General features: G+C 64.6%; 102 protein-coding genes and 3 pseudogenes (2 of these 105 cut by a window edge). 47 read left to right on the forward strand and 58 right to left on the reverse strand.

Annotated features, from left to right (window positions below; all coding sequences use genetic code 11):
- Nucleotides 1–397: pseudogene (locus DUPY_RS13210) on the reverse strand (LysR family transcriptional regulator); it reaches 511 nt to the left of the window's first position.
- Between the two features lie 85 nt (nt 398–482).
- Here DUPY_RS13210 and DUPY_RS13215 point away from each other — a divergent pair.
- On the forward strand, nt 483–1262 hold the full coding sequence (locus tag DUPY_RS13215) for an NAD(P)H-dependent oxidoreductase (protein ID WP_070248740.1): 780 nt from the start codon (nt 483–485) through the stop codon (nt 1260–1262).
- Here DUPY_RS13215 and DUPY_RS13220 read toward each other — a convergent pair whose 3' ends face one another.
- The 5 genes from DUPY_RS13220 to DUPY_RS13240 are packed head-to-tail and all read right to left on the reverse strand — an operon-like array spanning nt 1263 to nt 5033.
- Nucleotides 1263–1574, reverse strand: coding sequence for a hypothetical protein (locus DUPY_RS13220; protein ID WP_070248741.1), 312 nt, complete (start codon nt 1572–1574; stop codon nt 1263–1265).
- Between the two features lie 2 nt (nt 1575–1576).
- Nucleotides 1577–3010, reverse strand: coding sequence for a cytochrome P450 (locus tag DUPY_RS13225; protein ID WP_070248742.1), 1434 nt, complete (start codon nt 3008–3010; stop codon nt 1577–1579).
- A gap of 23 nt (nt 3011–3033) precedes the next feature.
- Nucleotides 3034–3999, reverse strand: a complete 966-nt coding sequence (locus DUPY_RS13230; protein ID WP_229255354.1) for a diguanylate cyclase domain-containing protein — start codon at nt 3997–3999, stop codon at nt 3034–3036.
- Between the two features lie 10 nt (nt 4000–4009).
- Entirely contained in the window at nt 4010–4648 is a 639-nt protein-coding gene (locus tag DUPY_RS13235; protein WP_070248744.1) for a chemotaxis protein CheC, read from the reverse strand.
- Nucleotide 4649: 1 nt separating this feature from the next.
- Nucleotides 4650–5033, reverse strand: a complete 384-nt coding sequence (locus DUPY_RS13240; protein ID WP_070248745.1) for a response regulator — start codon at nt 5031–5033, stop codon at nt 4650–4652.
- Nucleotides 5034–5150: 117 nt separating this feature from the next.
- Here DUPY_RS13240 and rpiA point away from each other — a divergent pair, with 117 nt between their 5' ends.
- The gene (gene rpiA / locus DUPY_RS13245) at nt 5151–5828 is read left to right on the forward strand and encodes a ribose-5-phosphate isomerase RpiA (protein WP_070248746.1); all 678 of its coding nucleotides are present in this window, start codon (nt 5151–5153) and stop codon (nt 5826–5828) included.
- Between the two features lie 97 nt (nt 5829–5925).
- Here the strand turns inward: rpiA and DUPY_RS13250 are convergent, their stop codons facing one another.
- The gene (locus DUPY_RS13250) at nt 5926–6198 is read right to left on the reverse strand and encodes an oxidative damage protection protein (RefSeq protein WP_019922774.1); all 273 of its coding nucleotides are present in this window, start codon (nt 6196–6198) and stop codon (nt 5926–5928) included.
- A 64-nt stretch (nt 6199–6262) separates the two neighbouring features.
- Nucleotides 6263–7573, reverse strand: a complete 1311-nt coding sequence (gene argA, locus DUPY_RS13255; protein ID WP_019922773.1) for an amino-acid N-acetyltransferase — start codon at nt 7571–7573, stop codon at nt 6263–6265.
- A 54-nt stretch (nt 7574–7627) separates the two neighbouring features.
- On the opposite strand from argA, the gene hrpA reads away from it, so the two are divergent.
- Together hrpA and DUPY_RS13265 are read left to right on the forward strand one after the other, a co-directional pair.
- Complete coding sequence (hrpA, locus tag DUPY_RS13260; RefSeq protein ID WP_070248747.1) at nt 7628–11779, forward strand: ATP-dependent RNA helicase HrpA; 4152 nt, start codon at nt 7628–7630, stop codon at nt 11777–11779.
- Nucleotides 11780–11900: 121 nt separating this feature from the next.
- Nucleotides 11901–13049 (forward strand): extracellular catalytic domain type 1 short-chain-length polyhydroxyalkanoate depolymerase, encoded by a 1149-nt coding sequence (locus tag DUPY_RS13265; protein ID WP_229255355.1) that lies wholly within the window; start codon nt 11901–11903, stop codon nt 13047–13049.
- A gap of 10 nt (nt 13050–13059) precedes the next feature.
- Here DUPY_RS13265 and DUPY_RS13270 read toward each other — a convergent pair whose 3' ends face one another.
- From DUPY_RS13270 to DUPY_RS28900, 13 genes and pseudogenes are all read right to left on the reverse strand, one after another.
- Nucleotides 13060–13431, reverse strand: a complete 372-nt coding sequence (locus DUPY_RS13270) for a VOC family protein (RefSeq protein ID WP_070248748.1) — start codon at nt 13429–13431, stop codon at nt 13060–13062.
- 1 nt (nt 13432) lies between these two features.
- Nucleotides 13433–14221 carry a class D beta-lactamase gene (blaOXA, locus tag DUPY_RS13275; protein ID WP_070248750.1) on the reverse strand — a complete coding sequence of 263 codons (789 nt, stop codon included), beginning with the start codon at nt 14219–14221 and terminating at the stop codon, nt 13433–13435.
- Nucleotides 14222–14269: 48 nt separating this feature from the next.
- Complete coding sequence (locus tag DUPY_RS13280; protein ID WP_070248752.1) at nt 14270–14953, reverse strand: hypothetical protein; 684 nt, start codon at nt 14951–14953, stop codon at nt 14270–14272.
- A 3-nt stretch (nt 14954–14956) separates the two neighbouring features.
- Complete coding sequence (locus DUPY_RS13285) at nt 14957–16231, reverse strand: putative Na+/H+ antiporter (protein WP_070248754.1); 1275 nt, start codon at nt 16229–16231, stop codon at nt 14957–14959.
- Nucleotides 16232–16240: 9 nt separating this feature from the next.
- Nucleotides 16241–16738: a gamma subclass chorismate mutase AroQ gene (gene aroQ, locus DUPY_RS29250; protein ID WP_229255364.1), complete on the reverse strand. Its 498-nt coding sequence runs from the start codon at nt 16736–16738 to the stop codon at nt 16241–16243.
- Nucleotides 16712–17491: pseudogene (locus DUPY_RS29255) on the reverse strand (transporter substrate-binding domain-containing protein); the annotation flags it as partial. The gene aroQ and the pseudogene DUPY_RS29255, both read right to left, overlap by 27 nt.
- An 87-nt stretch (nt 17492–17578) precedes the next feature.
- On the reverse strand, nt 17579–18772 hold the full coding sequence (locus DUPY_RS13295) for an L-dopachrome tautomerase-related protein (RefSeq protein WP_141749534.1): 1194 nt from the start codon (nt 18770–18772) through the stop codon (nt 17579–17581).
- A 167-nt stretch (nt 18773–18939) separates the two neighbouring features.
- Nucleotides 18940–19347 carry a hypothetical protein gene (locus tag DUPY_RS27910; RefSeq protein WP_141749535.1) on the reverse strand — a complete coding sequence of 136 codons (408 nt, stop codon included), beginning with the start codon at nt 19345–19347 and terminating at the stop codon, nt 18940–18942.
- A gap of 13 nt (nt 19348–19360) precedes the next feature.
- Nucleotides 19361–22519 carry an error-prone DNA polymerase gene (locus DUPY_RS13300; RefSeq protein ID WP_070248758.1) on the reverse strand — a complete coding sequence of 1053 codons (3159 nt, stop codon included), beginning with the start codon at nt 22517–22519 and terminating at the stop codon, nt 19361–19363.
- Between the two features lie 2 nt (nt 22520–22521).
- Nucleotides 22522–23991: a Y-family DNA polymerase gene (locus DUPY_RS13305; protein ID WP_071651631.1), complete on the reverse strand. Its 1470-nt coding sequence runs from the start codon at nt 23989–23991 to the stop codon at nt 22522–22524.
- Complete coding sequence (gene imuA / locus DUPY_RS13310) at nt 23924–24679, reverse strand: translesion DNA synthesis-associated protein ImuA (protein ID WP_084640706.1); 756 nt, start codon at nt 24677–24679, stop codon at nt 23924–23926. Before imuA ends, DUPY_RS13305 begins: the two co-directional genes overlap by 68 nt.
- Nucleotides 24680–24785: 106 nt before the next feature.
- Nucleotides 24786–25259 carry an RES family NAD+ phosphorylase gene (locus tag DUPY_RS13315; RefSeq protein WP_070248762.1) on the reverse strand — a complete coding sequence of 158 codons (474 nt, stop codon included), beginning with the start codon at nt 25257–25259 and terminating at the stop codon, nt 24786–24788.
- Complete coding sequence (locus DUPY_RS28900) at nt 25256–25774, reverse strand: Xre family toxin-antitoxin system antitoxin (RefSeq protein ID WP_229255356.1); 519 nt, start codon at nt 25772–25774, stop codon at nt 25256–25258. Before DUPY_RS28900 ends, DUPY_RS13315 begins: the two co-directional genes overlap by 4 nt.
- 140 nt (nt 25775–25914) lie before the next feature.
- Here DUPY_RS28900 and DUPY_RS13325 point away from each other — a divergent pair, with 140 nt between their 5' ends.
- Nucleotides 25915–26673 (forward strand): alpha/beta hydrolase family protein, encoded by a 759-nt coding sequence (locus DUPY_RS13325; protein ID WP_070248764.1) that lies wholly within the window; start codon nt 25915–25917, stop codon nt 26671–26673.
- Here the strand turns inward: DUPY_RS13325 and DUPY_RS13330 are convergent, their stop codons facing one another.
- Together DUPY_RS13330 and DUPY_RS13335 are read right to left on the reverse strand one after the other, a co-directional pair.
- Entirely contained in the window at nt 26674–27021 is a 348-nt protein-coding gene (locus DUPY_RS13330; RefSeq protein WP_070248766.1) for a hypothetical protein, read from the reverse strand.
- A 29-nt stretch (nt 27022–27050) separates the two neighbouring features.
- On the reverse strand, nt 27051–28931 hold the full coding sequence (locus DUPY_RS13335; RefSeq protein ID WP_070248768.1) for a M61 family metallopeptidase: 1881 nt from the start codon (nt 28929–28931) through the stop codon (nt 27051–27053).
- Between the two features lie 212 nt (nt 28932–29143).
- On the opposite strand from DUPY_RS13335, the gene DUPY_RS13340 reads away from it, so the two are divergent.
- The 5 genes from DUPY_RS13340 to coaD all read left to right on the forward strand — a co-directional run bounded on the left by DUPY_RS13340 (nt 29144) and on the right by coaD (nt 34614).
- Nucleotides 29144–29611: an Hsp20 family protein gene (locus DUPY_RS13340; RefSeq protein WP_070248770.1), complete on the forward strand. Its 468-nt coding sequence runs from the start codon at nt 29144–29146 to the stop codon at nt 29609–29611.
- 186 nt (nt 29612–29797) lie between these two features.
- The gene (locus DUPY_RS13345) at nt 29798–31330 is read left to right on the forward strand and encodes a DegQ family serine endoprotease (protein WP_070248772.1); all 1533 of its coding nucleotides are present in this window, start codon (nt 29798–29800) and stop codon (nt 31328–31330) included.
- A gap of 44 nt (nt 31331–31374) precedes the next feature.
- The gene (locus DUPY_RS13350; protein ID WP_070248774.1) at nt 31375–32034 is read left to right on the forward strand and encodes a response regulator; all 660 of its coding nucleotides are present in this window, start codon (nt 31375–31377) and stop codon (nt 32032–32034) included.
- A gap of 2 nt (nt 32035–32036) precedes the next feature.
- A complete protein-coding gene (locus tag DUPY_RS13355; protein ID WP_070248776.1) occupies nt 32037–33437 on the forward strand; it encodes an ATP-binding protein in 1401 nt (466 codons plus the stop codon).
- A 28-nt stretch (nt 33438–33465) separates the two neighbouring features.
- Entirely contained in the window at nt 33466–34614 is a 1149-nt protein-coding gene (gene coaD / locus DUPY_RS13360; protein WP_070248778.1) for a pantetheine-phosphate adenylyltransferase, read from the forward strand.
- 94 nt (nt 34615–34708) lie between these two features.
- On the opposite strand, the gene DUPY_RS13365 is transcribed toward coaD, so the two are convergent.
- The 6 genes from DUPY_RS13365 to DUPY_RS13390 all read right to left on the reverse strand — a co-directional run bounded on the left by DUPY_RS13365 (nt 34709) and on the right by DUPY_RS13390 (nt 43164).
- On the reverse strand, nt 34709–35380 hold the full coding sequence (locus DUPY_RS13365) for a tetratricopeptide repeat protein (protein WP_229255357.1): 672 nt from the start codon (nt 35378–35380) through the stop codon (nt 34709–34711).
- Between the two features lie 123 nt (nt 35381–35503).
- Entirely contained in the window at nt 35504–37600 is a 2097-nt protein-coding gene (locus DUPY_RS13370; RefSeq protein WP_070248782.1) for a bifunctional 2',3'-cyclic-nucleotide 2'-phosphodiesterase/3'-nucleotidase, read from the reverse strand.
- Between the two features lie 73 nt (nt 37601–37673).
- On the reverse strand, nt 37674–39467 hold the full coding sequence (locus tag DUPY_RS13375) for a DUF3443 family protein (protein WP_070248783.1): 1794 nt from the start codon (nt 39465–39467) through the stop codon (nt 37674–37676).
- Nucleotides 39468–39478: 11 nt separating this feature from the next.
- Complete coding sequence (locus DUPY_RS13380; RefSeq protein ID WP_070248785.1) at nt 39479–39946, reverse strand: DUF2844 domain-containing protein; 468 nt, start codon at nt 39944–39946, stop codon at nt 39479–39481.
- 163 nt (nt 39947–40109) lie between these two features.
- The gene (locus DUPY_RS13385; RefSeq protein ID WP_070248787.1) at nt 40110–42512 is read right to left on the reverse strand and encodes a TonB-dependent receptor plug domain-containing protein; all 2403 of its coding nucleotides are present in this window, start codon (nt 42510–42512) and stop codon (nt 40110–40112) included.
- A 226-nt stretch (nt 42513–42738) separates the two neighbouring features.
- Nucleotides 42739–43164: a PRC-barrel domain-containing protein gene (locus DUPY_RS13390; protein WP_070248789.1), complete on the reverse strand. Its 426-nt coding sequence runs from the start codon at nt 43162–43164 to the stop codon at nt 42739–42741.
- A 179-nt stretch (nt 43165–43343) separates the two neighbouring features.
- On the opposite strand from DUPY_RS13390, the gene pyrG reads away from it, so the two are divergent.
- From pyrG to DUPY_RS13440, 10 genes are all read left to right on the forward strand, one after another.
- Nucleotides 43344–45026: a CTP synthase gene (pyrG, locus tag DUPY_RS13395; protein WP_070248791.1), complete on the forward strand. Its 1683-nt coding sequence runs from the start codon at nt 43344–43346 to the stop codon at nt 45024–45026.
- The gene (kdsA, locus tag DUPY_RS13400) at nt 45023–45877 is read left to right on the forward strand and encodes a 3-deoxy-8-phosphooctulonate synthase (RefSeq protein ID WP_070248793.1); all 855 of its coding nucleotides are present in this window, start codon (nt 45023–45025) and stop codon (nt 45875–45877) included. The genes pyrG and kdsA overlap by 4 nt, the downstream gene beginning before the upstream one ends.
- A 131-nt stretch (nt 45878–46008) precedes the next feature.
- Nucleotides 46009–47292, forward strand: a complete 1284-nt coding sequence (gene eno / locus DUPY_RS13405) for a phosphopyruvate hydratase (protein WP_070248795.1) — start codon at nt 46009–46011, stop codon at nt 47290–47292.
- Between the two features lie 59 nt (nt 47293–47351).
- Nucleotides 47352–47696: a cell division protein FtsB gene (gene ftsB, locus DUPY_RS13410; protein WP_070248797.1), complete on the forward strand. Its 345-nt coding sequence runs from the start codon at nt 47352–47354 to the stop codon at nt 47694–47696.
- 2 nt (nt 47697–47698) lie between these two features.
- Nucleotides 47699–48583: a transporter substrate-binding domain-containing protein gene (locus DUPY_RS13415; protein ID WP_070248798.1), complete on the forward strand. Its 885-nt coding sequence runs from the start codon at nt 47699–47701 to the stop codon at nt 48581–48583.
- Between the two features lie 81 nt (nt 48584–48664).
- Nucleotides 48665–49585 (forward strand): L,D-transpeptidase family protein, encoded by a 921-nt coding sequence (locus DUPY_RS13420; protein WP_070248800.1) that lies wholly within the window; start codon nt 48665–48667, stop codon nt 49583–49585.
- Between the two features lie 39 nt (nt 49586–49624).
- The gene (locus tag DUPY_RS13425; protein ID WP_070248802.1) at nt 49625–50242 is read left to right on the forward strand and encodes a DUF1349 domain-containing protein; all 618 of its coding nucleotides are present in this window, start codon (nt 49625–49627) and stop codon (nt 50240–50242) included.
- Between the two features lie 17 nt (nt 50243–50259).
- Entirely contained in the window at nt 50260–50790 is a 531-nt protein-coding gene (locus tag DUPY_RS13430) for a gamma carbonic anhydrase family protein (RefSeq protein ID WP_070248804.1), read from the forward strand.
- A 165-nt stretch (nt 50791–50955) separates the two neighbouring features.
- Complete coding sequence (locus tag DUPY_RS13435) at nt 50956–53322, forward strand: TonB-dependent receptor domain-containing protein (RefSeq protein ID WP_229255358.1); 2367 nt, start codon at nt 50956–50958, stop codon at nt 53320–53322.
- Nucleotides 53323–53342: 20 nt separating this feature from the next.
- The gene (locus DUPY_RS13440) at nt 53343–54521 is read left to right on the forward strand and encodes a hemin-degrading factor (protein ID WP_070248808.1); all 1179 of its coding nucleotides are present in this window, start codon (nt 53343–53345) and stop codon (nt 54519–54521) included.
- Nucleotides 54522–54635: 114 nt separating this feature from the next.
- Here DUPY_RS13440 and DUPY_RS13445 read toward each other — a convergent pair whose 3' ends face one another.
- Nucleotides 54636–55688, reverse strand: a complete 1053-nt coding sequence (locus DUPY_RS13445; protein ID WP_371851791.1) for a glycerophosphodiester phosphodiesterase — start codon at nt 55686–55688, stop codon at nt 54636–54638.
- Between the two features lie 303 nt (nt 55689–55991).
- Entirely contained in the window at nt 55992–58418 is a 2427-nt protein-coding gene (locus DUPY_RS13450; protein ID WP_070248810.1) for a TonB-dependent receptor, read from the reverse strand.
- 163 nt (nt 58419–58581) lie between these two features.
- Here DUPY_RS13450 and DUPY_RS13455 point away from each other — a divergent pair, with 163 nt between their 5' ends.
- Nucleotides 58582–58905 carry a hypothetical protein gene (locus tag DUPY_RS13455; protein WP_070248812.1) on the forward strand — a complete coding sequence of 108 codons (324 nt, stop codon included), beginning with the start codon at nt 58582–58584 and terminating at the stop codon, nt 58903–58905.
- Nucleotides 58902–59888 carry a bile acid:sodium symporter family protein gene (locus DUPY_RS13460; protein ID WP_070248814.1) on the forward strand — a complete coding sequence of 329 codons (987 nt, stop codon included), beginning with the start codon at nt 58902–58904 and terminating at the stop codon, nt 59886–59888. The genes DUPY_RS13455 and DUPY_RS13460 overlap by 4 nt, the downstream gene beginning before the upstream one ends.
- Before the next feature lie 3 nt (nt 59889–59891).
- On the opposite strand, the gene hslO is transcribed toward DUPY_RS13460, so the two are convergent.
- The gene (hslO, locus tag DUPY_RS13465; protein ID WP_070248816.1) at nt 59892–60845 is read right to left on the reverse strand and encodes an Hsp33 family molecular chaperone HslO; all 954 of its coding nucleotides are present in this window, start codon (nt 60843–60845) and stop codon (nt 59892–59894) included.
- A gap of 178 nt (nt 60846–61023) precedes the next feature.
- Between hslO and DUPY_RS13470 the strand changes: the two genes are divergently transcribed.
- The 8 genes from DUPY_RS13470 to bamC all read left to right on the forward strand — a co-directional run bounded on the left by DUPY_RS13470 (nt 61024) and on the right by bamC (nt 67979).
- Nucleotides 61024–61908: an alpha/beta fold hydrolase gene (locus DUPY_RS13470; protein WP_070248941.1), complete on the forward strand. Its 885-nt coding sequence runs from the start codon at nt 61024–61026 to the stop codon at nt 61906–61908.
- Between the two features lie 46 nt (nt 61909–61954).
- Nucleotides 61955–62788 carry a 3',5'-nucleoside bisphosphate phosphatase gene (locus DUPY_RS13475; RefSeq protein WP_070248818.1) on the forward strand — a complete coding sequence of 278 codons (834 nt, stop codon included), beginning with the start codon at nt 61955–61957 and terminating at the stop codon, nt 62786–62788.
- Between the two features lie 87 nt (nt 62789–62875).
- Nucleotides 62876–63754, forward strand: coding sequence for a protease HtpX (gene htpX / locus DUPY_RS13480; protein WP_070248821.1), 879 nt, complete (start codon nt 62876–62878; stop codon nt 63752–63754).
- 14 nt (nt 63755–63768) lie between these two features.
- On the forward strand, nt 63769–64392 hold the full coding sequence (locus DUPY_RS13485; protein WP_070248822.1) for an L-threonylcarbamoyladenylate synthase: 624 nt from the start codon (nt 63769–63771) through the stop codon (nt 64390–64392).
- Between the two features lie 90 nt (nt 64393–64482).
- The gene (locus DUPY_RS13490; protein WP_070248824.1) at nt 64483–65157 is read left to right on the forward strand and encodes a site-2 protease family protein; all 675 of its coding nucleotides are present in this window, start codon (nt 64483–64485) and stop codon (nt 65155–65157) included.
- 33 nt (nt 65158–65190) lie between these two features.
- Entirely contained in the window at nt 65191–65739 is a 549-nt protein-coding gene (locus tag DUPY_RS13495; protein WP_070248826.1) for a class I SAM-dependent methyltransferase, read from the forward strand.
- A gap of 106 nt (nt 65740–65845) precedes the next feature.
- Nucleotides 65846–66721, forward strand: coding sequence for a 4-hydroxy-tetrahydrodipicolinate synthase (dapA, locus tag DUPY_RS13500; protein WP_070248828.1), 876 nt, complete (start codon nt 65846–65848; stop codon nt 66719–66721).
- A gap of 67 nt (nt 66722–66788) precedes the next feature.
- Entirely contained in the window at nt 66789–67979 is a 1191-nt protein-coding gene (gene bamC, locus DUPY_RS13505) for an NlpB/DapX family lipoprotein (RefSeq protein WP_070248830.1), read from the forward strand.
- Nucleotides 67980–68109: 130 nt separating this feature from the next.
- Here the strand turns inward: bamC and DUPY_RS27225 are convergent, their stop codons facing one another.
- The 9 genes from DUPY_RS27225 to DUPY_RS13545 form a co-directional block, all read right to left on the reverse strand.
- The gene (locus DUPY_RS27225; RefSeq protein ID WP_071651632.1) at nt 68110–68364 is read right to left on the reverse strand and encodes a hypothetical protein; all 255 of its coding nucleotides are present in this window, start codon (nt 68362–68364) and stop codon (nt 68110–68112) included.
- Between the two features lie 379 nt (nt 68365–68743).
- A complete protein-coding gene (locus DUPY_RS13510; protein WP_070248831.1) occupies nt 68744–69730 on the reverse strand; it encodes a proline dehydrogenase family protein in 987 nt (328 codons plus the stop codon).
- Nucleotides 69730–70851, reverse strand: coding sequence for a cupin domain-containing protein (locus DUPY_RS13515; protein WP_070248834.1), 1122 nt, complete (start codon nt 70849–70851; stop codon nt 69730–69732). The genes DUPY_RS13510 and DUPY_RS13515 overlap by 1 nt, the downstream gene beginning before the upstream one ends.
- Nucleotides 70852–70904: 53 nt before the next feature.
- Nucleotides 70905–71672 (reverse strand): ABC transporter permease, encoded by a 768-nt coding sequence (locus DUPY_RS13520; protein ID WP_070248835.1) that lies wholly within the window; start codon nt 71670–71672, stop codon nt 70905–70907.
- A gap of 15 nt (nt 71673–71687) precedes the next feature.
- Nucleotides 71688–72926 (reverse strand): ABC transporter substrate-binding protein, encoded by a 1239-nt coding sequence (locus tag DUPY_RS13525; RefSeq protein WP_070248836.1) that lies wholly within the window; start codon nt 72924–72926, stop codon nt 71688–71690.
- A gap of 30 nt (nt 72927–72956) precedes the next feature.
- Nucleotides 72957–73748: an ABC transporter ATP-binding protein gene (locus DUPY_RS13530; protein WP_070248838.1), complete on the reverse strand. Its 792-nt coding sequence runs from the start codon at nt 73746–73748 to the stop codon at nt 72957–72959.
- Complete coding sequence (locus DUPY_RS13535) at nt 73745–74812, reverse strand: acyl-CoA dehydrogenase family protein (RefSeq protein ID WP_070248840.1); 1068 nt, start codon at nt 74810–74812, stop codon at nt 73745–73747. Before DUPY_RS13535 ends, DUPY_RS13530 begins: the two co-directional genes overlap by 4 nt.
- A gap of 2 nt (nt 74813–74814) precedes the next feature.
- On the reverse strand, nt 74815–75369 hold the full coding sequence (locus DUPY_RS13540; RefSeq protein WP_070248842.1) for a carboxymuconolactone decarboxylase family protein: 555 nt from the start codon (nt 75367–75369) through the stop codon (nt 74815–74817).
- Between the two features lie 75 nt (nt 75370–75444).
- Nucleotides 75445–76368 (reverse strand): AraC family transcriptional regulator, encoded by a 924-nt coding sequence (locus tag DUPY_RS13545; RefSeq protein WP_229255360.1) that lies wholly within the window; start codon nt 76366–76368, stop codon nt 75445–75447.
- A 171-nt stretch (nt 76369–76539) separates the two neighbouring features.
- Here DUPY_RS13545 and DUPY_RS13550 point away from each other — a divergent pair, with 171 nt between their 5' ends.
- A complete protein-coding gene (locus DUPY_RS13550) occupies nt 76540–77082 on the forward strand; it encodes an FKBP-type peptidyl-prolyl cis-trans isomerase (protein ID WP_070248844.1) in 543 nt (180 codons plus the stop codon).
- Nucleotides 77083–77089: 7 nt separating this feature from the next.
- On the opposite strand, the gene DUPY_RS13555 is transcribed toward DUPY_RS13550, so the two are convergent.
- Nucleotides 77090–78118, reverse strand: a complete 1029-nt coding sequence (locus tag DUPY_RS13555) for a hypothetical protein (RefSeq protein WP_070248846.1) — start codon at nt 78116–78118, stop codon at nt 77090–77092.
- On the reverse strand, nt 78115–80793 hold the full coding sequence (gene mutS / locus DUPY_RS13560) for a DNA mismatch repair protein MutS (RefSeq protein ID WP_070248849.1): 2679 nt from the start codon (nt 80791–80793) through the stop codon (nt 78115–78117). Before mutS ends, DUPY_RS13555 begins: the two co-directional genes overlap by 4 nt.
- 730 nt (nt 80794–81523) lie before the next feature.
- Between mutS and DUPY_RS13565 the strand changes: the two genes are divergently transcribed.
- Nucleotides 81524–81946 (forward strand): hypothetical protein, encoded by a 423-nt coding sequence (locus DUPY_RS13565; RefSeq protein ID WP_070248851.1) that lies wholly within the window; start codon nt 81524–81526, stop codon nt 81944–81946.
- A gap of 66 nt (nt 81947–82012) precedes the next feature.
- Here DUPY_RS13565 and DUPY_RS13570 read toward each other — a convergent pair whose 3' ends face one another.
- From DUPY_RS13570 to DUPY_RS13595, 6 genes are all read right to left on the reverse strand, one after another.
- On the reverse strand, nt 82013–84001 hold the full coding sequence (locus tag DUPY_RS13570; protein WP_084640711.1) for an LTA synthase family protein: 1989 nt from the start codon (nt 83999–84001) through the stop codon (nt 82013–82015).
- A complete protein-coding gene (locus DUPY_RS13575; RefSeq protein WP_070248853.1) occupies nt 84001–84834 on the reverse strand; it encodes a hypothetical protein in 834 nt (277 codons plus the stop codon). Before DUPY_RS13575 ends, DUPY_RS13570 begins: the two co-directional genes overlap by 1 nt.
- Before the next feature lie 57 nt (nt 84835–84891).
- Entirely contained in the window at nt 84892–85575 is a 684-nt protein-coding gene (locus tag DUPY_RS13580; RefSeq protein WP_070248855.1) for a hypothetical protein, read from the reverse strand.
- Nucleotides 85572–86741 carry a sialidase family protein gene (locus DUPY_RS13585; RefSeq protein ID WP_070248857.1) on the reverse strand — a complete coding sequence of 390 codons (1170 nt, stop codon included), beginning with the start codon at nt 86739–86741 and terminating at the stop codon, nt 85572–85574. The genes DUPY_RS13580 and DUPY_RS13585 overlap by 4 nt, the downstream gene beginning before the upstream one ends.
- Before the next feature lie 245 nt (nt 86742–86986).
- Entirely contained in the window at nt 86987–87472 is a 486-nt protein-coding gene (locus DUPY_RS13590) for a Dps family protein (protein ID WP_070248859.1), read from the reverse strand.
- Between the two features lie 102 nt (nt 87473–87574).
- Nucleotides 87575–89563: a glycoside hydrolase family 97 protein gene (locus DUPY_RS13595; RefSeq protein WP_070248861.1), complete on the reverse strand. Its 1989-nt coding sequence runs from the start codon at nt 89561–89563 to the stop codon at nt 87575–87577.
- A gap of 304 nt (nt 89564–89867) precedes the next feature.
- Here DUPY_RS13595 and DUPY_RS13600 point away from each other — a divergent pair.
- Both DUPY_RS13600 and DUPY_RS13605 read left to right on the forward strand, forming a co-directional pair.
- A pseudogene (locus DUPY_RS13600) lies at nt 89868–90197 on the forward strand (KGG domain-containing protein); the annotation flags it as partial.
- A 285-nt stretch (nt 90198–90482) separates the two neighbouring features.
- Nucleotides 90483–90836 carry a hypothetical protein gene (locus tag DUPY_RS13605; protein WP_070248865.1) on the forward strand — a complete coding sequence of 118 codons (354 nt, stop codon included), beginning with the start codon at nt 90483–90485 and terminating at the stop codon, nt 90834–90836.
- 42 nt (nt 90837–90878) lie between these two features.
- On the opposite strand, the gene DUPY_RS13610 is transcribed toward DUPY_RS13605, so the two are convergent.
- Nucleotides 90879–91391, reverse strand: a complete 513-nt coding sequence (locus tag DUPY_RS13610; protein ID WP_070248867.1) for a ferritin-like domain-containing protein — start codon at nt 91389–91391, stop codon at nt 90879–90881.
- An 11-nt stretch (nt 91392–91402) separates the two neighbouring features.
- Nucleotides 91403–92308 carry a manganese catalase family protein gene (locus DUPY_RS13615; protein WP_070248869.1) on the reverse strand — a complete coding sequence of 302 codons (906 nt, stop codon included), beginning with the start codon at nt 92306–92308 and terminating at the stop codon, nt 91403–91405.
- A 263-nt stretch (nt 92309–92571) separates the two neighbouring features.
- On the opposite strand from DUPY_RS13615, the gene DUPY_RS13620 reads away from it, so the two are divergent.
- Complete coding sequence (locus DUPY_RS13620) at nt 92572–93444, forward strand: oxidoreductase (RefSeq protein WP_070248871.1); 873 nt, start codon at nt 92572–92574, stop codon at nt 93442–93444.
- Nucleotides 93445–93483: 39 nt separating this feature from the next.
- Here DUPY_RS13620 and DUPY_RS13625 read toward each other — a convergent pair whose 3' ends face one another.
- Together DUPY_RS13625 and DUPY_RS13630 are read right to left on the reverse strand one after the other, a co-directional pair.
- Entirely contained in the window at nt 93484–93681 is a 198-nt protein-coding gene (locus DUPY_RS13625; protein ID WP_070248873.1) for a hypothetical protein, read from the reverse strand.
- Nucleotides 93678–93863: a hypothetical protein gene (locus tag DUPY_RS13630; protein ID WP_070248875.1), complete on the reverse strand. Its 186-nt coding sequence runs from the start codon at nt 93861–93863 to the stop codon at nt 93678–93680. Before DUPY_RS13630 ends, DUPY_RS13625 begins: the two co-directional genes overlap by 4 nt.
- Nucleotides 93864–94069: 206 nt before the next feature.
- Between DUPY_RS13630 and DUPY_RS13635 the strand changes: the two genes are divergently transcribed.
- Nucleotides 94070–94942 (forward strand): alpha/beta fold hydrolase, encoded by an 873-nt coding sequence (locus DUPY_RS13635; protein WP_070248877.1) that lies wholly within the window; start codon nt 94070–94072, stop codon nt 94940–94942.
- Nucleotides 94943–95185, forward strand: coding sequence for an AEC family transporter (locus DUPY_RS13640; RefSeq protein WP_070248879.1), 243 nt, complete (start codon nt 94943–94945; stop codon nt 95183–95185).
- Nucleotides 95186–95258: 73 nt separating this feature from the next.
- Here DUPY_RS13640 and DUPY_RS13645 read toward each other — a convergent pair whose 3' ends face one another.
- From DUPY_RS13645 to DUPY_RS13655, 3 genes are read right to left on the reverse strand one after another with little or no spacing between them, the layout of a single operon-like run.
- Nucleotides 95259–96521 carry a c-type cytochrome gene (locus tag DUPY_RS13645; RefSeq protein ID WP_070248881.1) on the reverse strand — a complete coding sequence of 421 codons (1263 nt, stop codon included), beginning with the start codon at nt 96519–96521 and terminating at the stop codon, nt 95259–95261.
- Nucleotides 96518–98290, reverse strand: a complete 1773-nt coding sequence (locus DUPY_RS13650; protein ID WP_070248883.1) for a GMC family oxidoreductase — start codon at nt 98288–98290, stop codon at nt 96518–96520. The genes DUPY_RS13645 and DUPY_RS13650 overlap by 4 nt, the downstream gene beginning before the upstream one ends.
- Nucleotides 98291–98304: 14 nt before the next feature.
- A complete protein-coding gene (locus tag DUPY_RS13655; RefSeq protein WP_070248885.1) occupies nt 98305–99018 on the reverse strand; it encodes a gluconate 2-dehydrogenase subunit 3 family protein in 714 nt (237 codons plus the stop codon).
- 234 nt (nt 99019–99252) lie between these two features.
- Here DUPY_RS13655 and DUPY_RS13660 point away from each other — a divergent pair, with 234 nt between their 5' ends.
- The 5 genes from DUPY_RS13660 to DUPY_RS13680 all read left to right on the forward strand — a co-directional run bounded on the left by DUPY_RS13660 (nt 99253) and on the right by DUPY_RS13680 (nt 107088).
- Nucleotides 99253–101772: a TonB-dependent receptor plug domain-containing protein gene (locus DUPY_RS13660; RefSeq protein WP_070248886.1), complete on the forward strand. Its 2520-nt coding sequence runs from the start codon at nt 99253–99255 to the stop codon at nt 101770–101772.
- Between the two features lie 149 nt (nt 101773–101921).
- Nucleotides 101922–104897, forward strand: a complete 2976-nt coding sequence (locus tag DUPY_RS13665) for a M12 family metallo-peptidase (protein WP_071651633.1) — start codon at nt 101922–101924, stop codon at nt 104895–104897.
- 46 nt (nt 104898–104943) lie between these two features.
- Nucleotides 104944–105543, forward strand: a complete 600-nt coding sequence (locus DUPY_RS13670; protein WP_070248887.1) for a cohesin domain-containing protein — start codon at nt 104944–104946, stop codon at nt 105541–105543.
- An 89-nt stretch (nt 105544–105632) separates the two neighbouring features.
- Nucleotides 105633–106136 (forward strand): VOC family protein, encoded by a 504-nt coding sequence (locus DUPY_RS13675; protein ID WP_070248889.1) that lies wholly within the window; start codon nt 105633–105635, stop codon nt 106134–106136.
- Between the two features lie 154 nt (nt 106137–106290).
- A complete protein-coding gene (locus tag DUPY_RS13680) occupies nt 106291–107088 on the forward strand; it encodes a YciI family protein (protein ID WP_070248891.1) in 798 nt (265 codons plus the stop codon).
- 87 nt (nt 107089–107175) lie between these two features.
- On the opposite strand, the gene msrC is transcribed toward DUPY_RS13680, so the two are convergent.
- Nucleotides 107176–107682, reverse strand: coding sequence for a free L-methionine (R)-S-oxide reductase MsrC (gene msrC, locus DUPY_RS13685; RefSeq protein ID WP_070248894.1), 507 nt, complete (start codon nt 107680–107682; stop codon nt 107176–107178).
- 162 nt (nt 107683–107844) lie between these two features.
- Here msrC and DUPY_RS27915 point away from each other — a divergent pair, with 162 nt between their 5' ends.
- The 5 genes from DUPY_RS27915 (at nt 107845) to pdeM (ending at nt 114545) form a co-directional block, all read left to right on the forward strand.
- Nucleotides 107845–108204 carry a hypothetical protein gene (locus DUPY_RS27915; RefSeq protein WP_141749536.1) on the forward strand — a complete coding sequence of 120 codons (360 nt, stop codon included), beginning with the start codon at nt 107845–107847 and terminating at the stop codon, nt 108202–108204.
- A gap of 174 nt (nt 108205–108378) precedes the next feature.
- Nucleotides 108379–109503: a ligase-associated DNA damage response exonuclease gene (locus DUPY_RS13690; protein WP_070248896.1), complete on the forward strand. Its 1125-nt coding sequence runs from the start codon at nt 108379–108381 to the stop codon at nt 109501–109503.
- Nucleotides 109496–111136 carry an ATP-dependent DNA ligase gene (locus DUPY_RS13695; RefSeq protein ID WP_070248898.1) on the forward strand — a complete coding sequence of 547 codons (1641 nt, stop codon included), beginning with the start codon at nt 109496–109498 and terminating at the stop codon, nt 111134–111136. Before DUPY_RS13690 ends, DUPY_RS13695 begins: the two co-directional genes overlap by 8 nt.
- A gap of 236 nt (nt 111137–111372) precedes the next feature.
- Nucleotides 111373–113853 (forward strand): ligase-associated DNA damage response DEXH box helicase, encoded by a 2481-nt coding sequence (locus DUPY_RS13700; RefSeq protein WP_070248946.1) that lies wholly within the window; start codon nt 111373–111375, stop codon nt 113851–113853.
- Nucleotides 113850–114545 carry a ligase-associated DNA damage response endonuclease PdeM gene (gene pdeM, locus DUPY_RS13705; protein WP_070248900.1) on the forward strand — a complete coding sequence of 232 codons (696 nt, stop codon included), beginning with the start codon at nt 113850–113852 and terminating at the stop codon, nt 114543–114545. The genes DUPY_RS13700 and pdeM overlap by 4 nt, the downstream gene beginning before the upstream one ends.
- A gap of 29 nt (nt 114546–114574) precedes the next feature.
- Here the strand turns inward: pdeM and DUPY_RS13710 are convergent, their stop codons facing one another.
- Nucleotides 114575–114617 carry the 3' end of a pyridoxamine 5'-phosphate oxidase family protein gene (locus DUPY_RS13710; RefSeq protein ID WP_070248902.1) on the reverse strand. It continues 455 nt past the right edge of the window, so the window shows 43 of its 498 coding nt (coding positions 456–498); its start codon lies beyond the right edge, outside the window; it ends in the stop codon at nt 114575–114577.

The following is a 114617-nucleotide window of genomic DNA, read 5'->3' on the forward strand; positions in this document are numbered from 1 at the left end:
TCCAACACTGCCAGCCGGGTGCCGGGCGCCTGCTGGCGCAAGCTGGCCAGCGCGGGCAGCACGATGGTCGATTCGCCGTAGTCGGTGGCGGCCACGCGCCAGGCGTTGGTGGCGCTGGCCGGATCGAAGGCGCTGGCTGGCGCCACTGCCTGTCCAGCGCCTCGAGTGCCAGGCGCAACGGCTCGCGCAGTTCTTCGCCGCGCGCGGTGGGCTTCATGCCGCGCGGCCCGGGCAGCAATAAAGGATCGCTGAAGATGTCGCGCAATTTCGCCAGGTGCACGCTGACCGACGGTTGCGACAGGTTCAGCCGCCGCGCCGCGCGGGTGACGTTGTGCTCGGCCAGCAGCACGTCGAGCGTGACCAGCAGGTTCAGGTCCAGCCGCCTAAGATTAATCATGTCAATACCTGCTATGTTGGGAATTCATTTCCAATATACCTGAGCGGACCTTACGCTGTGTGCATCCAACCAACAGGAGCATCACATGAATATTCTGATCGTCCACGCCCACCCCGAACCACGGTCGCTCAACGGCGCGCTCAAGGACTATGCCGTGCGCCACCTCGAAGCGGCCGGCCACGCGGTACAGGTCTCCGACCTGTACGCGATGCAGTGGAAGCCGGCGCTCGATGCGCACGACAGCCTCGACGGTGCAGCCGGTGAGCGATTCGATGCATCGCTCGACTCTCGCCTGGCCTACGACAGCGGCCGGCAAAGCGCCGACATCGCGCTGGAGCAGGAAAAGCTGCGCTGGGCCGATACCGTGATCCTGCAATTTCCGTTGTGGTGGTTTTCGATGCCGGCGATATTGAAAGGCTGGGTGGACCGGGTGTATGCCAACGGTTTTGCCTATGGCGTGGGTGAGCACTCGGACCAGCGCTGGGGCGACCGCTACGGCGAGGGCAACCTGGTCGGCAAGCGCGCCATGCTGATGGTGACCACCGGCGGCTGGGAATCGCACTACAGCGCACGCGGCATCAATGGCCCGATCGACGACCTGCTGTTCCCGATCCAGCACGGTATTTTGTTCTACCCGGGATTCGCGGTGCTGCCGCCGTTCGTGGTGTACCGCACCGGCAAGGTCGATGAGGCGAAATTCGCGGAACTGAGCGCGCAACTGGCGCAACGCCTCGACACGCTGGCCACCACTGCGCCGATTGCGTTTCGCCCGCAGAACGCTGGCGATTACGAGATTCCGGCGCTGACCCTGCGCGACGAACTGGCGCCGGGGCAGTCGGGCTTCGCGGCCCATTGCGCAGCGTGATCAGCCGCCCATTTTATTGTACAACTTGCCGTCCCAGCGCATGGTGATGCGGCTGCAGTGGAATTCGAAGTCGTCGCCGTCCTTGACCTTGAAGGTTTCGAAGTGGTTGACGGCGATGCGCACCGCGTCCTGCAGGGCGCCGCCCTCGGGTATCTGCTTGGGCAGCGGCAGGTCCTTGATGTGCAGCAGGTATTCCACGCGCTTGGGATCGGTGTTCTGGTCCCACCAGATGTCGATGGCGACCTGGTCGCCGCTGTGCTCGGCTTCCGCCAGGCAGCGGCCATGGCGCCGGGTCTCGAACTTGAAGCGCATGCTCATACTCCGGAAGTTGATGCGTGACGCAGACGCATGCGCAGGCCGATCGGCGACATGGTAAAACCGGACAGCTCCTGCGGCGCGCTGCCGTCGGCAGTCGCCACGGAGGCGATGTCGAAACTGCCCAGCAGCATGGCGGTGGCGATCTTGATTTCCAGCAGTGCCAGGTAGCGCCCGGGGCAGGTGCGCACGCCGGCGCCGAACGGCATCGACACCTGCTTGTTCACGGCGCCGCCATCGAGCCAACGGCTTGGGTCGAACTGGGCGGCGCGCGCCACGTGGTCGTCGCTGACGCTGTCGTGACGCATCACCAGCCACACCAGGCTGCCGGCCGGCACGGCGACGTCGCCCACCACGTTGTCGCGCAGCGCCTCGAGTGGAATGTACGGCGCCACGGGTTTGAGGCGCATGGCATCCTGGGCGCAGGCGTCGATGTAGTCGAGCGCGTCCATCTGCTCGATGGTGAAGGCGCTGGCATCGGGCGCCACGCGCTGCACTTCGGCGCGCGCTGCCTGCAACGCCGCCGGATTTTGCTGCAGCAGGTACAGCATCCAGGCCAGCGTGTGGCTGGTGGTGTCTTCGCCGGCCAGCAGCATGGTGGTGACGTTGCCGGCCACGGCGTCTTCGGCCAGGCCGGCGCCATCGTCTTCGGCCGCGCAGATCATCGCTTCGAGCAGGTTGGCGGGACGTGCGCGCCGTGCCGGGTCGGCTGCCAGGCGGACGCGCGCGTCGGCCACCAGGGCGTCGATGGCGGTGTTGAGCGCGGCGATGCTGTGGTCGAGCTCGCGGTCCGCCGGCAGCTTGACGTAGCGCCAGTACGGAAACAGCGCCAGCGAACGTTTCGACACGGCCGGCAGGATGCGGTCCATGTGGCGCTGTAACACGTCCTCGCCGCCGTCGAGGGTATTGACCTCGGTGCCGAAGGCCAGTCCTGCCACGATGTCCACGCTGTAGCGCTTGAGATCATCGGCCAGGTCGATGGTCGCGCCGCTGTCGGCGGCGGTGGCCCAGCGCCGTTGCAGCCGCAGCGCCACCGCGACCAGCGAGGGAAAATAGGCCTTGACCGCGTGCGGCGCCAGCGCCGCCATCACCATGCGCCGCTGCTCGCGCCACGCCGCGCCTTCTTCCAGGAATACGCCGGGCCGGCCCTTCATTTCCTTGGCGATGCTCTCGGTAACAGCCGGGCGGCGGTAGCCGTCGGGGCGGTCGCGCAGCGCTGCCGAGACCAGCTTGTGGTCGCACACCACCAGCGCCTGGACCGGCCCGAGCGACATCCGGAACAGCGGCCCGTATTCGCGGCACCATGCCTCCACGTCCTGGTGAAAGCGTAGTGGCCGCATTTGCAGCAGGTTGCCCACCAGCGGCCAGGGACGCGGGCCGGGCAGGTCGGCAATGCGCCGCAATGGCGTAGCGAGGGTGGCGGTGTCGGGCAAGTGAGGTCTCCTGGTGATGTGTGCTATCCGGGCAGTTGCGCTTCCACCCGGTTGCGGCCGTTTTTCTTGGCGCGGTACAGGGCGCGGTCGGCGTTGCCGATCAGGGTGTCGATGTCCACCGGCGACGCGGCGCTGCGGGTGGCCACGCCGATGCTGACCGTCACCACGCCACTATCGCCGCCGTGCGCATGGGCAATCGCCAGCGCCTGGGCGCGGGCGCGGATCGCTTCGGCCATCTGCGCGGCCTGGGCGGCGTCGGTGTCGGGCAGGATCACGGCGAATTCCTCGCCGCCATAGCGCGCCATCAGGTCGGCCGAGCGCCTGAGCATGTCTGCCAGGGCGGCGGACACCTGGATCAGGCACTGGTCGCCCTTCTGGTGGCCATAGTGGTCGTTATAGGCCTTGAAGTGGTCGATGTCGATCATCAGGAGCGACAGCGGCGTGCCATGGCGGCGCGCGCGCCGGTGTTCGCGCTCGATGGCGACGTCGAAATGGCGGCGGTTGGCGATGCCGGTCAGGCCGTCGGCAAAGGTTTGCGAGCGCAGCACCAGGGTTTGTTCGCGCAGCAGCTTTTCGCGGCCCACGGCGATGCTGACATCGGTGATCTGGATCAGGCAGTGGCGCGCCGCGCCGCTCACCTCGACCGGCGTGACCGCCACCGCCTGTTGCAGGCGCTCGTCCAGCCGCGCCGCTGCGGCATTGGCGTACAAGGGGAATGGCGCCTTGTTCAGTGACTGCGACAGCAGCGACGGAAAATGGTGGCGCAGGGCCTGGTCTATGGCCGCGTCCACCCGGCTGCCGCGCAGGGCCGGGAACAGCGCCAGGAAGTCGGCGCCCAGCGCCTGCTCGCGCGGGATCTGCGCGTAGCTGCTCATCCAGTCGTTCCACAGCACCACGCGGCGGTCGGAGTCGAGCACCACCGCGCCCAGGGTGATCGCGTTGAGCACACTGTGCAGCAACTCCAGCGAGGGGTCCCGTGCAATCGGCAAGTGCGCCACCTCAGGCTTGCCCCATCGCGCGCGCGATGTAGCGGGTGATCTGTTCCTTGAGGTCGTGCAGCGCCGAAACGTCGAGCACAAAGGCGACGTAGCCGAGGATCTGGTGCTTGTCGAGCGCGAAATCAATGTGCAGCATCAGCACCACGCTGCCTTGCTCGCTGCCGGAGACGCCGAGGATCTCGTTGCTGGTGCCGACGTGGTATTCCGGCAACGATCCGCGCAGCTCCTGCTGAAACACATTGGCCAGCGTGCCGATGCAGGCATTGAGGATGATGTTGCCGATTTCGCACATGGCTTCCTGCTCCATGTCGGTCAGCTCTTGCAGGGACACGGTTTCGCCGACCATCAGCCGCACCAGTTCCAGGCTTTTGTCTTCGGGGAACATGAGGATGGCGTCGGTATCGAACGCGCCTTCGTAGTGCTGGCTGACGCCGCAAATGCGGTCCGGCGCGTCGGCCTCGACAGCGAGGCGGCTGCCGAGCAGGCGCGCCGCGTCCGCGCGGTTGATGAAGCTGATCGACGGCACCGACATGCGCACTTCCTCGCTGACCAGCGCGCTCATCGAGGCGGCGGCCTGGCCCACGCCGATATTGAAGATTTCGATCAGCGCATCGTTTTCCAGCTCGGACAGGTTGACCATGTCAGCCTCCCGCCAGGGCCAGCAACTGGGCGATGCGCGCCTCGGTGATCGGCTTTTCCATGAAGCCCAGCCCCAGCGCTTCGGCCCGCTCGCGGGTGGCCGACTGCACGTTGGCGGTCAGCAGGGAAATCGGTAGCGTGGATGATAGTCGCCGCAGTTGCTCGGCGGCGGCGATGCCGCCCATGCCGGGCATGTTGACGTCCATCAGCACCAGGTCGGGCAGGGCTGCGCGCGCCTTGTCCAGCGACTCTTCGCCAGTGCCGGCCTCGACCACGTTCCAGCCCGGTTGCAGGTGCAGAATATATTGGCGCGCCATCATCCGCGAGACGCGGCTGTCATCGACAATCAACACGGTTTTCGTTTGCTCGATTGCAACGTCGGTCATGTCACCTCCTGGCTGGGATCTATGACCCATTCTCGCATAATAGGGTTTTGCTTGGCAGCTATCCGTTAAAATAGCGCCACTGATTTCCCCGCCATTCCTTTTATTTGTAGAAAAACCATGACTCAAGACGAATTGAAACAAGCCGTAGCCCGCGCCGCCATCGACTACGTGGTGGACAACGAAATCATCGGTGTCGGCACCGGCTCGACCGCCAACTTCTTCATCGACGAGCTGGCCAAGATCAAGCATCGCATCAAGGGCACCGTGGCGTCGTCCGAAGCGACCGCCACCCGCCTGCGCGGCCACGGCATCGAGGTGTATGACCTCAACGACGTGCCAGCGATCGCCGTGTACATCGACGGCGCCGACGAGATCGACGCTTCCGGCGCCATGATCAAGGGCGGCGGCGCGGCGCTCACGCGTGAAAAGATTGTGGCGTCGGTCTCGAAGCAGTTCGTCTGCATCGCCGACGGCTCCAAGCTGGTGGACGTGATGGGCAAATTCCCGCTGCCGGTGGAAGTGGTGCCGATGGCGCGCGAAGCCGTTGCACGCGCATTGACCGCGCTCGGCGGCGTGCCGAAGCTGCGCTTGCAGCCGGGTAGCCAGGAAGCGTTCGTGACCGACAACGGCGGCCAGTTACTCGATGTGTCGGGATTGTCGATTACCGACCCGGTGGCGCTGGAAGCGCAGATCAACCAGATCGTGGGCGTGATCGCCGTAGGGCTGTTCGCCGCGCGTGGCGCCAATGTGTGCCTGCTGGGAATGGCAGAGGGCGTGAAAACCCTGAAGTTCTGAATACTACGGGGAGCTACGTTAGCTTGAAATCCGTCATCCCCGCCTTCGTGGGGATGACGGACCAACCGCTAACGTATCACTCGGGATTACTTGGGTATCACTCGGTCGGTGGCACGTAGCCCATCGCCGCATCGGCGCCGTCGCCGAAGAAATGCTTTTCCATCTGCTGCGCCAGGTATTTACGGGCGCGCAGGTCGGCCAGGTTCAGGCGGTTTTCGTTGACCAGCATGGTCTGGTGCTTCATCCACGCGGCCCACGCTTCTTTCGAAACCGACTCGTAGATCTTCTTGCCCATTTCGCCAGGAACTGGTGGGAAATCCATGCCCTCGGCTTCTTTGTTGAGTTTAATGCAATGTACGGTGCGGGCCATCTGTCTTGCTCCTAAAGCTGTAACGTAAAAACGTCATTATAAAGACTTATTTATAAAGACTTATTTATAAAGATTTTATCAGGACCTGGGATTTGCGCTGCCAGTTATACATGTGCTGGCGATCCTTGGGCAATGCATCGACCGTGGCCGGCACGAAGCCGCGCTTCTGGAACCAGTGCGACGTGCGCGTGGTGAGCACGAACAGCTTGGTCACGCCCAGCGCCCGCGCGCGGTTTTCCATGTGCTTCAGGATGCGCTCGCCGTCGCCCTGGGCCTGCACTTCCGGGTTCACCGTCAAACATGCCATTTCGGCCATCTTGTGTTCCGGGAACGGGTACAGCGCGGCGCAGCCGAAAATCACGCCATCGTGCTCGATCACCGAAAAATAGTCGATTTCGCGTTCGATCAGCTCGCGGCCGCGCTTGACCAGCGTGCCGTCCGCTTCCAGCGGTTCGATCAGCTTGATGATGCCGCCCACGTCTTCGATGGTGGCCTTGCGCAGCGATTCGAGGTTTTCGTGCGAGATCATGGTGCCCACGCCATCGTGGGTAAACAATTCGAGCAGGGCCGAGCCGTCCATCGCGAACGGCACGATGTGCGAGCGTTCCACGCCGTTGTCGCACGCCTTGATGCAGTGGCGCAGGTAGAAGGCGGTGGCGTCGTCGAGGAAGCCGGCGCCCAGCACCGCTTCGGCCATGTGCGAAGATAGCTCGCGAATTTCGGTGCCGCCGGCGTCGGTCATCATCGGTGTTTCGGTGATGAAGACCAGCTTGTCGGCATGCAGGGCGATCGCCGCGCTGCACGCCACGTCTTCCATGGTCAGGTTGAACGCCTCGCCGGTGGGCGAGAAGCCCAGCGGCGAGAGCAGCACCAGGCCGTCGGAGCCGAGGATGGAGTGGATGGTTTCGGCATCGACCTTGCGGGTGACGCCGGTCAGTTCCAGGTCCACGCCGTCGATCACGCCCAGCGGACGGGCCGTGATGAAGTTGCCGGAAATGATACGGATTGCCGCATTCGACATCGGCGTATTGGGCAAACCCTGGCTGAACGCGGCCTCGATATCAAGGCGCAGCTCGCCGGCGGCTTCCTTGGCGCACTCCATGGCGGCCGTATCGGTGATGCGCACGCCGTTGTGAAAGCGCCCCTCGACATTGCGCAGGGCCAGCTGCTCGGCCACCTGCGGGCGCGAGCCGTAGACCACGGTCACATTGATATCGAGCGCGTGCAGCAGCGACAGATCGTGGGCCAGCACCTGCAAGGCGCCGGCGGAAACCAGTTCACCGGGAAAGGCGACCACGAAGGTCTTGCCGCGGAAGGCGTGGATGTACGGCGCGACTGAACGCAGCCATTGGACGAATTGGGTAGGGTTTTCCATTACCGGCATTATAATTCGGTGCGCGAATTCCGCACCCTATACTTGTAAAAAACAATGTCAGAAGCCAGCAACAAGCCTAAAAGCCCCCAGACCCGTCCACAAAGCCAGTTAGCACAGGCTTTAAGAGGTGCACCCCGCAGCAGGACGGGGTCGGACCCCGTACGGGGTCCGACCCCAGGTTCTGCCGTGCGGGGTAAAGCTGACCGCCCGCGCCTGACGCCGGAAGAGCAGGCCGCCAGGGAAGCCGCGCGCGAGGCGCGGGAGGCCGAGCGCAATTTCCGCACGCCGCTGCCGCCCATCACGTTCCCGGAAGACTTGCCCGTCTCCGGCCGCCGCCACGAGATCGCCGCCGCGTTGCAGGCCAACCAGGTGATCATCGTCTCCGGCGAGACCGGCTCCGGTAAAACCACCCAGTTGCCGAAGATCTGCCTGGAACTGGGCCGTGGCCAGAAAGGCCTGATCGGCCACACCCAGCCGCGCCGGATCGCCGCGTCGTCCACCGCCAAGCGCATCGCTGCCGAACTCAATTCGCCGCTGGGCCAGCACGTGGGCTTCAAGGTGCGTTTTGCCGACACCCTGCAAAAAGGCGCGTCGGTCAAGCTGATGACCGACGGTATCCTCCTGGCGGAAACCCAGACCGACCCGCTGCTCAAGGCGTACGACACCATCATCATCGACGAGGCGCACGAACGCAGCCTCAATATCGACTTCCTGCTCGGCTATCTCAAGCAATTGCTGCCGCGCCGTCCCGACCTGAAAATCATCATCACCTCGGCCACCATCGACGCCGACCGCTTCTCGCGCCACTTCGGCACGGTTGACAAGCCGGCGCCGGTGATCGAGGTGTCGGGCCGCCTCTACGCGGTAGAAGTGCGCTACCGGCCGATCGACAGCGATGTCCCCAACAAGGCCAACCCGGGCGGCAATGCGGCCGCGATTGCCAACGCCGAAGGCAAAGGACAGCGCACCGCCGCCGCGCGCGAGAAGCGCGACCTGATGGATGCGGTAGTCGATGCGGTCGATGAGCTGGCGCGCCTCGGCTCCGGCGACGTGCTGGTGTTCCTGCCGGGCGAGCGCGAAATTCGCGACACCGCCGAAGCGCTGCGCAAGCACCACCCGCCGCACGTGGAAATCCTGCCGCTGTTCGCGCGCCTGTCGGCCGAGGAGCAGGAACGCGTGTTCAAGGTGAGCAATGCGCGTCGCATCGTGCTGGCCACCAACGTGGCCGAGACCTCGCTGACGGTGCCCGGTATCCGCTACGTGGTCGATGCCGGCCTGGCGCGGGTAAAACGCTACAGCTACCGCAACAAGGTGGAGCAGCTGCAGATCGAGCCGATCGCGCAGTCGGCCGCCAACCAGCGCGCCGGCCGCTGCGGGCGCGTGGCCGATGGCGTGTGTATCCGCCTGTACGACGAGCAGGACTTCCTGCTGCGCCCCAAGTTTACCGAGCCGGAAATTCTGCGCTCGTCGCTGGCGTCCGTCATCCTGCGCATGAAGTCGCTGCACCTGACCGACGTGGAAAGCTTCCCGTTCATCGAGCCGCCGCTGGCGCGGGCGATTGCCGACGGCTACCAGTTGCTGCAGGAACTCGGTGCGGTCGACGAATATAACCAGCTGACCGCGCTGGGCCAGAAGCTGGCCAAGCTGCCGCTCGACCCGCGCGTGGGTCGCATGATCCTTGCCGCGCTCGATAACGTGTGCCTGAGCGAAGTGCTGATCATCGCGTCGGCGCTGTCGGTGCAGGACCCGCGCGACCGCCCGATGGAGCACCAGCAGGCGGCCGACGAGGCGCATAAAAAATTCGCCGATGAAAAATCGGAATTCCTCAGCTACCTGAAAATCTGGCGCTGGTTCGAAAACGCCATCGAGCACAAGAAAACCAACCGCCAGTTGATGGACAACTGCCGTACCAATTTCCTCTCACAATTGCGCCTGCGCGAATGGCGCGACGTCCACTCGCAACTGGTCACGCTGGTAAAAGAGCAGGGCTGGCGCGTCAATGAACTGCCAGCCACGTACGAAAACCTGCACCTGGCGCTGCTGACTGGTTTGCTCGGCAATATCGGCTTCAAGAGCGAAGACGAACCGGGCGCCGGTTACCTGGGCGCGCGCGGCATCAAGTTCCATATCTGGCCGGGCTCGTCGCTGCTGAAAAAACCGGGCAAGTGGATCATGGCGGCCGAACTGGTGGACACCACGCGCCTGTACGCGCGCTGCGTGGCCCGGATCGAGCCGGAATGGCTGGAAAAAGTGGGCGGTCACCTGTTGAAAAAATCGTGGGGCGAGCCGCGCTGGGAAAAACGCTCGGCGCAGGTGACCGCGTCCGAACGCGCCACCTTGTACGGGCTGGTCGTGTACAGCCAGCGCCGCATCAACTACGGCGCCTTCAACCCGACCGAAGCGCGCGAAATTTTTATTCGTGATGCACTGGTCGGCGGCGATTACGAGACGCGCGCGCCATTCTTCGCCCACAACCACAAGCTGATCAAGGAAATCGAAAACCTCGAACACAAGTCGCGCCGCCTCGACGTGCTGGTCGATGATGAACTGATCGCCGCGTTTTACGACAAGCTGATTCCCGCTGACGTGGTCAACGGCGCCGGCTTCGAAAAATGGCACAAGGACGCCACCGCCGCCGAACCGAAGCTGCTGTACCTCAATCGCGACGAGCTGATGCGCCACGAAGCGGCCGGCGTCACCACCGAGCTGTTCCCGAAGATCATGTCGGTAACCGGCCTGGAGCTGGGATTGACGTACCATTTCGAGCCGGGCAGCGTGCGCGATGGCGTGACCCTGGCCGTGCCGCTGTACGCACTGAACCAGCTGCCGCGCGAACGCTGCGAGTGGCTGGTGCCGGGCATGCTGAAAGAGAAGGTGCACCTGCTGCTCAAATCGCTGCCGCAAAAGCTGCGCCGCCACTGCGTGCCGCTGCCCGACTACGCCGCCAAATTCTGCGAGCGCGTGAACGAAGCGGGCGTGTTTGGCCGGGGCGACCTGATCGACGCCATCATCGCCGACATCCGCAAGCAACTGACGATTGCCGTGCTGACCACCGACTTCAAGCCGGAAACCTTGCCCGCCCACCATTTCATGAATTTCAAGGTGATCGACGAGCACGGCCGTCAACTCGACATGGGCCGCAACCTGGCCACCCTGCAAGCCGAATTCGGCACCCAGGCGCGCGAGAGTTTCCAGAAGATGGCGGAGACGTCGGGCACGACTGCATCCGGTTCGAAAACGGCGGGCGTAAGCAGCATTGTCAGCGCAAAGTCCGTCATCCCCGCGAACGCGGGGATCCATACTGAGCGTGCATCGTCGTCCGCCCCAGGTAATCAAACTGCCGCCGCACCTTCCAACCTGACCAACCTCACCAACTGGACCTTCGGCGAACTCCCTGAGCTGCTCGAAATCCCGCAAGGCAAACTCACGCTGATCGGCTTCCCGGCACTGGTGGACAAGCGCACCCACTGCGACCTCGAAGTCTTCGACGACCCGACCGTGGCAGCGCGTACCCACCGCCAGGGCCTGCGCCGCCTGTTCGCCTTGCAGATGAAGGACCAGATCAAGTTTATCGAGAAAAGCATCCCCAACCTGCAGCAGATGGGCATGCAGTACATGGCGATGGGCACGCAGGAAGAACTGCGCGACGAGATCATCAACAAGGCGCTCGACATCGCCTGCCTGCAAGACCCGTTGCCGGTCGATGCCGCCAGTTTTACCAGGCGCAAGGACGAGGGCAAGTCACGCCTGGTGCTGCTGGTAAACGAAGTGGCGCGCCTGCTGTCGCAAGTGCTGACCGAATTCCACGGCCTGCCCAAGCGCCTGCAAGGCTTGCCGCAAGCGGCAGCTGCCGACATGCAAGGGCAGTTGCAGGGCCTGGTGCACAAGCGCTTCCTGTCCGACAACGACTACAGCCAGCTGGCGCACTTCCCGCGTTACTTGAAGGCGATGAACGTGCGCATCGAAAAGCTGCGCGCCGACCCCGCCCGCGACGCCAAGCTGATGGCCGACTGGCAGTTGGCCGCTGCGCCTTACCAGCGCCTGAACCGCGACAAGAGCGCCGGCAAGAACACCGACCCGAAACTGGTCGAGTTCCGCTGGATGCTGGAAGAGCTGCGCGTCTCGCTATTCGCCCAGGAACTGCGCACCCCGATGCCGGTATCGGTGAAGCGCCTGCAAAAAGTGTGGGAATCGATGCAACGCTAATCAAGTTCGGGGTCAGTGCCGACATTCGGACATTTTTGAACTTATTTATTGAATTACACTTCAACCAAAGAGTTCTCCGATGTCCGAATGTCGGCACTGACCCCGAAGCCTAGGAGGCCCGATGAAGAAAGCCGCTGGTTTGCTCCGCAGTCTGATGCGCACGTCGATCAAGACTGCGCGCCATGGCGTTGCTGTCAATAAGCTGATGACGGCGATGTTGACGCCAGCGCCAGCGTCAGCGCCCAAGCGCAAGGCCCGTGCCAAGCCGAAGGCCTCTTCAACCACCCCGTCGGTCAAACCAGCGCCTTCGACCGCCAAGCCGGCTGCCCGCAGGTCCGCGCCAGCGCCGGCAACTACCAACACCGCGCCCGGCAAATGGCTGACCTCCCACGTCGAGAGCGCCAACGGCCACCGCATGAGTTTCTGGCTGTACCTGCCGCAAAATACCCCCGAGGAAGCCGTCGCACAAGGCCTGCCGCTAATCGTCATGCTGCACGGCTGCCATCAGACCGCCACCCAGTTCGCCCAGGGTTCGCGGATGAACCAGTGGGCCGAGCGCAAGGGTTACGCCGTGCTCTATCCGCAACAACTGGTCAGCAACCAGGCCCAGCGCTGCTGGAAATGGTATGACCGCGCCACCCAGGAGGGCGGCGGCGACGTGTCCACCATCGTGGCCATGATCGACAAGGTGGCGGGCGCTTACGCCATCGACCGTTCGCGGGTGTACGTGGCCGGCATTTCAGCCGGCGCCGGCATGGCCAATATCCTGGCCCTCAACCATCCGCAACTGTTTGCCGCCGTAGGCCTGCATTCCGGTCCTGTGTTCGGCGCCGGCCACAGCACCATGGGCGCATTGGGCGTGATGCAGCACGGCGCCGCCCTGCGCGCCGACCTGGCCGTGCGCGAAGTGCTGGCCCGCCATGCGCGCTTCCCCGGCATGCCGACGATCTTGATCGCAGGCGAGGGCGACAGCGTGGTGCGTCCCATCAACCAGATGCAACTGGCGCGCCAGGGACTGGCCATCAACGGCCTGGCGCATGATGCGCCGGCAAAAATTACCCACAAGGCGCAGGGCAGCAACGCCCGCCACAACGCCCACCGCATCGACGATTTTTACGACGGCCGCAAGCTGCTGCTGCGGGTGGCCCGCATCGACGCCCTCGACCACGCCTGGAGCGGCGGCGATCCCGCCCTCAAATTCAACGCCAAGGCCGGACCGGACGCCACCCGCATGATGCTGGAGTTTTTTGCGAAGCACCGCCGCGCCTGAAACCTGGGACCTATTGCGCGGCCGGCGGCTGCCACAGTTCGACCTTGTTGCCCTCGGGGTCGATCACCCAGCCGAATTTGCCGTATTCGGAATCGTCGGCCTTGTCGAGCACCCGGCAGCCTTCGTCGCGCAAGATGGCCAGCAGGGCGTCGAGGTCGTCCACCCGGTAGTTGACCATGAACGACGCCTGGCCCGGCGCGAACGGCGTGGTATCGGCCGCGCCGATCGACCAGATGGTGCTGCCGCCCGCAGCTTTCCAGGGAAAGGTGGCGCCACCCCAGGCCTGGACGTCGATGCCGAGATGACGCTGGTACCAGGCGCGCAGTGCGGCCGGGTCTTTTGCGTGGAAGAAGATACCGCCGATGCCGGTGACGCGTTTCATGTCATCCTCCGTTGACCTGGTGTTGCAACGATTCTACCAGCGCCGGATATTCCGCGATCAACGCCTCGCGGGCCAGCACTCCTGCCGGCGTGTCCTGCGGGTCGGAGGCTTGCTTGCGGATCAGGCGCGCAAAGGCCAGCGTGCGCTGGCCCTTGCTGGTCCAGCCCACGTACCAGCCGTAGCCGGAGGCGGCGCCGGTCTTGCCATACAGGGTCCAACCGCCGGGTGTCGCATTCGACCGCACCAGGCTGGCGGTGGCGTCGTAAGCGTTGTTGCTCACGCCGAGTTGGCGGTTGACCAGGCGATCCAGGAACCGTACCTGCTCCAGCGGCGAGATCTTGAGCGAGGAGCCAATCCACGACATGGTAAGGCCATCGTTTCTGGCATCGCCACGCACATCGGTATTGCCGTACTCAAACTGCTTGACGTAGCCGGCAAAGCGCTCCATGCCCAGTGACTGCGTGATCTGCTGCGAATACCAGACCACCGACTCCTGCATCCACTTGGTCGGATCGGTGGGCGAACGCCACGATTCGCGCCAGTCCACGTAGCCTTCGCGAAACGGCAGCAGCGGATGGTGGGCATCTTTCAAGTATCCTGCATCGTAGCCCATCAGGCTGATCGCTATCTTGAAGGTGGATGCTGACGTGACCTGTTGAGCGCACTCGCCGCGCTGCAGTAGTACCTGGTGGCTGCTGGTGTCGAGGATGACGGTGCACAGCTCGACGGCTTGCGCGGTGGAGATGCCGAGCGCGAGCAGCAGCGCGGGGATGGTGCGGGATAGTTTCATGCGACTCCTTAGTTAGCTTGCCTGACTTGATGGCCATCGTTGTTCTGCTTACCTTACCCAGCTGCTATTGGCAGGCGGACATGTGGTCCTGATCCGGGTTTTGCTGGAGCCAAAGACCGAGTTGAAGTCGGCGGTCCGGCTGCGGTAGCAGGTCGTGTGCGGGCCTCGGGTGATTCTGGTGTAGACCACGCCGTCGGCCGCGGTGTAGTGGTCAGTGATTTCCGCCGTGTCACCGCCCACGTAGGCGCCGGCGATGCCGCGCGCCAGGCGCTCTTCCAGGGTCTCGGGCCGATCGTCGGGCACGCCCTTGGCCTTGCCGAGGATTTCCTTGTCGATGCGGGGCAGGTCGCGCCTGGCCTGGGCGATGATGGCGGCTGCAGTGCGCGCGGTGGCGGGCTGGTTGCTGGCGAACGGGTCGGGTGCGGTGGCAGCCATCGACGTCGGCGCGCTGTCGCGCAGCACAGGCACAGGCGCCGGTTCAGCAACTGTTGGCGCTGGTGTGACGTTGGCGGAGGTGGCAGTGGTGCGCCGCTGAGGCGCGGCGGCCACGTTCTGCGCCAGAAGCGGCGCGGACTTTGAGGGCACAGCTTTGGGCAGCGCCAGCAGCATCAGGATCGAGGAGCGCACGCCAGCAGGTTCCTGCGGCGCCTGGCGTACCGGCGCCAGGAACAGCCATAACGTGGCGCCCTGGATCAGGAACGCTGCGCTGGCGCCCCAGGCCCGGCGCGCCATCGCTTATAGCAGCAGGAACGCGGCAGCGGCCACCACCGTCGGTCCCAGTGCGCCCAGCAGCAGTCCCAGCATGCCGACCGATTCATCGTTGAAGCCGCGCCGCAGCAGCGCCACGCCGGCCGGGTTGGGGGCGTTGGCGATCACGGTCAGGCCGCCGCCGCTGACGGCGCCCGCCACCAGCATGTATTGCGCCTGCGGCGTGATGCCGTTAATTAGCGAGCCGAGGTAGGTGAGGGCGGCGTTGTCGGTAATCGCCGTCAGGGCCGTGGCGCCGAAGAACAGCGCCAGCGGCGACAGGCTCTCGACGATAGGCTGTAACCACCATTGCTGCATGCCGCCCAGCACCACCAGCCCGGCCAGGAAGAAACCGACCAGCAGCGCTTCCTTGATGATCAGTGGCGACTGGTAGCGCTCGTAGGCGCTGGTAAAGCCGAGGAACAACATGAAGAGGCCCAGGAACAGCACGGGGTGGTGGCTGAACACGACCAGTCCGGCCAGGAAGGCCAGGTGGATCACGGTGACGGCCAGCGGCACCTTCGGCGTGTCGGCGGCATCGGCGCCCGGTGTGGCCTGGATTTCGTTGGCGGCAATCGGGCGCAGGTGCGGCGCCAGCATGAAGCTGACAACGGTGGCGTTGACGACGACTGCCAGTGCCGCCTTCCAGCCGAAGTTGCTGGCCATAAAGGCGCTGTCCCAGCCCCAGGTACCGGCCACCATCAGCACCGGCGGCGCCGCGTAAGACGTCAGCGTGCCACCGATCGAGACGTTGACGAACAACACGCCCAGCGCGCCGTACTTGAGCCACTCCGGCATGCCGGCACGGAAGATCAGCGGCGCCAAGGTCATTGCGGCCAGGGTCATGGCGGCCGGTTCGGTAATGAGCGAGCCGGTCAGCGGTACCAGCGCCAAGCCGAACCAGGCCAGCGCCACTTCGGTGCGCAGCGGCAGTTTGCGCGACAGCGCCAGCAACAGGCGCTGCACCGCATCGAGCACCGGGCGCGAGGCGGCCACCACCATCACCGTGAACACGAACAACGGCTCGGTGTAATGGCGCGATTCGACATAGGCGATGGCCGACTGGCCACCGTTGGCCAGCGCCATGACCAGTATCAGCACGAACGCCCAGAAACCGAACACCACCTCCACTTCGCCCAGCAGGTGGAACAGGCCGGCATGGCGCGGGTGGCGGCGGGCCAGGGTGCCGAACGATTTGGCGGCGAAGGTATGGAGCAGGGCCAGCGCAAACAGGCTGGCGCCGATGAGTTCAATATTATGCAAAACAGGGCCTTATTGGAAGTTAATCAGTGGTGCCAGCGCCTGCTGCGCCGCAGCGGCGCTGAGCGCGGTGGCGTCGAGCGTGCGCAGCCCTTGCGCGACCTCGTCGCGGCGGTTAGCGTCAAGCAGGATGGCCTGGTTGGCGGCCAGCGCCGCCAGCAGTTCGGTGGTGATCCGATCGAGCTCGGGGCGGATGTCGGTGGCCAGGTCGGGCGCGTCGTCGAACCGGCCGGCGTGCTGTGCAGTCCAGCGTTGGTACAGTTCGCGCTGCACGGTTTTCGACGCTTCGATCTGCGCCCGGAACACTGCCTCCACCCGCTGCGTCGGCAAACCGAGCGCGCTGCCTTGCTTGACGGCGGCAGCGATGACCAGCGCTTCGCGCGGCAAATCTTCGATCGGCGCTTGCCGGTTCCACTTGGCGCGCGCGACCGGTTCGGCCAGCAGCAGGCGCTGGTCGATGGCCTGGCGCAACGGTTCCAGCGCCCAGGGGAATGCCAGCCAGTGTTTCACGTCCTGTTGCAGCGCACCGCTGGTAATACGCTCCTGCAGCCACTGGTCCACCAGCGCTTTCAACGCGGGATCGCGCGGCAGCAGCATGGCCTTGTCGGCGGTATCGAATGGCTGATCCGGGTGCACCGCGCACAGTTCCGGGTGCAGCCGTTGTTGCAGCCGCGTTTCCATGGCGTCGGTCATCATCAGGTCGGCCTTGCCGGCGGCGATCTGGCCGAAGATGGTGACGTTGTCCGGGTAGACCGTCAGTTGCGCGCGCGGCGCATGGCTGCGGGCAAAGCGTTCGTTGGTGCCGCCCGGGTTGACGATCAGGCGCACGTCGGGCTGGTTGATCTGCGCCAGCGTCTGGAAGCGTTGCACGTTGTCGCAGCGCGTGATCGGGGTCTTGCCATCGCGCTGGTAAGCGATCGAAAACAGCGCATGCTGCTGGCGCTCTGGCGTGATGGAAATGCCGCCGACGGCGATGTCGAACTTGTCGGCGTTCCAGTCGGCGAGCAAGGTGGGCCAGCTGGTGGGCACCATGGTCAGCCTGACGCCGAGGCGTTTGGCCAGGCCGGCCGCCAGGTCGATATCGAGCCCGAGGTAGTCGCCGCTGTGGCCGAGCCGGTAGGTGTAGGGCTTGTAGTCGGCAGGCGTGCCCACCCGCAGTTCGCCGCTGGCGGTGATGCCGGCCAGTTGCCGGGCCGGCCCGGCCGATGCGGCGCCGGCCGTGGCCGCGATCAGCAGGGAAAGCAATAATGTGGTGGCGCGCATCAAGCGGTGTCCCGAGGTTGGTGAACTGTAAAAATTTCCAACCGCTATGGTAACGCACCGGCTGCCCGGTGCGTTCCTGCTGCATGCTTATTTCAGCATCACGGGACCGGCGTTGATGCGGGTGCGGAACAGCATGTACGGTTTCTGGCGCAGGTCTTTGCCGTCGTGGAAGCCGGCCTGGCGGTGCAGCTGGTTGGCGATGAAATACAGGTAGCCATCGGGGCCGACCGACAGTGTATCGGGCCACAGCATGCGCGGATCGGACGCGAGGGTGGTCCACTGGCCGTCGGCCTGGCGCTGGTGAATGCTGTTGTGCTCGTAGTCGCCGGCATAGAGGCGGCCCTGGTCGTCCGCCTCCAGGCCATCGGACGCGCCTTTTTCGCCCAGGTCGCGCACCGCAGCGGCCAGTGCTGTCTCGTTGGCGCCGGCATCGAGCAACAGCTTGGTCGGCACCGCGTACAGGTGCCGGCTCGAAAGCGGGCTGTAATACAGCGTGGCGCCATCGGCCGAGAGCGCGATGCCGTCCGCCGCCACCGCAAACGGCTGCGGCGCCTTGCCGGGTGCGCGCTGGGCCAGGCGCTGGCCTTCGACGAACGGCACGAAGGCAGGGTCTGGCGATGTCGATGGATGGCCGCTCAGCTTGCGCCAGCTGCGACCGCTGTCGATATCGACCACGATGATGGCGCCCGGTCCCGAGACCGACGAATCGGTGATGTACGCCACGCCGGCTTTGCCCGCGCGCAGGTCGAAGCGCACATCGTTCAGGTAGGTGGTATCGAGCGCCACGTCGGCGGGAATGATGATGGTCTTGACGACCTTGTTGGTGGCCAGGTCCACGGCCACCAGCTTGGCCGCGCCGGCAATGCGGGTCTGGAAGCCAGGCGCGGCCGGGTCGAGGATCCAGAGCCGGTCCAGCGCGTCGACCACCACGCTTTGCACGCTCGACAAGGTGTCGGCAGGTTTTTTCGCGTCGAAGGTATTGGCCGCTTGCGAGGGGTACGCCACCACGGCGCCGTTGCGCAGTTCGCCGACCGTAAACGGTACGTCGTCGCCCCAGCGCGGGAAGTTGACAAAAATCCGCCCCTTGGCCGAAACCGTCACGCCGGTGGGCATCGGCCCGGTCTGGAACTGGTGAACTGCTTCGATGGTGCCGACCGTGCGCGCGGCCGGCACGGCGGCAACGGGCGCGGCGGCGTGGGCTGCGATCGGGAACGCCAGCTGAATCAGCAAGGCAGTAGTGGCGGCGGCGATGAATGGCACGGAGGTGTTTTTAGCTTGCATGCGGGTTCCTGAAGAGATGGGATTTTTCATGGAACGCAGTGTGGCAGGCCCGGCAGCATTTGGCCATGGGCATGGGGCGGAATGTGTTTCAACGTCAGCGTGAAAATTGGACCAGACTGCCTGCACCACGGCGGTCATCGTCAAGCAGGCAAACCTTGCACGCATATTTAAGCGGAGATCACTTCTTGTTCCTCAGTGGTGGTGAGCGGCAAGATGGAAAGCGAGGTTCGTTGGTCTGGCGTGAGCATCTTAGCTGTTGCACTATCTGTGAATACCGTACTGCCGTTGATACCCCTGGTACGTTTGGCGTCTACTCCTTTGATAAAGAATTTTTCGCTACCGGCTATCGACCGGTCCACCGCGCAAATGAAGAAAGGCACTTTAGTCGCTTGAGCCCGTTTAACGTCGGTTGCGCTGAATCCCGTGGGGTATCCTGTTCCGGTTCTGGGCGTTTTGGCATTACCGCCCAGCAGAAGAGCATCAAAAAGAAAGTGCTGTTCTGCGGTTGCGCGCATAAATTTCGTAATGCATAAGAATTCGCCAGCTTTTCCGGAAAGATTTTTAAGGTTACGCATCGCCGCCCTTCCATTAATGAAAATCGCGCGACCTTGTGTCGAGTGCGCCCAGCAGGTGGGACAGGTCCACCAGTCGCTTGGCGACCAGGTGGCGCACATTGTTTTCGGTCTGCCACACGCCGTACACGCCCAGCAGCTGCGAGCCCATCACTTCGCGGCGCTGCTGTTCCACCAGGCTTTTCCAGCAGATCACGTTGATGGTGCCGGCTTCGTCTTCCAGCGTGATGAAGACCACGCCCTTGGCCGTGCCCGGACGCTGGCGCACGGTGACGATGCCGCAGCCGCGCGCCAGCTGGCCGTTGCTAAATCCCATCAATACGTCCGAGGGCGTGAAGCGCATCTTGTACAGCCGTTCGCGCAGGAACGAGACCGGGTGCCGCCCCAGCGTGAGGCCCAGGTGGCGGTAGTCGGCCACCACGCTTTCGGCAGCCGATGGGGCGTCGAGTTCGATGGCGTCTTCCACCACCGTGGCCGGGCGCAGCAGGCCCTTGTCGGGTACGCTGGCGGCGGCTTGCCACATCGCTTGCCGGCGGTTGCCGGCCAGCGCGGCGAGGGCGTTGGCGCTGGCCAGGTGGGTCATCTGGCGCGCGTCGAGGCCGGCGCGGGCGGCCAGGTCGGACGTGTCGGCAAATGGCGCCACTGCACGCGCTTCTTCGATGCGCCAGGCGGCGTCCCGTTCCATGCCATCGACGTTGTTGAGGCCCAGGCGCACCGCCGGCATGCCGTTGGCGGCCGGTTCCAGCGCCGCTTCCCAGGTGCTGACCGCCACGTCGACCGCGTACACTTCCACGCCATGGCGGCGCGCATCCTGCACCAGCGCCGAGCGCGAGTAAAAGCCCATCGGCTGCGAGTTGAGCAGCGCGGCCAGGAAAGCTGCCGGTTCGTGACACTTGAGCCAGCTCGAGGCATAGGCCAGCAGGGCGAACGACGACGCGTGCGATTCGGGAAAACCGTATTCGGCAAAGCCCTTGATCTGGTTGAAGATGGTTTCCGCAAACTCCGGCGGGTAGCCGCGCGCCTTCATGCCGGCCTTGAGTTTTTCCTGGAACGGCCCCAGTCCCCCTTTGCGTTTCCAGGCTGCCATGGCCCGCCGCAACTGGTCCGCTTCGCCGGCCGTGAAGCCGCCAGCGACAATGGCGATCTGCATCACCTGCTCCTGGAAAATCGGAATGCCCAGGGTTCTCTCGAGCACGCCCTTGATGGCATCGCTGTGGTACGACACCGGATCGATACCTTGCCGGCGCCGCAAATACGGGTGGATCATCTCGCCCTGGATCGGTCCGGGTCGCACGATGGCCACCTCGATCACCAGGTCGTAAAAAGTTTGCGGACGCAGGCGCGGCAACATCGACATCTGCGCCCGCGACTCGATCTGGAACACGCCGATGGTATCGGCCTGGCAGATCATGTCGTAGGTGGCCGGATCTTCGGCCGGGATGTCGCCCATCTCGAAACGCTGGCCGCGCCGCTCGGAGACGAGATCGAGCGTGCGGCGGATGCAGCTGAGCATGCCGAGCGCCAGCAAGTCCACTTTCATCAGGCCGACCGCATCGAGATCGTCCTTGTCCCACTGCACGATGCTGCGGTCCTCCATGGCGGCATTCTCGATCGGCACCAGCCGGCACAGCTTGGTGTGCGAGATGACGAAGCCGCCCGGGTGCTGGCTCAGGTGGCGCGGGAAATGCATCAGCATGTCGGCCAGGTAGTTCCATTTTTCCACGATCGGCGAACTGGTATCGAAACCGCAGTCGAGCAACCGCTGTTCGAGGTCGGCGCGGCCGCCCCAGCTGTGCGACGCCTTGGCCACCTTGTCCACCACCGACAGATCCACGCCCAACGCCTTGCCCACGTCGCGCAGCACGCTCTTGGGCCGGTAGGAAATCACCACGGCGGTCAACGCCGCACGCATGCGGCCGTACTTGTTGTACACGTATTGCAGCACCTCTTCGCGGCGCTGGTGTTCGAAGTCGATGTCGATGTCGGGCGGCTCGTTGCGCTCTTTCGATAAAAACCGCTCGAACAGCAGCGTGCCGCGCGACGGATCGACTTCGGTCACGCCCAGGCAATAGCACACGGCCGAGTTGGCGGCCGAGCCGCGCCCCTGGCACAGGATGTGCTGCCCACGGGCGAAGCGGACGATGTCGTACACGGTGAGGAAATATGCCTCGTATTGCAGGTCGGCGATGATGTCGAGCTCGCGCTCCAGCAGGGCCTGTACGTTGGCTGGTATGCCGTGCGGGTAGCGCCAGTGGGCGCCGATATAGGCTTGCTGGCGCAGGTAGCTGGCCGGCGTTTCGCCGTCGGGCACCAGCTCGTGCGGGTATTCGTAGCGCAGCTCGTCGAGCGAGAATTCGCACAGCCGCGCCAGGCGCACGGTTTCGTCCAGCGCCGCGCGCGGGTACAGGTTGCCCAGGCGCACGCGCGAGCGCAGGTGCTGCTCGGCATTGGGCGCGAGCTTGTAGCCGCACTGCGCCACCGGGATGCCATGGCGGATCGCGGTCATGGTGTCCTGCAACGGTTTATACGAGCGCAGGTGCATGCAGACGTCGCCGGTGGCCACCACGGGAATCGCGAATTCTTCGGAGATGCCGTCGACCATGCGCCGGTGCAGCGCGTCGCGGGTGCGGTGGTGCAGCGTGAGCGCGATGCGCACCCGGCCCGGGGCGTTGTGCAGCAGCCATTGCGCGTGGCGCTCCACTTCTTCGTAGGGCGCGCAGTAGCGCGGCGCCAGGATGAACTGGCAGTCGGGCAGGCCGCGCAAATGCACGAGGTCGCCGGTCGGCTGGGCAATGTCGCGCGGACGCACCAGGTAGGTGCCCTTGTCGGCGCGCATGCGGCCCACGGTGATCAGCTCGCTCAAGTTGCCGTAGCCGTTCTTATTGGTGGCGACGATGATCAGGTTGAACGGCGGGCTGCCGTCTTCGGGCGTGATCGCCATCTGGCTGCCGATCACCAGTTGCAGGCCGCACTCCTTGGCGGCCACGTGGGCGCGTACCACGCCGGCCAGGCTGCACTCGTCGGTGATGGCGATGGCGCTGTAGCCGAGCTGGTGGGCGCGCTGCACCAGCTGCTCGGGCGGCGAGGCGCCGCGCAGGAAGCTGAAATTGCTAAAGACCTGCAACTCGGCGTAGTCGGGCAGGATGACTGGCGTGGTGGCTGGCAGGGTATCCATGGTCAGGCATACAGTCCATGCAGGAACCAGCGCGCATCGGTGGTGCGTTCGAGGTAGATCCAGTAGCAGCTGGCGTCGCTGCCCTGGGCCACGAAGTAGTCGCGGGCGGCGGTCTGGTCGTTCCACCAGCCAGCTTCCAGGCGCTCGGGGCCGGAGAGGATTTTGAGGGCGCTGCCGTAGAACGGCCGGTTGTCGCGCATCAGCAGCGCAATCGGTTTCGGCAGCAGCCAGAATGGCCGGCCGTCGAATACTTCGTCAGGCTGTGGCTTGGGACGCCTGGCCGTGGCCGGCAGCCAGGTGTTGCATATTTCGGGACGGTAGTCGTCCACGGTGGCGGGCGTGAGCACGTTGTCGGTGCCCAGCCGCGCGGTGAGCAGTTCCAGCAGCCGGTGGTAGTCCTGCGGCGTGCCGCCCGGCTCGGGAAACAGCGAGGCATTGGGCGGCAGCATGGCTTCGATTTTCACCGCTTCGAGCCGCAGCGCGATCACCGGCGCGTGCAGTTCCACCTTGCCGAGGCGCTCCTTGAGCAGGCGCACCAGGTGCGACTCGTGCCATGCCGGCTCGGCCAGCATGATGTCGAGCGCCGTGGGCGCCACCGCCGCGCGGCCGCGTTCATGTTCGAGGTACAGCGTGAACGCGCGCACCGCCTGCTGCATGGCGGTAAGCCAGCCCACCAGTTGCAGGATCAGGCTCGACGCCCCGTGTAATAAGGCGTCGGCGTGTTCCACGCGTTCGAAGGTTTCGATGCGGGCGGAAAAGTGCAGGGGCGGCTTGATCCACTCGAACATTTCCGGCGCCTCGCCGTAGGCGCGGTCGAGCGCGGCCAGCAGGTGCTTGTCGGTGCGCCGCAACAGCCCGGCGCGCGGCAGCCGGCGCAAGGCACCGAGGTTGCGCGCGCCGATATCGGTGAGCCAGCCTTGGAAGGGCACGGCAGCCGGGATCAGCTCGCACGGCAGCTGGTTGAGCCGTTGTTGCAGACGCTCCATCGAGGCCACGCGGCGGCCCTTGGGCTGATCCTTGGGCGGCGCGTTACGGGCCAGCAACCAGGCGCCTTCAGCGGTGGGCGCGGCGCCCAGTTGCAGCGTGAAGCCGAGCGCGGCCACGCTGCGCAGCACGCGCAGGCACAGCGCGTGTGGGCCCCTGAACAGCGTGAGACTGGCGCTCACGTCCAGCAGCAGCGACCAGTCGGGTTGATACGTGATGTCGGGTGTGTACTGCATCAGCGCGGTGGCGATGGCGTCCAGCGCCTGGTCTTCCTTGTCGGCTGCGCGCTCGAGCACGGTGGTGTCAGGCGCGATGGCCGCCACGCCGCCACTGCGCATCCCCAGGCGCACGCCAGCCTGCGCGGCCTGGCGCGACATGGCCAGCACCAGTCCGTGCTCGACGACGACCATGGGCGCCGGCTCAGACCAGCACGGTCGTTGCGCTTCGAGCGGCAACAACGGCAGGTGGACGCTTAACATCAGTTTCATGATCGTGGGGGGCAGGTTGTAACGGGATATGCAGCGGTACCGGCATATCGCCGAGAGGGATAAACAAGGGCTGGTCGCAGTGCGGGCCCTTGCGCTTGATGATCTCCACTGAGATGCCACCGGGGGCCGGACGCAAGGTCATGCGCAGCGGCGAGGGCGACGCGTCGGCTGCCGCCGCGATCGGGCGCAGCAGCCACAACCAGGTGTCGGTGCTTTGCGCGGCCAGGTTAAGCCGGCGCAGCGCTTCGGGCCGCACATTGGCCTGCCACAGCAGCACCGCGCCGCAGGAGCCGTTCTTGAGGATTTGTTCGGCCGACCACAGCGCGTCGGCACTGCTGGCAGGCTTGAGCCACAGCAGGTTGCGGTCATTCACTTGCCAGGCGCGGCACGCCATGGCGTGCGGCAGATACGGCGGCTGCACCAGCGCCACGCGCTGGCGCGCCGACAGGCTGGCCAGTACCGGTTTTAACAACTGCATTTCGCCGATGCCGTGTTGCTGCACCAGCAGTTCGATCAGCGCCGAGCGCGGCCAGCCATTATTGGGCAGTTCGCTGTCCAGAAGCTGGTGCCCGGTGGTGCAGGTGGTGGAGCGTGAAATGGCCAGTTCGCTGGCCCGCCACACATCGCGCATGGCCAGGCGGCCAGCCTGCGCGGCTGCGGTGGTAATGGCGAGTGGTGGCGTGAGCATGGGTTGTTATTAGACTTATACTGTATGTATGTACAGTATAATCCCCGCTGGCGCTGAGATGCAAGATTGATTTATTTGTCGTGCGGCTATACTTGATATCGAAGGGTCAGCGTTTGAAAAAACGCGGATCGTAGATCCAGCGCTTGATGGTCGTCGCTGTCATCGCGGCGGTGTCGGGGTGTTGCGGGTTGATCAGCACATTATCTTCATCCGGCACGATGACTGATGGCACACGTAGCAGCGCGCTGGCACCGGAGGCGATCCAGGCATCGCCTGCTGCGATGGAGCTCAGGCCGGCAGGGACAGCATCCCAGCCGCCGGGCAATGGTGCGAGTACCTGGCAGGTGGTCCATACTTCATCGGGAATCTCGATACGTACCAGGTAGCGGTTGAATGGCCCACGACCCTTAAGGTAATGCACCGTCTCCAGCGCGGCCAGCGCGATATTGACGGCGCAGTACACAACGGGGGTGCCCTTACTGTTCCAGCGCCCACCGGTCAGCCTGGCACCCATGCCACTTAAATCGTTGGCGGCATAGGCGGGTGCTTCCATCGCAATACGCCACACCACCGCAGTCATGCGTAAGCTCCGCTTTGTATCATGGCCAGTAAATTTGCCACCAGTTTTTGGCCCTCGAAGGTATCCATATAACTGGCCGGGGTTTCGCCCCCCAGCGCTGGCAATGGCTCGGTTAGCCATTCTGACACCCAGCGCGCCGCATCGAAACCGGTTGGGTCGCCCGACTCTTCGACCATGGTTTGCACCATGATGATCAGATTTTCTACGCCCAGCACCCGTTCCGATTCGTCACTGGACAGCATGAGGGCATCTTTTTCCTTGCGGCTGATGGTGGCACGCGACAGCCCCAGGCTGGTGAGCAAAATTTCCTTGCTCATCCCCATGCGCGAAGACAGGCTGGTAATCGTCGATGCCGGTATGCCTTGTCGTATCAAGGCAATCCGCCCTTGCGGATTGAGATTGAAAAGCGGGGAGCCATCCACAGGCGCGGACTTGGCTGCACTGCGGCCAGCCTTGCGAATCTTGATAGCAGCGGCGCCGGATACGGTGGCTGGCTTTTTCATAAGATTGGACATAATTGCCTCCTTTGAGTTGGTAGGTTAGCTCAAAAGAGACACTTTGCAAGTCATTTATGATAGCGGCTTTCACGTGTTTGACTTGTCCCGCCACCACTTATGCGTCAGAGTACGCCCTCATCGAAGTTGCAGGAGTTTGCATGCGTTCTCAAAGACAGGAATTTATCTCCAACGGCCTCAAACTGGCTGCCAAGCTCGACGCGCCCGACGGCGACATCCGCGCCTACGCGCTGTTTGCCCATTGTTTTACGTGCGGCAAGGATGCGATCGGCGCCCACCGGCTGGCGCAGTCGCTGGCCGCGCACGGCATCGCCGTGCTGCGTTTCGATTTTACGGGTCTCGGTGGCAGCGAAGGCGATTTTGCCGATACCAATTTTTCCTCGAACGTGGCCGACCTGGTGGCCGCTGCCGACTTCCTGCGCACCCAGCACGCGGCGCCGCAGTTGTTGATCGGCCATAGCCTGGGTGGCACGGCCATGCTGGCGGCGGCCGAGCAGATTGCCGAAGCGACAGCAGTAGTGACGATAGGCTCGCCCAGCGATCCCACCCATATGCCCAGCCTGTTCGGCAGCAAGTACCTGGAACTGATCAGAGAGCAAGGGGAGGCCATGGTGCCGCTGGCCGGACGGCCATTCCGCATCAGGCGCCAGTTTTTCGAGGACGCCGAAGCGTATCGACTCAAACCGAAGATTGCCGGCTTGAAGCGCGCCTTGCTGGTGATGCACGCCCCGGGCGACGATACCGTGCCGGTGGCCAATGCGATGGAAATCGTGACTGCCGCCAGGCACCCGAAAAGCTTTGTATCGCTCGATACCGCCGACCATTTGCTGACCCGGCGCGACGATGCGGTGTACGTGGCGGACTTGATCGCGGCGTGGAGCCGCCGCTATCTTAAATAATTACTCGTCGCCAAATTCCTCGGCCAGGTCCTTCCAGCCCTTGCCGGCGGCAAAGGTGTTGAACTCGTCCGGTGCTTCGAGCACCAGCAATTTGCTCTCTTGCAGCACCGGGTCGCCGGCCGTGAGGGCCGGGCCCTGGTAGCCGACGGTGCGCAGTTGCGCCACCACGGCGTCGATCAGGGACTTGTCCTTGTGCAAGCCCTGGACCGAGCCGGCAAAGTCCACGTACACCTCGATGGCGCCGTAGCCTTCGTCGAAGATACGGATCGCCTTGGCGTCGTGGGCGCGGCCGGCGCCGTCGGTGGCCTTGAAGGGACCGCTCAGTTGAATGTCAGCGTTGTTGTTCATATTGTCCTCAGGTTGGGCGTTGCGCCATCTTACTTCATCGGTTGCAGAATTGCTTCCAGGCGGTCAGGCGTGCCCTTGATCCGTTCCAGGCGCGGGTACTTCAAACCGTCGTGGTAGTCGATCGCGTACGTGGTGTACAGGTTGCCCTTTTTCACCAGGAGCTGGATCGGCTCTTTGCCGCCCTTGGCAGCGGTGATCGCCGCGCGCAGCACGTCCGGCTTGTAGGCGCGGCCATTGACCGCCAGCAGGGTGGAGTTGCCCGACAGGCCGGCCTTGAAGCCGATGCCTTCCCAGATGAACGACTCGAGCTTGCCCTCGGCGCCCACCGAGAAACCGAGCGAGTACTGGAAGTTGGCCGACTTGCTCAGGTCTTCCTGGGCCTTGAGGAACGGCGTCTGCTTGTCGGTGTACACCAGCTTCCAGCCAGCGCGGGTCAGGCCATCGAGCGGGGCGCCCGGGCCGTGGCTTTCCACGCGGCTGCGCAGGAAGGTGGCCCAGTCATGCGGCTGCACGGCGTTCAGAGCCGCCACCACGTCCTCGAACGTGTAATGCTTGGCGACATTGACGCCGTCATCGACACCAAAGAAGCCGCGCGCAAAATCGTTGAGCGAGCGCTTGCCGCCGGACAGTTCGCGGATCAGGGTGTCGGCATCGAGCCAGATCAGCTGGCCTTCCTGGTAGTAGTCCTCGCCGCGCTGCCAGTTGTTCCACACTTGCGGACGGCGGGCATTGATGATCGGATCGTACGTGGTGTCCTGCACCGCGCGCCAGGTACGGCCGCGCACGTTGTCGAGGCGGGCGGCCGAGGCGGCCAGCAGGTCGCGCGTGTTTTCCGGCTTGATCAGGCCCGAACGGGCCGCCAGCACGGCGCCCCAGTACTGGGTCTGGCCTTCGTACACCCACAGCAGCGAGTTGTCGAGCGGGGTATTGAAGTTGGGCACGTCCTGGCCGGCCGGGCGGCGGAATTTACCGTTCCACGAGTGGGCAAATTCGTGCGGCAGCAGTTCGCGCCGCGCTTCCCACTTGGCCCACTCGGTGAAGTAGCCGGACTTGACGCCGTTCTCGCTCGACTGGTGGTGCTCGCGGCCGATGCCGCCGAATTCGTCGCTGATGGCGAACAGGAAATCGTAGTGCTTGTAGTGTTTCGAGTTAAACAGTTTATACGATTGCTGGATCAGTGCGCGGTGCGGGCCGATCTGTTCCGGCGTCGCTTCGAGCTGCTCGGGGCTGTCGGCCACCACGTTCAGGTGCACCGGGATTTTCGCACCCGGATCGAGGTCGATGCGGCGGAAATAGCGGCCGGCAAACAGCGGCGAATCGAGGAAGGTTTCGAAGTCCAGCGGCTTGAAGGCGATCTCGTCGCCGGTGCGCGAGGCGGTCTCGAGCGCGGTGCCGAATTGCCAACCGGGCGGCACGGTCAGGTTGGGCTGGATCGTGATGTTGCGGCTGCGGTAACCGGCCGGGTAGATCGCCAGCGACTGCCATTGCACGCCGAGGATGTCGTTGGTAAACGTGGTGCGGCCCTGGCTCGCTTCGACCGGCGACAGGTACTGGAATTCGACCTCGACCGCGTTGGCGTCGGCCGGCACGTCGACCGTGAAGGCCCACACGTCGAGCGGATCGCGGCGCCAGTCGAGCGGCTTGCCGTTGGCGCTGGCCTTGAGGCCGGCGAACTGGTTCAGCGCGCCGCTGGGGCCGTGGTTGGCCACCACCCATTGCGGGTACAGCAAGGTCAGCTTGCCGGGCTTGGCCGGAATGGTCTGGCGCACGCGGAAGATTTGTTGTGCCGTATTGGAGGCGTCCACTTTGAGGACGATGGTGCCCGGGTAAGGCTGTTCGGAAATCGTGTCGGCCTGGGCGCTGAAGGTAGTAGCGAGCAGGGCGGCGAATGCGGCACGGGTGAAAGACATTGAGGACTCGGATCGTGATTGAACAAGAGAAAGAGTTTAGCACGCAGGGGGTGCTGGCAAGGCCGCAAAAAAAATCGTAAAAAAAGCCCTTGAAAGCCATCGACTACCACCCTATATCGGACTCAGTGGTTGCCCAGCAGGGGACCACCGGCCCCAAGGAATGCTTCCGACGGGGGACTCATTTATCGCTTAACTTGAAAAGGATATCCATCATGCGTACTTTCGACCTGACCCCACTGTACCGTTCCGCCATCGGCTTCGATCGCCTGGCCCAGATGCTCAACGACGCCCAGCGCGCCGATTCGTCGCCCAGCTATCCTCCCTACAATATCGAACTCGTGTCCGATGACCAGTACCGCATCGTGATGGCGCTGGCAGGCTTCAACCGCGACGAGATCGACATCACCTTCGAGCGCGATTCGCTGCACGTCGTTGGCCGCAAGCAGAAGGACGCCACCGAGCGCACCTACCTGCATCGTGGCATCGCCGCCCGCGACTTCGAACAGCGGTTCCAGCTGGCCACCCACGTCAAGGTGACCGGCGCCAGCTTCGACAACGGCATGCTCACCATCGAACTGGTGCGCGAGGTGCCCGAAGCGCTCAAGCCACGCAAGATCGTCATCGACGGTCAAAACGGCAGCGAAAACGTCACCGCCCTGGAGCAACGCCAGGCAGCGTAATCGCTACATCGTGATGTAAGACACCACTGGCCGGTTTATCCGGCCAGTGGTGCGTCTGCGGCCCTGAATCCACCGCCAGCATGTGTTGTAAGCATATGTTTCGGTGGAAATTTCATTAAGTAGGGTCTAAGTTTTTTGCCTCATATTGGATACATCTAGAATCCTAATTCAATTCAGGAGTGCATCATGTCCCAAACTACCCCAACCGGATCGAAAACCTTCAAACGCACCGTTGCCGCGCTGGCCATTGTGGCTGCCATAGGCGCCGGCGGTGCGGTCGCGGTCAAGCAAAGCAACGCGGTTGCCGCCGGGACTCCGGTGGCGGCAGTGACGGCTCCTCCATCAGCCAATACCGGCGCCCCCGCTGCGGTGGCCGCGCCAAATATCTCCCTGCCTGATTTCTCGGTAGTGGCCGCCAAGAATGGCCCGGCCGTGGTCAATATCGACGTGCGTGGCACCACCAAGGCTTCCTACGATGGCCAGGGACCAGGGCAAGGCCGCGCCGATGCGTTCGGCGACGACCCGTTCATGGAATTCTTCCGCCGCTTCCAGGGCCAGCAGCAGCGTGGCGGCCAGCGCGAAGTGCCTACCCACGGCATGGGCTCGGGCTTCATCATCAGCTCCGACGGCATCATTTTGACGAATGCCCACGTGGTGCGCGATGCGCGTGAAGTGACGGTCAAACTGACCGACCGCCGCGAATTCCGCGCCAAGGTACTGGGTTCCGATCCCAAAACCGACGTCGCCGTGCTGAAAATCGACGCCAAGGACCTGCCGGTGGTGCCGCTGGCCAAGGCCGATAACGTCAAGGTGGGCGAGTGGGTGCTGGCAATCGGTTCGCCTTACGGCCTTGACAACACGGTCACCGCCGGCGTGGTCAGCGCCAAGGGCCGTTCGCTGCCCGACGACGCCTACGTGCCGTTCATCCAGACCGACGTCGCGGTCAATCCCGGCAACTCGGGCGGCCCGCTGTTCAACACCCGTGGCGAAGTGGTCGGCATCAACTCGCAGATCTACAGCCAGACCGGCGGCTACCAGGGCCTGTCGTTCGCGATCCCGATCGAAGTGGCGACCACGATTGCCAACCAGATCGTTGCCACCGGCAAGGTCGAACACGCCAAGCTCGGTGTGACGGTGCAGGAAGTGGGCCAGGACATCGCCGATTCGTTCAAGCTGGCCACGCCTGAAGGCGCGCTGATTGCCAACGTCGAGCGTGGTGGCCCGGCCGAGAAAGCCGGTCTCAAGCCCGGCGACGTGGTGCGCAGCATGAATGGCAAAAAAGTCGTCAGTTCGATCGACTTGCCGGCCATGGTCGGCCTGATCAAGCCGGGCAGCACGGTCAAGCTGGAAGTATGGCGCCAGGGCAAACTGATTGCGCTTGACGCCAAGCTGGGCAACCTGACCGACAAGGTGGCTGCCGTGTCCGCCACCAGCGACCGTGCCGAGCAGGCCACCAGCAAGCTGGGACTGTCGCTGCGTCCGCTCGACCCGAACGAGCGCCGCGATAGCGGCATCGCCAACGGCATGTTGATCGAAGACGCTGGCGGCGCCGCGCAAAGCGCCGGCGTGCAACCGGGCGACGTGCTGCTGTCGGTGAACGGCTATGCGGTCACCAATATCGACCAGGTGCGCCAGGTGGTGAACAAGTCCGGCAAATCTGTGGCGTTGCTGATACAGCGCGGCGGCGATACAATCTTCATTCCAGTGCGGCTGGGTTAAGCCCGGCCTGCAGAACGCACCAACAACAAGAAAAGGACCACACCATGCGACTTCTGCTGGTAGAAGACGACACCATGATCGGCGAAGTCGTGCTCGACCTGTTACGCGCCGAGCACTATGCCGTGGACTGGGTCAAGGACGGCGACATGGCCGACACCGCGCTGCAAACCCAGACCTACGACCTGGTGCTGCTCGACCTCGGTTTGCCGCGCAAGGACGGCCTCGAAGTGCTGCGCTCGATGCGCGCGCGCAAGGAGTTGACGCCGGTACTGGTGGCCACCGCGCGCGACGTCAAGGAGCAGCGCATCGCCGGGCTCGACGCCGGCGCCGACGACTACGTACTGAAACCGTACGACCTGGACGAACTGCTGGCGCGCATCCGCGCCTTGCTGCGCCGTTCTGCCGGCCGCGCCGAGCCGGTCTTCGAACATGGTGGCGTCAGCGTCAATCCGCAAACCCGCGAAGTGCTGGCCGATGGCAAGCAGGTGAGCCTGTCGGCGCGCGAATGGGCGGTGCTCGAGGCCCTGATCGCCCGGCCCGGCATCGTGCTGTCGCGCCACCAGCTCGAAGAAAAACTGTACAGCTGGAAGGATGAAGTCAACAGCAACGCGGTGGAAGTGTATATCCACGGCCTGCGCAAGAAGCTCGGCGCCGAACTGATCCAGAACGTGCGCGGCCTCGGCTACATGGTGCCCAAGCTATGAGAATGAAGGTGAAGCTGCCGCCGATGCCACGCGTGCCGGTGGTTACGCACTCGCTGCGCGGACGCCTGCTGTGGTTCCTGCTGGCGGCCATCACCATGGCGGCGATTGCCCAGGCGGCAATTGCCTATCGCAGCGCGCTCAGCGACGCCGACCAGATTTTCGACTACCACATGCAGCAGATGGCAATGTCGCTGCGCTCGAGCGCCACGCTCACCAACAAGGCCGCCGACGCCTCGCCCGATCCCGGCAACGACGATCTGGTGGTGCAGGTATGGACGCCGGACGGCGCCCAGGTATTCCGCTCGCTGTCGCGCGCGGCGCTGCCGCAGCGCGCCGTGCTCGGTTTTTCCAACGTCAAGGCCAATAACACCACGTACCGCATCTTCTCGGTGCAAACCAGCAATCAGACCGTGCAGGTCGCGATGGACATGGCCGTGCGCCAGCGCATGGCCGGTACCCTGGCGCTGCGCACGGTGGGGCCGATTGCGGTGATGGCGCCAATTTTGATGCTGGTGGTCTGGTGGGTGGTCAGCGGCTCGCTCGCGCCCGTCTCGCGCGTCAAACGCCAGGTGGCGGCGCGCCAGGCAGACGATCTGTCGCCGGTATCCGAAAACGATTTGCCCGACGAAGTGCTGCCGCTGGTGCACGAACTGAACTTGCTGTTCGGCCGGGTGCGCACCGCGTTCGAGGCGCAGCAGCACTTCGTGGCCGATGCCGCGCACGAGCTGCGCTCGCCACTGGCTGCGCTCAAGCTGCAGGTGCTGAGCCTGGAGCGGGCGCAGGACGATGCAGCGCGCAGCGTGGCGATCGGCCGCGTCACGGCCGGCATCGAACGCGCCACTCGCCTGGTGGAACAGTTGCTGGTATTGGCGCGCCAGGAAGGTTCGGTTGACGATGTCCGGCTCGATCGGGTCAACCTGTCCGACCTGGTCAAGCGCACCCTCGGTGACATGGCCGGCCTGGCGCAGGCGCGCCAGATCGACCTGGGCCTGGAACATGCCGACGAAGCGGTCGTCGATGGCCAGCCCGATGCGCTGATCATCCTGATGCGCAACCTGGTTGACAACGCCATCAAGTACACGCCGGCTGGCGGCACCGTCGATATCGAGCTGCGCCGCATTCCGGCCGAAGCCAAGGTCAAGGGTGTGGCCGGGCCGGGGCGGGTGCTGCTGAGCGTGGAAGATTCCGGCCCCGGCATTCCGCCGGACGAGCGCGAGCGCGTGTTCAGCCGCTTCTACCGGGTGCCGGGCAGCCAGGCTGGCGGCAGCGGCCTGGGGCTGGCGATTATCAAGTCGATTGCCGAGCGCCATGGCGCCGTGCTCACGCTCGATACCTCCGAGCGCCTGGGCGGGCTGAAGATCAAAATCGATTTTCCCGAGACTGCGAGGCCCACTCCGGTCTAAAATGCCGTTTTGATATGCGGACGGCACCATGAAAAAAATCGGATTCTCGGGAACGCTGGACCCGATCACCAATGGCCACATGTGGGTGATCAACGAAGCCCGGTCGATGGCGGACGAGGTAGTGGTGTTCCTGTCCGAGAACAGCGCCAAGAAACCCAAGTTCACGGCCGAGGAGCGCAAGAGCATCATCGCGCTCAGCTGCGCCGAACAGGGCTGGAACAATGTCCAGGTGGTGATCGTGCGCGGCGACTACACGGCGCGCGCAGCGCGCAAGCACGGCGCCGAATACCTGATCCGCGGCATCCGCACCACCGCCGATTTCGACTACGAAAACCTGATCCAGCAAACCAATGTCGATGTGCTGCAAGGCGCCAAGACCATCTTCGTGATGCCGCCGCGCGACTTGGGTTCGGTCAGTTCGAGCTTCGTGAAGGCGCTGGAAGGGCCGATCGGCTGGAACTGGATCATGAAAAAATTCGTGCCCGGACCCGCGTACCACGCCTGGGTGCTGGGCTGGCTGCGCAACGAGTGGGAACTGCTGTGGGATTACGCCCAGGCCGATGAATCGGCCATCAACCACGCCGACGCCTGGTTCGCGCGCCTGACCGGCGCCACCGCATATGGCGGCACGGCGCGCCACTATCACAACCTCGACCACCTGGTGCACGGCCTGTCCGAAATCCGCGCCTGGGCCGCCAACACCAAGCCGTCCGCGCTCGATATCGAGATCGTCAAGCAGGCGTTCTGGTTCCACGACGCCGAATACGAACACGCGCGTGACGCCGGCGCCCCCAGCAACGAGGAAGCGAGCGCCCAGCTGTGGCTGGGCAGCCACCTGGGCCAGGAAATGGACCCGGCCGCCGCACTGATACGCGCCACCGACCACTTCCAGGAAGCGTCGATCGAGCACCCGCTCAAGGCCGTGCTGCTGAGCGTGGACCTGGCGATCCTGGGCCAGGACGACGAGGTCTACCAGAACTACGCGCGCGCCATCCGCCAAGAGTACGCCCACCTGCCCGACGACGAATACCGCCGCCAGCGCACCGGCGCACTGGGCCACCTGTGCCGCAAGGCCGAAGCGCACAAGCTGTTCTGCGACCCGTACTTCGCCGCCCAGTACAACGACCGCGCCATCGACAACATGGAACGCGAAATGGCGCGCCTGGCCGGCGAATAATCCTTCAAGCAGTTCGGGGTCAGTGCCGACATTCGGACAAAAATGTCCGAATGTCGGCACTGACCCCGAAGTCTAGAAACGCTGACCCCGAAGTTTAGAAACGGTTCCAGTTGTTGTGGCGGTGCTCGGTGGCTTCCTTGAGCAGGTGGCTGGCGCGGTGCAGGTCTTTGGGGCTGTGCTCGTCGCCGAGTTCCACCGTCATCGCCAGTTCCTGGATCGCCGGCGGGTATTCGTGTTCGGCCGATTCTTCCAGCAAGGCGCGGGCCTTGGCGGCATCCTGTGGCACGCCCTGGCCGTCGCGGTAAAAGTACGACAGCAGGAACATCGCGTGCGGATTGCCGCCGGCGCTGGACGTTTGCAGCCAGTGCGCCGCCTGCAGGTCGTTGCGGGCCACGCCATTGCCGTTCTTGTACAGCAGCGCCAGGGCCAGCGCGGCGCGCGCGTGACCCTGTTGCGCCGCTTGCGTGTACCAGCTCGAGGCGGCCAGCGGTTGCGGCGGTACGCTGACCACGCCGGTACGCAGCATCTCGCCCAGTTCGTACGCCGCTTCGATGTCGCCGCCGCGCGCGGCCTGCTCGAACAGCCGTAGCGCGTCCTTGCGCTGCTGGGGACGCTGCTGGTACACCAGCGCTAGTTCGCGCTGGGCCACTGGCAGGTTTTGCTGCGACCACGACATCAGCTTGCGCTCGGCGCTGGCATCCGCTTCCTGGATCGCTTTCATGCCCACCACTTCGATCTGGGCATCGGTGGGTTTGTCGCGCTGCATCTGACAGCCGGACAGCCACGCGCAAGCTAGAACCGCCATCAATACTGCACCTCGATAAGTTTTCATCTTGCACCTCGCAAAGTTAAAAAGCCGGCGCAAGGCCGGCCCGGCTTCAACAACTGATCACTTGCTCAGATCGATGGTGTACTTGGCAAAGCCGCTGCCGTCGAGGCCGCCCTCGGCCGTCACCGCCGTGATGCCGGCGCTTTTCGCCAGGCCCAGGTGGCCCGGCGCCGAGCGCAGGATCACCGGGCCGGCCGTGGCTACCTTGACGAAGCTCCAGCTGCGCGCGCTGCCGTTGTCCACCAGGCTGACCTTGCCCGTGGCCTTGCCACGCGCCGCCAGGTAGTTGCTCACCACGGCCTGGTTGGCGTCGGGCGACTTGATGATGGTCTTGCTGCCGTCGATGCCGGGCACGGCGCCGCCACCGCCGGCGCGGTAGTCGTTGGTGGCGACGATGAAGTCGGCGTTGTCGGCCACCGGCTTGCCCTGGTACGCCAGGTTGACGATGCGGCTGCCCGCCGGCTTGGTGACGTCGATCTGGTACGTCAGCGCATTGCCCTCGGCATAGAACACGTCGTAGTTGAAGATGGTCGAATAGCTCGGCACCAGGTCCTGCTCGGTGGTCAAGGCAGGATTGATGGCGCCGAACTGTTTGGCCGAGGTTTCCAGCCAGGCTTTGAGGTCCGAGCCCTTGATCTTGACCGCCTGCAGGTTGTTATTACTGTACAGGTAGAGGTCGCCCGGGTTGCGCACTTGCAGGCCCACCGGCGCCGCCGGCGTGGCGCCCGGCGCCACGTCGGTGAAGTCCGACGGCCCGTTGCGGCCGGCCTTGAACGGCGCGCTGCACGACAGCACCGGGATGTTCTTGTAGCTGGCGATAGTGGCGTCGGTGCTGGTGGCGATGAAGTTCTTCACGTAGTCGAGCTGGGCCTGGTTCACCAGCTGGATCGCGGTGACGTCACCGGCCAGCGCAAAGTACGACGACATCTCGAAGTCGGTCGCCACGCCCAGCGGCTGCTTGGCGTAGGCGATGGTGGCTGCGTGCTCGGTGGCCACCAGCGGGGCGATGGTCGGATCGGCAGCAACGTTGGTGGTGCCGTCGGTGTACTTGAAGCCGCGCGACTCCACGCTGGTTTTGGCCGGCTGCACCACCCACTTGCCGCCCTGGTAGATCAAGGTCATCTTGATGATGCCCAGGCGGCGGCCCCAGCTTTGCGCCATCACGGTCGGCACGCCGTTGACGAAGCCGTTGACGGCGTCGATCCTGGCGCTGGTCGGGAAGGCGGCAAACGAGGCGTCCAGCGCGGCGGCGCCGGTTTCTTTACCTTTGGGGAAGATCAGGTGCGAGTGGCCGATCAAGAGCGCGTCGATGCCGGTGCCGGTCAGGTGGTAGCTGGGGTTCTCCATCTTGGGGCTGTAGGCGCTCGGGTCGAGGCCGCCGTGCGACAGCGCCACCACCAGGTCGGCGCCCTTGCCGCGCAGCTCGGGTACGTACTGCTTGGCCGCTTCCACGGCGCCGGTCACGGCCACCTTGCCGGCCAGGTTCTTCTGGTCCCACTCGAGGATTTGCGGCGGCACGAAGCTCATGATGCCGATATTGATCTTGACGTCGAGCGCGCTACCATCCGGGGCGGTCGCGCGGAAGGTGCGCGGCAGCAGGGCGGTCGGCTGCACGATCGGCTTGCCGCTGGCCACGCCGGTCACATTGGTCAGCGCCAGCGGGAATACCGGTGCGCCGCAATTGCCGGCCGGCTTGGTCACGCCGGGAATGCCGAAGTCGGTATTGGTGATCTGGCTCAGCAGCGGCAGGCCGTAATTGAATTCGTGGTTGCCGAAGCCGCCGCCGTCGAACTTCATGGCGTTCATCACCTTGTGGATCGCCATGGTCTCGGAGCACGCTACCGGCTTGGTCACCGCTTGCAGGTCGCCGAGCAGCGTGCCCTGGATGGTGTCGCCGTTGTCGAGCAGGACGTTATTGGGGTTTTCGGCGCGGGCGGCGGCCACCAGGGTGGCGGTGCGCTCCATGCCGAGGCTGGTGTCCTCGCCCAGCGAGTAGTAGTTGTAGCTCATTACGTTGGCGTGGAGGTCGGTGGTCTCCATCAGCGCCAGGTTGACGGTGGTGCCTTCCTGCACCGGCGGCACCGGGTTCGCTTCACCACCACAAGCAACCAGGCCGGCTACCATCATCGCTGCCAGCAGCACCAGATTCGTTTTCATTGCGTATCCCGAAGTGATCAAATTTCAAGATAACGATTTTAACCAGATTACATGACGGCCCCGTGACAGATTTCTAGTACGCCCACAACGGCCCGGCCCGGCCACCCACGTTCGCGCCCTCCATCACCACGAACACCCGGCGCCCGTAAAAGAACGGCAAGCCCCAGTTGAACGCCGTGCCCGACGACGCCGAGCTGCCCAGCGTGCCGCCCACCTGCGCCGCGCGCACGGTCGAGGGCAGTTGCACCAGGTTGACGATGTTGAAGTTGACCACGCCGGTAGCGCTGCCGTCCGACGCCGTGTTGGTGGCCGACAGCGCCAGCGTGGCGGCCGGGCAGAAGAAGTCGCCGCCGGAGCAGGTGCGAATGTCGGGATCGGTGAAGAAGTAACCGTTCGAGCCAGTGTCGAGGAAGCTGGCGTTATATGCCTTGCCGTTGTACGTGGTGGTGAAGTTGCCGCTGCCGTTGGTCTTGTAGAGGGTCTCGCCGGCAATCGTGTTATTGCTTTGCGTGTTCACGCCAAACACCAGCGTGCCGCTCACCGACGTCAGCCCGTTCGGACCGACGGTCGGCAAGCTCACCAGCACACCGTTGTTATTGACCGCAAACGCCGCCACCGGGTTGGTAATTTGCGCCGCCAGCGGCATGGCGCTGGCCGTGCAGGTGCCGGCGGTGCAGGCGTAGTACACGCCGCTGATGGCCGACTGCGCGCACGCATTGCCGCAGTCTTGCTTGAACAGGCCCACGCCGAGGATGCCCTTGGCGCCGATGGCGCTCATCGAACCGAGGTTGTTGCCGGCGCTGCTGCAACTGGACGGCGTGGTGGCAAAATTGGCATCGGTGTCGCCAATCACCTGCAGCGAGATACCGGCTGCCGTTTCGTCGGCCATTTTGACGTCGGCCTGGCGCACCGAACCCCAGGTGTAGCCGCTGATGAACTTGCCGCATGCGCCGGCATCGGCGCCGCTCGCGGTTTTGACCGCCGGCAGGGCCATGCCGCTGTCGAGCGCGGAAGCGAGCACGCGCAGGCCGTAGGAGCCGGTGTCGAGCAGCACGTGGTCGATGGTCTGGCAGGTGCTGGTGCCGGGACGGCAGATGGTGACGTTCACGTACGGCACGTTGATCACGCCGCTGGCGCCGGCCGGGCCGTTGTCCACCGTGATCGGCACGCTGTTGCTGGTGGCGGCGGTCACGCCCAGCTGCGCACTGGCACTGGCCTCGCCACCGCTGCCGGTGCAGCTGAGGCTGTAAGTGATATTGCCGGCAATCGCCGACGACACGGTGACCGAGCCGGACGTGGCGCGGCTGCCGATCCAGGCGCCGCTGGCGGTGCAACTGCTGGCATTGGCCGACGACCAGCTCAGCACCGACGTCTGGCTGGTGGTGATGGCGGCGGGCGCCAGCGTCAGGCTGACGGTGGGCGCCGGTGGCGGCGAGCTGATCGCCACCGTGGTGCTGTTGGTGACGCCGCTGCACGTCAGTGCGTAGCGCGCCGTGCCGGCCGCGCCGGCGGTGACGGTTTGCGAGCCGCTGTTGGCCACGGCGCCGCTCCAGCCGTCGGACGCGGTGCAACCGGTGGCGGTGGCATTGCTCACGCTCCAGGTCAGGGTCACCACCTGGCCCACGGTGGTGGCGGTGGGCGTGGCGCTGATGCTGACCACGGGCGTGGGCGCCGTTACCGACGGTGTTGTCGCAGTCGAGGTGGACGAACCACTGTTACCGCCACCACCGCCGCCGCAGGCGCTGAGCGCCAGGCAAAGCAGCGCAGTGGCCGCCGTCGTGGCGGAGCCGGTGGTAGAAGCGGCGGACGCTAATTTTGCGCGCGCAGGCAGGAAGATCGCGCAAGCGCGTTGCAGCAGGCTGATCATGCGGAACTTCCTCACTCTATCGTGTTGGTGTCGAAACCGGCCGGCACCGCCGACGGGATGAAGGCGTGGCCGGCGAACGAGCGCATGTGGCCGTTCGAGACGATCACCACGTCGGACTGGTTCAGCGCCAGTTGCGAATGGCCGGCCTGGGTGCGCCTGCCGGTAGCGTCGGTCAGCGCGCTGAACTTGGTACCCAGCAGGGTGCGCAGGTCGGGCAGGGTAGGGCCTGACCAGCTGACGGCAAACACCTTGCCAGCGGCGTCCGTATATTCACGGACGATGGTGCCGCTGTCGAGCGTGCTCTGGCTGACCGTGTAGACCGCGTTGGCGGTATTGTTGCCAGCCGATGCTTGAGCCAGGCTGCGGGCGGCGCGTACCGGCGTACCGCCGAAATCGGACGGCGCGCCACCGAGCGCCGCCACGGCGGGAAGGTTTTGCAGCAGGGCAGCGAAAAAAATCAAGGGGAGAGCGGGGCGCATGGAAGCTTCCGTTGCTTGGAGTAAAGATGAGTATAGTGTATTGCGGAGGGAAGTTGGATAGCGTTAATGCCATGTAAGCAAACGTTACGTTTGCCCGGAAACTGAAAAGCCGCCATTTCTTTGCAGGGATGGCGGCTTTTTAAATCAGGAAAGGATGACGAAGTTAGAATTTCACCCACAGGCGGCTGAAGTACGACGTGCCGTTCAGACCGAACTGCACGCTCTCGTACTTGAAGCCATTGTCGGTCTGGTCGGCGTCCTGCGCCGTAGGCCGTGCGCCGAACAGGTTGTTGCCGCCAAACGTCAGCTTCATGTCCTTGTTGATGTTGTACGTAAACGCCAGGTCGGCCGAGGTTTTCGACTTGTAGCGCTGGTTTGGTACGCCCTCGGCGGTGCCGCTGAAGGTGCCCAGGGTTTGCGGGCCGAAGTGGATGATCTTCAAATCGGTGTCCCACGCCCCCAGGCCGTAGTTGAAGCCCAGCGTGAATTTCGAGCGCGGCGCGCCTTGCTCGATGTACAGGCGTTCCTTTTCCGACAGCAGCACGTCCTCGAAACCGCGCAGCGACGCCGGTGCGTGGACGTCGGTCACCTCGGTCTTGCTGACGTTCATGGCCAGGAAGGTATTCAGGCGGCCGCCCATCACGGTGGCCTTGTGCGACGCGGTCAGGTCGATACCCTGGGTCTTGGTGTCGGCCGAGTTGACGAAGAACTGCGCCTCGCCCACGCCCAGCGCAGCCAGGCGCGCCGACAGGTCCGGGTAGTTGTCGGCGGTAAAGCGGCCCGACAGCACGATGCGGTCCTTGATCTTGATGTGGTACAGGTCGGCCGTCAGCGAGATCGCCTGGGTCGGCGTCCAGGTGGTGCCCAAGGTGAAGCTGGTCGATTTTTCTTCTTTCAGCTTCGGAATGCCGGCCGCGTTGGCCACCACGCCGCCGTTCGGCGCCAGCACCACTTCCTTCGGCACGCCGCCGATGAAGTCGGTGAAGGTGGTGGACAGGTGGCTTTGCTGCAGCGATGGCGCGCGGAAGCCGGTGCTGGCCGAACCGCGCAGCAGCACGCTATCGGCAACGCGGACGCTGCCGGCCAGCTTGCCGGTCACGGTGGAGCCGAAGTCGCTGAATTTCTCGTAACGCACGGCAGCCTGGCCTTTGACGAGGTCGGTGAAGTCCGCTTCCAGGTCGAGGTAGGCGGCGTTGCTGTGGCGCTTGGCGTTGGTGATATCGCCTGGCTGGAAGCCGGGGAAGCCCTGGCTGCCGGCGTTGCCGCCATTGCCCACGCCGTCGGCGTCGATGTACGAACCGGCTTCGCCGGCGAAGATCTTGAATTCCTCGCGGCGGTATTCGCCGCCGAAGGCCACGTTCATGCCTTTACCCATGATGCCGTCGTAGTAGCGGCTCAGGTCGAGGTTGGTGGTCAGTTGCTGGAACGAGAAGCCACCGGCGTTGAACTGGCTGGCGCTGACGCCACGGCCACCGTTTTGCAGGTCGAGGTTGGCGATCGACGCGTTGATGGTGTTGCTGATGTCGTACTTCATCTTGTTGTAGCCGTACGTCTGCGAGATGTCGGTATTCCACTCGCCCAGCATGATGCGGTGGCCGAGAATCGCGGTGCGGTCCTCGATCTTGGCATTGATGAACGGCACGAAACCGTTCGGGTACATGGCAGCCGAATTACGGCTAGGAATGTCGTCGGAACCGACGCCGCCGCGTGCGAACGCCGCGCTCGAGCCATCGCGCTTTTGCGCCCCGGCCGTGAAGTACAGGCGGCCATTACCGGTGGTAGGCAGTTCGCCGTTGGCGTAGATGGTCTCGCTCTCGGTCTTGGTGTCGCCGATGATGCGCGGATTGTCCGGTTCGGCGCGGTTGGAGCGGCCACGGTCGAGGTATTCGCCGGTCAGGGCCAGCACGCCGCCATTGCCCAGGTCGAAGCCGCAGTAGGCCGAGCCCATCCAGTTCTCGCCGTCGCCGGCCGAGTACTGGCTGTAGCCGGCAATCGCTTCGCAGCCCTTGCTCTTCTTGAGGCTGATGTCCATCACGCCGGCGATCGCGTCCGAGCCGTACTGGGCGGCAGCGCCGTCACGCAGGATTTGCACGTCCTTGATTGCCAGCATCGGGATTGCATTGAGGTCGGTGCCGGTGTTGCCGCGGTTGCGCGCACCGAACAGGTTGACCAGCGCGGTGGTGTGGCGGCGCTTGCCGTTGACCAGCACCAGGGTCTGGTCGGAACCGAGGCCGCGCAGGGCGGCGGAGTCGACCAGGTCGGCGCCATCGGCGCCGCTCTGGCGCGTGGAGTTGAACGAGGGCGAGATGTAGGTCAGGGTCTGCGAGAGGTCGAACTGGCCGCCCTGTTCCGCCAGCTTATTCATGGGAATCAGGTCGACCGGCACCACGGTGTCGGTGGAGGACGAGGTGGCGCGGCGCGAGCCGACCACGGTCACCGATTGCATCGGCGCAGCTGTTTCTTGCGTGGCGGTGGTCTGCGCGTAGGTGGCGGGCGCCAGTGCCAGCGCGGAAGCGCCGTACAGGCTGAGCAAGACGGCTTTACGACAATTGGTGACTGCAAACACGTGGCGCTCCCATGAGTAAAAATTTGATTCTAGTCAAATTACTCATAACAATATGAGGATTTCTCACGGTTTTGCAGACCAAACATTATTACTGTTGTTTTAAGGTTTCAGGCCTACGTAGTCCTACGTATGGCGGTGCTTGAGGCTTAAAATAAAGTAGTTTCAGCGCGCCCCGTACAGCGGGCGCGCTGGGTCATGCCAACTCAATTAAAGATTAATCGATGGTTTAATCGATCGGCGAGTTCAGGCTGCTCTGGCGGGTGGTGCCATAGTAGTTGTCGATCTGCGACGCCCAGGTCTGGTTGGCCATGTTAGGCCAGTCGTTCTTGTCGAAACCGGGAGCGTTTTCGATGCGCTCTTTCTCGATATTGAGGGTGAAACGCTTGTTGACGGTGTCGAGCGTCAGCGCTTCCCAAGGCACGGCAAACAGTTTTTCGCCAATGGTCAGCACGCCGCCGTGGGCCATCACTGCATAGGCGATTTTGCCGGTGCGCATGTCGAGCATGATCTCCTTGATCTCGCCCAGGTGCTCGTTTTTCAGGTTGTGCACGTGGTCGCCAATCAGGGTGTCGGCACCCATCAATTCAGGACCCGGGCCTTTGCGGCCGTTGTCCACGTACATGCCGTATGGATCGCGTTCGGTATAGCTCATGGTGATCTCCTGTGCATTTGTGAGTTGTCATTTTGATCTTGTTGGTGCGTCTTGTCTGTACGGTTCGTCACAGTCGCGGAGTACGGCCAAAGCCGAATTTTCCGGGGGTAATGCTGCTGATTTACGCGTTTTAGGATATAATTTCAATTTCCCGCACGTGCCGTTCGGCACCATCTGCAATGACCAAATTTGTCTTCGTCACCGGTGGCGTTGTGTCTTCCCTTGGTAAAGGGATTGCCGCCGCCTCTCTCGCCGCGATCCTCGAATCGCGCGGCCTCAAAGTCACCATGCTCAAGCTCGACCCGTACATCAACGTCGATCCTGGCACCATGAGCCCCATGCAACACGGTGAAGTGTTCGTTACCGACGACGGCGCTGAGACCGACCTCGACCTCGGCCACTACGAGCGCTTCATTTCCACCCGCATGCGCAAGGTGAACAACTTCACCACCGGCCAGATCTACGAATCGGTCATCCGCAAGGAACGCCGTGGCGAGTACCTCGGTAAAACCGTGCAGGTGATTCCGCACATCACCAACGAAATCCAGGACTACATCCGTCGCGGCGCCGAAGGCTACGACGTGGCCCTGTGCGAAATCGGCGGTACCGTGGGCGACATCGAATCGCTGCCGTTCCTCGAAGCCGCGCGTCAGCTGAGCCTGCGCGCCGGCCGCAAGAACACCGCCTTCGTGCACCTGACCCTGGTGCCGTACATCGCCTCGGCTGGCGAACTGAAAACCAAGCCTACCCAGCACTCGGTGCAAAAGCTGCGCGAGATCGGCATTTCGCCCAACGCGCTGCTGTGCCGCGCCGACCGTCCGATTCCCGACGACGAGCGCGCCAAGATTTCGCTGTTCTCCAACATCGAAGAGCAGGCTGTCATCTCGGTATGGGACGTCGATACCATCTACAAAGTTCCGCAAATGCTGCACGACCAGGGCCTGGACGCGATCATCTGCGAAGCGCTCGACATCAACCCGGCGCCGGCCGACCTGTCGGTCTGGAGCAAGCTGATCTACACGCTCGAGCATCCGAAGTCGGAAGTGTCGATCGGCATGGTCGGCAAATACGTCGAACTGACCGAGTCGTACAAGTCGCTGACCGAAGCGCTGCGCCACGCCGGCATCCACAACGAATCGAAGGTCAACATCGAGTACATCGACTCGGAAGAGATCGAGACCACCGGTTGCGCCGAGCTGGCCAGGTTCGACGCCATCCTGGTACCGGGCGGCTTCGGCAAGCGCGGCGTGGAAGGCAAGATCATGGCGGCGCAGTTCGCCCGTGAAAACAAGATCCCTTACCTGGGCATCTGCCTGGGCATGCAGGTCGCGCTGATCGAATACGCACGCCATAAAGCCGGCCTGACCACCGCCAACTCCACCGAGTTCGACCTCGACACCGCGCAACCGGTCGTGGCCCTGATCGACGAGTGGCAAGGCCAGGACGGCAAGGTCGAAAAGCGCGACGAGAATTCCGACCTGGGCGGCACCATGCGCCTGGGCGCGCAAACCTGCGAGATCAAGCCCGGCACGCTGGCCGCCGAAATCTACGGCGCGGTCGTGACCGAGCGTCACCGTCACCGCTACGAAGCCAACAACCATTACCTGCCGCGCGTGGAAGCTGCCGGCCTGGTGGTGGCGGCCCGCACGCCGACCGAAGACCTGTGCGAAATCATGGAACTGCCACGCACCGGCGACAACGCCCACCCGTGGTACATGGGCGTGCAGTACCACCCGGAATTCAAATCGACCCCGCGTGACGGCCACCCGCTGTTCACCTCGTACATCAAGGCGGCGCTGGCCCACAAGGCAGCTGGCGCCGGTGTGCAACCACTGCAACCACTGCAAGGAGAAGCGGCATGAAACTGTGCGGATTCGACGTAGGCCTGGATAAACCGTTCTTCCTGATCGCCGGTACCTGCGTGATCGAATCGCGCCAGATGGCGTTCGACACGGCCGGCATCCTCAAGGAAATGACCGCTGAACTGGGCATCCCGTTCATCTACAAATCCTCGTTCGACAAGGCCAACCGTTCGTCGGGCGCCACCTATCGCGGCCCCGGCCGCGAAAAAGGCCTCGAGATCCTCGGCGACGTCAAGCGCGAGCTGGGCGTGCCGGTGCTTACCGACGTGCACTCGATCGACGAAATCGCCGAAGTGGCCAGTGTCGTTGACGTGCTGCAAACGCCAGCCTTCCTGTGCCGCCAGACCGACTTCATCGTCGCCTGTGCGCAGTCGGGCCTGCCGGTCAATATCAAGAAGGGCCAGTTCCTCGCCCCGCACGACATGAAAAACGTCATCGACAAGGCCCGTGCCGCCGCCAAGGCAGCCGGCCTGTCCGAAGACAACTTCATGGCCTGCGAGCGCGGCGCCTCGTTCGGCTACAACAACCTGGTGTCCGACATGCGGTCGCTGGCCATCATGCGCGAGTCGAACTGCCCGGTCGTGTTCGACGCCACCCACTCGGTGCAACTGCCGGGCGGTAACGGGACGTCGTCGGGCGGCATGCGCGAAATGGTGCCGGTGCTCTCGCGTGCGGCAGTGGCGGTCGGTGTCGATGGCCTGTTCATGGAAACCCACCCGAACCCGGCCGAAGCGCTGTCCGACGGTCCCAACGCGGTGCCGCTGGGCCGCATGAAGGAACTGTTGTCCACCCTGATCGAACTCGATCGCATCACCAAAAAAGCTGGTTTCCTCGAGAACAGCTTCAACTAAAAGCAGCCTGCCCGGCGCGCGCGTGTAGCCACAAAGGTGCGCGCCGGGTTATATTCCCGTTATTATTCCTGTCGCACATGCGCGCAAGACGCATGGCGCGGACACAGTTTCGTCTAACTTTGGAGAATTAAATGAGTGCTATTGTTGATATTATCGGTCGTGAAATCATCGACTCGCGCGGCAATCCTACCGTCGAATGCGACGTGCTGCTGGAATCCGGCGTGATGGGCCGTGCGGCGGTGCCGTCGGGTGCTTCCACCGGTTCGCGCGAAGCGATCGAACTGCGTGACGGCGACCCGAAGCGTTACTTCGGCAAGGGCGTGCTGCAAGCCTGCGAAAACATCAACACCGAAATCTCGGAAGCGATCATGGGCCTCGACGCCAATGAACAGGCTTTCCTGGACCGCACTCTGATCGACCTGGACGGTACCGAAAACAAGAGCCGCCTGGGTGCCAACGCCATGCTGGCCGTGTCGATGGCTGTGGCCAAGGCTGCCGCTGAAGAAGCCGGCCTGCCACTGTACCGCTACTTCGGCGGTTCGGGCGCGATGCAACTGCCAGTGCCGATGATGAACGTGATCAACGGCGGCGCGCACGCCGACAACAACCTGGACATCCAGGAATTCATGATCATCCCGGTCGGTGCGCCATCGTTCAAGGAAGCCGTGCGTTACGGCGCGGAAGTGTTCCACACCCTGAAAAAGATCCTGCACAAGAAGGGTCTGAGCACCGCCGTGGGCGACGAAGGCGGTTTCGCCCCATCGCTGGCCAACCACGAGGAAGCGATCAAGCTGATCATCCAGGCCATCGAAGAAGCCGGCTACGAGCCAGGCACCCAGATCGCGCTGGGCCTGGACTGCGCCGCGTCCGAGTTCTACAAGAACGGCAAGTACGAACTGGAAGGCGAGGGCCTGTCGCTCACCGCCACCGAGTTCACCAACCTGCTGGCCACCTGGTGCGACAAGTACCCGATCATCTCGATCGAAGACGCGATGCACGAAGGCGACTGGGACGGCTGGGCGATTCTGACCAAGGAACTCGGTAAAAAGATCCAGCTCGTCGGCGACGACCTGTACGTCACCAACACCAAGATCCTCAAAGAAGGCATCCAGAAGGGCATCGCCAATTCGATCCTGATCAAGATCAACCAGATCGGCACCCTGACCGAAACCTTCGCCGCCATCGAAATGGCCAAGCGCGCCGGCTACACCGCCGTGATCTCGCACCGTTCGGGCGAAACCGAAGACTCGACCATCGCCGATATCGCCGTTGGCCTGAACGCCCTGCAGATCAAGACCGGCTCGATGTCGCGTTCGGACCGCATGGCCAAGTACAACCAGCTGCTGCGCATCGAAGAAGACCTGGGCGACATCGCGTCGTACCCTGGCCGTGACGCCTTCTACAACCTGAAGTAATTCTGTACCGAGCGGCCGGAACTCTCCGGCCGCTTTTTTATGACCCTATTCCCATCCCCATGCGTCTGATTACACTTGGCCTGGCAGTCCTGCTGCTGTTGATACAGTACCCGCTCTGGCTGGGTAAAGGCGGCTGGGTGCGCGTGGCCGATTTCGAGGCCCAGGTCGATGCGGCCCACAAGAAAAATGCCGAACTGCTGGCCCGCAACGCCAAGCTCGATTCCGAAGTGCGCGACCTTAAGGACGGCACCGGTTCCGTCGAAGAGCGCGCCCGATACGAGCTCAGCATGATCAAGGAAAACGAGATTTTCGTGCAAATCGTCGGCAAGGGCCATTCCGCGCCGAACGTGCCGCTGGCAGCGCCGCCGTCGGCCGAGTCGCCGCCGTCCAATACCCGGCATTGAACATGGTGTACCGCGCTATCATGCTGTGGGCGCTGCTCGCGCTCGGCGCGGTTGCCGGCCCGGTGCCTGCTGCCGCCGCTGTGGCTGCCAATCCTGTTGCCGCCTATCCTGTCACACCAGCTGTCACCCCCGCTGTCACGGCCGCTGCCTCGGTGGTATGCATTCCTCTGCGCATCGGCTACATCGATCAGCACCGCCCGCCATACTGGATGGGCGAGGGCGAACAGGTGCCTGAACCGCCCGGTGCTGCCGTGGACTTGATGCGCGACGCCGCCCGGGCCGCCGGCTTCGGCTGCGCGCCCACGCTGGTGCGGCTGCCACCGGCGCGCCTGCGCGTGGCGCTGGCCAACGGCGACATCGACATGTCGCCGCTCGGTGAAATGCCGACGTATCCGGCCGGCATCGCACTGCCGCGCGACAAACAGGGCAATATCGACCTCGACCGCGCCATGCACAACACCCTGGTGGTACTGGTGCGCGCGAAAGACAAGCTGTCCGCGAATACCGATCCCATGCAGTTTTTCAAGAGCAAAACGCTGGGCGTGGCGCTCGGCCAAAGCTACACCGCGCGCCTGCGCGAGGCCGGCTTGCACATCGATGACGGCGGCCGCGACCTCGACCGCAATATCGAAAAACTGCGGCTCGGCCGCGTCGATGGCGTGGTGGCCGCTGCCGTGGCGCCCAGTCATCTCCAGCGCATGCTGGACCGTTACCAGGGCGCGATCGTGCAACTGCCGCAGCCGCTGATCAACACCCGCGTATGGCTGGCGTTCAACGAGACCTACTACCGCGCGCACCGTGCGCAGGTCGAGGCGCTGTGGACCTGGCTCGACGTCAATCGCGGCCGGTTGGGCTACACACTGGAGAAATACCGCAAGAAACCGTAGCGCGTAACAAAGGCGTAACGTGCCTGCTGCCACGGCATCGAACGGCTACAATATCGGTCCGCTTCAAGCACCGAGTTCGATTTGAAATCCCTGATTCCTGCACTGCTCCTGTCGGTCGCTGTCCATGCCGGCGCTGCCACCGCCACCATCGCACCACCTGTCGTCAACAACATACTGCGCGCCCAGGTGCTGCTCGACCGCGCCCATTTTTCGTCGGGTGAAATCGATGGTTCGGTCGGCAGCAACTTGCGCCGCGCCGTGACCGGCTTCCAGAAGCTGCGCCAGTTGCCCGTGACCGGCAAGCTCGACGACGCCACCTGGGCCGTGCTCAAGGCCGACCCGTCGCCCACGCTGGACGTGTACACGCTCACGGCCGAGGATATCGCCGGTCCGTATGCGCCTGTGCCGGCCGCCATGGGCGACAAGGCCAGGCTGCCCCGGCTCGGCTACGCCAACCTGCTCGAAGCGCTCGGTGAAAAATTTCACAGCAGCCCGGCGCTGCTGCGCAAACTCAATCCCGGCAGAACCTTCAAGCGCGCCGGCGAGCAACTGCTGGTGCCCAATGTTGCCAACGCGCCGCCGTTGCCCAAGGCCGCTACGATCCTGGTCGACGCCACCGAAGGCACCTTGACCTTGCTCGACGCTACCGGCATGCCGATTGCCCAATTTCCGGCCAGCACCGGCAGCAAGCACGACCCGTTGCCGGAAGGGCGCTGGACCGTGCTGGGCGTGGCGGTCAATCCCGACTACCGCTACAACCCCAAGCTGTTCTGGGACGCCAAGCCCGGCGACGTCAAGGCCCGCATCGCCCCGGGACCCAACAACCCGGTCGGCGTGGCCTGGATTGACCTCAGCAAGGATCACTACGGCATCCACGGCACGCCCGAGCCGGCCAATATCGGCAAGACCCAGTCGCACGGCTGCATCCGTCTGACCAACTGGGACGTGATGAAAGTGGTCAAGGCGATCGCGCGCGGCGCGACGGTGTTGCTGCAGGCCTGAGCGGGTTACACTGGCGTTTTCCGTGACGAGGATGGACGCATGACCGATACTGCGCTGGACCTGACCTTCGACCGCCCCGAGCTCGACGCGCGCCTGCAATGGCACTGCGCGCCGGCCAACTGGCAGATCGACGCTGCCGCGCGGTGCCTGCGCATCGAACCCGATGCCAGCACCGACTTCTGGCAGCGCACGCACTACGGCTTCCAGGTCGATAACGGCCACTTTCTTTACCTGCAGGCGCACGGCGACTTCGTGCTGACCACCAAGGTCACTTCGAAGCCGGTGCACCAGTACGACCAGGCCGGGCTGATGGTGCGGCTGTCCGATGGCTGCTGGCTCAAGACATCGGTGGAGTTCGAACCGGACGGCGACAACCGCCTGGGCGCCGTGGTCACCAACAGCCATTACTCGGACTGGTCCACCCAGCCGCTGCCCAAGCATATCGACACCGTGTGGTTCCGCATCCGTGCCGAGGCCGAGGACTGCATCGTCGAGTCGTCATTCGATGGTGAAGCCTGGACCCAGATCCGCATCGCCCACCTGGGCGAACGCGGCGGCGCCGCCAGCGTGGCCTGCGGCCTGTACGCCTGCAGCCCGAAGGCGGCCGGCTACCAGGCCGAGTTTGCATCGCTGTCGTTCGTTCCCGGTCGTCTTTAACCTTACAGAAAGCGTGTATGCCATTTACTTCCTATCTCGGCGCCAGCCCGGTGCTCGGTGAAAACATCTATGTCCACGAATCGGCGCAAGTGATCGGCGACGTGCAGATCGGCCGCGACAGCTCGGTCTGGTGCAATACCGTGCTGCGCGGCGACGTCAACCGTATCGTCATCGGCGAATGCAGCAATGTGCAGGACTTCGCCATGGGCCACGTGTCGCACAAGAGCGCCTCGAAACCGGATGGTTCGCCACTGACCATCGGCGACTACGTCACCATCGGCCACTCGGTGATCCTGCACGGCTGCACCATCGGCAACGAATGCCTGATCGGCATGGGCTCGATCATCATGGACGACGTGGTGGTGCAGGACCAGGTGATGGTCGGCGCCGGCAGCCTGGTTTCCCCCGGCAAGGTGCTGGAGAGTGGCCACCTGTACATCGGCCGCCCGGCAGTCAAGGCGCGTGCGCTCTCCGCAGAGGAAATCGCCTACCTGAAATATTCGGCCGAGCATTATGTGCGGGTGAAGAACAACTATTTGGCGGGCTAGCGGACCAGCTACCAGCAGCGCCACGGGGGACGTGTGCAAAAAATAATGACCAACAGGCATCAAGCAATGCTTGTAAATGAGAATCATTATTGTTAAACTGGGTTTTTGCCAGCAATCGTCAAGCGTCCGAGAGCCAGCCGTTCACATACTCTCTCTGGATATTTTATGGCTGCTACTCCTGCCCGGCACCGTGCCGGCCCGCTTCAATCCCCGCGTCCACGCTCGATGGGCGTCGCGGTGCAATCTGCCTTGTTGACCCTCCTGGGCGTGGCGCTGCTGCCGGCCCAGGCGCAGGAGGCGCAGGTCGCTGCTGCGTCTGCTGCCGCTGCCGCCCCGGCGCTGGGCGAAATCCTGGTACAGGCCAAGCGCGACGACCTTTCTTCGACCCGCAAGGGCACCACCACCGTCATCGGCGCCGAACAGCTCGAGCGCAACAACGCGGTGGACATGGCCAATATCGCCCGCTACTCGCCGCTGATCAGCGTGCCTGGCGCTGCCAGCGGCAATGGCAGCGTCTGGGACGGCGCCGGCAATACCGGCTTCAACATCCGTGGCGTGGAAGGCAACCGCGTGAGCATGGAGCTCGACGGGATTGCCCTGCCGGACGCTGCACCCAAGCCGGACGGCAACACCATGAACGCCTTCGGTATCGGCCGCGATTACTTCGATCCCGAAACGTTTCACTACGTGAGCATCGGTTCGGGCGCCAGCCCGGCCGGCAGCGGCACGCCGGGCCTCGGTGGCTCGGTGTCGTTCGTGACCAAGTCGCCGGAGCAGTACCTGGACGGTCATCACGAAAACCCGCGCAAGGTGTACGGCGAATACAAGTTCGGCTACGCGGGCGAACAGAACGCGCGCATGCATGCATTTACCGCCGCCGCCGAGATCAGTCCCAGCGTCCAGGCGCTGGTCGTGGGCGTGCACCGCCAGGGCGACCAGATCGACAGCAAGAGCAGCGTGCCGGTCAACCCGGACGACTGGGAAAGCAACGCCATCCTGGCCAAGCTGAACTGGCAAGTGGCGCCCGGCCACAAGCTCGGCTTTACCATCGACAGCTACAAGGCCGACCACCACCGCGTCTACAACAACAAGACCGGCGCGCTGTATCCGCAAGGCGCGGTCCAGGACTCGACCACCAGGCGTAACCGCTACAGCATCGAGCACAACTGGACCGATGCCGGCCTGGCGCTGTTCGACACGCTCAAGACCCATTTGTACAAGCAGGATGCCTCGGTGGTGGACCAGACCAACGCCGCCTACGTGAGCGGCGGCCAGCCCTACCTGCGCTTGATCGAGACCGGCTACTACAACGACAGCCGTGGCCTGGCGATCGATGCCAGCAAGCGGCTGGGGTCGGCGTCCTCGCTGTTCTACGGCGCCAGCTACGAAGCCCTGGCGTCGCGCCGGCCGTGGTACGAGGACCGCACCGTGGTGCGCACCGGCGCACACCAGTTCACCCGCAAGAATCGCATGGCCGACATGGACACCGACAAGGCGGCCGCTTACGTGCGCGGTGAATTCGGCTTCGCGCTCGGCGGCTACCAGGCCACGCTCACGCCGGGCCTGCGCGGCGAACACCGCAAGCTCACGCCGAAAAATTTGCAGAACTATGCAATTGCAATTCCCAACGCGGCCGGCGAAGTAAAGGAAGAAAGCGATTCGTATTTCACGCCGAGCCTGAACCTGTCGGTGGAGCTCACACCGACGTTGACCACCTACGCCCAGTATTCGCGCGGCACCCGCTTGCCCAGTTCCGCCGAGCGCACCGGCACCTACGATTCGTTCAGCTACACCGGCGCCGGCGTTGGTTACGCGGTGCTGGGCAACCCGGACCTGCAAAAGGAAACCAGCAACGCCTTCGAATTGGGCCTCAAGGGTGCACCGACGGCGGGCGTGGAGTTCAATGCGTCGCTGTTTTACACGCGGTACAGCAACTTCATCGAGTACGCCACCCAGCCGGTCGATCCGGTCAACTTCCCGACCATCACGTTCGGCTTGTTCCGTCCGGAGAACATCGGCAAGGCCCGCACCTGGGGCGGCGAAATCTCCAGCCGCTTCCAGCTGGGCCAGTGGTCGCCAGCGATGAAAGGCTATAGCGTGAACCTGGCTGCCGGCCTGTCGCGTGGCAATGCGGAAAACCAGTTGACCGGGCAGAAGGGCAGCCTGGTGTCGGTGCAGCCGTACAAGGCCAACGCCACCTTTGCCTGGGATGATCCGGCCAAACGCGGCGGCGCGGCGTTGACCGTCAGCGGCGTGCGCAGCCAGCGCGCCGGCAACGACGTCATCGGTGGCGTGACCACCGAACGTTTCCTCACGCCTGGCTACGGCGTGATGGATTTTACCGCTTACTGGAACATCAGCAAGCACATCGGTCTGAGCGCTGGCGCTTACAACCTCGGCGACAAGAAGTACTGGGACTTCGCCTCGTCGCGCGGCATGCCGGGCGGCACCACGGTGGCCACGCGTGACGATATCGAACGCATGGCGCGTCCCGGACGCAATTACGCTTTCAACCTCAACGTCATTTACTAATCTTTTTTACGGAGCCACCCATGAAACACCACCATCGATATGCACTGGCGCTGGCCGGCGCCTTGCTGCTGACTTCGGTAACCGGCAGCGCCGCCACCCTGGTCGAACGGTGGGACAAGCTGCGCGCCGAGCAGCCACGCCTGCCTGCCAGAGACGCGGCCAAACAGCTGGGCGTGTCCGAAGCCGACCTGCTGGCAACCGGCCTGGGCAAGACCGTCACCCGCCTGCAGGATGACGGCACAGCACCGCGCGAGATCATGCGCCGCGCGCTGGACCTGGGCAAGGTCATGGCCTTGACGCGCAACGACAATGGCGTGATCGAACGCACCGGTGTTGCCACCCGTCTGAAAGCGGACGAGGACGTGCAGACGCTGGACGAAGACAAGGAAAAGGAGCGCGAAGTGCGCATGCGTAACATCGCCGGCGGCTACCTGGGCGGCGAGATCGACCTGCGCTTCTGGTTCGACAAGTGGAAGTACGCGTTTGCCGTGGCCCATCCGGGCAAGGATGGCGTGGTGGCGCGCAGCCTGCAATTTTTTGACGCCAGCGGCAACGCCGTGCACAAGCTGTACGTGCGCAGCGACGCCGGCGCCCCGGTGTTCGACAAGCTGGTGGCCGACTTCCGCAATACCAACCAGGTGCCGGACCTGAAAGTGGCCGCAGCGCCGGTCAAGGCCAGGGAAAAGCCGGACAGCGAAATCGACGTCAAGGAATTCCAGCTGGCGTGGAACGAGATCAGCGACGTGCACCAGTTCAACCGCTTGCTGACCGAATTTGGCGTCTCGCGCGAGCAGGCGATGCGCCTGGCGCCACCGGGCGCCGCCCAACGCATCACGCCGCAAGCGGTGCGCACCTTGCTCGAAGGCGTGGCGAAAAACCAGATCAAGTTCATGACCTTCCTGGGCAACGGCGCCACCATCCAGATCTATAGCGGCACGGTAAGCAAGGTGGCGGAAGCGGGCGGCTACTTCAACGTACTCGATCCCGAATTCAACCTGCACCTGCGCGACAGCGCCTTTGCCAGCGGCTGGGTGGTCAAGCGGGCCGGGGTGACATCGGTAGAGTTTTTTGATCAGAACAGCGAGCAGGTAGTGAGCTTCTTTGCCGTACGCGAACGCAACAAACCGGCGCCACAACCGTGGATAGACCTGGCCGCCGCCCTGCCACGCGCCGACACTGCACGCCAAGCCAGCCGCTAAGCTTCGGGGTCAGTGCCGACATTCGGACATCAAGGAACTTTTTCGTTGAAGCATAATTCAACAAATAAGTTCAAAAATGTCCGAATGTCGGCACTGACCCCGAAGTGGGAAGGGTCAGCCGGCGATGGCCGCGCGGCCGAGGGCGGGGTCGTCGGTGAAGAAGCCGTCGATGCCGGTGGCGATGTAGCGTTTCATCTCGGCGATGGAGCCGGCTTCGTGGCGGGCCGTATCGGCGCCGCTGCGGAAGTCGGCGGCCAGGAAGCGGTTCTCGGGGCGGAAGGTCCACGGTTCGATGCGCAGTCCCGCCCGGTGGGCATCGTCCACCATCGACGATGGCGCTGCCAGGCTGCCGTCTTTTTTGAGCGGGATGATGGCGCGGGTGGGGGGCGCCACCACGTCGGCGTACTGGGCGATGTCGCGCAGGCCGGCCGGGGTGCACATTTGCGCGAAGGTCAGCTTGCCGCCGGCTGCTGCCACGTCCATCGGCCGCACGTCTTCGCTAATGACCAGCTGCATCAGGCGCAGGTTGGCGCGGCTGCCGAGCTTGCTGCGCAGGTACTTCAGGTTGGCCACTTCGAAAGACTGGATCTGCAGCGGGTTGCGGCGCGTGTAGTCGTGGGCGGCGATGATGGACAGGAAACGCTCTTCCAGCGGCAATCCCACGCTGGCGAAATACGTCGAGTGCTTCAGTTCCGGCACGATGCCGATGATGCGCCCGTGGGCGGCCGCTTCAGCGGCGACGAAGTCGATGATTTCCTCGAACGTGGCCACCTGGAACATGCCGTTGTACTCGGCGCTGCCGGGACGAAATTGCGGAATGCGCTCGACCGCGCGCAGCGTCTTCAATTCGGCCAGCGTGAAGTCGTCGACGAACCAGCCGTCGTGCGCTTCGCCGTCGATGGTCTTGCGGGTTTTGCGGCTGGCAAATTCCTTGCGGCTGGCCACGTCGGTGGTCTCGCTCAGGTAGGCTTCGTGGCGCGCCACCAGCACGCCGTCCTTGGTGGCGCACAGGTCCGGCTCGATGTAGTCGGCGCCATCGACGATGGCCTTGGCGTACGACGCCAGCGTATGTTCGGGGCGCAGCGCACTGGCGCCGCGGTGGCCGAACACCAGGGGCCGCTTGCCACCGGCGATGCCGCCCGCACCCAGCGGTGCAATGCCGGGCATACCGGACTGGTCAACACCGGCGCCGACGGCGCCAGCAGCAGCGGTCGCCGATGCCGCCAGCACCGAGGCAGGCAGCAGCAGCGAAGCGCCGGCAGCGGCCGCCACCTGGATAAAACCGCGCCGTGACAAGCTGCCCGGCAGCGGCGATGCGGAGATCAATTTGGTCATCAGGAGTCTGTCCGGATAAAAACCGCGCCGGGACAACGTGCCCGGCGGCGGTGATGCGAAAATTGTTTTGGACATCAGGAGCCTGTCCGGAGTAAGCCGCGCCGGCACAACTGCCCGGCAGCGGCATGGTAAAAATCAGAAGTCTGCCATCAACGTCAGGAAGCCCTGGCGCGGTGCGATCGGAAAGGTATTGTACGTGCCGCTGGCCGCGCCGACTACAACGTTGAGGTCGCCCTTTTTGTCAGCCAGGTTGCTGACGTTCAGACGGTAGCGCGCATTCTTGATCCAGTTGCTGTTCAGGAAGGGCAGCTTGCCCGACACGCCCAGGCTCATCAGGAAGTAGCTCTTCACCGCCAGGTCGTTGGTGTAGGTGGCGTAGCGCTTGCCCACGTAGTCGCCGATCAGCTGGAACTCGGTGTCGGCCACGGTGGCGGTCGCAACGAACTTGTTCATCCATTCCGGGCTGCCGGGGATGCTCTTGCCGGCGGTCGGTACCACGGCGGCACCGTTGCTGTAGTTGTCCTGGTACTCGGAGCGGTTGTACGACAGCGCGTTGTAGAACGAGAAGCCGCGGCCGAAGTGCAGCGTGCCCGACAGGTCGACACCGTCGGTCTTGACGCTGCCGACGTTGGCCAGCACCGGGTTGCCGCCGATGATGGACGTGATCACCGGCGTCGGGCTGATGGTCAGCAGGCGGTCCTTGAAGTTGACGTGGTACAGGTTGACCTGGCCGTCGAAGCCCGTGATCGCGCCCCAGTTCAGCTGGCGGTTGGTGCGCAGGCCCGCTTCATAGGTGACCGAGGTTTCCGGCTTGGCCGTATCGCGGAACAGGTCGAACGCGGGCTGGCTGGCCAGGCTCCACGGCGACGCGCCACCGCCACCGTAGGTGACGAACTGGCGCATGTTTTTCTGCACGTTGAAGAACATCTGGTCGTGCGCGGTGATGTCCCAGCGCGCACCCAGTTGCGGCAGGAACCATTTCTTGGTCTCGATCTTGCCCACTGGCAGGGCGGTGGAACCGTTGGCGATGGCGCCCAGTTTCGGCTGCACCGGGAACTGGCCGTCGGCAAACTGCAGGCTCGACTTGAAGCCGGCCTGCAGCGCGATATCGTCGCGCACGCGCCATTCGTCTTGCAGGTGCAGTTGTACGACCTTGTTGTCGATCTCGCTGCCGTACTGGGTGATCAACGGATTGCTCGGACGGTCGTATGGCGAGCTCGGGTTGTTCACGTCGAACGCATACCAGCGGCGGTACGCTTCCGAGCGGTTGCGCTCGAACCAGAGGCCCGCTTGCAGCTTGTGGTTGCCGATCTCGCTGCGCACGGTGGACAGCCAGCCGGCGCGGTTGATCTTGTACTCGGTGGTGCGGGTGGCGTAACCGGAGCCGCCAAACACCTGTTTCAAGTCCTGGCCCGGGAAGTACACCGAGAACAGGCCCGGCAAGCCGGCCACGCCGATTGGGCCGGCCACCACGCCCACGCCATCGTCATTGTGGTAGTACACCTGGTTGGACCAGGTGGTGTTGTCGCTCACGTTCATGTCGAACTTGGCGTAGGTCAGGTAGTCGGTGCGCTGGGCGTCGCCGTAATAGTTGCGGTAGTTGTTGCCGTCGGCTGCGGGCGTGGCGCCGGTGGGCGACAGGTAGTTCAGCGCCTGCTGGAAGTTCGGGTACATGAACGGGCGCGTGTAAGGCTGGTATTTCTCGGTGGCCGAGCGCACGGTGCTGTCCTCGTTTGGCTCGATCTTGTCCGAGTAGTTGAGGAACAGGGTCAGCTTGCCCAGGCTGCCCTGGTTGACGTACTTGGCGTTGAACTGGTCGCCGCCCTGGCGCGCGTCGAAGTCCCACGCTCTCTGTTCGTGGTGTACCGCCGAAATATACGCGCTGCTGCCATCGCCGAAGGCGCCGGTGTCGTAACGCACGAAGGTGCGCGACGTGGTGTGGCTGCCCACGGTTTGCTGGACGGCCAGGTTGCGCGCCTGGGTGGGGTCGCTCGAGAAGGTCTCGATGGTGCCGCCCAGGTTGCTGGTGGACGCGGTGGCCAGGTCGCCGGCGCCCGACGACAGGATCACGCTGCCGACGTTTTCGCTGATCACGGCGCGCTGTGGCGACAGGCCGTTGTAGTTGCCGTATTGCTGGTCGCCGAGCGGCACGCCGTCCATGGTGTAGCCCAGCTGCGGGCCGGAAAAACCGTGGATGAACAGCGACAGGTTCTGTTCGTTGTTACCCCACGGATCGGCGGTCTGGAAGCTGACGCCGGGCAGGGTTTGCAGCGCCTTCAGCGGGTTGATGCCTGGCAGGATTTTCTGCATATCGCTCTTGGTCATCTCGACCGAGGAGCGGGTTTTGCGGCTCGCTACTTCCACGGTGGCGATCGGCGCGCCGGCGGCGCCTACGGTGACAGCGTCCGCTTCAGCAGCAGCAGGGGTAGTAGCAGCTGCAGCTGCAGCAGGCGCATCGGCCATCTCGGCAACGGCGGCGGCAACGTTGGCGGCCATGGCCAGCATCGGGAGACTCAACGCAATAAAACACACCGAGCGCACTGCGGATAATTTCTTGTTCATGTTTACCTTGTAGCCAGTTTAAGTGAATCGCAACGTGGCGCATCATAGGTTTTGAGTGTGACCGCGTGATGACCGCTCGGTGACGGCTCAGTGACCGCTCAGTGACCGCAAAAATGGCGGGGCTGGTACACTGTGCTCAACGGAAATAACCAGGAATCACACCATGCGTATCCCCGCCGTTCTTGCCGTCCTGGCGCTGGCGTTGTCACTCGGAGGCTGCTACACCGCCAACCAGGGCAAGCTGGGCAACTTCGTCACGTCCACCATCGCGCCGGGCATGTCCCTCGACGAGGCGCTGGTGCGCATGCGCGCCGAGCAGTTCGACTGCCAGAGCAGCAGCGCCGGCACGCTCACCGCGTGCACCCGCACCCAGTACAGCCTCACGCGCGGCGAGTGCCTGGAGCGGGTGGACCTGGTGCGCAGCCCGTCGTCGGTACGCATCGTCGGCGGCATCGACATCCTTGCCATCAAATGTTCGAGAAAATGAGTCGTCCGAAATACCTCCCCGATCACTTCACGCTGGCCATGCTCGTCACGGTCGCCGCCGCCAGCCTGTTTCCCTGTACCGGCCAGGCCGCCGTGGTGTTCGACAACGTCACCCAAGCGGCCGTGTGCCTGCTGTTCTTCCTGCACGGCGCCAAGCTCTCGCGCGAGGCGGTGGTGGCCGGCATCACGCACTGGCGCCTGCACCTGCTGGTGCTGCTGTGCACGTTCGCGCTGTTCCCGCTGCTGGGCCTGGGCTTGCGGCCGCTGCTCGAACCGCTGGTCACGCCCGACCTGTACCTGGGGATTTTGTTCCTGTGCATGTTGCCGTCCACGGTGCAGTCGTCGATCGCCTTCACGGCCGCTGCGCGCGGCAATGTGCCGGCTGCCATTTGCAGCGCTTCAGCTTCCAACCTGCTGGGGATATTCATGACGCCGCTGCTGGTCGGCCTGTTGACCAGTGCCCAGATGCAGGGCGGTTCGTCGCTCGAATCGTTCGTCCAGATCGCCACCCAGCTGCTGCTGCCGTTCATTGCCGGCCAGGTGGCGCGGCGCTGGATCGGCGCCTGGGTCGAGCGCAACAAGGCCATCACCCGGCTGGTGGACCAGGGTTCGATTTTGCTGGTGGTGTACACGGCGTTCAGCGAAGCGGTGGGGCAGGGCTTGTGGCACCAGGTCTCCGGCCGGTCACTGGCCGGGTTGCTGCTGATCGACGTGATCCTGCTGGGGCTGGTGATGTTCACGGCTGCCAAACTGAGCCGCAAGCTGGGCTTCAGCCGCGAGGACCGGATTGCAATCGTGTTCTGCGGGTCGAAAAAGAGCCTGGCCAGCGGGGTGCCGATGGCCAAGGTGCTGTTCGCGGGAGGAACGCTGGGGGCGGTGGTGTTGCCGCTGATGCTGTTCCATCAGTTGCAGTTGATGGTGTGCGCGGTGCTGGCGCAGCGGTATGCCAGCTCGGCCGACCCCGCAGAGCCAGCCAAGCCTTAGGGGTTATTGCTTGAGGTCGGCCGGTGGCAGCAAGGCTTCCACCGGCGCATCGGTGGCGAACAGCTGGGCCACGTCCACCTTGTCGTAGTCGTAGTGCTGGCCGCAGAAGTCGCAGTTCACGCCCACGTGGCCTTGCTCTTCCACCACGCTGTCGATTTCCGCCTGGCCCAGCATTTTGAGCATATTGCCCACTTTTTCGCGGGTGCAGTTGCAGTGGAAGGTCGGCGTGAGCGGTTCGAACACGCGGATCGTCTCTTCCCAGAACAGGCGCTGCATCAGCACGTCCACCGTGGTCTCCAGCATTTCCTGTTCCTTCAGCGTGCCACCGAGCATGACGGCGCGGTTCCAGGTCTCCAGCGCTTCGTCGGCCGACAGCGGTTCCACGCCGGCCTTGCCGCCGTGGTCAGGCAGCTTTTGCAGCAGCAGCCCGCGCGAGGTGGTGTCGTCGGTGGCCAGCCACAGCTTGGTATCGAGCTGTTCCGAGCGCAACATATAATTTTCGATGACAGTCGCCACGTCCTCGCCGTCCAGTGGCACGATGCCCTGGTACGGCTGCTGGCCCGGCACCTTGTCGGCCGGGTCGAGGGTGATGATGAAGCGGCCGTTGCCGGTAGCGTTGAGCAGCGAGGCCAGCGAGGCGTCGGCGGCGATCACGGCGTCGGGCGCCAGCTTGGCGGTGGCGCGCAGGCGCAGGTCGGAGTCGCACTCGACCACCAGCAGGCGCACCGGGCCGTCACCATGGATCTGCATGATGATCGAACCGTTGAACTTGAGATTGGCCGACAGCAGCGCCGCCGCACTGACCATCTGGCCCAGCAGCTTTTTCACCGGCGCCGGGTATTCGTGGCGCGCCAGCACCTCGCGCCACGTGGCCGAGATGTCGATGAACTGGCCGCGCACGGCAGCGTTGTCGAAAATGAATTTCTGCAGGGTGTCCTGGGACAGGGTAGTGCTCATATGGGGTTCCAATCTGTTTTGGCGGTGTATAGGCATGGCCACGATAACCCGCTATTTTACGCCTGCACGGGGCCTGCACGTGCGGCGAACGGTCGTGCTATTATTTTGTTTGTTCAACTGTCTGCGGCCAGCAATCACCTGATGTTGCGCCGTGTTCGCTAATTTCAAGGCATACATCATGATCCTCACGCCGTCGCGCTCCGAAATGCTTACCATCCGCGGCCTGCGCTGCCATGTGCGCCACTGGGGCAGGGACGGGGCGCCGAAGATCTTCATGATGCATGGCTGGATGGACGTAGGCGCGTCGTTCCAGTTCGTGGTCGATGCCTTGCAGGGCGACTGGCACGTGATCGCCCCGGACTGGCGCGGCTTTGGCCTGTCGGCGCGCAGTGGCGCCGATACCTACTGGTTCCCCGACTACCTGGCCGACCTCGACGCCATTCTGCGCCATTATGCGCCGGGCCAGGCCGTCAACCTGCTGGGCCACAGCATGGGCGGCAATGTCGTCGGCCTGTACGCCGGTGCGCGGCCCGAGCGCATCCGCAAGCTGATCAACCTCGAGGGCGCGGGCCTGCGCGCGCCGCGCCCGGAGCAAACCCCGGGCCGCTACGCCCAGTGGCTCGACGGCCTGCTGGAAAAACCGGAGTTGCGCAGCTATGCTACCCAGTCAGCCGTGGCAGCACGCCTGCAAAAGACCAACCCGCGCCTCTCGGACGAGCGCGCCGCCTTCCTGGCGCAGCACTGGTCGGCGCAAAACGACGTGGGCCAGTGGGAAATTCTTGGCGACCCCGTTCACAAGCAGGCCGGTCCCTTGCCATACCACGTGGAAGATATCCTGGCGTGCTGGGACGCGATCACCGCGCCGGTGCTGTGGGTGGAGGCCGACCAGACCAATATGTGGGACTGGCTGGGCGCGCAGCCGAAGGGGCGGGTGGAGCTCGACCGCCGCCTGGGCCACTTGCGCAATCTGCGCCGCGAAACCATCGTCGGCGCCGGCCACATGTTGCACCATGATCAGCCGGTGGCGCTGGCGCGCCTGATCGAGGATTTCCTCCAAGATTAAATCGCAGGCAGCGTACAATGGAGGCTTAATCGACCCCGAAAATATCATGCTCAAAGTTGACCTGCACTGCCATTCCAACGTTTCCGACGGCGTCATGACGCCCGAGGCCGTGGCTGCGTACGCGCGCCAGGCCGGCGTGGACGTGTGGGCGCTGACCGACCACGACGAAGTGGGCGGCATTGCGGCCGCGCGCGTGGCGGCAGAAGAGCAGGGCATGCGCTTTATCACCGGCGTGGAAATCTCGATCACCTGGGCCAGGGAAACCGTGCACATCGTCGGCCTCAATATCGACGAACACCATCCCGAGCTCACCGCCGGCCTGGCCCGCACCCGTTCCGGGCGCGACAACCGCGCCCGCGAAATTTCGCGCCAGCTGGCGTTGGCCGGCATCGACGGCGCTTACGAGGGCGCGCTGAAATTCGTCGGCAACCCGGACCTGATGTCGCGCACCCATTTTGCCCGTTACCTGGTCGAGACCGGCGCCTGCGCGAATATCCCGGAAGTGTTCCGCAAGTATTTATCGGAAGGCCGGCCCGGCTATGTGCCGCATTCGTGGGGCACCTTGGCCGAAAGCGTGGGCTGGATCCGCGCGGCTGGCGGCGTGGCCGTGATCGCCCACCCGGGCCGCTACAAGTTCACCCAGCTGGCCCAGGGCCAGTTGTTCGACGAATTCAAGCAGCTCGGTGGCGTCGCCATCGAAGTGGTCACCGGCAGCCACACGCCGGACCAGTATCCCGAGTACGCGCAACTGGCCAATTATTATGGCTTCCTGGCCTCGCGCGGGTCCGATTTCCATGCGCCGGGCGAGTCGCGCGTGGATTTCGCGGCATTGCCGCCGTTGCCGGCCAATGTCACACCGGTCTGGCACGACTGGTTCTGACAGCTTTAAGCTTCAGCCTCTTGAATTTGCGATACTCCGGTCATACATTATGATCTGGGCAATCTTGTCCGCACGGAGAACTATCCCATGAAACGCATCGTCCTGTTTATCGCCACCAACCTCGCTGTGCTGCTGGTGCTGTCCATTGTCCTGTCGCTGCTGGGCATCGGCCGTCCCGGCGCGGGCAACACGCTGGAACTGGGCAGCCTGCTGGCGTTTTCGCTGGTGGTGGGCTTTACCGGCGCGATCTTTTCGCTGTTGATCAGCAAACCGATGGCCAAGTGGTCCACCGGCGCGCGCGTGATCGACCAGCCGGCTAACGCCACCGAGGCATGGCTGGTCAATACCGTGCGCCAATTGTCCGAGCGCGCCGGTATCGGCATGCCGCAAGTAGCCGTCTATCCGGGCGAGCCGAACGCGTTCGCGACTGGCGCCTTTAAAAACTCGGCGCTGGTGGCCGTTTCCACAGGCCTGCTCGAAAGCATGAACCAGCAGGAAGTGGAGGCCGTGCTGGGCCACGAGGTGGCCCACATCGCCAACGGCGACATGGTGACCATGACGCTGATCCAGGGCGTGGTCAACACCTTCGTGGTGTTCCTGGCGCGCATCGTCGGCTTCTTTGTCGACAAGGTGCTGCTGAAAAACACCGAGCGCCAGGGCGTGGGCATCGGCTACATGGCCACCGTGTTCGTGTGCGAGCTGATTTTCGGCCTGGCCGCTTCGCTGATCGTGGCCTGGTTCTCGCGCCAGCGCGAATTCCGCGCCGATGCCGGCTCGGCCAAGCTGCTGGGCAGCACCATGCCGATGCAGCACGCGCTGGCCCGGCTGAACGGCGTGCCGCCCGGCGCCTTGCCGCAATCGATCGCGGCGGCCGGCATTACCAGTGGCCGTGGCTGGAGCGCGCTGTTCTCCACCCACCCGCCCTTCGAACAACGTATTGCCGCGCTGCAAAATCTGCGCGCCTGAACTGCTGATCACTTATGAGCCAATTTTTCCAGATCCATCCCGACAACCCGCAGGTCCGCCTGATCAAGCAGGCGGCGCAAATCATCCACGGCGGCGGCATCGTCGCGGTGCCGACCGATTCCTGCTATGCGCTGGTATGCCACCTGGACGACAAGGGCGCGGTCGAACGGTTGCGCCGCCTGCGCGGCATCGACGAGAAACACCATCTCACTTTGCTGTGCCGCGATTTGAGCGAGCTGGGCGTGTATGCGCGCGTCGATAACCGCCAGTTCCGCCTGCTGAAAGCCGCCACGCCCGGCCCGTTTACCTTCATTCTCGAAGCCACCAAGGTGGTGCCGCGCCGCTTGAGCCATCCGTCGCGCAAGACCATCGGCTTGCGCGTGCCGGAAGACGCCATCATCAACGCCTTGCTGGCCGAGCTGGGCCAGCCGCTGCTCGGCACCACCCTGATCATGCCGGGCGAGACCGAGGCGCTCAACGACGCCGACACCATTTGCGAGCGCCTCGGCAAGCAGCTGGAACTGGTGATCGACGGCGGCGCCTGCAGCATGGAACCGACCACCGTGATCGACCTGACCGGCGCTGAGCCCGAACTGGTGCGCCAGGGCCGGGGCGATGCTTCCGTGTTCGGGATCTGATCGCCGCTGCCCCGGGCTGTACTGTTCACCGCGCGCCGGCCCCGGCCGGCGTACCGATCCTTCACGCCGCCTCTGGTAGAATCATGCCCCATGGACATTGACAGCATCATCCAGACCGCCACGGTCTACGCCATTCCGGTCCTCTTTGCGATCTCCCTGCACGAAGCGGCCCACGGCTACGTGGCCCGTTACTTCGGCGACTCCACGGCAGCCGACATGGGGCGCCTGAGCTTGAATCCTGCGCGCCACATCCACCCATTTGGCACAATTTTATTGCCGCTGGGACTGGCTTTTCTCGGACTTCCACCGCTGGGCTACGCCAGGCCGGTACCGGTCGATTACGAGCGACTGCGCAATCCCAAGAAGCAAATGGCCTTCGTGGCCGCCGCCGGACCGGGCGCCAATTTTGTCATGGGGTTCGGCTGGACCGTGCTGTGGGTGGTGCTGATGCTTGGGTTTGGCCAGGGCCGGGAAGATTTCTTTGTCAAGATGGCCGAGGCGGGTGTGCTGGTCAATGCCGCCATGTGCGTGTTCAACCTGATTCCATTACCACCGCTGGACGGCGGCCGCATTGTCACCGGCATCCTGCCCATGCCGTATGCGTATCATTACGCCAAGATCGAGCGGTATGGCGTGGTGGTGTTTATCGCGCTGATCGTCATGCTGCAGTTCGGCCTGCTAACCGGTGTGCTGATGGAATGCATTCTTTTTATACAGCAAATGTTCAAGGTCATGGTGATGCCCCTGGTCGCCATCCTGCGTTGAACCTGATTTGAAGTCCCACCCTGTAAAGACATCATGAGCGAAAACATCTCTCCCTGGGTACAACGCTACGCCCCACTGGTGCCCGGCGGCGAAGTGCTGGACCTCGCGTGCGGCAAGGGCCGCCATTCGCGCCACATGGTCACGCTTGGCCACGCGGTGCTGGCGCTCGATGGCAATCCCGAGGCGCTGCTCGAGGCCGCCGGTCCCGGCATCACCACCACGCCGATCGACCTGGAAGAGGCGGGCGCGGTCTGGCCATTCGGTCCCGAGCGCTTTGCCGGCATCGTGGTGACCAACTACCTGCACCGTCCGCTGCTGGCGGACATGCTGGGCAGCCTGGCGCCGAACGGCGTGCTGATCTACGAAACCTTTGCCGACGGCAATGCCCAGTTCGGCAAGCCGTCGAACCCCGATTTCCTGCTGCAACCGGGTGAATTGCTGGCGCTGGCGCTTGAAAACGGCCTGCGCGTGGTCGCTTTCGAAGACGGCGTCACCCAGCAGCCCAAGCAGGCCATGGTGCAGCGCATCTGCGCCGTCAAGCCCGAGTTTCCGCGGTCTGCGGCGCTGTTGCCGCCATTCTGAGACCTGAGCGTTCACTCGAATTTATGTTTGTAATCGCCGTGAAAAGCACCATACATCCGAGTCATCGTCTACAATCGTTGTTTTAATACTTTATGCAGTTATTCCTATGATCAAGGGCAGCATAGTAGCAATCGTCACCCCGATGCACGCGGACGGCAGTCTGGACTTCGAGGGTTTGAACAAGCTGATCGACTGGCACATTGCCGAAGGCACGAACAGCATCGTCATCGCCGGCACCACCGGCGAATCGGCCACCGTCAGCGTGGAAGAGCACTGCGCGCTGATCAAGGCGACGGTTGCCCATGCCAGGGGCCGCATCCCGATCATCGCCGGCGCCGGTGGCAACTCCACCGCCGAAGCGATCAAGCTGTCCCGCTTTGCCAAGGAAGCCGGCGCCGATGCCACCCTGCAAGTGGTGCCTTACTACAACCGTCCTACGCAAGAGGGCATGTACCAGCACTTCAAGGCGATTGCCGAAGCGGTGGACCTGCCGGTGATCCTGTACAACGTGCCGGGCCGTACTGTGGCCGACATGAGCAACGACACTATCCTGCGCCTGGCAAAAATCTCGAACATAGTCGGCGTGAAAGACGCCACCGGCAATATCGCGCGCGGTTTCGACCTGCTGCGCCTGGCCCCGGCCGACTTTGCCGTGTACTCGGGCGACGACCCCACCGCCATGGCGCTGATGCTCGCTGGTGGCGCCGGCAACATCTCGGTCACCGCCAACGTCATGCCCAAAGCCATGGCGCAGATGTGTGCTGCCGCCATCGCCGGCGATGTCGCCAAGGCCGTCCCACTGAATAATCTGATGTTCCCGCTGCACCAGAAGCTGTTCATCGAACCGAATCCGGTGCCGGTCAAGTGGGCGCTTGCCGAGATGGGCAAAATGCCTGCCGGCATCCGCCTGCCGCTGGTGCCGCTGGCCGACGATTGCCACGAAGCCGTCCGCGCGGCCCTACACGAAGCCGGCGTCCTGTAATTACCCTGGTTCAAAAAAAGCATCCCGTCCCGAATCGCTGGGATTAACTTTTGCTGCATATAAATACATGACTATTCGCAAGACAGCTTTTATTACTTCGCAGCGCGCCCTGGTAACGGGTGCCTTGGTGGCCAGCCTGACCGGTTGCGGCATGATCAACTCGGTCATCGGCAACGACAAGGTCGATTACAAGGGCGCCAAGAAGGCCGTGCCGCTCGACGTACCGCCCGATCTGACGCAACTGCAAAAAGACAGCCGTTACGCCCAGCCCGATTCGACCAACGGCGTGGCTACCGCTTCGGGCTACAACGCCGCGCGTTCGGCTGCTGCCGCAGCCGGTGGCCCGGCCGTGGTGCCTGGCCAGCCGGCCGTGGGCACCGTGGTGCCCACCTCGATCAACGACATCAAGGTGGAACGCGATGGCAACCAGCGCTGGCTGGTAATCAAGCAGACTCCGGAGCAGCTGTGGCCGCAATTGACCCAGTTCTGGGAAGATGCGGGCTTCAAGCTGTCGCAGGAAGTGCCGGCGGCAGGCATCATGGAAACCGACTGGACCGAAAACCGCGCCAAGATTCCGCAGGACTTCATCCGTAACACCATCGGCAAAGTATTCGATTCGGCCTATTCGACCGGTGAGCGCGACAAGTTCCGCACCCGCATCGAACGCCGCGCCGATGGCTCGAGCGAGATCTACATCAGCCACCGCGGCGTGCAGGAAGTGCTGCAAGGCGCGCAAAAGGACACCGCGATCTGGACCTCGCGTCCGAACGATCCGGGCCTCGAGGCGGAATTCCTGGCCAAGCTGATGACCCGCCTGGGCAATGGCGACGACAAGAAAGATGCGCCGAGCGTCAAGACTGCCGTCGATTCGGCCGTGGTGCAACCTCAGCACGCATCCCTGGTCGGCGCCGGCGCCGCCCGCTACGTGCAGGTCGATGAAGGTTTCGACCGCGCCTGGCGCCGCGTGGGCCTGGCGCTGGACCGCGCCGGCTTCACGGTGGAAGACCGCGACCGCACCACCGGCACCTATTTTGTGCGCTACATCGACGATACGGTCGAGAGCAAGGGCTTCTTCGGCAAGTTGTTCAGCTGGGGCTCGTCCTCCGAAGCCGACAAGGAAGCCCAGCGCTACCGCATCCAGGTCAAGGCTGCCGACGGCAATACCAGCGCGGTCACCGTGCTCACCAATGCCGGCGCACCGGAAGCCACCCAGGTCGGCGACAAGATCATGAGCGTGCTGTACGACCAGCTCAAGTAATCCTGGTGCAGTGCAAAAAAACCGGCCTCGCGCCGGTTTTTTTACGTCTCGGATCATCGTCAAGTTCGCCGGTATTAAAACGCGGGCAAAAAAAACCGGCCCGTAGGCCGGTTTTTAGAATGCTGTCGAATTACTTCGAAGCAGCAGCCGAAGCGGCGGTCGAAGCAGCAGCAGCTGCGTCAGCAGCGGCCGAAGCAGCTTGCGAAGCGGCAGCAGCAGCGTCAGCAGCAGCTGGAGCAGCAGCGTCAGCTGGAGCTGGGGTCACAACTGGAGCGGCTTCTGGAGCAGCTACTGGAGCTGGAGCAACAGGAGCTTCTTCTTTTTTCGAGCAAGCGGTCAGAGCAGCTACGGCCAGCAGGGAAGCGATCAGCAGGGATTTTTTCATTTGTTTTCCTTAGTTAATTCAAATTTAAACACAGTGTTGCGATGAATAATTACCGGTAATTATCGCTCATTAGGTCGTCTTCGAAGGCTTTTCGTACCTGAAATGGTGCCTGCCAGACAACGGAAACTTCCTAACCGAATATTATAGCGATTTTTAGTGCGTCGCAATAGGACAACATCCTGTTCGCAGAACAATTTTGCGATATCGCAACATTTCGTTTTAGATCCGCAAAACGCCTGGATCGTGACGTTACCAGCTTTCGCCCGAACATGCGCATTTTACCCGGAACCGGGCCATAGTCCAGCCCAGTTCGTTAGCAATTACGCACTTAATGCAGGACAAATTGTAATAATTCGTAGCCAACGCACATAGCCACGTCTTATTCCCCGGTTTGCATGACGTCGATGACGGCCTGGTACACCCGGATCGGCTCTTCGGCGATGCGGTTGAGCACATATAAAAAGTGCTCGGCGCCGAATACCGCGTATTCGCGGGTAGGGTAGCCGCGCGCGCTCAGATCATCGATTTGTCCGGTACCCAGGCCGATCAGCGATTCGAATTCGTACCAGCGTGGGTCGATCCGTTCCTGCTGGATCAGGGTCACCAGTTCGGCCTGGATGGCGCGGTCGTGGGTGGCAATCGAGCACTTGTGGCCGCTCTCCAGCAAGGTGCGCGCAAAGGCCCGGTAGGCGGCTGCCAGCTCGTCGCTGTTGCGCTGCCATGACTGCTCGTCGGGGTCGAGGTAGGCGCCCTTGACCAGCCGGATGCGGCCCGGCAGCTTCAGCATCGCCGCCAGGTCGGTAGCGGTGCGATGGCGCCGCGCCGGCACCGTGATGCCCACGTTGTGCAAGCCGTCCTGCTGGTGCAGGCGCGTGTAGACCGCGTAGATGTCGTCGGCGCGGTCCACGCCTTCCATCGAGATCATCACCTCGCGGTTGATGGCGGCAGCAGCGAGCGCAATGCGGCGCAAGTTGCGGTAGCCGAGCTCCACGTCCACCAGCGAACCCACGTGCGAGAGGTCGAGCGAGATCGAACAATTGAGGTTGCGCTGGCCGATGCCGGCCACCAAGTCCATGAAGACCCCGGTCTCGGCCATGGCCAGCGCTTCATCGCGTACGCTCTCGCCCATGTAGTCGGCCGACGCCGCATGGCCGCGGGCGATGATGGACTCCACCCGCGCCAGCGCCTGCGCCACGGTCTGGCCGGCCACGTAGCGCTGCGACACCTTGTGCATCAGCGGTTGCAGCAGCGGGTCGTTGCAGAATTTATCCTTGGCCTGCTCGTCGAGGGCCAGCGCCCGCAAGGCGGCCGCCGCCTGGTCCACCAGCGGTTGCCACTGGGCCGGGAAGTTGGGCGGGGCCGACATCAGCCCAGCTCCACCCAGCCGTCCTGGTACCAGGTGTACAGCGCTTCGAGCACGTCATCGGACGCCTTGGCGAACTGTTCGCCGGTCAAGGCGCGTTCGTTGGCCAGCAGTTCGAGGGTAAGCTTGTCGGCCCGGCCCACGCCGAACGATTCGCCGTTGATGAACACGTTCTTGCCGCGATAGAGCATCTGGGTCTTGCGCGACAGGACCAGGCCCTTCTTGGCCACCGCATCGCCGAACTTGCCGAACGTGAGCGGCTTGGCCGGGCCGGTGAAGAACACATTGTGTTTGGGCTCCGACATGTACTCGCCCAGGAAGATGGTGATGTCGTCTTCGGTGAAGCGCACCTTGTTCATCTCTTCGATGATGGTCTCTAACATATCGCGCGGAATCTCGGCCGGCTTGCTGGTCGGTTCCAGTTCCGGATCGGCGTAGCGGCCCGGCAGGTCGATCGAGTCGGCCATGAATTGCAGGAAGCCTTCGCCCAGTTCCTGGTACGACGGCGCGCGGAAGCCGATCGAATAGGTCTGGCAGTCGCCAATGGCCACGCCGTCGTGGGCGTAGTGGGGCGGCAGGTACAACATGTCGCCCGGTTCGAGCACGAATTCTTCGTCGGGCGTGAAGTTGGCGAGGATTTTCAGCGGCAGGCCTTCGATCAGGGTCAGGTCCTTTTGCGGGCCGATGCGCCAGCGGCGCTGGCCTTGCGCCTGCAACAGGAACACGTCGTACGAATCGAAGTGGGGACCGACGCCGCCGCCATCGGTGGCGAAGCTGACCATCAGGTCGTCGAGGCGCGCATCGGGCAGGAAACGGAACTGGCGCAGCAGGGCGTCGGCCTTGGCGTCGAACAGGTTCACGCCCTGGACCAGCATGGTCCATTCGCGCTCGGTGCGGGCCGGCAGGGTTTCCAGCGGGCCGTGCTGCATGTCCCACTGGCCGTCGACGGCCGTGATCAGGCGCGATTCGGCATGGTTGGTGGAGGCCAGCTTGGCCAGTGCGTCGAGCGTCAGCAGCGGCTTGAAGCCGGGGATGGCGTTACGGATCAGCAGGGGCTTTTTGTGCCAGTAGTCGCGCAGGAACTGCGCCGGCGTGATATTGCCGAGGAGAGGTAGTTTTTGCATACGCCATTATAACCAGCCCAGGGCTTGAACTTCACCCCGGGCCGGTCAACGGCCTATCTGGTGTGCAGCCAGCGCGCGTGCGCCCACCGCGCCAGCCAGTCGAGCGCAAAGCCCAACAGGCCGATCAGCACGATCGCCGCCATCAGCTCGTTGTACGCCAGTCGGTCGCGCGCATCGAGGATGAAGTAACCGAGGCCCGCCGACACCCCCAGCATCTCGGCCGGCACCAGCACGATCCAGATGATGCCGATCGCCAGCCGCACGCCGGTCAGGATGTCGGCGGTAATGCCTGGCAGGACCACGCGCAGCACGGTTTCCGTCGGCGTGGCCGACAGGCTGCGCGCCAGCAGCAGCCAGTTGGGATCGAGCCGCGCCACGCCGGTGGCGGTATTGAGCAGGATCGGCCACACGGCCGCAAACGCCAGCAGGAAGTACACGGGCGCGTCGCCCACGCCGAGCGTCATCACCGCCAGCGGCATCCACGACAGCGGCGAGACCATGCGCAGCAGCTGGAACAGCGGCATCAAGGCGGCCGCCACCCGGCGCGAACTGCCCACCAGCACGCCCAGCGGCACGCCGATGGCCACCGCCGCCGCCAGCCCGTAGGCCACCCGCCGCAAACTGAGGCCAATGTCTTGCCAGATGTAGGCGCCAGCAAGTAGCTGGACCAGCGCGCGCAATGCTTCCAGCGGCGCAAACGAGGCCGCAATCGGCGTCTCCTTTTCCAGCGCCGTCACGCCCAGCTGCCACAGCGCCAGCGCCACGCCGAAGCCGGCCAGCGCCAGGGCCGCGCGCGCGGGACGGTTCAACGGTTTTGCCATGCCTGTCGCCATCCCTTAGACCGCCAGCGTTTCGGTGCGCAGCAGGTTGGCCGGCAGGCCGAATGCGCCCGGGCCGCCGACGGCGGTGATCGCCTTGCGCACGAAGCGGTCGTCCACCAGGTCGCGCGCGACAAAGGCCGGATCGAGCTTGGCGAGGAAGCCGGTGTCGCCTTCCAGGCGCGTGGTCTTGAGCGCGCGGACCATCTGCTCGGTGTACGACGCGAACGGATACGGCTGGAAGTCGATGCGGCGCTGGTTCCAGTTCTTGTGGACGATGATGCCGCGCTTCTCGTAGTCGGCATAGTCGGTCACGGTGAGCACCTTCGACAGCACCTGCAGCGCGTGCGGCGTGTAGCGGTGCGAGTCGGTATTCGACAGCAGGCGCGCGGTGTCGAGCTGGTTGGTGCGGGTCCACAGCTGGGCCTTGACGATGGCATTGGTCACGCGCTGCGCCCATTCCGGGCGGGTGTTGATGTCGCGCTCGGACAGGAACGTCACGCAGCACGCATGGTTTTTCCAGACGTCGCCCGAGAAGCGCAAGATCTTGCCCACGCCATTGGTTTCGGCCAGCGCGTTGAACGGCTCGGCCACGATGAAGCCGGCAATCGATTTGCTGGCCAGGGCGGAGACCATCTCGGCTGGCGGCAGCACGACCAGGTTGACTTCCTTCGGGCCGATGCCGCCTTCGCGGCTCTTGCTGACCACCGACAGCCCGGCGCTGCTGAGGATTTGCTGCAGCAGGATGTTGTGGATCGAGTACCAGAACGGAATCGCCACCGTCTTGCCACCGAGGTCGGTGACCTGGTTGATCTCCTTGGCCACCGTCAGCGCCGAGCCGTTGACGTGGTTCCACGCCACCACCTTGGCCGGGAACTTGGCGCCATAGCGTACCGACATGGTGGCCGGCGACAGCAAATGGATCACGTTGACCTGGCCCGAGACGAACGCTTCGACGATCTGCGCCCAGCTGCGGAACAGCCGCGGCGTCTCGGCCTGCAAGCCTTCGGCTTCGAACAGCTTGCGCCCGTGCGCCACCAGCAGCGGCGTGGCGTCGGTGATCGGCAGGTAGCCGATCTTGACCGGCTGGTCGTCGCCCTTGGGCGCCTGCCGCGCCAAGGCGTCGCCGGCAAACAGCAGCGGCGCCGCGCCGGCGGCGGTGCCGAGCGCCGACATGCGCAGGAAATCGCGGCGGGTCATGCCGCAATCGCAGTTGGAGGAAGCGCACAGGTGGATGGATTTGCTGGTATCGGTCATGGAAGACTTTCGAAAAGAATTTTGATTTTATTATGCGGCGGCGCGCACGCCGTGCAGCGCCGCCAGGATCTCGAGCCGCAGCGCGCCGATCGCCTGCGCCTCGGCCAGCCGTGGGCGCGGCAGCTCGACCTGCCACTCGTGCATGATGCGCCCTGGCTGGCCGCCCATCAGCACAATGCGGTCGGCCACCAGGATCGCTTCGTCGATGTCGTGCGTGACCAGCAGCACGGCGCTATGCCAGCGGTGCACCACGTCCACCAGCAGGGTTTGCATGTCGGCGCGGGTGATCGCGTCGAGCGCGGAAAACGGTTCGTCGGCAAACAGCAGCGCCGGCTGGCGGGCCAGGGCGCGGGCCAGCGCCACGCGCTGCGCCATGCCGCCCGACAGCGCAGCAGGATACCGGCGTTCGCTGCCGGCCAGGCCCACGGCGTCGATGGCAGCCTGCACGCGCTGGTCATGCGCGATACGCGCAATCTTGGGCTGGCGCGAGAAATCGAGGCCGAAGCCCACGTTGGCGGTCACGTTCAGCCAGGGCAGCAGGCTGGCCTGCTGGAACACCAGCGCGCTGTGCGGGCTCGGCGCCGTGAGCGGCGCATCGAGGAAGGTCAGCGTGCCGCTGGACGGCGCCTGCAGGCCGGCCAGTACCCGCAGCAGCGTCGATTTGCCGCAGCCACTGCCGCCCAGCAGGGCGACGATCTCGCGCGGACGCACGCCGATGTCGATGTGCTCGAACGTGGGCGCGGCGCCCGGATAAGCAAAGCCCAAATCTTGCCCTTGCAGGGCCCAGCCGCCAATATCGCCCTTTGCGTGCAGAATGCTCATCGGCTGCCGCCCGCGTGCTTGGCCAGCGCCGCCTGCAACTGCGTGATGCTCGGCGTGATCACGGGAATGAAGGCCGACTCGCGCAGGCGGCGCGCAAAGCCGTCCTGCTGCGCTTCGAGGTAGGCGTGGCCGCCCTTGGCGTGCAGTTCCAGTGTGACGGCGTCGCGCACGATGCCGGCCAGGCCGATGCGCAGCCTGAACATGGCCGGGGCTTCGGCCACAAAACGGCCGCTGGCCACGCCGTCCAGCAATTGCGCGGTGTGCTGCGCCAGCGCTTCCTGTGCGGTGGCGATATCGTCGGCCAGCTGGCCGCGCCCGGTGGCGGCGCCTGCCGCCCTGGCTGCCGCTTCCAGGCTCGCTTGCGCCAGGCCGATCGACATGCCGCATTGCATGCCCAGGAAGGCCGGCCGCACGCGCGGCAGCCAGTTCGGCGCGTCGGCGCTGATGATGTTCGAGGCCGGCACCGCGACTTGTTCGAGCCGCACGGCGGCGGTATGGCTGCCACGCAGGGCGATCAGCTGCAGGTTGTCGCTGCGGTGCACGCCTGCCGCGCTGCTGTCGAACATGACGATCGCCGGCGGCGCATCGTTGACGGGAGCGACAGCGGCCGCCGCCACGAAGCGCTGCGGCCGCAGGTTGGTGATCCAGGCTAGCTTGCCATCGAGGGTCCAGCCATCGTGGTCGGGCAGGGCGCTGATTTGCAGCGGCTCCATCCCCGACAGGAACTTCATCGCGTTCGACAGGCCGGTGGCGCCGGCCAGGGCGCCATCGAGCAGGGCTGGCAGCAGCTTTTCGCGCAACGCCGCGTTCGGACTTTGCAGCAGGTATTCGATGAAGCTGCGCTGGCCCCAGTACACGAAAGCGGCCGTCAGCGAATGGCGGGCGATGTCGGCGATGCCGAGGATGGCGTCGCGCACATCTCCACCAGAGCCGCCCATGGCCTCGGGCACGCCGGCGCGGAAGCAGCCGTGCGCGGCCAGCGCCGGCATCACTTCATCGGCCAGCGCTTCGGCTTGGTCGAGTGTGTCCGCATGGCGGGCCAGCCAGTCGTGGAGCGCCGCCATGCTTAGACCGCGCCGGGCAAGTAGGGTTGCAGCTGCGGATTGACCGGGGTGCCGGCCAGGCTGTTGGCGAAATTGCACAGCGTGGCCAGGCTCACGCCCAGCACCACTTCCAGCGCCTGCTGCTGGTTGTAGCCGGCGTCGATAAAGGCTTGCAGCTCGGCATCGTCCACGGCGCCACGGCGGGCGATGACGGCGGTGGCGAAGCGCTGCACGGCGTCCAGCCTGGCCACGCCGGTGGGGACGTTGGTTTGCAGTGCGCGCACTACCTCCGGCGCCAGGTTGGCTTTCTTGAGGGCGATGGCAGAGTGGCCGGCGGTGCAGAAGTCGCAGCCGTGGATGTTGGCGGCCGTCAGTTGCACCACTTCGCGCTCGTCGAGCGTGAGGCTGGTGCGGGCGTTGATGCCCGAGACGGTCAGGTAGGTTTCCAGCGCCTGCGGCGCATTGGCCAGCACGCCGATCAGGTTGGGCAGGTAGCCGTTGTTGGCAATCGCTTTTTCGACAAAGGGGCGGCTGTCGGCCGGTGCGCTGTCGAGTGTGTGCAGTGTAAGACGGGACATGATGACCTTTCCGTGAGGATGAAGCCATATTATCAGCCGTCACGCGCGCGCGCACCATATCCAAATGGCTGGCTTTTATGCTCGAACGTCTCGACCGTGCTTGCGGTAGGCCCCAGGCTGCTCGCCCACCACGCGCTTGAAGGCGCGCGTGAAGGCGGCGTATGACTGGTAGCCCACGTGGCCGGCCGCCTGCTCGACCGAATCGCCAGCGCCCAGGCGCTGGGTGGCCAGGCGCATGCGCAGGCGCAGCAGGAACTGCGCGGGCGGAATGCCGCCGGCCTCGGTGAAGTGCTTGCAAAAAGCTGCGCGCGACATGTGTGCGGCCTGCGCCATGCGCGCGATGCTCCAGTCGGCGCCGGGATTGGCCAGCATGCGGTCGAGCAGGATCGTAAACTCGCTGCGCTGGGCCAGCGCCAGCATGCCGGCGCCCAGCGTCTCCTGGCGCGCCGCATGGCGAATCAGGTAAAAGAACAGCAGCTCGACCAGGCGCGCGATCAGGGGGGAAGGCCGTTCCGGGTCGCCCGCTTCGGCCAGGATCAGGTCGAACAGCGCGGCGGTATGGGCCAGCGACGGCTCGTCGCTGCGGCACACCAGCACGTCGGGGAAAGAGCCGATTACCAGTGGCCCGAGCGCGCCGCTGAAGCGGAACAGGCCGCAGGCCAGGCCGGCGCTGCCCGCGTCCTGCGGCGCGGCGGGTACCGACAGCGTATGCATGGTCTGGCGTTCGGTCAGTGCCGCCGGATCGGGCGAGGGACTGAGGAAGTGGGCGACATCGCGCGTAAGGAATACGCCGTCGCGCGCGCGCAAACGCACGGGCGGCTCACCGGCGATGTGCAGGTAGCAGTCGCCTGCCAGTACCAGGTGGAAGCTGGCCAGCGCCTTGCCGGCAGTGGAGGCGCGCCACGGGCCGCAATACCGTCCCACGTGCAGGGCGGCGGCGTCGAGCTCGATGCTGTTCAAGAGCCACTGGGCGAGTTTGTCGGAGCAGGCGGGTGTCATGCCCGTCATTGTAGGACGTGGGGCGCGCCGGCCTTGGAATGATTCGTTATATGGTTATGTGATGCGTGGTGATGTGATGCGCTTATTGTCATGTCGCCTCCCAATGGCGCAGCGTGGGCGGCTGGCGAGACAAGGTATAATTTAGGGGTAAATAACTGAAAGGAATGCAAAATGAAGATTGCCAAGAACACGGTCGTGACTGTGAATTACAAACTGTCCGATGCCCAGGACAATCTGATCGAAGACGGCCGCCAGCCGATGGTTTACCTGCACGGCGGTTACGAGAACACGCTGCCTAAAATCGAAGAAGAACTCGACGGCAAGGAAGTCGGCTACTCCTCCATCATCCAGATCGAACCGGAAGACGCTTTCGGCGAGTACGACGCCGCCCTGGTCAAGGTCGAGCCACGCAATCGCCTGCCGGAGCCGCTCGAAGTCGGCATGCAATTCGAAGGCACGCCCGATAGCGACAGCGACGAAGAAGCCCTGATCTTCACCGTCACCGACATCGCCGACGACAAGGTTGTTCTCGACGGCAATCACCCGCTGGCCGGCATGGCCCTGCGTTTCTCGCTGGAAGTGGCGGAAGTGCGCGAAGCGACCGAAGAAGAAATCGCCCACGGCCACGTGCACGGCGCCCATGGCCACCACCACGGCCATGACGATGATGAAGGTGAAGAAGGCGATCACGTTGCGATCCACCCGATTCACTAAATAGCGATCAGGGCGCTGTTTCGGCAGGGCCCTTGATGGCAAACAGCGTGGCGCTTGCTGGCGCCACGCGTACCTCGGTCCAGTCGGCGGCCAGGTTCAGATGCCCCACGTTGTTCTGCCAGTGGATCGACGGCTCTTTTGCAGCCGCCTCGACGATCTGCGTATCGACCAGCAACACCTTCCCCTTGAATTTTGACGCCAGCGTCTTGATCTGCTTGCGCGGTTCGGCAAAGCCGTCGCGTTTCGATTCGAAGCGCGCCATCAGCGAAAAGCCCGGCTCCGCTTCCAGCCCCACGTCGCCATCGGAGAACAGCACCAGCCCTTCCATTTGCTGCCGCACTGCCAGATTGAATAGCCGGTGCAGCCACGCGCGGTTGGCCACCAGGCGGTCTTCGTATTCGCTGTTGCGGCCCGCTTCCGCGCGGTAATGGTTGTTATTGGCCGGCAGGTTGATGGTGGCGAACAGCACCTTGCCCACCTGCCAGTGGGCGTTCTCGGCATAGCTGCGGAACTTGGCGCTGCTCGACAGCCGGGTGACCGGCAGCCGCCTGGCGCCCAGCGTTTCGCTGTCGCGGTAGAACAGTTCGCGCAGGCGGTTCAGGCGGTCGATGGCGTTCGAGCGGCCAGCGGAATTGAGGCAGGCGCTCCAGTCGCTGCCGGCCAGCGACACCACCATCGGTGCGCTCGACGCATCGAGCAGGGCATAGCGGCTGGCGTACAGCTTGTCGCTGCATGGCTCGCTGCCGGCTTTGACGCCCGTGGCCACCACGAAGGCGGGATTGCCCTGCGTAGCGCCGGCAATGGCGCGCTTGAGCACGGTTTCGTCGGCGCCGGTTTTGAACGAGTGGCCGACGACGCCGAACTGGAAGCTGCCCGCCTTGGCCTCCCCTCTGGCCTCGGACTTCGAGCCCGGCTTGCTCTCGGCATGCACAGGTGACAGCCACAAGGCGCAGGCAGCGAGCGACAGCGCCAGCACGGTCCGCGCAAGGCTGATCCGGGCTGTATGTCCTGCCGCTGCGCGCGCCGCGTGTTTCATGCCTGCGCCGTCTCCGTCAGGCGCTTGAGCTGGTACAGCTGCTCGAGCGCTTCGCGCGGGGTCAATGCATCGGGATCGAGATCGTCCAGCGCATCGAACAGCTCGCGCATGGCTGGCGATACGGTCGCCGCTGCCGGCGCTGCCACTGCGTCGTCGTTGGCGTCGGCGGTAGGCGTGGCAAACAGGTCCAGTTGCGGCGTGGCGTCGAGCGCCTGCGCTTCGAGGCGCGCCAGGTGCTTGCGCGCGGCCTTGATCACGGGCTGCGGCACGCCGGCCAGCTGCGCCACCTGCAAGCCGTAGCTTTGCGAGGCCGGGCCGTCCTGCACCGCGTGCAGGAACACGATGCTGTCCTTGTGCTCCACGGCCGACAGGTGGACGTTGGCAGCGGTGGGGTGACTGTCGGGCAGCTGCGTCAGTTCGAAATAATGGGTGGCAAACAGCGTGAAGCTGCGGCTGGTATCGATCAGGTGGCGCGCGATGGCCCACGCCAGCGCCAGGCCGTCGAAGGTGGACGTGCCCCGACCGATTTCATCCATCAGCACCAGCGAATTGGCGGTGGCGCCGTTGAGGATGGCCGCCGCTTCGGTCATCTCGACCATGAAGGTGGAGCGGCCGCCGGCCAGGTCGTCGGTCGCGCCGATGCGGGTGAAGATGCGGTCGATCGGGCCGATCGCCGCGCTGGCCGCCGGCACATAGCTGCCCACATAGGCCAGCAGCACGATCAGCGCCACCTGGCGCATGAAGGTCGATTTACCGCCCATGTTGGGGCCGGTGATCAAGAGCAGGCGGCGCTCGTCGACGAAGCGGCAGTCGTTGGCGATGAAGCGCTCGATCTGGTTTTCCACCACCGGGTGGCGGCCCTCGACGATATTGACGCAGCTGGTGTCGACCAGCTGCGGCGCGCACCAGTTATTGCGTAATGCGTGGTCGGTGAGCGAGACCAGTACGTCCAGCTGCGCCAGCGCCCGGGCGATGGTTTGCAGCTCGCCAATGTACGGCGCCAGGTCGCCCAGCAGCACGTCGTACAGCATCTTCTCGCGCGCCAGCGCGCGGTCCTGTGCGGACAGGGCCTTGTCCTCGAACGCCTTCAGTTCCGGCGTGATGTAGCGTTCGCAGTTTTTCAGGGTCTGGCGGCGGCGGTAGTCGTCCGGTACCTTGGTGGCCTGGCCGTTGGTCACTTCGATATAGAACCCGTGGACCTTGTTGTATTCCACGCGCAGGTTGGCGATGCCGGTGCGGGCGCGCTCGCGCGTTTCCAGGTCGACGAGGAATTGGCCGGCATTTTCCGACAGTGCGCGCAGTTCATCGAGTTCGGCGTCGAAACCACGGGCGAACACGCCGCCGTCGCGCACCATCGCTGCCGGTTCCAGCGCCACGGCGCGGTGCAGCAGGTCGAGGCAGGCCTCGGGCGTGGCGGTATCCAGGTGGATTGCCGCCAGCAGGCCGCCGTCGGCCAGCGCGCGCTGCATCGCGTGGCGCAGCGCCGGCAGCTGCTTCAAGCCGTCGCGCAGGCTGGCCAGGTCGCGCGGGCGCGCCGACAACAGCGCGATGCGCGTGGTGATGCGTTCGATGTCGGGTACCTGCGCCAGCGTGTGCGACAGCGCGCCGGTGACATCGGCCTGGCCCAGCGCGGCAATGGCCGCGTGGCGCGCACGGGCGATGCCCTGGTCGCGGCGCGCGTGGTGCAGCCAGTGGCGCAGCAGGCGCGAACCCATCGACGTGCGGCAGTGATCGAGCAGCGAGAACAGGGTAGGCGATTCCTGGCCGCGGATGGTCTCGGTCAGTTCCAGGTTGCGGCGGGTGGCGGCATCAAGGCCGATGAATTCATTCTCGGTTTCGGTGGTGAGCGTGCGCACGTGCTGCAGGCCACGGCCCTGGGTCGATTGCGCATAGCGCAGCAGTGCGCCGGCCGCGCCAAAGGCGGCGCCCAGGTTGTCGGCGCCGAAGCCGGTGAGGGTTGCTACCGACAACTGGTCGAGCAGCGACTTGTGGCCGCTCACCACGTCGAAATGCCAGTCCGGCACCCGGTTGACGTGGCACGTGAGCGCTTCCTCGAACAGGTCGGCGTTATCGCCGCGCAGCACCTCGGCCGGGGCGATGCGCTCGAGCTCCTGCAGCATGCGCGTGTTGACGGTGGCGACATCGCCCGAGAACTCCATCAGTCGCAGCGCGCCGCTGGCCAGCGACAGCCAGGCCAGGCCGGCGGTAGCCACCTTGCGCTGGGTGATGATGCACATCGCCAGCAGTGGCCGCTCGGCTTTTTCCGGTAGCAGGTCGGCGTCGGTCAAGGTGCCCGGCGTGACCACGCGCATCACCTTGCGCTCGACCGGCCCCTTGCTGGTGGCCGGGTCGCCGATCTGCTCGCAGATCGCGCACGATTCGCCAATCTTCACCAGCTTGGCCAGGTAGCCTTCGAGCGAGTGGAACGGCACGCCGCACATCTTGATCGGCTGCCCGCCCGACGACCCGCGCGCGGTCAGCGTAATGCCCAATATGCGCGCCGCCTTTTCCGCATCCTCGTGGAACAGCTCGTAGAAATCGCCCATGCGATAGAACACCAGCATGTCCGGATGCTGTTCCTTGATGCCCAGGTACTGGGCCATCATTGGCGTGATCTTCTCGGTCGGACTTTTCTTGATGGCGGCTGCGTTGATTTCGGCGGGAACGGTGGTCATTGTTTCGTTTTCGGTGGTGCGGTGGGGCGGAGGTGCTGGTTTTGCGAGGGGGAAATGTCCGTCGCGTGCGACTTGCCATTTTACCGCGTTCTGCCGACGCTCCCAAGTTGGCGCAGCCAGGCGGTTAGCGCCTTCAACTTTCATCGGTTGGATGAGCATCAAGGTCATCGCGGTTATTCGCCTGTACCCTCGCAACCGCGCCTTCAACTCTGCATTTGCCCGCCTGGCGTTGCTGTGTTGATGCATATCAAGATAACCCGGTCAAAAGAAGTTGAAAAACCTAACAGGATAGGTTAATATGCTCTGGAGTCATAAAAAAAGTTGGCGCCAGGATCTGGCCCAACGATCATTGTCCACCGCATGTCACATTCGTTTGCCGAGCCGATCATTGGACTGCGCGCATGCGTTTTTCGATGGTGATGCCAGCCGTTGCGCTGTGGGATGTGAAGCCATTGAGTCAAGCACCGAGTAGTAAGTTGCTCAATGAATTAGCTTCGCAATTACATGCTCATCTCGATGTGTGTCGAGCCGAGTGGTGACTTACCCAGCAGACTGTGTGCCTCGATAATCACATGGTGTTCCGGGCGCCAAACGGAAAAGTGTACCTGGGTGCCGGACCCGGTGCGGCGCACGGCATGATTTGTGCCGGAGTGGCGCGGTACGAGAATGCTGCGGTCGTAGCGCGTCTTTGCTGGACGGATGGAAGTTTTACCGTTGAGGAGATTCAATCATGACGAACGATAACCTGATTTCCGAAGCCGAGTATCAGGCAGCCCTTGCTCGCGGCAAGGAAGCCTTGGCCATCCCCTACGCCGTGCATGCCCATTTCGATGCCGTGCATAAAATGCTCTCGATCGGCTACACGAACGGCCTGTCGATCACCTTCGACGTGAGGCAAAACAGCATTCTTGCCAGTCACGCCGACGCCGATCTTTGCGAACCCTATGTGACGCCCGGCGGCGATGGCTTGCTGTTCGATCGCGCCAGCTTGTCGTTCGCCTTGCCCAGTGTGGTCGCTGCCGCGCTCCCTGCCGATCTCGCACGAAGAAAAGTCGCTGCGGTCCTGGGCACGGTGCGCAGCGACAAGAAGGCGGAGTCGTCCAGGGCCAATGGCGCCAAGGGCGGACGGCCACGCAAATCAGCCGTTGTCTGATCTACTTGGATCCTTAACGTAAAAAGCCCGCAGCGATGCGGGCTTTTGCGTGGTGGCGGCTGCGCGTTACTTCGCCAACCTGTACTTCTGCTCCCGGTACAAAATCGACGGCAAAATCACGTGCGACATGGCCTGGTCCACCTTGGCCGGATCGGGCGCCGTGGTTTGCGGTGTCATCACGCCGGTGCCGAAGTCGTAGGCGCCCAGTAGCGGCGCCTGGCCCGGGCGCAGGATGGTGGCGGAGCTGTCGTCGAGCCAGGCAAAGTAATTGTCGAACTGGATCAGGGCGCGGCCCGGGGTCTCGCTGTCGCGGGCCAGGTCGCGGCCGATCATCGGGTGCTCGCTCGACACGCCAATCAAGGACAGCAAGGTCGGCGCCAGGTCGACCTGGCTGGCGATGGTCTTGATGCGCTTCGGCTGCACATCGGCGCCGAGGATCAGGCCGGGGATGTGGAACTTCTTGATCGGCACCAGGCTGTCGCCGTACACGCGGTTGTCGTGGTCGGCCACGATCAGGAACACGGTGTCCTTCCAGTACGCCTCTTTTTTCGCTTGGGCGATGAAGCGACCCAGCGCGTAGTCGGCGTAGAGCACGGCGTTGTTGACCGTCTGTTTTTCCGGATCGTGCAGCTTGATACGGCCGTCCGGGAACTCGAACGGCTCGTGGTTCGACGACGTGAAGATCAGGCTGAAGAACGGCTTGCCGTCCGCATGCAGGGTTTTCAGCCGTTCGAGCGACTTGTCGAACAGGTCTTCGTCCGAGGCGCCCCAGCTGCCTTCGAACACCGGCTTCATCGACTTGCGATCGACCACGCTCTGGAAGCCGTTACCGGTGAAAAAGCCGCGCATATTGTCGAAGTGCGCTTCGCCGCCGTACACGAATTCGGTGTGGTAACCCTTCTGGCCCAGGCCCAGCGCCAGCGTGTAGAAGTTTTGCTGGGCCAGCGACAGCTTGACCACGCTGCGCGCCGGCGTTGGCGCATAACCTGCCACCACGGCCTCGATACCGCGCACCGAGCGGGTGCCGGTGGCGTACAGCTGGTCGAACCACCAGCCTTCGCCCTTGAGTTTTTCCAGCTCCGGCGTGACCGGCAGGCCGCCCAGCGATTTCACGAACGTGGCGCCCAGGCTTTCCTCGAGCACGATCACCAGGTTCAATGGGCGCTCGCGTTGCACAAACGCGGTCTGCTGGTGCAGCGTGGGCAGCTCGGGATTGGTGAACTTCAGGTCACGCAGCCACGGCGCGCTTTTTACGGTGGCGAACACTTTGTCGCGCGGGTACTCGCCGTAGATCTCCGACGAATTGGCTTCCTTGCTCATCGAGTAGATGGCGTCGAGCACCGACCATGGCGAATTGATGATGATGGAATTGACCATCGAGTCGCCGGACAGCGCGAACAGCGCCGGGTTGGCGGGCCGGTGGGCCGTGGTCGAGCGGATCTGCACGAACACCAGCACGACCAGCACCGGCCACACGGCCAGCACCTTCCAGGCGCGCCAGGTGGTGACGTTGATCGATGCCGCCTTGAGCAGCTTGTAGATACCGATGGTGAAAGCGATCGTGGCCAGCACGCCCAGCACCAGCGCAATGCGGAAGCCGTTCCACAGCGTGGCGATCACTTCGCTCGGGTAGGACAGGTACTCGATGAACAGCCGGTTCGGACGCACGTCGAACTGCATGATGAACTGCGGCGTGGACACTTCCATGAAGACGATGAAGATCAGGGCAAAGGTCACCCAGGTGACCGACACCGCTTTCCAGATGCGCAGCGTTTTCTGATAGGCCAGCAGCGGCGCCAGCATCAGCGGCAGCGCGATCAGATAACCGAGCAAAATCAGGTCGGCGCGCACGCCTTGCACCAGGATGCGCCCGACGATGCCGGTGGCGGCCACGCGGTCCCACTGCCAGGCCATGAGGCCGATGCGCGAGAGCGTGAGCAGCGCGGCGCCGAGCAGCAGCAACTGTACCAGCACCGCGTACGGGCCGGCCCAGCTGGTCACGCGGGCAAGCCGGGCGCCGCTGCGCTGGAGGAAAGTGTCTGCACGCCGCAGCATCATTCGGCTCCGAAACCTGGATGGGTGGCGATGTAGGCGCCGGCGCCGGCGCCGGCCGACAGCATCCAGCCGGTCATGAGCAGGAACACCAGCAGCATGCAGAACAGGGTGGAGACGCGGCGCGCATCGGGCTGGTCCTGGAACACGGCCGGGCGGCCATAGTTGGCGCCCAGGTAGTAGGCGGCGAACACGGTGACCAGGTAGTGCACGGCGCCGAACATCTCGCCCAGTTCACCTTTGCGCGGGTGGTCGATGGTCAGGTGCGAAATGGCCACCAGCACGATATAGATGACCGATGGCCACAGCGGCGGCAGGTACAGGCCCATGCTCTCCACCCAGCGCTGCACGCCCGGACGCTTGCGCGCCACGATCGGCAGGATGATGTTGTGGGTCAGGCCGACGACGGCGATGATCTTCAGCAGCAGCACCTTGTGCAGGCTGCCACTGCCCATGGCCAGGTTGTGGATGTTGGTTTCGGCCTGCTTGTTATTTTCGAGGAAAAACTCGGGCGAGGCGATATTGAGGATGCGCTGGAACCAGCTGATTTCCTCCAGGGCGGCCAGCGCCACCAGCGCCGTCAGGCCGACGAGGGCCAGCAGTTGCAGGTTCACTTTCGGGGTGCGCTGCCACTGTTCCACCGCCAGGAAGCCCAGCAAGCCGGCCAGCAGGGCAAAGCACAGGAACTGCATCCATTCGACGATGCCGTCTTCCACCACCAGGCGCCACAGCGCCGGTGGATCATTGGCCCACACCAGCGCCAGGATCATCACGAATACGTTGATCAGCATGCCCACCACGATGACCGGGTGACCGTACCACTTGTTGTTTACCATACCTGCTCCTAACTTCGGTTATTTATACTGTTTATATCGATTTTTATAGCGTAATCATCATTCGGCGGTGACGGTGACGGTGGCGGCGGCTGCTACTGCTGCCGGCGCCAGCTCGGGCGCAGCCTGCGCCTGGCGCCGGCGCGCGGCCAGCATGCGCATGGCGGCCACCAGCACCGAGCCGAGCGACCAGGACCACAGCAGCGGATCGAGCAGCGCGTCCCACAGGTTGCCGGTTGGCAGGCGCAACAGCGAGAACAGCAGCACCGCGATCAGCATCGCCGCCGAGGCGGCGTTGGCATGGCCACGCCACACGTTGATGGCGAAGCCGATGGCGGCCGCGCAGGCCAGCAGCGGTGCGGCCACCGGGCTGAAGCCGCCATAATACAGTCCCAGTGCCAGCACGCCGAAGGTGTCGAGATACAGCACCAGGCCCACCGCCGCCACGCCCAGCGCCAGGCTGCGGCGCATGGCAAAGCGCGCGGGGCGCCCCTGCCAGCGCGCGCGCAGCGCCATGATGCAGAAACCGGTCAGCAAGCCACTCGGGTACTGGAACGCCAGCGCGAGCCAGTAGGCCGGCGAGGCCGCACCGGGCAGCGCCGTCAGCGCCACGCAGGCGCCCATGATCAGCAGCTTGGTGCGTGGCAGGGCGGCTGGCAGCACCGCCAGCAGCAGCGCGGCAATCACCAGGCCCCAGGCCAGGCGTCCATAGACGATCTGCAGCGCGAGATCGGGCAAATTCATTTCGGTTCCTCTTGCAGATTGATCCGGTACTGGTGGTGGGCGATGGCGCGTCGCTGGTACGTGTAGGTGATGTGCAGCTGGTCGACCACCAGGGACATGGCGGGATACGAGAATTCGTCGCCGGCCTCGCCATCGACGACATCGATGAGCGGGCGCCAGGTGCGCGCGTCGGTGGACAGCGAAATGGTGAGCGCGCTGCGTGCGCTGCCGTCGATGTCTTCGCGGTTGTGCAGCATGAGCAGGCTGCCATTGGGCAGGCGCAGCACCGACAGCGCGGTGCTGTCGTTGAACAGCGCGGTCGCATCGAGGTCGCTCCAGGTCTGGCCGCCGTCGCGGCTGACCGCCTGCTGCACCCGGCGCGAGACGCCGTCGTCGCGCATCCAGGCCCGCACTTCGGTCGGCGAGATCGACACCAGGCTCGGTTGCAGCGACTGGGTGCGGGTGCCGATACGAGTCATCCGCTGCGGCTCGCCGTCGGCGTTAAACGACAGCAGCATCGGATACTTGTAGCCGATCTCGAAATACGCGGGCAGCCACCAGCTGCCGTCGGCCAGCGCCACCGGCGCCGCGCGCACCAGCGTGCTGGTATTGAACAGTGGCGACATTGGCAGCACCCGCTTGACCGCAAACGTGGCGCCCTGGTCGTGCGATGTCATTTGCACCACGCGCGCGGCGGCCCAGCCGCCCAGGCCCGTGGCCACCACGTACAGGTGCAGGGTGCCGTCTGCGGCGGTCCAGGCGACCGGGTTGCCGATGCGGCGCACGCCGAAGCCCAGCGCGCGGCCCAGCGATTCGCGGCTGGCCACTTCCCAGTTCTTGCTCCACTTGCCGTTGGCCCAGCGCGAGGCATAGACCTTCACATCGGGACCGCTTTCGCGGCTGCCGGCCCACCAGAACGCCACCAGGCCGCCGCCGGGCAGGCTGGTGAGCGAGCTGGCATGGGCGGACGGGACCCCCTCGGGCATGGGAATGATGGCGTGCGACAGTTCGGTCACGCCGGTGACTGGCGCGCCGGTGTGGACGATGGTGGCGGGGCGTTCATGGTGCAGCGCGGCGCGCGACCAGCGCCAGGTTTCGGCGCCGACCGCAACCACTGCGGCGGCAATGCACAGCACTGCCAATAGTTTGCCCGCAGGCCGTTGTACTGGTAGGGGCAAAGCTCCCATTCCGTCTCCAAGAGATCGGGACACGAAGGAAGCAGACGCCTTGATCCTCTTGCCCTAAATATACGATTTTCGCAGCACCTGGAAACGGGGTGGCAAAAACAACCTTGCATCCGACGTTGTCAATCATGCTAATTGACGGATGAGTCAGGTATCGTACAGCAAAAGTAGGGGGAAATGTCGGGAGGGAATTAAAAATTGAGGCCGCAGGGGGCGATTGCCCCTGCGGCAAGGTGTGCTGGTAAGTTTTATTCTTCCAGCAGGCTGCGCAGCATCCACGCGGTTTTTTCGTGCACGTCGAGGCGCTGGGTGAGCAGGTCGGCGGTTGGCTGGTCGTCGGCCTCGCCTACCAGCGGCAGCAGCTTGCGCGCGGTGCGGGCGGTGGCTTCCTGGGCGTTGACCAGGTGGCGCACCATCTCCATCGCTTTTGGCACGCCTTCCACTTCCTTGATCGTGGCCAGTTGCACGAACTGGGCGTAGGTGCCCGGCGCCGGGTAGCCCAGCGCGCGGATCCGTTCGGCGATCAGGTCGAGCGCCGTCCACTGCTCGGTGTACTGGGCCATGAACATCTGGTGCAGCGAGTTGAACATGGGACCCTTGACGTTCCAGTGGAAGTTATGGGTCATCAGGTACAGGGTGTAGCTGTCGGCCAGCAGGCCGGACAGGCCGGCGGCGATCTCGGAACGGCTTTTCTCGGACAGGCCGATGTCGATCTTGACGCTGTTATCACTCATGGTTACATCTCCTTATCGGTTGGCGAACTTGTGACAACCATTGTAGCCGCCCGGCGCAAAACGTGTCGCGGCCAGGCGGATCAAGGCGCAGCCAGGACGCAATCAAGGCGTGATGACTGCGACCGCACCGCCCGAGGGCGCCAGCTTCAGGGTCAGGCTCTGGCCGCTGGCGACCCGGCGCGTGCTGGTGCGCAGGTGGCCGGCGTCCTTGCCGTCTTCCAGCACCTGCGCCTTGAAGTTCCCTTGGCCCAGGAAGGCCAGCGGTACCTCGACCGTGCGCGCGGCCTCGTTGGTCATCGCACCCAGGTACCAGGTGTCGCCCTTGCGGCGGGCCGAGACGATGTACTGGCCGATGTCGCCGGCCACGATGCGGGTCTCGTCCCAGGTGGTTGGCACCTGCTGAATGAATTCGGCGCCATCGGCCCAGCTGCCGTCGGCGTTTTTATAGGCAGCCGGCGCGTCGGCCACCATTTGCAGCGGGCTGTCGTAGACCACGTACATGGCCACCGCCTGGCCGCGCGTGGTCAGCACCATCGGCGCGTGGTTGCGGGCCACGAAGCCGCCCGGGGTGGTGTTGCGAAAGCCGCCGGGCGTGTAGTCCATCGGCCCCAGGATCATGCGCGTGAAGGGCAGGGTGACGTTGTGGGTGGCGGTGATGCGTGCGCTCCACTTGTTGTTTTCCGCGCCCAGCACGCCCTCCTGCGTGATGTAGTTGGGCCAGGTGCGGTTGAGTCCATCGGGCGGATAGGCGCCGTGCAGGTTGACCATCAGCTTGTATTCGGCGGCCTTGGCCAGCACCTTGTGGTACCAGTCCACCATTTCCTGGTCGTTGCGGTTCATGAAGTCCACCTTGATGCCCTTGACGCCCCAGGCCGCGTATTGCCTGAACGCCGCCTCCATCTGGCGGTCGAGCTGGTGCCACTGCACCCACAGCCACACGCCCACGTTGCGTTCGCGCGCATAGGCCATCAAGGCCGGCATGTCCAGCTCCGGCCTGGCGCGGGTGACGTCGGCCTGCGGGTTCGGTTCGATATCGCTGCCCACCGACCAGCCCTCGTCGATCAGGATGTCGTCGAGCTTCATCTCTTTTGAAAAATCGACAAAGGCGCGGTAGGTGGCGGTGTTCACGCCCGCATCGGGAATGTTCACGTCCCAGTCGTTCCACCAGTCCCATGACGTCTTGCCCGGCTTGATCCAGCTGGTGTCGGCAATGCGCGACGGCGCCGCCAGCGTGGGGATCAGCGTTGAGGCGGCCAGGTCTCCGGGCGCGTCGCCCAGCATCACCACGCGCCACGGCGTTTTAAAACCTTCGCCCTTGAACGTCACGCTGGCCGATACCGTCTTGCGCGAGCGGAAATCGCGGTCGTTGTCGAAGCGCGGCGGCAGCGTCACCGCCACGCCCAGTCCGGCGTCGCCCCGGCCCGACAGGAAGAAGCCCGGGTAGTCCTTCACGTCCGACTCGGCCAGCGCGAACGTGGTGCGGCCCACGCCGGTCTTGCACACCAGCGGCGCCATGACGTTGTGAAAGTTACGGATCTTCGACGCTTTTACCTGGTCGTACTCGGCCTCGAAACTGGTGTCGAAGCGGCCCATGTTGGCGCCCCAGCAGTCGTAGTCTTTCGCGAAGTTGAATTGGGTGTCTTCCGACTTCACGCTCAGCGCTTTGACGCCCTGCTGTTCCGGCACCACGTAGCGCAGCGCCACGCCGTTGTCGTACGCGCGCACGATCAGCTGGAACTTTAAGGTGGCGCTGGCGTCAAACGTCAGGGCCAGTTGCTGGTAGTGGTCGGGCGCGCTGCTGGCCTTGCCCAGCACGATCTGCCAGGTGTCGTTCACCGTGGTCTGGCGCTGGTCCACCAGGCGCGCACCACGGCCGACGGCGCCGAGGTCGAGTTTCAGGCCCAGCGGCGACGGTTCGATGATGCGCTTGCCGTCGCGGGCCAGCGACCAGGTCAGCTGGGCGCTGTCGATGGTGACGGCGTTGCGGCCATCGGGCGAGGTAACGGTGATGTTGGTGCGGCTTGCCGCTGCGGCGGACACCGATAGCAGGGCAGAAAGGACGAGGAATAGGGGGCGAAGGGGCGCAGGCATGGAGTCTCCGGTGGGTGGGCGCTATTGTGTGCGCTTGCGGGGTAGCTTGGCATTTTGCAAGCGCAGTGCCCTGCGAGCAATTGCGAAAATGACCAAGCAGGCGCATGTTTTTTTTCCGTTCCAGGACACGCGTGAGAGAGCTCGGTTTCCATCCCGATACAGAACGATCCGGTGGTCATTCCACGTCGGAGTGTTCCTACCCAGTCCCAAGCCGACAGCCGATATTCGCCTCGACTACGGCTGCGCATCATAGGAACCCTGTCGCGGCCGATAGGCGGGCGCGGCGAATCTCAGGAGACTTATCATGGCAAACTCGAACCAAGGTAACAAAGGCAATCAGCAGTCGGGCAACCAGGGCGGCGGTCGTGGCTTTGCATCGATGGACCCGGAACGTCAACGCGAGATCGCTGCCGAAGGCGGACGTGCTGCGCACGCCTCCGGCAACGCCCACGAGTTCGATTCGGAAGAGGCACGCATCGCCGGTAGCCAAAGCCACAAGAACACCAACCAGCAAAGCGCATCGGGTGGTTCGGGCGGCTCGTCTGGTGGCTCGTCGGGCGGTTCCTCGGGCGGCACCCGTGGCGGCACGCCGGAACAGCATGCTGCAGCCGGACGCCAGAGCCACAAGAACGACGGCAACCAGCAAAGCGGTTCCGGTTCCGGCAGCCGCAGCAGCTCCGGTTCCGGTACCCGTGGCGGTACGCCGGAGCAGCATGCGGAAGCCGGCCGCCAGAGCCACAAGAGCCGTTGACGCGGCGTGATCGCGTATTACGTGTAGTTAGCCTGCCGCTGCGCCATGCCATCCGGCCTGACGCAGCGGCGGCTGTTTGTTTGCCGTCACGTGCATTCTTGTGCATTCTTGCCTGCAGCCCTGGCTGCAGCCTCAGTCAGTCGTTGTTGCCAGTACCTGTTACCGATCATGCAAAACCATTCCGCTCGTGGCGTTTCCACCTCCGCGCCCGCTGGCCACCAGGCGTCTGGCGAGGCGCGTGAGAGCCTGTTCCGCGCGATCGACGATCTCGAACAAGCGGTGGGGGCGTGGCTCACCACGCCAGCCGCCTGGGACCAGCGCACCCATCCCTCCATCCGGCAGTTCCTGGTCGATATCCGTGAATATTCCGACGCCCTCCAGCGTGGCGGCAAGGTCTCGCCCAATATCATCGTCGCCGCCGCCGACCGCCTGGCCGGCAAGGTCCATCATCCCGAGGTTGACCGCTGCGCAGCCGAAGTACGCGCGGCGCTGGCCGAGTACGTGCGAGTGCTGCACGGCTGAATTTCTCAGCCGTGCAGCCGGCGCCCGCGTTTGACTTCGGTGTCAGTGGCTGGCAGTCACGCCCGGGGTGGCGGAGCGCGACAGGAAGGCGCCCGTGGTTTCCGGCAAGTGCTCGAGCAGCCAGGCCGCCATCGCGTGTTCCTGCGCCAGGATCTTGCGGCAGGCGTCGAGCGTGAGGTCGTCGCCAGCCGCTTCGGCGGCCACCATCAGCGCCGTGTAACTGGCGATCTCCAGGTTTTCGAACACGTAGCCGGCCATCGCGCCTTTCACCACTTCGTCGGTGGCCAGCATGCCGCCCAGGCCCTGGCCGAAAGCCATCAGCTTGCCGGTCAGATCCTTCATGGTGGACGGGCTGGCGCCATGGCGCTCCAGGCACGATTCGAGCTGGGCGCGCTGCCAGCGGGTTTCGTCGATGTGCTGGCGGATGCGCTCGCGCAGCTGCGGGTAGTGGTCGAGCCGCTCGGCCTGGGCTTCCAGCATGGCTTCGGCCTGCTGCTCCATCGCGTGCGCATCGCGCAGCCAGTCGACCAGGTGTTCTTGTGGGGTAGTGGTCATGGTGGTCTCCTTCAGGCCAGCGGGGCTTTGGCAGCGGCGTCGCCCTCGGGCGCCATGCCCATTTCGGCGCCGGTCACTGGATCGACACTGGTATCGGACATGGTGCGCGTGGCCATGCGGTCAAGCTGGTCGGCGTCGTCCTGCTGCACCTGTACGCTGGCGCTGCCGTCGCCGCCATCGACTGCCACCTGGGCGTCGCGCTCATCCACGCGCTGCCATTCCGGGCCGTCGTTCCAGGGGCCCAGCATGTCGGCGCCGCCTTGCGACATATTGAAGTACACGCTGGTAAAGCGCGGGTCGCCCGGCATTTTTCCCGGCGGGAAGTTGGGCGCGATGGTGTACAGCGCTTTCTCGAACGATTTCTGGTGCGCGATTTCGCGTGTCATCAGGAAGCCCAGCGCCTCTTTCACGCCGGGATCGTCGGTGAGGTTGATCAGGCGCTCGTAGACGATCTTGGCGCGCGCTTCTGCAGCGATATTGGAGCGCAGGTCGGCGGTCGGCTCGCCGATGGTGTCGATGTAGGCGGAGGTCCACGGCACCCCGGCCGAATTGGTCAGCGGCGCGCCGGCGCCGTACAGCACCTGCGTGATATGGCTGTCGTTGCCGGCGCCGGTGATCTTGCGATACAGCTCGCCTTCCTGGTCCACGCCTTCGGCCAGGCGGCCCTTGGCGCCCTTGTTGAGCATGACGACGATATTGCCGATCACTTCCAGGTGGCTCAGTTCTTCGGTGGCGATGTCGAACAACATGTCCTTGCGACCGGGATCGTCTTCCGACAGGGCCTGGGTGAAGTAGCGGCAGGCGGCCGCCAGTTCTCCCTGCGGACCGCCAAACTGTTCCAGCATCAGGTTGGCCAGGCCAGGATTGGGTTGACTGACACGCACGGTGTATTGCAAACGCTTGGTGTGGGCAAACATGGGTACTCCTTGAGTTGAAAAAGGGAGGCGAAGTCGGCAGAGTCTGCCGGGCGAAAACCCATGATGCGTGCAACCGGCGCCATCACGTGTAGGAACAGGTTGGGGGGATATGTAGGAGTGTTTGCGGCCGCTGGCCCGCTGGCCACTGTTCGCCATGGCGGACGGCCTGTGCGCGATCGGCCGGTTATCAGGTGCCGTCGGCCGCGCTACCATGCCTGGGCATCGTCGCGACGCATCGTTCACTTACCTTTACTGCAGCAGCCATGACCCACCTGACAGACGACCGCTTTACACCGGCCCATTGCGACATCGCTTTCAACCGCTTCGGCTACGGCGCCATGCAACTTGCCGGCCCACACGTGTTCGGCCCACCGAAAGACCGCGCCGCTGCCATCGCCGTGCTGCGCGCGGCGGTGGAGCTGGGCATCAACCATCTCGACACGGCCGACTTCTACGGCCCCCACGTCACCAACCAGATCATCCGCGAGGCGCTGCACCCGTACCGCGACGACCTGACCATCGTCACCAAGATCGGTTTTTTGCGCGGCGCCGACGGCGCCTGGAACGTTGCCGCCGAACCGCAGCAATTGCGCGACGCGGTGCACGCCAACCTGCGCCACCTGGGCCTCGCTGTACTCGACGTGGTCAACCTGCGCGCTCCCGGGGTCAACGGCCCGGATGGCGCGTCGCTGGCGCAATCGCTCGACACTTTGTTGCGCTTGAAACAGGAGGGATTGGTGCGCCATATCGGCCTGAGCAACGTTACCGCAACGCAGGTGGCCGAGGCCCAGGCGGTCACGCCGATCGTCTGCGTGCAAAACCACTACAACCTGGTGCACCGCGCGGACGACGCCCTGATCGACAGCCTGGCCGCACAAGGCATCGCCTACGTGCCGTTCTTCCCGCTCGGTGGATTTACGCCGTTGCAGACCGATACCCTGACCCAGGTGGCGGTTGCGCTGGAAGCTACGCCGATGCAGGTGGCGCTGGCCTGGCTGCTGCAACGTGCGCCGAACATGCTGGTCATTCCCGGCACGTCATCGGTGGCCCACCTGCGCGAAAATGCTGCCGCCGCCAGCCTGCGGCTCGATGCGCAGTCGCTGGCGGTGCTGGCAGGGGCGGCCGCAGCGCCTTGACGGCGGCGCAGTGGTCGAGACGAAGCTGCGCACCGCAAGTCAAGGCTGGCCGGTGGCGGTGGCCGCAGCGGGGTTGGCCCGCCCGCGCAGGATCGGCAGTATCGTCGTTTGCGGCGACGCCTTGAATGCACGACAGCCGAACCCCTCGCAAAAACCGCACAGGTTGCAGGTCCCCATGCGCACCCCATACGGGTCGGTGTAGGCGCCGGTGAAGCCGATCGCCTTCCATGCCGTCATGCCCCGGTTGCCGCCGCAATGGGAATCGGTGAAGTACGCCGGCCGGCGGCTTTGGCGTCCCTGGCCGCTGCCGTCGCTGCTGCCGGTTGCACCGCCAGCGCCGCCGTCGGCGCCAGCGCCGAGGTCAGTGCGATCTGGGCGGCGCCGTGCAGGAAGATGCGGCGTTGGCTGGGGTCGGTCATGGCGGGGCTCCTGGCTCGGTAATGGCAACCAGTCTACGGGCCGTTGGTGTTCTTGCCGCCTCCGGGAAGGCATGGTGGCGGTCCCTCTTTCCGGCTATGCCATAAGTCCTGGCCGAAAGGCGGGGGCGTGGCCGTCATCTGCATGCTGTAATCGGCCGCAAGCCCCCGCACGTCGATTCGGGGAACTTTTACAGCCAAGGAAAACCATGACCATCGAGATCAAACACCATACCGTGCAAGCGAACGGCATCCGCCAGCATTACCTGGAAGCGGGAGACACCACAGGCGCGCCGGTTGTGCTGCTGCACGGCTTTCCCGAGACCAGCTTCGCCTGGCGGTTCCAGATGCCGGAACTGGCCAAGCACTATCGCGTGATTGCGCCCGACCTGCGCGGCTACGGCGAAACCGACAAGCCGGCTGCCGGTTACGACAAGCGCACCATGGCGCGCGACCTGGTGGAGCTGCTGCGCGTGCTCGATATTCCTAAGATCGCGCTGGTGGGCCACGACCGCGGCGCCCGCGTGGCCACGCGCTTTGCCAAGGACCATCCGGAACTGCTGGACCGGCTGGTGGTCATGGACAACGTCCCCACCCGCATCGTAGCGCGCGAATTTTCGCCGCAACTGGCCAACTCGTACTGGTTCTTCATCTTCAACCAGGTACCCGACCTGCCCGAGGCGTTGATCGCCGGGCGCGAGGACCTGTGGCTGCGCCACCTGTTCTCGGACTGGTGCTACAACCCGCTGGCCATTTCCGGCGCCGCCTTCGACACCTACGTGGAAGCCTACCGCCGCCCCGGCGCCGTGCGCGGCGCCATGTCCGACTACCGGGCCATCGCGGAAGATGTGGCGCAGGACAAGGTCGATGCCGACATCAAGATCTCCTGTCCCACGCTGTCGCTGTGGGGTGCGGACTTCCATGCGGTGGGCAAGATGTTCGACATGGCGGCCGTGTGGGCCGAGATGGCGTCGAACCTGCGCACGGTAGCGATCCCGCAGGCAGGCCACCTGCCGCAGGAAGAGCAGCCCGAGCTGGTCAACGCCGCGCTGCTCGACTTTTTGGCCGGCTGGAAGGGCTAGATGGACGTACTGTTTTCCATCGTGCTGCCGATCTTCGCGCTGATCGGCGTCGGCTGGGTGGCGCGCCGCGCCGCCTGGATGGGGCCCGAAGGCGCGCTGGAACTGAACCGCTTCGTGGTGTACCTCGGCATGCCGGCGCTGCTATTCCAGATCATGGCCAAGGCCAGCTTTCGCGACCTGGCGCAGCCTGGCTTCATCGCCGCCTTCGGCATCGGCAGGTTTCGACGGTGGTGTCGGTGCTGACGATTTCGGTGTTGATTACCTTGCTGCGCACTGCCGCATAACAAACGGGCTGGTCGCCAGCCCGTTTTCAGTATTACTCCTGCTTTTCCTGCACCTTCGCCCGCACTTTCCCGACGTCGCGCTCGGTCACCGGCGAACCTGTATTGCTCCAGCCCTGGCGCACAAACGAGGCCAGCGCTGCCACCTCCTTGTCGTCGAGGCGCTTGCCGAAGCCCGGCATCACCAGGATCGACGGCGCCTTGTCGGTCGATGGCGTGCGCGCGCCTTGCATGATCACGTGGATCAGTCCGGCCGGGCTTTCGGCGTTGGCCACCGTGGCGCCGTCGAGCACCGGGAACACGCGCGCTGCGCCCTTGCCGTTGACGAAGTGGCAGGCAGCGCAATTGTCGAGGTAAAGGCGTTCGCCCAGCGTCAGGTTGATGGCTGACGTCAGCTTTTTAGCCGTTGCCTCCACGCCCTGGGCCGTGACGGCGGCGGCGCGCGGGGCGGCTGGCGGCAGGCTTTTCAGGTACGCGGCGATCGATTTCAGGTCGGCATCGTCGAGGTGCGCGGTGCTGTGCTCGACCACGGCGGTCATTTCACCGGCCACGGCGGACGTGGTGTTACGCCCGGTTTGCAGGTAATCGACGATGGCCGCCTGGTTCCAGCGTGGCAGGCCGCGCAGCGAAGGGACCGGCCAGCCGTTCAAGTCGCCGCCGGCGAGGAACTTCGCTTCCGAGCTGTCGCCGGCTTTTTCGTTCATGGCAAAACCGCGCGGCGTGTGGCAGCTGCTGCAATGGCCCAGGCCTTCGACCAGGTAGGCGCCGTTGCGCACTTGTGCGCTCCAGCCCGGTTGTGCCTTGAATGGCTGGTCGGACGCGAACATATAGTTCCACACCGCCATGCCCCAGCGCATATTGAACGGGAAGTTCATGCTGGTGGCCGGTGGCGTGTAGGCCGACGGTTTGACGCCCGCCTGGAAGTAGGCATACAACGCCTTGATATCGGCATCGTTGACCTTGGCGTAACTGGTGTACGGCATGGCCGGGTACAGGTGGGTACCGTCGGCTTTCACGCCCTTGCGCACCGCGTCGGCAAACTGCTGCTCGGTGTAGGCGCCGATACCGTGCTGCTTGTCGGGCGTGATATTGGTGGAGTAGATGATGCCGTGGCCGCTGTCGATCGCCAGGCCGCCGGCAAACGCCGGTTTGCCCGGTGCGCTGTGGCAGGCGATGCAGTCGCCGGCGCGGGCCAGGTATGCGCCGCGCTGGACCAGGGTGTTGGCCGGGGCGGCAAACGCCGTGCTGGCAGCCAGTCCGGCCGCAATAGTGAGGAAATGGGCGAATTTTTTCATCATGCTTGCACCAGCGGGCCTGGATTCTTCAAATAGTGGTTCTTGATCGCCTCGGCTGCGAACAGCGTGATGGCGCCGATGGTGGCGGTCGGGTTGGCCTGGAAGTTCTGCGGGAACGCATTGCCGCCCGGGACGAACACGTTATGCACGTCCCACGATTGCAGGTAGCGGTTCAGGGCCGAGTCGCGCGGCGAGTCGCCCATGATGGCGCCGCCCACGTTGTGGGTGGAGACGTACTTGGTGATATCCCAGTGCGAATCGAGGCCGAGGAAACTTTCCGACATGAAGTCCGGCTTCATTTCCCTGGCGATCTTGCCGACGATCTCGCGCAGGTAGCGTTGCAGTTTCAGTTCGTTCTGGCGCCAGTCGAACGTCATGCGCAGCAGCGGCTGGCCCCATGGATCTTTATAGGTCGGGTCGAGGTCGAGGAAGTGGCCGCGATACGACATGCAGGTGGTCGTGATGCCGATCTTCATCGAACGGTCATACCAGTCCACCATGCCTTCCTTCCAGCCCTGGCCCCAGCTGGGGGTGCCCGGCGGCAGCGCAGTGCCGATCGGCGCGCCGCTCGACTGCGAGCTGTGGATCTTGGCGCCGCCGAGGAAGCCGAGCTTGATGCCGTCGTCGTAGTTGCCGGGCGAGATGTCGTTGAACATCTCGCCGGTGGCGCCGGCCGTGGCAAACGAATTGAAATGCTTGTCCTTGAAGAACAGGGTGGCTGCGCCGTTGGACAGGAAGGCGTAGTTGCGGCCGATGGTGCCGGTCTCGGTGATCGGGTCGTATGGCTTGCCGATGCCGGAGAGCAGCATCAGGCGTACGTTGGCGAACTGGAAGCTCGACAGGATGACGATTTTCGCTGGCTGGAACACTTCGCGCTGCTGCTCGTCGATGTAGGTGACTCCCTTCGCGGTCTTCTTATCGGCATGCAGATCGACGCGGATCACCATTGCATTGGCCTTGTAGTCGAAGTTGGGCATGCGCTTGACCACGTCGAGGATGGTGGTTTGCGGCGACGCCTTCGAATAGTTCAGGCACGGGTACTTGCTGCAATAGCCGCAGTAGTTGCACGGCGCCAGTTGCGAGCCGTAGGGATTGGTCCACGCGCTCGAGACGTTGGCCGACGGATTGGGGAACGGGTGGTAGCCCATGTTTTTTGCCGTGGCCGCGAACAGCGAACTGTTGTAGGTGTCGTGTAGCGCTGGCAATGGATACGGGCTTGAACGCGGACCCTCGAACGGGTCGCCGCCGGGCTGGATCTGGCCTTTCAGGTTGCCGGTGTTGCCGGACAGCCCGCAAATCTTGTCGAACTTGTCGAAGTGCGGTTCGATCTCGTCCCACGTAAACGGAAAGTCTTTCACGCGCATGTCGGGGTCGAGCGTGCCACGCGGGTACGCCTGGTCGGCATAGGTCTTGAGCTTGAGATCGGTGGGGGTAGGGCGGATCAGTACGCCGGTCCAGTGCAGGCCGGAGCCGCCGACGCCGGTGCCCGGTGCAAACGCGCCCCATTTGCGGGTGGGCAGCGCGGTTTCGCCGGTGTTGTAGCGCACCGTGAGCGCGGCGTCGCGCGGGGTCGCAAACACCTTGTTGCGGATCGCGTAGGCGTACTGGTCGGCCGGCTTAGGATAGGCGAAGTCTTCCGGCGGGCGGTCCGGGCCGCGCTCGAGCGCACGCACTTTCAGGCCGGCTTGCGCCAGTTCGATGGCCATGATGGAGCCGGCCCAGCCGAGTCCGACGATGACGACATCGACGTCGTCGTTAGTAATCTTTTGCATAAGGTTCCTATTGGTCAGGCGCGCTTGCCGGAGAGACTCACCGGACCGAGCGGATATTTGACATTGTGGGTATCGACCCATTCGGTGAAGGCGGCGCGCGCGCCAGGGAAGCCGATCGCAACCCAGGCCTTCATGTCCTTGTTGCCGCCGTACATGGGATCGGCCAGGTAGCCGTTCTTGGCGTCGTCCAACATCTGGCCGAAGAACTGCGAGGCTTTCAAGGTGGCGTCGCCGAGCGCGGCGAAGTCGATGTCGTTTTTCTGCAAACGGGTCAACAGCGCATCCTTGTCGGCCGGCGCCAGTTGCTGGAACGGCTTGCCGTGCGCGGCCTGGCTGGCCTGCTGCGCCAGCTTGATGCCGATCCGGTACATCTGCTGCGGGCTGTGGGTTTGCTGGAAGCCCAGGGTGGCCGGGGCGTCCGCCTTGTGCGGGCCCTGCATGTAGACGTCGTCGCCGAGGCCGTTTTTCAGTTGCTGGTCGATAAAGACCGGCACATTGGTTTCCAGCGCGCCCGGGCCCCGGCCCTCGGCCGGGATCAGGCGGTCGCAGGCGGCGACCAGGAATTGCCACTCGGGCGCGGTGAAAAACACTGGCTGGTAGCGTTGCAGGTCGGTGCCTTCCAGGCCCTCGGCCTGGGCCCGGTAGACCGGCGCGGTGACGAGGGGAACGGCTGCCGCAGTCGCCATCAGAATGGTGCGGCGTGAAAGATTGACGTTATCTTTGGACATAGGTGGCTTAGGAAAGACATCGTTGTACGATGTGTGATGAGTTGCCAAAGGAGAATGGTACGCCAAGATGCTGCGCTGCGATACTTACCGATGGGATAGGAAAGCCCGTTCCTTGAAACTCACGCAACTACTTTTTTTATATAAAGCTTATGCCTATTCATTCGTTCCTTTAAACAAGTGCAAGCCTTATATTGTTTTCATATAAAAACAACCCGCAACGATGATTGGTTACATATGGAAAAGTTTCTTGCCCAACCGCAGCTACAGCGCCGCCTTCTGAGTGCTGCAGTCGGCACGCTGTTCGTCACCACCGGCACCGCCTGGGCGCAGTCCGCTGACGCGCCCGTCGCCGCCCCGGAAGCTACGGTCGTAGTCACCGGCACCCGCGTCTCGAACCGTTCCGTGCTCGACACCGCCTCGGCGGTGGACGTGATTTCGGCCAAAACACTGAACAACAACGGCGTGACCGAAGTGAGCGAATCGTTGTCGAAAGTGCTGCCGGCCCTGAACTTCCCGCGTCCGGGCCTGACCGACGGTACCGACACCGTGCGCCCGGTCACCCTGCGCGGGCTGGCGCCCGACCAGGTGCTGGTGCTGGTCAATTCCAAGCGCCGCCACGCGTCGTCGCTGGTCAATGTGAACGGCACCATCGGCCGTGGCTCGGCCTCGACCGACATCAACACCCTGCCAGCCGGCATCATCAACACGGTGGAAGTGCTGCGCGACGGCGCCGCTGCCCAGTATGGCTCCGATGCGATTGCCGGCGTGATCAACTTCCGCCTGCGCGAAAACCGCAGTGGCGGGGCGCTCAGCGCCACCGGCGGGGTGCGCAAGACCGAATACAGTTTCAACCCGGTGGCGCAGCCGACCGGCCTGGGCCTGTCCGTGCCCACCGAACGCAAGCGCACCGACGGCCAGACCTACACCGTGGGCGGCTGGAAAGGTTTTGAACTCGGTGACGACGGCTTCCTGACCGTGGCAGCCGAGCTGAAACAGCAACAGCACAGCGAACGCAGCGCCTACGACACGCGCCAGTTCTACCCGCGCGTGGGCAATGCCGCCACTGGCGCGTTCGACCCGCGCGAACTGACCGCCAACCGCTACGACACCTGGTCCGGCGACCCCAACCTCAAGCAGGCCACCCTGTTTGCCAACGCCGGCCAGACCCTGGCCAGCGGCCAGAAAATCTACGGCTGGGCCAGCTACCAGCGGCGCGAGTCGGAGTCGGCGGCGTTCTTCCGCCGTCCGCTGCAAGATGAAAACATCGCGGCGATCTACCCGGACGGCTACCTGCCCGTGATCGAACCGACCGTCACCGACTTCAGCGCCGCACTGGGCACCACCTGGAGCGGACAGGGCTGGGACTACGACACCTCGCTTACCTACGGCAAGAACAAGATGGCGTTCGACGTCACCAACACGCTCAACCGCTCGATCGGCCCGGCCAGCAAGACCGACTTCGACGCCGGCGGCTTCGCCTACGAGCAGCTGTCGGCCAACTTCTCGGCCGTGCGTCCGGTGGCCGCAGCCTTCCTGCCCAAGCCGCTCAACGTGGCCGTGGGCGCCGAGGCGCGCTGGGAAAATTACGAATTGTGGGCCGGTGAAGCGGACTCGTATCGCTACGGCGGCGCCTTGCTGGCCAACGGCACGCCGTCGGCCGCCGGCGCCCAGGGCTTCCCCGGCTACCGTCCGGAAAACGCGGTGGACAAGGGCCGCCATTCCACCGGCGCCTTCATCGACCTGGAAACCAATCTCACCGACAAGCTGCTGACCTCGCTGGCGGCGCGCGCCGAACACTATTCCGACTTCGGCAGCAACGTCACCGGCAAGCTGGCCGCCCGCTACGACTTCACGCCGGAATTCGCCCTGCGCGGTTCGGTCCAGAACGGCTTCCGCGCACCGTCGCCGCAGCAGCAGCTCTACACGTCCACGTCCACCAACTTCATCGACGGTGTGCCGTTCGACATCGTCACCCTGCGTCCGACCGACGCCGCTGCCGTGGCGCTGGGCGCCAAGCCGCTCGACGCCGAGAAATCGGTCAACTTCTCGCTGGGCGCGGTCATGCGCTTCGGCGTGCTGAGCATCACGGCCGACGCCTACCGCATCGATATCGACAACCGCATCGTGCTGTCGGAAAACCTGAACGCGGTCAACGTGCGCAACTACCTGGCCGCGCGCGGTTATGCCGGCATCGGCGGCGCGCGCTTCTTCATCAACGGCGTCGATACCCGTACCGACGGCATCGACATCGTGGCCAACTATCCGTGGCGCTCGCCAGGCTACGGCAAGTTCGATTTCACCCTGGCCGGCAACTACAACAAGACCGACGTCAAACGCGTGCCGCAAACGGCCGAACTGGCGGCCTTGAACCCGGCGCCGGTGCTGTTCGGCCGTGCCAACGTGATCAGCCTGGAGCAAGGCCAGCCGAAGAACAAGATCACGGCATCGGTCAACTGGGAGCAAGCAGCGTGGGGCGTGAGCGCCAGCGCCACGCGCTACGGCGAGATCGTCTCGGCCGGCACCACGGCCGCCACCGACGTCACGGTATCGGCGAAAACCATCGTCAATGCCGAAGGCCGCTACGCTTTAACTAAGCAAACCCAGCTGGCGCTGGGCGCCGACAACCTGTTCGATATCTACCCGGATGCGTTGCCTGCTGCGCTGACCTCGAACGCGGCGGCGCCGTTCTCCAACCGGGCGCCGTTCGGCCGGGGCGGGCGCTTCGTGTATGCCCGCGTGAACTATACGTTTTGATCGATAGGGGACTTGTGGTCGTTGTGTGGTGACAATGCAAAAAATGTGAATCGGAACTTGTTGTTAATAAATAATTGAAGAATAATCAATTATAAAAACAATAATCTGAAGTCTTCGACGTTCACATTCACCGAAAGGGCATTGTAGAAATGAAGCGATCACATCTCCCATGGACCACCGCGCGGCGCGCGCTGCTAACTGCAGCGCTTGGCTGCTCCATCTATGTCGTAGAAGGGCCGGCGGCAGCAGTGCAGCCGGCCACGCCAAATGTCCCGGCCGTGCAGGCCAGCGGCGACTTCTGGCAGGACGAGGGGGCCACCGCCAGCGTCCAGCGCGCCACCGCCACTCCCGCTGAAGGCCCGCTGCGCTACCACGCCGCCACTCTCAACCGCAAAGGCATCGAAGGTTTCATGGCGCGCGCGCCGCAGGAGCGATCGAGCGATGCCGAAGTTTCACCGCTGATCATTTCGCTGCCGCATCCCGACGGCGGCTACCAGCGCTTTGCCATCGTCGATTCGCCGATCATGGAGCCAGAGCTGGCCGCCAAACATCCTGACATCCGCACCTACGCCGGCCGTGGCGTGGATGACCCGAGTGCCACGGTGCGCATGGACATCACGCCGCTGGGCCTGCACGCGTCGGTACGCTCGCCGCAGGGCCGCTGGTTTGTCGATCCGCGCGCGGTGCGCGACGATAGCGTGTACCACAGCTACCATGCACGCGATTTGCCCAACCGCCGCGGACCGTTGCGCGAAGCGCCGCTGACCGAGCCGCAATTGGCGCTCGAACGCGGCTTTTACCATGCCGGCGACGCGCTGCAAGTGCGCGGCGCCGGCTTTGCGCCGGGCGCCTCGGTGAGCATTTCGGTACGCAATCCGCAGTCCGATACCGGCGCGCGCCAGAACGTGGTGGTCAACGCCGATGCCGACGGCGTGGTCAAGGCCACGCTGGTGGCCGATCCGTCCGGCGAGGCCGGTTCCTACGAGGTGACCGCCAGCGACGGCCGCGCCGCCAGCACGGTGCAGTACCGGGTGGTGGAAGACGATGCCGCGCCCGCTGCCGCCACCGGCAATGTGCTGCGCACCTACCGCCTGGCGCTGGTGACCGACCCGTCGTATGCCAGCTTTTTCGGCGCCGCCAACGTGACGGCCGCCAAGGTTACGCTGATCAACCGCGTGACCCAGGTGTACGAGGATGAAACCTCGATCCGCCTGGTGCTGATCAATCAGACCGACGCACTCAACCTCAATACGGCAGCGCAGATGACGGGCGCCAACGGCCCGTGCGGCGGCGCGGCATGCTTTACGGCGGCGCAGGCGACCGGTTGCAGCAGCAGCACGCTCAGCCGCAACCGCGTGGTGGCCGGCCTGTTGGCCGGCGCCAGCAACTTCGACGTGGGCCATATCGCGCTGGGCCTCAACGGCGGCGGCATCGCCGGCCTGGGCGTGGTGGGTGGCACCGCCAAGGCGCAGGGTTGCACCGGCCTGCCGAGCCCGGTAGGCGACGCTTACGCGGTCGATTACGTCGCCCACGAACTCGGTCACCAGTTTGCCGGCAACCACACCTTTAACGGCGTGATCAGCAATTGTTCCGGTGGCAACCGCAACCCGGGCACGTCGGTCGAACCCGGCAGCGGCTCGTCGATCATGGCCTATGCCGGCATTTGCGGCACCGACAACACCCAGACCCACAGCGACCCGTATTGGTCGCAGCGCAGCTTCGATGAAATCGTCGCGTACACGTCGTCGTCCGAATCGCCGCTCAGCGAAGTACAGATGGGTGTGCTGACCGGCTACAGCGCAAACGGCGCCAGTTTCCGCGTGCGGTACAACGGCGCGGACTCGGCACCCATCGTGCGCGGTTCAAACTATACCGTTGCCGGTATCAAGGCTGCGATCCAGGCCATTGCCGGCTGGCCAGCGAGCGGTACCGTGACCGTGAGCGCACTGAGCGACAGCGCCTTCACGCTGAGCTTTGGCGGCGCGCTGGCCGGCACCAATGTGTCAAACCTGGGCCTGGTTGGCTTCAGCGCCGGCGTAGCGGGTTATGTTGGCGAGATCACGTCCGGCGGCCCCACCAGGCGCGGCGGCGCTGCAGCCGGTACCGGCAACAGCGCGCCGGTGGTGACCGTGGCCCCGAGCTACACGATTCCGCTGCGCACGCCGTTCGCCCTGACCGGCAGCGCCCAGGATGCCGACGGCGACGCCGTCACATACCTGTGGGAACAGAACGACCGCGGCGGCAGCGCCGGCATCGGCCTGGTCGACAACAACAAGGTCAACGGTCCGCTGTTCCGCCAGTTCGGCGTGCGCGCCGTGGTCAGCGCCAGCGACAGCGGCGACTACAACTCGGCGGGCGAAAACCAGGCCACCACCAATCCGCTGCGGGTGTTCCCGGACCTGGCGCAAATCGTCGCCAATAACACCAACGCCGGTACCGGCGCCTGCCCGACCGCGTCGGCAACGCCGACCGTGGCGCAGATCGAGTGCTTCGCCGAGTTCCTGCCAACCGCCAGCTACGTGGGCCTGGCCGGTGTGAACGCCAGCCCGGCGTCGCTGAACTTCAAGCTCACCGCGCGCGACGGCCGTGGCGGCGTGGGCAACGCCACCACGCAACTGGTGCTCGCCGCCAATGCCGGTCCATTCCTGGTCACCGCGCCAGCGGCGGGCGTCAGCGCTGCCGGCGGTTCATCGCTGACCGTGACGTGGAACGTGGCCAACACCAGCGCCGCGCCGGTGGCCGCGTCCAACGTGAAGATTTCGCTGTCGACCGATGGCGGCGTGACCTTCCCGACGGTGCTGGCCGCCAGTGTCGCCAACAACGGCAGTCGCGCCGTGGTGCTGCCGCCGGTAGCCACCACCCGCGCCCGCATCAAGGTCGAGGCGGTCGGCAACGTGTTCTTCGACATCTCGCACGCCGACTTCGCGATTACCCTGGCGGGCGATGTCAACCGCGACGGTGTCGTCGATTGCGCCGACATGCTGGCCACCCGCAGCGCCATGGGCCGCCGCATTGGACAGGGCGGCTGGGTGGCCAATGCCGACGTCAACCGCGACAACGTGATCGATGTACGCGACCTGGCGTTGATCACCCGGGCGTTGCCGAGCGATATCGCATGCTTTTGATCGCTCCAGGCATTGATCTTCGTTTTATAACCGACAAGGAACCATTATGCAGCTGCAGAACTTGAAGAAAATCCTGGGCCGTGCCGCATTGCCGGTAGCGGTGACAGCATTGACAGCGTTAGTTTCAGCGCCGGCTCTGGCCGCCACCTTCAGCGCGGTGCCGTCCGCGCCGCTGGCGACGGGCGGCACGGTCGTCATCGACTTCCGCATCGATGACATTGCCGACCTATACGCATACCAGTACTCGTTCCGGTTCGACCCGACCGTGTTGCAGGTCACTGGGTACGGCAACGGTGGCTTCCTGGAATCTGACGGCAATGGCCTCATCGCCGGCGGCTTACTCGACAACATCGCCGGCATGGTGTCGTTCACGTATGGGGCGCGGATCGGCGCGGTGCCGGGCGTGACCGGCAGCGGCACCCTGGCGCGCTACATGTTCAACGTGGTGGGCGTGGGCAGCAGCACGCTCGACTTCACTGACGTGGTGTTCCTGGACTCCGGTCTGAACGACATCGCGGTGCAGTACGGGCCGCAGGTGCTGGCGGCAGTGCCCGAACCGTCGGCGTATCTGAGCTTCGGCGCCGGCCTGACCATGCTGGCCGCGCTACGGCGTCGCCAGCGGGGGAGGGTAGCGGTGCAGGTGTAGCGAAAAGCCCACGCGCACGTCGATTTCATTCGTGCGCGCGGGCTTCAGCGTAAACTAACGGGTTGCGGTCTCTCGACAAGGAGCTCATCATGACTGATTCAGTCCAGCCTGCCGTTCGTCCCGTTCCCGCAGGCATACACACCATCACGCCCCACCTCGTCTGCGAGGGCGCGGCAGCCGCGATGGCCTACTATCAACAAGCATTCAATGCCGAGGAAATCGGGCGCCTCGCCGGGCCCGACGGCAAGATCATGCACGCGCACATGCGCATCGGCGACTCCACCATCATGCTGGTGGACGACTTTCCCGAATACGGCAGCCTCGGCCCCAAGGCGCTCAACGGCAGCCCGGTCACGCTGCACCTGTACGTGGAAGATGTCGATGCCGCCTACGCCCGGGCGGTCGAAGCCGGCGGTACGGCCAAAATGCCGCCGCAGGACATGTTCTGGGGCGACCGCTACGGCATGCTGGTCGATCCCTTCGGCCACCATTGGGCCATCGCCACCCGCCAGCAGGATTTGAGCATGGAGGAAATCACCCGCGCCATGGCGCAGCAGGGGCCCGGTGGCTGCGGCGAGCCGGGCACGGCCTGAGGCCTGCCGCGCAGGGCCAATGCCTGGCGCACGTACCGCGCGTACCGCGCCAGCAACGTTAAAGCGGCAGCCAGCCACTGGCTGGCCGAGAAAGCTTGCCGGCATGGGCCGTCACCTTGGATAATGCTTTTAAGAAATTATCCGGGAGTGATGCATGGAATTCGTGGTACTGCGCCGCGCCAACCAGAGTACCGAGCGCGGCGACCAGCCGCCGGCGCTGGAGCCGGGCATCTTCCTGCGCCCCAGCGACAGCGCGCTGCGCCTGGTGCGCCGCGACGGCGCCTGGGGCCGATTGCACGGACCGTATGCGCCGCGCGAGGTCGTGGCCGGCTTTACGCTGGTGCAGGCGCCGTCGCGCGCCGACGTGATCGACCAGGTGCGCTGGTGGCCGCTGTTCGATGCCGGCGCCGTCTACGAAATCCGCGACCAGGGCCCATCGGTGATGGTCGCGGACAGCGCGTCTGCGGTCGCCCCGGAGCGCAACCCCGCCTGGAGCCGCTACGTGGTGTTCCTGCGGTCGGACGCCGACGCCGAGGCCGGCATTGCGCCAACGGCGGAAGCGCTCGAGCCGATGCGCGCCCACGAAGAGCGCAGCGTGCGCGCCAGCGTGTTGCTGGCCGGCAGCACCCTGGGCGCCACCCGCACCGCCACGCGGGTGCGTTTTGCCAACGCCAGCACGTCGCTGGCGGCGGGACCGTTTACCGATGTGAAGGAACTGGTGGCGGGCTACTGGATCATCCAGGCCGCCACGCTGGACGCGGCCATCGCCTGGGCCGGCGGCTGTCCATACCCGCAAGCGGGCGATGTGACGGTGGAAATCCGCGAAGTGTGCGAACGGCGCGAACAGCGCGAGTTCACGCCGGAGATGCGCGCTGCCGAGGAGCGGCTGCGCGCCGAGTTGCTGGAAGGATTGCTGCGCGAAGCGACCGAGAAGCGCCAGCGCGGCTTTTAGCAGGTTCTGGCGTGTGCCGGCATCTGCCGGCGTGCTCTACTGCTGCGCGATGCTGCGCTGCTGTTGCTGTTGCGGTTGCTGTTGCTGTTATACCAGGGTTTTTTCCAGGATCGCCACCAGTGCTTCGATGCCGTCGGCGTCATCCTGGTCGAAACGGTTGGGCAGCGGACTGTCGAGGTCAAACACGCCCATGATCTCGCCGTTCGGACGGCGCACCGGCACCACCAGTTCCGACCGCGAATTGACGTCGCAGGCGATATGGCCCGGGAATGCGTGCACGTCGGGCACCACGATCGATTTGCCTTCCACCACCGTGGTGCCGCACACGCCACGGCCCTTCTTGATGCGGATGCAGGCCGGCTTGCCCTGGAACGGTCCCAGCACCAGCTCATCGCCCTGCAGGAAGTAGAAGCCGGCCCAGTTCAGGCCCGGCATGGCGTTGAAGACGAGCGAGCTGAAGTTGGCTGAGTTGGCGACCAGGTTGGATTCGCCATGTACCAGGCCGGTCAGTTGCGAACGCAGGTCGTCGAACATGGCGTGCTTGGCTGCTGGCGTGTCGGTGCCGTAGGCGGTGTCGTTGAGGGTAAAAGTCATGGTGGTAGGCTGTCGGGGCTGGAGAAAACGCATATGTTAGCGCAAGCAAGCGTTTGCCGTCAGTTCCTCCTACAGCATACTAGGCCGTGTCCGATGGCGCTGCGCTATCGTGCGCGGTACTCTGGTTTCACCACGCCGCACCGGCGTTTTTGGAGAAATCGCATGGCAACCAGCAAACGCAGCGCCAGCCCGTCGCCCACGGGCAAGCCCCCCGTGCCCTTCACCGCCACCGCCCACGGCGGCAAACCGCTCCCGCCGCTCGCTGCGCCAGCACGGACGTCGTCGCCAACGTTGCAGCCACCAGCGCAGCCAGCAATGCAGCCACCAGCGCAGCCAACAATGCAGCCACCAGCGCAGCCAGCAATGCAGCCACCAGCGCAGGCGACAATGCAGCCAACAACGCCGCCCGCCGGCGCCATTTCGCTGTCCACCTTGCTGATGATCGGCGCCGACCGCGTGATCATCGACCCAGCGGAAGACGACGACCTGCACTTCATGGCCGAATACATCGATCCCGCATGAGCGACCCGGCCTGAGCGGCCCTGCCTGAGCGGCCCTGCCTGAGCGGCCCTGCCTGAGCAGTCCCTGCCTCAGTAGCGGTCGCGGCCGCAGGACTGGGTGCGGTGCCTGACAGACGGCAGCGGCGGGCGGCGACAGAATCGGGTCTTCCTGTTCTGAAAGCCGCGTATGTGTGCAATGACGTCCGACATGGTGGTGGTGCGCAAGGAAGGCCTGTACTGCGTGCCGGGCCAGTTCTATATCGATCCCTGGCGCCCGGTCGAGCGCGCCGTGATCACGCACGCCCATGGCGACCATGCGCGCGGCGGCCACCGCCACTACCTGGCCGCCGCGCCCGGTGTCGGCGTGCTCAAGTCGCGCCTGGGCGACATCCATATCGACGGCCTGGCCTACGGCGAGACCGTGGTGCACAACGGCGTCACCATCTCGCTGCACCCGGCCGGCCACGTGCTGGGTTCGGCACAAGTGCGCATGGCATACCGGGGCGAAGTGTGGGTGGCGTCGGGCGACTACAAGGTCGAGGCCGATAGCACCTGCACGCCATTCGAGCCGGTGCGCTGCGACACCTTCATCACCGAATCGACGTTCGGCCTGCCGATCTACCGCTGGCAGCCGCAGCAGGAGGTGTACGACGACATCAACGACTGGTGGCGCGCCAACGCCGCCCAGGGCCGCGCCAGCGTGATGCAGTGCTACAGCTTCGGCAAGGCCCAGCGCATCCTGAGCGGGCTGGAATCCGACATCGGCCCCATCGTCTGCCATGGCGCCGTGCAAACCCTCAATACCGTTTATCGCGATAGCGGCGTGTGGCTGCCGCCGACGGTGATGGTCGGCGACGTCGACAAGGAAGACCTCAAGCGCTGCCTGGTCATTGCGCCGCCGGCGGCGGCCGGCTCGCCTTGGGTCAAGCGCTTCGGCGATTTTTCCGACGCGTTTGCCAGCGGCTGGATGCAGTTGCGCGGCGCCCGTCGCCGGCGCGGCGTCGATCGCGGCTTCGTGCTGTCCGACCACGCCGACTGGCCGGGCCTGATGCAGGCGATTACCGCCACCGGCGCCGAACGGGTGATCGTCACGCACGGCTCGATCGCGGTGCTGGTGCGCTGGTTGCAGCAGCAAGGACTGCAGGCCAGCGGCTTCGATACCGAATACGGCGACGATGAGGCCGACGACGGTGTCGCCATCGCTGGCGGCGCCGCAGCCGCAACTGAAGCCGCAGCCGAGATGAGCGTGGCAACCGCAAACGCGGCGCCAGGCGGAGACGTGCCTGCGCCAGCGGCACCGGCGGGAGCGCCCCATGCGTGACTTCGCCCTGCTGTACGCGGAGCTGGACGAAACCACGTCCACCACGCGCAAGCTCAATGCGCTGCAACAGTATTTTCGCACCGCCGCGCCGGCCGACGCCGCCTGGGCCGTGTATTTTCTTGCTGGCGGCAAGCCGCGCCAGGCCGTGCCGACCAAGCTGCTGCGCCAGTTCGCCATCGAATACTCGGGACTGGACGACTGGCTGTTCGACGAGTGCTACCACGCCGTGGGCGACCTGGCCGAAACCATCGCCCACATCCTGCCGCCACCCACGCAACCGAGCGAAATCGGCCTGGCCGACTGGATCGAGCTGGGCATTGCACCGCTGCGTGGCGCCGATCCCGGCACCGTGCGCAGCGCGCTGCTGCTGTACTGGGACCAGCTCGATACGCGCGAACGCTTCCTGCTGACCAAGCTGATCGGCGGCGGCTTCCGCGTCGGCGTGTCGCGCCTGTTGGTCACGCGCGCGCTCAGCGCCATTGCCGGCCTGGACAGCAAACTGATCGCCCAGCGCCTGATGGGCTGGACCGATGGCAGCGTCAAGCCCACGGCGGCCGGCTTCCAGCAGCTGATCGCCGAGCATACCGAAGAGGAACATGCCCAGCGCGGCGGCCAGCCGTATCCGTTCTTCCTGGCCCACCAGCTCGACCGCGAGCCGGAGGCGCTGGGCGACCTGGCGCAGTGGCAGGTCGAGTGGAAGTACGATGGCATGCGCGCCCAGCTGGTCAGCCGCGACGGCCAGAACTGGCTGTGGTCGCGCGGTGAAGACCTGATCACCGAACGTTTCCCGGAGCTGGCCGTGCTGCGCCTGCCCGATGGCGTGGTGATCGACGGCGAAATCCTGGTCTGGCACGGCGGCGATGCCCCGGCGCCGTTTGCCGATCTGCAAAAACGCATGGGCCGCAAGCAGGTCTCGGCGCGACTCTTGGGTGAGTTGCCGGCCGTGCTGGTGGCGTACGACCTGCTCGAAGTCGAAGGGCGCGACCTGCGCACCTTGCCGCAGGCGCAGCGCCGCACCATGCTGGAAGAACTGGTGGCCACGCTGCAAGTGCAGCAGGGCGCGCCGCAGCTGCGCCTGGCGCCGGTGATCCGCGCCGACAGCTGGGAGCAACTGGCTGAAATCCGTACCGAATCGCGCCAGCGCGGCGTGGAGGGCATGATGCTCAAGGCCGCCAATGCCGAGTACGGCGTGGGACGCACCAAGAACGTCGGCACCTGGTGGAAGTGGAAGATCGACCCGTACAGCATCGACGCCGTGCTGATCTACGCCCAGGCCGGCCACGGCCGCCGCGCCTCGCTGTACACCGATTACACGTTTGCCGTGTGGGATGAAGCCGGGGAGGGCGGACGCAAGCTGGTGCCGTTCGCCAAGGCGTATTCGGGCCTGACCGATGCCGAGATCGCCAAGGTGGATCACGCGATCCGCCGCACCACCATCGAAAAATTCGGTCCGGTGCGCAGCGTCACGCCAAGCATGGTGTTCGAAATCGGTTTCGAAGGCATCGCCAGCTCGCCGCGCCACAAGTCCGGCATCGCCGTGCGCTTCCCGCGCATCCTGCGCCAGCGCACCGACAAGACCGTGGACCAGGCCGATACGCTCGATGCGCTGAAAAGCCTGCTGGTTGCCCCATGACCGCGCGCGCCCGTTCCACCAGCTTGCGGGCCCAGCTCGCCAGGCCGCGCCCCAAAGCGGCTGACGCAGCGCTCGACAGCCGAAACGCCTTGCCGGGCGCCGGGGCCGTGGCTGCGCCAGCGGACTGGAAGGCCGCTGGAGCGTTGGTCGCTGCCGGCGCCGATCATGCGGGCACGCCGCCCGGCGCGCCTGCCGTCGATGTCGCCGGCAATGCTGGAACCGGACCGGCACCCAAGATGTCCGCCAGGTCCGTTGGCAAAACTTCCGGCCCCTCGCCAACCCAGGCCAAAGCCTGGTTCGCCCAGCGCGGCTGGAAAGTCTTCCCCTTCCAGCGCGACGTCTGGAAGGCCGCCATGGCCGGCGAGTCGGGCCTGCTGCACGCCAGCACCGGCGCCGGCAAAACCTACGCGGTGTGGTTTGCCGCCTTGCAGCGCGCGGCTTTGCATAAGCGCCCGCGCGTGGGCCTCAAAGTAGTGTGGCTGACGCCGATGCGCGCGCTGGCCGCCGACACCCTGCGCGCCTTGCAGGAGTCGGCCACCGATCTGCTGCCGTCGTGGCAGATCGAAGCGCGCACCGGCGACACCGGCTCGGCCCAGCGCGCGCGCCAGAACAAGCGCCTGCCCGACACCCTGGTGACGACACCCGAGAGCCTGACCCTGATGCTGAGCAAGGCCGATGCCATCGCCCAGTTCGCGCAACTGGACATGGTGATCATCGACGAATGGCACGAACTGATGGGCAACAAGCGCGGTGTGCAGACCCAGCTGGCGCTGGCGCGATTGCGCCACTGGAATCCGCAACTGGTAGTGTGGGGCCTGTCGGCCACGCTGGGCAACCTGGAGCAGGCGCGGCAGGCCCTGATGCCCGGCGGCGTGGCGGTCGAGGGTCATGTCGCCAAGGATATCGTGGTCGATACCCTGATCCCCGAGCATCCGTCGCGGTTTCCGTGGGGCGGCCACCTGGGCCTGCAAATGCTGCCGCGCGTGGTCGAGGAAATCGAGCGCCACGCCACCACGCTGGTGTTTACCAATACCCGCTCGCAGGCCGAGCTGTGGTACCAGAACATGCTTGACGCCCGGCCCGACTGGGCCGGCCTGATCGCGCTGCATCACGGCTCGCTGGACAAGGAAGTACGCGACTGGGTGGAGCTGGGCCTGAAAAGCGGGCAATTGAAGGCCGTAATTTGCACCTCGAGCCTGGACCTGGGCGTGGACTTCCTGCCGGTGGAGCGGGTACTGCAAATCGGCAGCGCCAAGGGCATTGCCCGGCTGCTGCAACGGGCCGGGCGCAGCGGCCATGCGCCGGGCCGCGTCTCGCGCCTGACGCTGGTGCCCACCCAGAGCATGGAACTGCTGGAAGCGGCTGGCGCGCGCCAGGCCGTGGCCGCGCGCGATATCGAAGCGCGGCCGGTGCCGTACAAGCCGCTCGACGTGCTGGTGCAGCACCTGGTCACTATTGCCTTGGGTGGCGGCTTCCGCTCGGAAGAACTGCTGGCCGAGGTGCGCACCGCCTGGTCATACCGCGACCTCACCGACGAAGAGTGGCAGTGGGCGCTCGATTTTGTCGCACGTGGCGGCCAGACCCTGGCCGTGTATCCCGAATACCGGCGCGTGCTGCCCGACGACCACGGCGTGTACCGCGTGCCGGACGCTGCCATCGGTCGCCGCCACCGCATGGGCATCGGTACCATTGTGTCCGACTCGAGCCTGCAAGTGAAGTACGTCAGTGGCGGCCGGCTGGGCAGCGTGGAGGAATCGTTTATTTCGCGCCTGAAACAGGGCGACCACTTCCTGTTCGCCGGCCGCATCCTCGAATTCGTGCGCCTGCACGAGATGACCGCCTACGTGCGCCGCGCCACCGGCGCCCGTGGCGCGGTGCCGCGCTGGCAGGGCGGCAAGATGCCGATGTCGTCCGAGCTGGCCCACGCCGCGCTCGAACAGCTGCGCCTGGCCACCATCGAAGGCGCACAAAGCCTGGGCCCGGAAATGCAGGCGATTGCGCCGCTGCTGGCCACCCAGCAGAAATGGTCGGCGTTGCCCACGCCCGACACCACCGTGATCGAAACCATGCACAGCCGCGAAGGGCGGCACTTGTTCATGTTCCCGTTTGCGGGCCGCTCGGTGCACATCGGCTTGGCTTCGCTGATCGCCTGGCGCGTGGCGCGGGTGACGCCGGTGACGTTTTCAATCGCCGTCAACGATTACGGTTTCGAGTTGCTGGCCGCCCAGGAACTGGACTGGGCGGCGGTGCTCGATGTGGGCCATGGTTCGAAGGCCGGCCTGTTCGGCACCGACAACTTGCTCGAAGACGTGCTGGCCAGCCTGAACGCCACCGAATTGTCGCAGCGGCGCTTTCGCGAGATCGCCCGCATTGCCGGCCTGATCTTCCAGGGCTTTCCCGGCCAGCCCAAGAGCGCACGGCAGTTGCAGGCGTCGTCAGCGCTGTTCTTTTCCGTATTTCGCCAGCACGACGCCGGCAATTTGCTGCTGACCCAAGCGCAGCGCGAGGTGCTGGAGCAGGAGCTGGAGCTGACGCGCCTGCGCGCCACGTTGCAGGAGTTGCAGGCGCGCCACATCAGTTTTCATGCGACCAAGCGGGCCACGCCATTCGGCTTTGCGCTGATGGTGGAGCGCTTTCGCGAAAAGCTCACGACCGAAAAACTGTCGGACCGGGTGGCGCGCATGGTGCGCGAACTGGAAAAGGCGGCCGGACCATGAGCGCGCTGCCCGACAACCACGGCGCCCTGGCGATCGAACTGGCGGGTGAGCTGGTATGGCTGCTGCCGGAAAAGGCCTTGTTCTGGCCGCGTGAAAAAATGCTGGTGATTGCCGACATCCACTTCGGCAAGGCGGCGTCGTTCCGCGCGCTGGGGGTGCCGGTGCCGGCTGGTACCACGTCCGCCAACCTGGCTGCGCTGGACCGCCTGGTGGCGCGCCACGGTGCGCGCCAGGTGTTGTTTCTCGGAGACTTTTTGCATGCCAAGGCGGCGCACGCGGTATCGACCATGGCGGCCATGCAGCGCTGGCGCGCGCAGCAGCCGTCGCTGGCGCTCACGCTGGTGCGCGGCAACCACGACCTGCACGCGGGCGATCCGCCGCGGTGGCTGGCGATCGCCATGGCGGACGAGCCGATGCGCCTGGGGCCGTTCGCGTTTTGCCATCACCCGGACCTGCTGGCCACTGGCTACCTGATGGCCGGCCACGTCCATCCCGTGTACCGGCTGCGTTCGGGGTGGGAGTCGGTGCTGCTGCCGTGCTTCATGGCCGACGCCCAGCGCATCGTGCTGCCGGCCTTTGGTGCCTTTACCGGCGGCCACGCGGTGGTGCCCGCAGCGGACGAACGGCTGTTCGTCACCAGCGGCGACGCCGTGGTGGAGGTGCCGGCGGCGTCGCGCCGCGACGGCCGCTAGGCCGGCAAGTTATTAAAGACCAGTGTTGATTAAAGACAGATGGTGGTCGAGCGTCCCATGTGGATCGCCGAC

The sequence above is a fragment of the Duganella phyllosphaerae genome (assembly GCF_001758785.1).
GTDB classification, from domain to species: Bacteria; Pseudomonadota; Gammaproteobacteria; order Burkholderiales; family Burkholderiaceae_D; genus Rugamonas; species Rugamonas phyllosphaerae.

Coding starts and splice junctions, on each gene's coding strand:
- DUPY_RS13215 (WP_070248740.1), top strand. CDS start 483: ATGAATATTCTGATCGTCCACGCCCACCCCGAACCACGGTCGCTCAAC.
- DUPY_RS13220 (WP_070248741.1), bottom strand. CDS start 1,574: ATGCGCTTCAAGTTCGAGACCCGGCGCCATGGCCGCTGCCTGGCGGAA.
- DUPY_RS13235 (WP_070248744.1), bottom strand. CDS start 4,648: ATGGTCAACCTGTCCGAGCTGGAAAACGATGCGCTGATCGAAATCTTC.
- DUPY_RS13240 (WP_070248745.1), bottom strand. CDS start 5,033: ATGACCGACGTTGCAATCGAGCAAACGAAAACCGTGTTGATTGTCGAT.
- rpiA (WP_070248746.1), top strand. CDS start 5,151: ATGACTCAAGACGAATTGAAACAAGCCGTAGCCCGCGCCGCCATCGAC.
- DUPY_RS13250 (WP_019922774.1), bottom strand. CDS start 6,198: ATGGCCCGCACCGTACATTGCATTAAACTCAACAAAGAAGCCGAGGGC.
- argA (WP_019922773.1), bottom strand. CDS start 7,573: ATGGAAAACCCTACCCAATTCGTCCAATGGCTGCGTTCAGTCGCGCCG.
- hrpA (WP_070248747.1), top strand. CDS start 7,628: ATGTCAGAAGCCAGCAACAAGCCTAAAAGCCCCCAGACCCGTCCACAA.
- DUPY_RS13265 (WP_229255355.1), top strand. CDS start 11,901: ATGAAGAAAGCCGCTGGTTTGCTCCGCAGTCTGATGCGCACGTCGATC.
- DUPY_RS13270 (WP_070248748.1), bottom strand. CDS start 13,431: ATGAAACGCGTCACCGGCATCGGCGGTATCTTCTTCCACGCAAAAGAC.
- blaOXA (WP_070248750.1), bottom strand. CDS start 14,221: ATGAAACTATCCCGCACCATCCCCGCGCTGCTGCTCGCGCTCGGCATC.
- DUPY_RS13280 (WP_070248752.1), bottom strand. CDS start 14,953: ATGGCGCGCCGGGCCTGGGGCGCCAGCGCAGCGTTCCTGATCCAGGGC.
- DUPY_RS13295 (WP_141749534.1), bottom strand. CDS start 18,772: ATGCAAGCTAAAAACACCTCCGTGCCATTCATCGCCGCCGCCACTACT.
- DUPY_RS27910 (WP_141749535.1), bottom strand. CDS start 19,347: ATGCGTAACCTTAAAAATCTTTCCGGAAAAGCTGGCGAATTCTTATGC.
- DUPY_RS13300 (WP_070248758.1), bottom strand. CDS start 22,519: ATGGATACCCTGCCAGCCACCACGCCAGTCATCCTGCCCGACTACGCC.
- DUPY_RS13305 (WP_071651631.1), bottom strand. CDS start 23,991: ATGAAACTGATGTTAAGCGTCCACCTGCCGTTGTTGCCGCTCGAAGCG.
- imuA (WP_084640706.1), bottom strand. CDS start 24,679: ATGCTCACGCCACCACTCGCCATTACCACCGCAGCCGCGCAGGCTGGC.
- DUPY_RS13315 (WP_070248762.1), bottom strand. CDS start 25,259: ATGACTGCGGTGGTGTGGCGTATTGCGATGGAAGCACCCGCCTATGCC.
- DUPY_RS28900 (WP_229255356.1), bottom strand. CDS start 25,774: ATGTCCAATCTTATGAAAAAGCCAGCCACCGTATCCGGCGCCGCTGCT.
- DUPY_RS13325 (WP_070248764.1), top strand. CDS start 25,915: ATGCGTTCTCAAAGACAGGAATTTATCTCCAACGGCCTCAAACTGGCT.
- DUPY_RS13330 (WP_070248766.1), bottom strand. CDS start 27,021: ATGAACAACAACGCTGACATTCAACTGAGCGGTCCCTTCAAGGCCACC.
- DUPY_RS13335 (WP_070248768.1), bottom strand. CDS start 28,931: ATGTCTTTCACCCGTGCCGCATTCGCCGCCCTGCTCGCTACTACCTTC.
- DUPY_RS13340 (WP_070248770.1), top strand. CDS start 29,144: ATGCGTACTTTCGACCTGACCCCACTGTACCGTTCCGCCATCGGCTTC.
- DUPY_RS13345 (WP_070248772.1), top strand. CDS start 29,798: ATGTCCCAAACTACCCCAACCGGATCGAAAACCTTCAAACGCACCGTT.
- DUPY_RS13350 (WP_070248774.1), top strand. CDS start 31,375: ATGCGACTTCTGCTGGTAGAAGACGACACCATGATCGGCGAAGTCGTG.
- DUPY_RS13355 (WP_070248776.1), top strand. CDS start 32,037: ATGAAGGTGAAGCTGCCGCCGATGCCACGCGTGCCGGTGGTTACGCAC.
- coaD (WP_070248778.1), top strand. CDS start 33,466: ATGAAAAAAATCGGATTCTCGGGAACGCTGGACCCGATCACCAATGGC.
- DUPY_RS13365 (WP_229255357.1), bottom strand. CDS start 35,380: ATGCAGCGCGACAAACCCACCGATGCCCAGATCGAAGTGGTGGGCATG.
- DUPY_RS13370 (WP_070248782.1), bottom strand. CDS start 37,600: ATGAAAACGAATCTGGTGCTGCTGGCAGCGATGATGGTAGCCGGCCTG.
- DUPY_RS13375 (WP_070248783.1), bottom strand. CDS start 39,467: ATGATCAGCCTGCTGCAACGCGCTTGCGCGATCTTCCTGCCTGCGCGC.
- DUPY_RS13380 (WP_070248785.1), bottom strand. CDS start 39,946: ATGCGCCCCGCTCTCCCCTTGATTTTTTTCGCTGCCCTGCTGCAAAAC.
- DUPY_RS13390 (WP_070248789.1), bottom strand. CDS start 43,164: ATGAGCTATACCGAACGCGATCCATACGGCATGTACGTGGACAACGGC.
- pyrG (WP_070248791.1), top strand. CDS start 43,344: ATGACCAAATTTGTCTTCGTCACCGGTGGCGTTGTGTCTTCCCTTGGT.
- kdsA (WP_070248793.1), top strand. CDS start 45,023: ATGAAACTGTGCGGATTCGACGTAGGCCTGGATAAACCGTTCTTCCTG.
- eno (WP_070248795.1), top strand. CDS start 46,009: ATGAGTGCTATTGTTGATATTATCGGTCGTGAAATCATCGACTCGCGC.
- ftsB (WP_070248797.1), top strand. CDS start 47,352: ATGCGTCTGATTACACTTGGCCTGGCAGTCCTGCTGCTGTTGATACAG.
- DUPY_RS13415 (WP_070248798.1), top strand. CDS start 47,699: ATGGTGTACCGCGCTATCATGCTGTGGGCGCTGCTCGCGCTCGGCGCG.
- DUPY_RS13425 (WP_070248802.1), top strand. CDS start 49,625: ATGACCGATACTGCGCTGGACCTGACCTTCGACCGCCCCGAGCTCGAC.
- DUPY_RS13430 (WP_070248804.1), top strand. CDS start 50,260: ATGCCATTTACTTCCTATCTCGGCGCCAGCCCGGTGCTCGGTGAAAAC.
- DUPY_RS13435 (WP_229255358.1), top strand. CDS start 50,956: ATGGCTGCTACTCCTGCCCGGCACCGTGCCGGCCCGCTTCAATCCCCG.
- DUPY_RS13440 (WP_070248808.1), top strand. CDS start 53,343: ATGAAACACCACCATCGATATGCACTGGCGCTGGCCGGCGCCTTGCTG.
- DUPY_RS13445 (WP_371851791.1), bottom strand. CDS start 55,688: ATGCCCGGCATTGCACCGCTGGGTGCGGGCGGCATCGCCGGTGGCAAG.
- DUPY_RS13450 (WP_070248810.1), bottom strand. CDS start 58,418: ATGAACAAGAAATTATCCGCAGTGCGCTCGGTGTGTTTTATTGCGTTG.
- DUPY_RS13455 (WP_070248812.1), top strand. CDS start 58,582: ATGCGTATCCCCGCCGTTCTTGCCGTCCTGGCGCTGGCGTTGTCACTC.
- DUPY_RS13460 (WP_070248814.1), top strand. CDS start 58,902: ATGAGTCGTCCGAAATACCTCCCCGATCACTTCACGCTGGCCATGCTC.
- hslO (WP_070248816.1), bottom strand. CDS start 60,845: ATGAGCACTACCCTGTCCCAGGACACCCTGCAGAAATTCATTTTCGAC.
- DUPY_RS13470 (WP_070248941.1), top strand. CDS start 61,024: ATGATCCTCACGCCGTCGCGCTCCGAAATGCTTACCATCCGCGGCCTG.
- DUPY_RS13475 (WP_070248818.1), top strand. CDS start 61,955: ATGCTCAAAGTTGACCTGCACTGCCATTCCAACGTTTCCGACGGCGTC.
- htpX (WP_070248821.1), top strand. CDS start 62,876: ATGAAACGCATCGTCCTGTTTATCGCCACCAACCTCGCTGTGCTGCTG.
- DUPY_RS13485 (WP_070248822.1), top strand. CDS start 63,769: ATGAGCCAATTTTTCCAGATCCATCCCGACAACCCGCAGGTCCGCCTG.
- DUPY_RS13490 (WP_070248824.1), top strand. CDS start 64,483: ATGGACATTGACAGCATCATCCAGACCGCCACGGTCTACGCCATTCCG.
- DUPY_RS13495 (WP_070248826.1), top strand. CDS start 65,191: ATGAGCGAAAACATCTCTCCCTGGGTACAACGCTACGCCCCACTGGTG.
- dapA (WP_070248828.1), top strand. CDS start 65,846: ATGATCAAGGGCAGCATAGTAGCAATCGTCACCCCGATGCACGCGGAC.
- bamC (WP_070248830.1), top strand. CDS start 66,789: ATGACTATTCGCAAGACAGCTTTTATTACTTCGCAGCGCGCCCTGGTA.
- DUPY_RS27225 (WP_071651632.1), bottom strand. CDS start 68,364: ATGAAAAAATCCCTGCTGATCGCTTCCCTGCTGGCCGTAGCTGCTCTG.
- DUPY_RS13510 (WP_070248831.1), bottom strand. CDS start 69,730: ATGTCGGCCCCGCCCAACTTCCCGGCCCAGTGGCAACCGCTGGTGGAC.
- DUPY_RS13515 (WP_070248834.1), bottom strand. CDS start 70,851: ATGCAAAAACTACCTCTCCTCGGCAATATCACGCCGGCGCAGTTCCTG.
- DUPY_RS13520 (WP_070248835.1), bottom strand. CDS start 71,672: ATGGCAAAACCGTTGAACCGTCCCGCGCGCGCGGCCCTGGCGCTGGCC.
- DUPY_RS13525 (WP_070248836.1), bottom strand. CDS start 72,926: ATGACCGATACCAGCAAATCCATCCACCTGTGCGCTTCCTCCAACTGC.
- DUPY_RS13530 (WP_070248838.1), bottom strand. CDS start 73,748: ATGAGCATTCTGCACGCAAAGGGCGATATTGGCGGCTGGGCCCTGCAA.
- DUPY_RS13535 (WP_070248840.1), bottom strand. CDS start 74,812: ATGGCGGCGCTCCACGACTGGCTGGCCCGCCATGCGGACACACTCGAC.
- DUPY_RS13540 (WP_070248842.1), bottom strand. CDS start 75,369: ATGTCCCGTCTTACACTGCACACACTCGACAGCGCACCGGCCGACAGC.
- DUPY_RS13545 (WP_229255360.1), bottom strand. CDS start 76,368: ATGACACCCGCCTGCTCCGACAAACTCGCCCAGTGGCTCTTGAACAGC.
- DUPY_RS13550 (WP_070248844.1), top strand. CDS start 76,540: ATGAAGATTGCCAAGAACACGGTCGTGACTGTGAATTACAAACTGTCC.
- DUPY_RS13555 (WP_070248846.1), bottom strand. CDS start 78,118: ATGAAACACGCGGCGCGCGCAGCGGCAGGACATACAGCCCGGATCAGC.
- mutS (WP_070248849.1), bottom strand. CDS start 80,793: ATGACCACCGTTCCCGCCGAAATCAACGCAGCCGCCATCAAGAAAAGT.
- DUPY_RS13565 (WP_070248851.1), top strand. CDS start 81,524: ATGACGAACGATAACCTGATTTCCGAAGCCGAGTATCAGGCAGCCCTT.
- DUPY_RS13570 (WP_084640711.1), bottom strand. CDS start 84,001: ATGCTGCGGCGTGCAGACACTTTCCTCCAGCGCAGCGGCGCCCGGCTT.
- DUPY_RS13575 (WP_070248853.1), bottom strand. CDS start 84,834: ATGGTAAACAACAAGTGGTACGGTCACCCGGTCATCGTGGTGGGCATG.
- DUPY_RS13580 (WP_070248855.1), bottom strand. CDS start 85,575: ATGAATTTGCCCGATCTCGCGCTGCAGATCGTCTATGGACGCCTGGCC.
- DUPY_RS13585 (WP_070248857.1), bottom strand. CDS start 86,741: ATGGGAGCTTTGCCCCTACCAGTACAACGGCCTGCGGGCAAACTATTG.
- DUPY_RS13590 (WP_070248859.1), bottom strand. CDS start 87,472: ATGAGTGATAACAGCGTCAAGATCGACATCGGCCTGTCCGAGAAAAGC.
- DUPY_RS13595 (WP_070248861.1), bottom strand. CDS start 89,563: ATGCCTGCGCCCCTTCGCCCCCTATTCCTCGTCCTTTCTGCCCTGCTA.
- DUPY_RS13605 (WP_070248865.1), top strand. CDS start 90,483: ATGCAAAACCATTCCGCTCGTGGCGTTTCCACCTCCGCGCCCGCTGGC.
- DUPY_RS13610 (WP_070248867.1), bottom strand. CDS start 91,391: ATGACCACTACCCCACAAGAACACCTGGTCGACTGGCTGCGCGATGCG.
- DUPY_RS13615 (WP_070248869.1), bottom strand. CDS start 92,308: ATGTTTGCCCACACCAAGCGTTTGCAATACACCGTGCGTGTCAGTCAA.
- DUPY_RS13620 (WP_070248871.1), top strand. CDS start 92,572: ATGACCCACCTGACAGACGACCGCTTTACACCGGCCCATTGCGACATC.
- DUPY_RS13625 (WP_070248873.1), bottom strand. CDS start 93,681: ATGACGGCATGGAAGGCGATCGGCTTCACCGGCGCCTACACCGACCCG.
- DUPY_RS13630 (WP_070248875.1), bottom strand. CDS start 93,863: ATGACCGACCCCAGCCAACGCCGCATCTTCCTGCACGGCGCCGCCCAG.
- DUPY_RS13635 (WP_070248877.1), top strand. CDS start 94,070: ATGACCATCGAGATCAAACACCATACCGTGCAAGCGAACGGCATCCGC.
- DUPY_RS13640 (WP_070248879.1), top strand. CDS start 94,943: ATGGACGTACTGTTTTCCATCGTGCTGCCGATCTTCGCGCTGATCGGC.
- DUPY_RS13645 (WP_070248881.1), bottom strand. CDS start 96,521: ATGATGAAAAAATTCGCCCATTTCCTCACTATTGCGGCCGGACTGGCT.
- DUPY_RS13650 (WP_070248883.1), bottom strand. CDS start 98,290: ATGCAAAAGATTACTAACGACGACGTCGATGTCGTCATCGTCGGACTC.
- DUPY_RS13655 (WP_070248885.1), bottom strand. CDS start 99,018: ATGTCCAAAGATAACGTCAATCTTTCACGCCGCACCATTCTGATGGCG.
- DUPY_RS13660 (WP_070248886.1), top strand. CDS start 99,253: ATGGAAAAGTTTCTTGCCCAACCGCAGCTACAGCGCCGCCTTCTGAGT.
- DUPY_RS13665 (WP_071651633.1), top strand. CDS start 101,922: ATGAAGCGATCACATCTCCCATGGACCACCGCGCGGCGCGCGCTGCTA.
- DUPY_RS13670 (WP_070248887.1), top strand. CDS start 104,944: ATGCAGCTGCAGAACTTGAAGAAAATCCTGGGCCGTGCCGCATTGCCG.
- DUPY_RS13675 (WP_070248889.1), top strand. CDS start 105,633: ATGACTGATTCAGTCCAGCCTGCCGTTCGTCCCGTTCCCGCAGGCATA.
- DUPY_RS13680 (WP_070248891.1), top strand. CDS start 106,291: ATGGAATTCGTGGTACTGCGCCGCGCCAACCAGAGTACCGAGCGCGGC.
- msrC (WP_070248894.1), bottom strand. CDS start 107,682: ATGACTTTTACCCTCAACGACACCGCCTACGGCACCGACACGCCAGCA.
- DUPY_RS27915 (WP_141749536.1), top strand. CDS start 107,845: ATGGCAACCAGCAAACGCAGCGCCAGCCCGTCGCCCACGGGCAAGCCC.
- DUPY_RS13690 (WP_070248896.1), top strand. CDS start 108,379: ATGACGTCCGACATGGTGGTGGTGCGCAAGGAAGGCCTGTACTGCGTG.
- DUPY_RS13695 (WP_070248898.1), top strand. CDS start 109,496: ATGCGTGACTTCGCCCTGCTGTACGCGGAGCTGGACGAAACCACGTCC.
- DUPY_RS13700 (WP_070248946.1), top strand. CDS start 111,373: ATGTCCGCCAGGTCCGTTGGCAAAACTTCCGGCCCCTCGCCAACCCAG.
- pdeM (WP_070248900.1), top strand. CDS start 113,850: ATGAGCGCGCTGCCCGACAACCACGGCGCCCTGGCGATCGAACTGGCG.